Raw genomic sequence first — 97868 nt, 5'->3', positions numbered from 1 at the left:
GTTCCAGGACCACGACGCCCCCGACAAGCAGTACGACACCGCAGGCCTCAACGCCCCGCAAATCGTCGATACCGTCCTCAAGGCCCTGCGCCACAACAGCGCAGGCGTGCAGGAAGCAAGGGCCTGATGGGAAAGCGCTGGATCCTTGCCCTTGTGATCGGATGCACTGCCTCGGCGGCCGTGTTTGCGCAGGCGCCCGGGCATATGCTGACGATCAATGTCGGCAACGTCCGCAACGCCAAGGGGCGCATCCACGTCGACATCTGCACGCAGGACAAGTTCCTGAAGGACGATTGCCAGTGGGCGGGCGAGGCTCCGGCCCGGCTCGGCACGACACAAGTGATCGTGCGCGATCTGCCGCCGGGCCAATATGCCGCGCAGGCGTTCCATGATGAGAACAGCAACAGCAAGGTAGACCGCGCGCTGTTCGGCATTCCCAAGGAAGGCGTTGGCTTTTCCAACGACGCGCGCATCTCGTTCGGCCCGCCCAGCTGGAAGAGCGCGGTGTTCAGCCATGGCGGCCAGAACGCGTCGATCGGCTTCAAGCTGCGCTACTTCCTCGGCCCCAGCGGACCGCCAGCCGCCAAGTGAGCAGCGCGCATTCCCTGCTCAAGACGGTGCCAGCCTCGCTGGTCACGGTCAGCCTCAGGCGGCCTTGGCTGACGCTTGCCCTCGCGCTTTTGGTCACCATCGCCGCGCTGCTCACCGCGATGCAGCGCATGGCGATCACCACGGACACCTCACAGCTGATCTCCCCCGATGTCGCCTGGCGCGTCGAGGAGCGGCGGATGGAAGAGGCCTTCCCGCAGCTGCGCGACGTGATGCTGGTGGTGATCGACGGCAAGACGCCGGAACTCGCAGAGGACGGCGCTGCCCGGCTCTCCGCCGCTCTTGCGGCCGATAGCAAGACCTTCCGCCGCGTGACGCGCCCGGACGGCGGCGATTTCCTTGCGCGCGAGGGCCTGCTGTTCGGCTCGGTCGAGGATGTGCGCAGCGCGACCAGGACGATGGTCGACGCGCAGCCGCTGCTTGGACCGCTTGCCGCCGATCCTTCGCTGCGCGGGGTGGCCGGTTCACTGTCGACCATGCTCGACGGGGTGAACCGCGGCGAAGTGACGCTGGGCCGGATCGACAAGCCGCTGAATGCGCTGGCCACGGCCATCGACGGTTCGCTTGCAGGGAAGAACCCGGCCTTCTCGTGGCAGGAGCTGTTCGACAACGGCAGTGGTGGGGGCAGTGGTGGGCTGGCCGTGCCCAAGCGGCGCCTGATCCTTGTCCAGCCCGTCCTCGACCACGCCGCGCTGATGGCGGGCGAGAACGCGGCGGACGGCGTGATGCGCGCGGCACGAGAGCTCAAGCTGGATGAGGCGCATGGCGTCCGCGTCCGCCTGACAGGCGAAGTGCCACTGGCTGATGAGGAATTCGCCACGCTTCAGGAAAACATCGGCGCGGTGGCAATGGTCATGCTCGGCGCGATGCTGCTGACCTTGTGGCTGGCGACCCGTTCGGTGAAGCTGGTTGCCGCGATCATGGTTGCGATCATCGCCGGGCTGATTGTCACCGCTGCCGTCGGGCTGCTCGCGGTGGGTCGCTTCAACCTCATTTCGGTGGCCTTTATCCCGCTGTTCGTCGGCCTTGGTGTCGATTTTGGCATCCAGATCTGCGTGCGCTTCAACGCCGAACGGCCTGATAGTGCGGACGCGGCGGAAGCGCTCAAGAAAGCGGCAAGCGAACTCGGAGCGCCGCTTTCCCTCGCGGCAGGCGCGATCTTCGTCGGCTTCGGTGCGTTCCTGCCTACGGCCTATATCGGCATTACCGAGCTTGGCGTGATTGCCGGGCTCGGCATGATCATCGCGCTGTTTGCCAGCCTGACCCTGCTGCCGGCGCTGATCGTTGTGCTCGGCCCCTCCGCGCCCCGGCATGAAGTGGGCTTCCCCTGGCTCGCCCCGGTTGACCGCCTGCTCGAGCGCAAGCGGCGCTGGGTGCTGTGGTCGTTCGCGCTCGCCATGGGCCTCAGCATCGCCGCGCTGCCGTGGGTGCAGTTCGACTTCAACCCGCTCCATCTGCGCGACCCAAATGCGCCCGCCATGCGCACCCTGAGCGACCTGACGCAGGACCCTGACCGCACGCCAAACACCATCGACGTGCTGGCGAAAACGCCTGCTGAAGCGCAGGCGCTGAAGGCGAAGCTGGAGCGCCTGCCTGAAGTCTCGCACGTCGTTGCGCTCGGCACGTTCATTCCGGACGATCAGGATGCCAAGCTCGCTGTGCTGCAGGACGCCTCGCTCCTGCTCGATGTGACGCTCAATCCCTTCGATGTGCCCCCCGCGCCGACCGATGCGGACATGATTGCCGCAACTGAAGGCACCCGCGCCAAGCTCGCCGCCGTGCTGTCCGCTCATCCCGGCCCGGATGGCACCGCCGCGCGCAAGCTGGACGCCGCGCTGGATCGGCTCGCCAAGGCCACGCCGGAGCAGCGCCGTGCGGTTGATCGCATGCTGACCGCGCCGCTCGGCGTGATGTTGAACCAGATGCGCTCCGCCTTGCAGGCCGAACCGATCACCCGCGAGAGCCTGCCCGCCGACTTCGCGCAGGATTGGGAGACGCCCAGCGGCCTTTCGCGCCTGCAGGTCTTCCCCAGCGGCGACGCGCACGACAACCGCGTGCTGCGCCGCTTCCGCGATGCCGTGGCCAAGGTCACGCCCTCGATCTCCGGCCTGCCGGTGGCGACGCAGGCCGCCGCCTCGACGGTCGCGTTCGCCTTTGTCGAGGCCGGGATCATCGCCTTCGTGCTGGTGAGCGGACTGCTGTTCCTCGTCCTGCGTTCGGTGCGCGAAGTCGCCTTTACGCTCGCGCCGGTGATCCTCTCGATCTTTCTCACGCTGGGCAGTTGCCTCGTCATCGGCCAGCCGATCAACTTCGCCAACATCATCGCCTTCCCGCTGCTGTTCGGGGTGGGTGTCGCGTTCCACATCTACTTCGTGATGGCGTGGAGCGTGGGCGCGCAGAACCTGCTGCAATCGAGCCTCGCGCGCGCGGTGATGTTCAGCGCCTTTGCGACCGGCACCGCGTTTGGCAGCCTCTGGCTTTCGACCCATCCGGGGACTGCCAGCATGGGCAAGATCCTGATGATCTCGCTGATCTGGACGCTGATCTGCGCGCTGATCTTCGAACCGGCGCTGCTCGGCCCCTCGCCGGAAGCACGGAGCAAGCGCGCCTAGGGCGTGACGGCGGGGTCTTCGAGCGGATCGCTGAGTTCGGGGACGGGCTGCTTTGTCTCGCCCGGATTGGCCGGGTCCGCCAGTGGGTCATCGAGTTCGGACTGCCCTTGCGAAGCCTCGGGGGCTTTGTCGCCATGGCGGATCGCCTCGATCTCCGCCGCTCGGTCCTGCAGCCATGTCGAGCGCAAGGTGGCATAGGGATCGACCGCACCGGAGAGCAGTGCGCGCAGCCCGGCATCGGACTCGGCCCGCAGATCGAGCCCGCCGACGACGGCTGTGGAAAGCTGGTACTCGATCGTGTCGAACGGCTTTCCCACCGCCAGTGGCAGGATCAGCCCTTCCGACGAGCTTCCAACGAGGTCGCGCAAAGTGCTCGGGCCCAGGAAGGGCAGGAAGATGTAGGGCCCCGGACCCACTCCGTAGAGCGCCAGAGTCGTGCCGAACCCGTTGTTCCGATGCGGCAGATTGATCGACTTGTCCTTCGCGACATCGATCAGGCCGCCGACGCCGACAGTGGAGTTGAGCACGAACCGCGCGAGCGTGCGCGAAGCGCTGCGCGGCTTGCCCTGCAGGAGGAAGTTCAGGAACACCAGCGGTTCGGCGAGGTTGCTCAGAACATGGCGGATACCGGTCCGCAGCGGCTTGGGCACGACGTGCTTGTAGCCCATCGCCGCCGGCCGGTAGATGGCCTTGTCGAGCACCTGCCAGGTGCCGAACATCGCGCGGTTGAAGCCTTCGAGCGAATCGCCGGGCGCATGGCGACGGCGCTTTGCCGGTGCCGGTGCTGGTGCCGGCGGTGCGGTTTCGCGTTTTGCTTCGGCTGCGGGCGTCTCCGGCTGCACCGCCACCGCCGCCGATGTTTCCACCGGCGCGCGGTCCTCAGGCGGCAGCGCGACCGGAGCGCTGGCCAGCAGTGCCGGAATGATCAGCAATTATTCGCCCTTCGCCGCGATGGCATTCATCCGCGCGACCAGCGCCTTGGCGCCGCCCTTCTGGAGCACGGTGCCGAAGTCCGACCGGCGTGTGGCAATCTGGCTGATGGCGTTCTTGTAGAACACGTCGATGATCTTCCAGCTCCCCCCGCTCTGGCGCAGGCGATAGGCGATCGCGACCGGCGCGTCCTTGGGAATCTTCAGAGTGGTGCGCACGACCTTGTCGCCGCCGCGCGTTTCCACCCGGGGCGAGACCTCGAAGCTCTCGCCGCCGAAGCTGTCGAAATTGCGGGCGTATTGCGCGATGGTCATGCGCTTGAACGCATCGACAAGCGCCTGCTGGTCTGCGGGCGATTGCTTCACCCATTCCGGCCCAACGGCAAGCCGCGTCATCAAGCCAAGGTCGAAAGTCCGCTCCAGCACCGGCGCGATGACCTTGCTGCGGGCCTGCGGGGTGCCGCCGGTGCGCATGGTGCGCAGCAGCCCGGCATCCAGTTCCTCGACCGTGGAGAGCGCCGGATCGGCCGCCTGCGCCAGTGCAGCCGCAGGCAGCGCAGCCGCCGCAAGGGGCGTGAGGCAGGCAATCGCAAGAAGGGTCCGTAGCATATCAAGCCTTGTTCTGGTAAGAGCGACCGGAAATGACACTGTGCTGCAAACTGTCCCGTCCCGCCCTCGATGCTGCCAAGCGTAAAGCGTGTTCAGCAGCATTCTGACAAGTCGAGATTGCACTTTTCAGCTCCAGCCTGCTAGTCCGCGCGGAACAAAACAGTCCGGGGCGGACGTGATCGGGGTTTGTAACGACTAGCGGCTGCGAACCGAACGGGGAATGAACGGCGGACTCGGCTCGCACTTGCAGCAGGGGCCGCCGCCATCGAATGGTCCAAGCCGGTCAACTGCACTTCCCGTAGCATGAACAACCGCTTATAGAGCGAAGAGTTGACCCGGTGCTGCAAGGAGTATGAGGCATTGCAGGAAGTTTCACGTCCGGGTTCGCTGCAGCCGCTTCGTGTCTTTCTTGCCAATCCGCGCGGTTTCTGCGCCGGGGTGACGCGCGCGATCGATATTGTCGAGCGGGCGATCGATCGCTTCGGCGCTCCTGTCTACGTGCGCCATGAAATCGTGCATAACCGCTTCGTGGTCGATCAACTGCGCGACAAGGGTGCGGTGTTTGTCGACGAGCTGTCCGATGTGCCGGATGGGGCCACCACCGTGCTCAGCGCGCATGGCGTCGCCCGCTCGGTCGAGGATGAGGCAGAGCGGCGGCAGCTTCCGGTGATCGATGCGACTTGCCCGCTGGTCACCAAAGTCCATATCCAGGGCCGCCGCTATGCCAAGACCGGTCGCCGGATCGTGCTGATCGGTCACGCAGGCCACGCCGAAGTGGTCGGCACCATCGGCCAGATCGATGCGCCGGTCCTGCTGGTTTCGACCCCTGACGACGTCGCGGCCCTGCCGCTCGATCCGGCGACGCCGCTGGCCTACATCACCCAAACCACGCTGAGCGTGGACGATACGCGCGGGGTGATTGCCGCGCTGCATGCCCGCTTCAGCGATGTCGTGGGGCCGGATATCGATGACATCTGCTATGCCACGCAGAACCGCCAGACGGCCGTGCGCAAGCTCGCCGAAGTGAGTGACGTGCTGATCGTCGTCGGCTCGCGCAACAGCTCGAATTCCAGCCGGCTGCGCGAAATCGGCGCCGAGATGGGCATTCGCAGCTATCTCGTCGACAGCGGGGACGATATCGATCCCGCTTGGCTGGGCGGTGTCGATTCGGTCGGCATTACCGCCGGCGCCTCGGCGCCCGATGCCCTTGTCGATAGCGTGATCCGGCGCCTGCGCGCCTTGCGACAGGTCTCGATCACGCAATTGGACGGGGTCAACGAGAACATCGAATTCAGCCTTCCGGCCATCTTGCGCCGACCTGCCCCTGCTGCCAATGCTCGCACCCTGCGCGTGGCAGCCGAATAGGATACCCGATGACACTTCCGCTTTCCCAGCTTGCCCGTATCGGCGCCTACACGCTCACCCAGCACATCAAGGGCGGCAAGTATCCGCTCGTGCTGATGCTGGAGCCGCTGCTGCGCTGCAATCTCGCCTGCCCCGGCTGCGGCAAGATCGACTACCCCGACGCGATCCTCAACCAGCGCCTGAGCTTCGAGCAGTGCATGGAAGCGATCGAGGAATGCGGCGCGCCTGCGGTTTCCATCGCGGGCGGCGAGCCGCTGCTCCACCGCGACATGCCGCGCATCGTCAAGGGCTATATTGAGCGCAAGAAGCTGGTGATCCTGTGCACCAACGCGCTGCTGCTGAAGAAGAAGATCGACGATTACGCGCCCTCGCCCTTCTTCACCTGGTCGATCCACCTCGATGGTGACAAGCAGATGCACGACCACGCGGTCGATCAGGAAGGCACCTACGAAGTGGCGATCGAGGCGATCGAGCTCGCCAAGTCCAAGGGTTTCCGCGTGCAGGTCAATTGCACCGTGTTCGACGGCGCAGACCCGGAACGCCTCGCGAAGTTCTTCGACGAGATGGAAAAGCGCGGCGTCGAGATCACCATCTCGCCCGGTTATGCCTATGAGCGTGCGGCGGACCAGGAGCACTTCCTCAACCGCGAGCGCACCAAGCAGTTCTTCCGCGACGTGTTCAAGCGCGGCAAGGGCGGCAAGGCCTGGACTTTCACCAATTCGCCGCTGTTCCTCGATTTCCTCGCCGGCAACCAGACCTACGAATGCACGCCGTGGTCGATGCCGCTGCGCACCGTGTTCGGCTGGCAGAAGCCCTGCTATTTGATCGGCGAAGGCTATGTCTCGACCTTCAAGGAACTGATGGAAGGCACCGATTGGGAGCAGTTCGGCGTTGGCAAGTACGAGAAGTGCTCGAACTGCATGACGCACTGCGGCTTCGAAGGCACAGCCGCGACGGACGCGATCCGCAATCCGCTCAAGATGTTCCAGATCGGCCGCAAGGGCGTGCGCACCGAAGGCCCGATGGCGCCGGACGTCGACCTTTCGAAGGCGCGCCCCGCCGAGGACGTCTATTCGTCACACCTCGAGCGCGAACTGGCCAAGATCGCCAAGGAAAACCCCGCTGCGGCCAAGCGCGTCGTAAACGTCGCGTAGAACCTTGTGCGCAAGGCCCGCGTGGCGTCCGGTGCGGATGAGCGCCGGCAGCTGGGCGGGCTGGCGGGCCAGAGAGAAAAGCACTGCGCCCAGCGCGATCCCGCCATCCGGCCGCATGCCGACGAGTGCGGCGGGCGGCAATGCTTCGTGAGCACTGTCCGAGATCACCCGGATGGCAGCGAAGGAGGCACCGTGGCGCTGGGCAACGCGGGCCGCGATATGGCTCTCCATATCGACGACAGCTGCGCCGGTCGCTTTGCGCAATTCGGCCTTGCCCTCGATGCCGGCTGCTATGGAATCCTGACCGGACACTAGTGCTCGGATTGCCGTGGGAAGCGCGGCAATGAGCGCTTCCACCAAGGCTGCATCGCCATCGATCACGACCGCACCGACTGGCAGCGAAGGATCAAGACCGCCACCGAGACCAGTCGAAAGGACCAGCGCCGAGCCAGCCCCCAGCAGCCCCGCCAGTTCGCGCTCAAGCCGCGCACTATCGCCGCCACCCGCCAGCACCTCGATGCCCGGATATCCGCCCCGGATGGCCTTGGCCTCGCTCTGGAGACCGCAGACGGCAATGATCCGCGCGCTCACATCCCGACCGAAACGCGGCGGTCGTTCGAGCGCTTGAGGTTGCGGTAGCGCGCCATCGCCCAGAGCGGGAAGTATTTGGGATAGCCATGGTAGCGCAGGTAGAACACGCGCGGGAAGCCGCCGCCGGTATAGTGCTCCTGCCCCCACAGCCCGTCGGCTTCCTGGTTGGCGGCGAGCCACGCCACCCCGCGTTCGACTTCGGGCGCATCCGCTTCACCCGCCGCCATCAGGCCCAGCAGCGCCCATGCGGTCTGCGAGGCGGTCGAGGGTGCCGGCGTGTGGCCCTTGCGATCCAGTGCATAGCTCTCGCAATCCTCGCCCCAGCCACCGTCCGGGTTCTGGATGGACTTGAGCCATGCAACGGCCTTGGCCACGGTCGGATCTTCCGGCGGCAGGCCCGCGGCATTCAGCGCGCAAAGCACCGACCACGTGCCGTAGATATAGTTCACGCCCCAGCGGCCGAACCAGCTGCCTTCGGGCTCCTGCTCGCGCCGCAGATACTCGATGGCCGCCGCCATGCGCGGGCTGTCGAGCGGCTCGCCCAGCTGAGCCAGCATCGAGACGCAGCGCGCGGAAACGTCTGCCGTCGGCGGATCGAGCAGGGCGCCGTGATCGGCGAAGGGCAGGTTGTTGAGGTAGTCCGCCGTGTTGTCGGCATCGAACGCGCCCCAGCCGCCGTTCTTCGATTGCAGCCCGACGGTCCATTCCAAGCCGCGCTCGATCGGCATGCGGTCCGCGACTTGCGCACGGTCCATCGCCATGACGACGACCGCCGTGTCATCGAGATCGGGATAGTGCGCGTTGTTGTACTGGAAGGCCCAGCCGCCGGGCCGCACGCCGGGGCGCTGGTCGATCCAGTCGCCCTCGACATCGAGCACCTGCAGCGGCTTCAGCCAATCGAGCCCGGCCTGCGCGCGCGCCACGTTGGCCTCGCCGCCTGCTTCCATCATGGCATGTGAGGCAAGCGCAGTATCCCACACCGGCGAGACGCAGGGCTGACAATAGGCCTCGTCCTCGTGGATCACGAGGAGGTTCTCGACCGACTTCCTCGCAATCGCGCGGTGCGGATGATCTTCCGGATAGCCGAGCAGATCGAACATCATCACGCTGTTGGCCATCGCCGGATAGATTGCGCCGAGCCCGTCCTCGCCATTGAGCCGTTCGACAACCCAGCTCACGCAAGTATCGATCGCCTTCTTGCGCAGCCCCTTGGGCCACAGGCCATCACCCGCCTTGAGCACGCGGTCGAGTGCGTTGAAGCCGGTTGTCCAGACCCACTTGGGATCTTCCGCCTGCGACAGGCGGCGCGGCTTCTGCCCGCTGTAGAGCTCGTCCACCTTGATCCCGCGCGGGTTGCGCGCACAGGGTCTCAGCGCGCACAGCACCAGCAGCGGCACGACGACCGTTCGCGCCCAGTACGACATGCGCGAGAGGTGGATCGGGAACCAGCGCGGCAGCAGGATCAGTTCGGGCGGCATCGTCGGCACTTCGGACCACGGCCCGGCAGCGAAGAGCGCCAGCTGGATGCGGGTGAAGACGTTGACTGCCTCGGCCCCGCCAGCCTTGAGGATGGCTTCGCGCGCACGGACCATGTGCGGCGCATCGACGGGATCGCCGATCATCTTGAGCGCGAAATAGGCCTTCACGCTGGCGCTCACATCGAAGCCGCCGTCGTGGAACAGACTCCAGCCGTGATGCTTAGCCGATTGAATGCGGCGCAGGTAGCGCCCGATCTTGGCTTCGAGTTCGAGATCGTCCGGCTCGCCGAGATAATGGCGCAGCAGCACGTATTCCGCCGGGATCGTGCAGTCGGCCTCGAGTTCGAACACCCAGTGGCCATCGGGGCGCTGCGCCTTGGTGAGAGCACTGGCGGCGCGGTCGACCGCGGCGTCGACGGTCGTGAGATCAAGGCGGGTCGGGACTTCGAGCGTATCCAGCATGGCGCGCCTTCTAGCGTCGGAGTGCGGCAATAGCCAAGCCCGCAGCAGTCTCACCCGAGCGCAGTGCGCCCTCGATGGTTGCGGGGAGGCCCGTCTGCGTCCAGTCGCCGGCGAGGAGAAGGTTGTTCCACCGCGTCTGCGCGGGTGGGCGTTTGGCATCCTGATCGGGGGTGGCGGCGAAAGTCGCCCGCTTTTCCTTCACGACCTGCCACGCGGGCAAGTTGGCACTGAAGCCATAGGCGCGCTGTATCTCATCCCAGAAAATGCGCGCCAGCTCCTCGCGGTCGAGCCCGACGATGTCCTCGGCGGCGGACACGGTCACCGAAATCCGGTCCGGAAACGCGAAGAGCCACTGCGCCTTTGCACCGAGCAGCGCCAGCATCGGCGGTGCACCAGCGGGCAGCGCAACCGCGAAGTGGGCGTTGACGATGGAATTGTGCACATCGGGCGCACTGATCCCCGGCAGCAAACCCTGCGCAATCCAAGCGGGGACCGCGAGCACGATCGTCTCGTCGGTCAGCTCCTGCCAAGTGTCGCCCCAGTCCAGTGCGCTCAGCCGGTCGCCCTTGGTCTCGATGGCGCGCAGCCGCTTGCCGAGCGTGATCGGGGCCCCGCGCTGTGCCAGCCAGGTCGCAGCCGGATCGATGAAGGCTGCCGCCAGTGTCGGTTCGGCGATGCGCGGCAGGGTTGCCTTGCCGCCGCGCAGCAGTGTTTCGCGCAGGACGGCCGCCGTCAGCGCAGCCGATCCTTCTGTGGGCGGCGTATTGAGCACGGCGAGCAGCACAGGCTCCAGCAGCTTTTCCCAAACGGGACCTGCAGCGGTGATGCGTTGGCCGAGGGTCGCGCCGGGTGCCTTGGCGAGCAGCTTCGCGAGAGGCAGGTAATCTGCGAGGCGGCTGCCGGGGACGCGGCGGGAGGGTGTGAGCACCCACCAGGGCAGCGGCCCATCGTTGATGCCGATGGTCCAGCGCGCGCCCGATGCCAGGTCAGCGAACGCGAAGTCGGCATGGTCCGGCCCCGCGAGCGGCGTATCGGCGCCGACCGTGCGACGGAAGCGTGCAACGGCGGGATTGCCTGCCAGCACGAGGTGGTTGCCATTGTCGATGGTAAGGCCAAGCTGGACATCGTGGTACGACCGGCACCGCCCGCCCGCCTGCGCCGCCGCTTCGGCGATCTCGACCGCAAAGCCCGCCTCGACCAGCCGCACGGCAGCCGACAGTCCGGCAAGGCCCGCGCCGACAACAATCGCCCTACCCATGGTCAGCACCCATGGTCAGCGGGTCGCCAGCAGCCAGAAGACCGTGAGCAGCAGCCCCAGCTTGTTCGTTCGCACGCGCGTGCGCGGCGGCGCCCAGCCGATCTGCTCCATGGTCCGGAGCAAGCGGGAGTAGGCGATTTCCATCAGCCGCGGGGCGATAAGGTGGCCCTTGGGCTTGGCCGCGAGGATGGCTGCCGCTTCCTTGTAGTGCTGCTGCGCGCGGGCCGCGACGCGCCGGGCGGCGGCATCCATGCGCGGATCGGTGGCGATGGCCTCGGGCGTGGTCGGCTCGATACCGGCATGGCGCAGTGCTTCCAAAGGCATGTAGACGCGGCCGATGGCGGCATCCTCGTCGATATCCCGCAGGATGTTGGTGTATTGGAGCGCGCGGCCAAGGTGATGCGCCAGCGCAAGGCCCGGCTCTTCGTCCATCCCGAAAATCTTGACCGAAAGCCGCCCCACCGCCGAGGCAACGTGGTCGCAATAGATGTCGAGTTCGGCTTCGGTCGGCCAGCGCACATCACGCTCGACGTCGATCGCCATGCCGTCGATCACGGCGATGAAGTCCGCCTTCTCCAGGGCGAAGCGGTGGACAGCGGTTGCCAGAAACGCCGCACGCCCGGGAGCGCGCCCGGCGTAAAGCGCGTCGATATCCGCCCGCCATGCATCCAGCTCGGCCGCGCGCACCGCGCGATCCCCCTGCTGGTCGTCGGCAATGTCGTCGACGATACGGCAGAAATCGTAGACCGCGTACATCGCCAGCCGCTCATCTTTGGGCAGCACGCGCATGCCGGCATAGAACGAGCTGCGGCTTGCCTGCGTCTGGCCGTCCGGCGCGCTCATGCCGCGCGCCTCAGCAGTACCGGCAGCGCCGCGCCGGTCGCCAGCCACAGCGCTTCGGCCTTGCTGTGGTGGACGCGCTCACTGAGCGGGTCACGGCGTTCGAGACGGTCGCAAAGACTTTCCGCAAGCCGCTGGATCACCGCGACTTCCGCCGAGAGGCGGCGATCGCGGATCATCCGCGAAAACGGCGCGGATTGGGCCAGCAGACCCCGCGTCCGCCGGGCCAGATCAGCAATGATCCCGCGCAGCTTTGCGCTCGCCTTGTCACCACCGAGTTCTTCCACGTCGATCCCTGTTTCGAAAGGAATGTAGACCCGGTCGAGCTGCCGGTAGTCCTTGGCGCAATCTTGCAGGTGGTTGATTACCTGCAAAGCCGCGCAAAGCGCATCGTTTCCATGCCAGGTGTCCCGGCTCTCGCGGTGCACGTCGAGCACGTAGCGACCGACCGGCATGGCCGAGACGCGGCAGTAGTCGATAAGGTCGTCCCAGGTCTGGTAGCGAGTCACCGTCACGTCGCGCGTGAAGGCTTCGAGCAGGTCGTGGGCATGGACCGGATCAATCCCTCGCTCGGCCATCGCCGCGCGCAAGGCCTTCGCTTCCGGCGCCCCTTCACCGTCCAGACCGGCGCGCATCGCGCCCAGCAGCGCGAGCTTCTGCTCGGGCGTCGCGGTGGGATGATCGGCGATGTCGTCGGACGCGCGCGCGAAGGTGTAGAAGGCCTTGATGAGCCCGCGATGCTCGGCTTTGACGAGGAAGCTGGCGACGGGAAAGTTCTCGTCGCGGTCGCCCTTGCCCGAGGCTAAGGTATTCGAGTTCATCACAGTTCCGCCGCTTGCTGGCCTGCTGCCGCCTGGGCTCGCCCCTTCCACATGCCGCCCCGTCCGCGCAAGTGCTGCCACGCCGATAGCATGGTGCAGCCTAGGTAAAAAGCCGCAATGCCGGGCAGCGCGACACCCCACAACGGTGAGCGCCGGTAGAAGCGCAGCATGGGCTGGAAGGTGAGAGCCATGATGGCCCATGCGCCGAGCCCCAGCCAGCGCGCAAGGCCCTCGCCGAACAATCCGAGCGCAGGCGGCGCGAGGTAGACGAGCGCCATGCCGAGCACAGTCCCGGCCAGAAGCACCGGCGAATAGCGCAGCTGCGCATAGGCCGAGCGCGAAATCATCGCCGCGACCGGCGCAAAGCCGCGATAGGGCCGGATGCTGCGCGAGCGGTACGTGAGGCCGAGCCACACCGGCCCCTGCCGTTTGAGCAGCGCGCCCAGCGTGCAATCATCAATCAGCGCTCCTCGGATAGCCGCGATGCCGCCCGCCTTCTCGAGCGAATCGCGCCGCACCAGCATGCAGCCGCCTGCCGCCGCGCCGAGGCCTTGCGGGCGGTTCACGGCGCCGAAGGGGTAAAGCATCTGGAAGAAGAACACGAAGGCCGGAACCAGCATGCGCTCCGGCGGGGTCTCGCAGTGAAGCAGCGCCATCAGCGAGACGAGCGAGAGGCTGCCAGCCTCGCCACGCGTGACCAGCATGCGCAAGGTATCGGGCGCGTGCTCGATATCGGCGTCGGTCAGCCAGAGGTAGCGCGGGGTTTCCCCCGCCCGCGCGACGCCTTGCGAGACGGCCCAGAGCTTGCCGGTCCACCCGCGCGCCAACGGTGCACCGTTCAGTACTTCGAGCCGGTCCGAACCGAGCGCCCGGGCAATAGCGGCGGTGCCGTCGCTGCTCTGGTCATCGACAAGGATGACGCGGAAGGCGCCGGGATAGTCCTGGGTCAGCAGGCTCCCGACCGAGCGGGCGATCACGTCCGCCTCGTCACGCGCCGGAACGACCGCGACAACCTCCGGCCAGATCTTCGGCTCGGCGGGCATGCCCCGCGTGTCCCGCTCGCGCGCCAGCCAGAACATGTCGCGCCCCAAGAGGAGGACTAGCCAGATCGCCAGCGAAAGCGTGCCGAGCGCGATGGGGATCATCGGATCGTGCCCGCCTGCCGGAACCAGCCTATCGCATCGCGCACCGCATCGCCCCATGGCCGCGCGCGGTAGCCCAGCTCGCTCTGCGCCTTGTCGGAACGGAAGAACATCCGGTGGCGCGACATGCGCAGCGAATCGAGCGTGAGGAACGGATCGGTCTTGCCGGTCGCGCGCGACCAGGCCTCATTCAGCCACGCCAGCGGCATCAGCGGCGCGATGGGCAGGCGCACTTGCGGCGGGCGGCGTTCCATTTCGGCGGCAATGCACACCAGCATGTCGCGCAGCATCACATCCTGTCCGCCAAGGATATAGCGCTCGCCCACCCGGCCCTGCTCGAGCGCAAGCCGGTGGCCCGCCGCCACATCGTCGACATGGACGAGATTGAGCCCCGAATCGACATATGCGGGCATCTTCCCGTTCGCCGCCTCGACGATGATCCGCCCGGTCGGCGTAGGCTTGATATCGCGCGGTCCGATGGGCGTGGACGGCAGCACGATGACAGCCGGCAGCCCGTGCTCCGCCACCATCTGCTCGACCAGCCGCTCGGCGACCACCTTGCTGCGCTTGTAGGCGCCCACAGCCTGCTCCGGGCTGGCGGCATGACGCTCGTCGACCGGTCCGTCATCCGAAGGCTTCAGCGTGGCGACGCTGCTCGTATAGACCACGCGCTCAACCCCCGCCTGCAAGGCCGCGCGCATCACCGCTCCGGTGCTGGCAAGGTTGTTGCGCACGATCTCTTCCGGGTCGGGCGCCCAGAGCCGATAGTCGGCGGCGACATGGCAGAGGAACCGGGCCCCCTGCAGAGCGCGGGCAACGCTGGCCTCGTCGCGCGCATCGCCTTCGACCAGATCGCCCGGAAAATCGCCGAGATTGCCGCGCGGACTGGATGCCCGAACGAGACCGCGCACGCGGTAGCCGGCCGCTGCCAGTTCGCGCGCAACGGCCGAGCCGACGAAGCCCGACACGCCGGTCACGAGCGTGAGACCCCGCGATTCGTCCATCAGCGCTCGTATTCCCTTCTCATTGGCACCTTGGCCGCTTGATTGACCGGCCATGCTTCGGTGGCAAGGGTATTGGCATCCGGATCGCAGGTTTTGTGCAAATGTTTTGCCTGAACCGCGATCAGGGCTAGGACGTCGCGCGATGACCGCAGGCGCCCTTCTCCTGTCTCTGATCGGCTGGCTCGTACTGGCACTTGCCGCGATCGGCACGCTCTATTGGGCGATCGCGACGTGGGCTCTTGCGCGGTTTCTGCGGAGAGAACGGCCTGCCGCCGCGCGCTCCGAGGCGGTTACCCTGCTGAAGCCGCTCTACGGGGCCGAGCCACAGCTGGAAGCCAATCTCGCAAGCTTTCTCCGCCAGACGCACCAAGGGCCGGTGCAGATGGTCTGCGGGGTTCAGCGCGAAGACGATCCGGCCGCCGAGACGGTGCGCGCAATGCAAGCCCGCCATCCCACTGCGCGGATCGACCTCGTGATCGATTCGACCCGCCACGGCGCGAACGTCAAGATCGGCAACCTCATCAACATGATGGCCCGCGCCGAGCACGACATCGTGGTGCTGAGCGACAGCGACATGGCGGTGGAGCCCAGCTATCTGGCGCAAGTGCTCGCCGCGCTCGATCGGCCCGGCATCGGGGCGGTGACTTGCCTCTATCACGGGCGCGGCGATGCCGGGTTCTGGTCGCGGCTGGCGGCGGCGGGGCCGAGCTACCAGTTCCTGGTCGGCCTCGTCTTCGGCAAGGTCATGGGCCTTGCCGAGCCGTGCATGGGTTCGACCATCGCGCTGCGCCGTTCGACGCTGGAGGCCATCGGCGGGTTCGAGGCCTTTGCCGATGTGCTGGCGGACGACCATGCCATAGGCGCGGCGGTGCGGGCGCATGGCCTCGGCATAGCCATTCCTCCGGTCCTGCTCGCGCATGCCTCGGCGGAAACCAGCCTCGCGCAGGTCTGGCGGCAGGAACTGCGCTGGGCAGCGACGATCCGGGCTTTGCAACCGGGCGGCTATGCGGGGTCTGTGATCGGCTTCCCGCTGGCGCTGGCCATGCTGGGCAGCCTGGTTCACCCCCTGCCCGGCCTTTACGTGGTGGCAGCAGCCTCCGCTGCGCGCCTGTACACCAAGCGGGTGGTGGACCGCCATGCGGGCACCAGCACTGCCCCCTTTTGGCTGCTACCGGTCCGGGACGGACTCAGTTTGGCCGTGTTTGTGGCAAGCTATTTCGTTCGCGTTGTTGATTGGCGCGGAACAAGGCTTAGAATGGAACATGAAGGGCAGATCATCCGCCCGGTGGAGAATACAAGGTCATGATGCGCACGCTCTTCCTCCAGGCGCCGTCTTTCGACGGTTTTGATGGTGGTGCCGGCGCGCGCTATCAGATGAAGCGCGAGGTCAAATCCTTCTGGTATCCCACGTGGATCGCCCAGCCCGCCGCGATGGTCGAAGGCTCGAAGCTGATCGATGCCCCGGCGCATGACCTTTCATGGGAAGATATCGCGCACGAGTTCGACGAGCGCGATCTCGTCATCCTCCACACCTCGACGCCGAGCTTTGGTCAGGACATCCGCACCGCCGCGCTGATCAAGGAGCGCAACCCGAAGATCATGATCGGATTCGTCGGCGCCAAGGTCGCGGTCGAGCCGGACAAGAGCCTCGCCGCCTCGCCCCACATCGATTTCGTCGCGCGCGAGGAATACGACTTCACCATCGTCGAGATCGCCGAGGGGCGCCCCTTGCGCGAAGTAGACGGCATCACCTGGCGCGATGCGGACGGCAGCTTCGTGCGCAACAAGGACCGCGCGCAGATCGAGGACATGGACGTGCTGCCGATGGTTTCGCCCATCTACAAGCGCGATCTCGATCTTTCCAAGTACTACGGCGGCTACCAGCGCCACCCCTATATCTCGTTCTACACCGGGCGCGGCTGCAAGAGCCGCTGCACCTTCTGCCTCTGGCCGCAGACGATCTCGGGCCACCGCTATCGCCACCGCAGCGTGCCCAAAGTGATCGAGGAAGTGCAGTACATCCTGCGCGAGATGCCTGAAGTGAAGGAGATCTTCTTCGACGACGACACGCTGGCCGATGCACACGATTTCGTCGTCGAACTTTCGGGTGAGCTTGCCAAGCTCGGCTTCGGCAAGCCCGGCTTCCCCGTTACCTGGGGCTGCAACGCCAAGGCCAATGTGCCCTACATGGTGCTGAAAGCCATGAAGGAAGGCGGCTGCCGCGTGCTGCTCGTCGGCTATGAAAGCGGCAACCAGCAGATCCTGCACAACATCAAGAAGGGCCTGCTGACCAAAGTCGCGCGCCAGTTCACCAAGGATGCGCACAGCCTTGGCCTGACCATCCACGGCACTTTCATCCTCGGTCTGCCCGGCGAGACACTGGAGACGATCGAGGAGACCATCCGCTATGCGATCGAGCTCAATCCGCACACGATCCAGGTAAGCCTCGCCGCGCCCTATCCCGGCACCTTCCTCTACAAGCAAGCGACCGAGAACGGCTGGTTCGACGGCAGCGACCACCTGCTGACCGACGGCGGCAACCAGATCGCGCAGCTGTCCTATCCGCACCTCTCGTCGAAGGTGATCTTCGACAAGGTGGAGGAGTTCTACAAGCGCTTCTACTTCCGCCCACGCAAGATCGGCGCCATCGTCGGCGAGATGATCCGCGACTGGGACATGATGAAGCGCCGCCTGCGCGAGGGCGTGGAGTTCTTCGATTTCCTGCGCCGCCGCAAGGAAGCTGCCTGATCTTTGGCCATGGGCACGGCCCGAAGGCTTATCGTCACTGCGGATGACTTCGGCGCCTCACCCGAAGTCAACGCCGCGGTCGAGCACGCGCACCGCGATGGCATTCTGACCGCCGCCAGCCTGATGGTGGCAGGTGATGCGGCGAGCGATGCGGTGGAACGCGCGCGTCGGCTGCCTGCCCTTGGCGTCGGGCTGCACCTCGTGCTGGTCGAAGGCCGACCGATACTGCCGCCGGAGCAGATCCCCGCGCTGGTAGACGCGAGCGGCCAGTTCCGCACGGACATGGTCCGCACCGCGCTTACCATCTTCGCCTCACCCTCCGCACGGCGGCAGCTGGCGGCGGAGATCGACGCGCAGTTTGCGGCCTTCGCAGCGACAGGCCTCAAGCTCGATCACGTCAACGCGCACAAGCACTTCCACCTGCATCCTACCATCGCCTCTGCGATCCTGCGCGCCGGCAAGCGCCACGGCATGACCGCGATGCGCGCGCCGATCGAGCCGCCCAAGGTCATTTCTGCCATCGACGGCAAACCGCGCAGGGTAGGGATCGAACATGTCTGGGCAAAAGTCCTGCGCCGCCGCCTGCGCAGGGCCGGCGTGACGGTACCGGATCAGGTCTTTGGCCTCGTATGGTCGGGCGCCCTGACCTCGACCAAACTGCGGCCCTTGCTCGACCGGTTGCCACCCGGCCTGACCGAAATCTACGCCCATCCGGCGCAAGGCCCCTACCCCGGGAGCGCGCCGGGCTACCTCTATGCCGAGGAACTGGCCGCGCTGATCGACCCTCTTGCCAAAGCCGCGATCACGCGCAATGGCATTGCGTGCGGGCGGTTCACGGACTTTTGACAGGACATGCTCATGACCATGGCACGCACCTGGGGCGACTATGACAGCGCGGCACCGCTGCCGCAGGGCCGCTTCCGGCTCGGGAGCAGCGAACACCTGATGGTCCTCAGCCGGATGCTGCTCGACAGCCACGACCCCTACCGGCCCGCCCTCATCGAATGGCCCAAGCTCGATGCAGAGACGCAGGCCAAGATCACCTCGCTGCCCATCTGGGACATTGCCGTCGCGACCGAAGGCCGCGCGTCGATGAACGTGAAGACTTTTGCCGAACTGATCCGCCAGCCGCTGCTCAAGGCGGCGACCGAGATGAACGCTTTCGAGGAAGCGCGGCACAAGCTGGTGCTGGCCGACATGGTACAGGCCTATGGCATCGTGCTCGAGGAGGAGCCGGCCTACCTGCGCCCGCGCGATCCCGAATTCGCGTTCATGCGCACCGGCTATTCCGAATGCATCGACAGCTTCTTCGGCTTCGGCCTGTTCAAGATTGCCAAGGATTCCGGTTTCTTCCCGCCCGAACTTGTCGACACGTTTGAGCCCGTGATGCGCGAGGAAGGGCGGCACATCCTGTTCTTCGTGAACTGGGTCGCGTGGTGGCGCCGCAACATGCCGTGGTGGCGGCGGCCGTGGTTCGAGGCCAAGGTGATCGCGGTTTGGTTTGCCCTCGTCTGGGAGCGGATCGACATGGCCAAGGGCATGGGCAACAACACCCGCGCGCAGGACAACAACTTCACGCTCAACGGTTCGAAGGAACTCGGCGTCGAAGTGAGCTTCCCCGAGCTGGCGCGGATCTGCCTTGCCGAAAACGACCGGCGGCTCGCCATTTATGACCAGCGCCTTATTCGCCCTCGCCTCGTGCCCGGCGTGATGCGTTTCGTGCTGCGGTTCTTCAAGGCGCCCAAGGCAGGAGCGAGCCGCTGAATTTCTGGAGCCGGGTCGGCATCCTTGCTGCCACAGTGCTGGGCCTCGCCATCGCGATCTGGACGATCGGCGATGTCGGCCTGTCCGACATCGCCGCGACAGCGCGGCATATGGGCCTCGGCGGTTTCCTCGCAATCTGCGCGTGGTCGCTGGTCACCTCGTGGCTCCTCGGCGGCGCGTGGCATGCTGCCGCGCCCGGCGAACCGGAGCCGCCGGTCCTCCTGTTCGCATGGGCCCGGCTGGTGCGCGATGCGGTCTCGAACCTGCTCCCCTTCTCCGAACTGGGCGGCATCTACCTCGGCGTGCGCACGCTGACCCGCGCCGGGGTGGCGCCCCCGCGCGTCTACGCCTCGTTCGTGGTCGACCTCACCACCGAGATGGCGAGCCAGCTTGTCTACACCCTGTTCAGCCTGCTCGCGATGGCGCCATTGCTGATGGGAGCAAGCGCGGCGGGGCTGCGTCCGGCGATCATCGGCGGCACGGCGGTAATGGTGGGCTGCATCTTCCTGTTCATGCGGATGCAGAAGGTGGTGCTCGCGCTCGCCGTCCGGATCGCCGCGAAGTTCCTGCCAGAGACGACCGTGCTCGGCGAGGTACAAGCCGAACTGACGCGCATCTACGCGCAGCGCGGCCGAGTTATAGCCGCCTTCCTGTTCAATCTCGCTGCCTGGACTGCCAGCGGTGTCAGCGCGTGGTTCGTGCTTGAGCTGATGGGCAGCGATATCGCGCTGTGGAAAGTGCTGTCGCTCGAAGGCGTCATATTTGCCCTGCGCAGCATGGCCTTTGTCATTCCCGGCGCCATCGGTGTGCAAGAGGCCGCCTATGTGCTCGTCGCGCCGCTGTTCGGGCTGGCGCCAGAAGCAGCGCTCGCGCTCTCGCTGGCCAAGCGCGCGCGCGATCTGGTGATCGGCGCGCTCGCGCTGCTGGTCTGGCAGATCAACGAATCGCGCGGACTCATGGCCGGACGCTAGCGGCCGGCAAACGACCGGCGCGGGGCGCAAACCCCGGACCGGCCGTGTGCTTCAGGCGCAAGCCGCATCAAACGATCGAGACAGCGACCTTACCCTTCTGGCGCGCCGCACCGTTGCTGCCAAGCACCGCGTCATAGGCAGCTCCAGCTTCGGCCAGCGTGAACACGCGCGGATCGAGGCGGGGGAGCAGCTTTCCGGCCTCGGCCAGCACGGCGGTCTCGGCCAGAATATCGCCGTAGTGTTCGCGGCCCTCGTTCGCCAGCAAGGCGTGGAGCGTGAACACACCCGAATAGGTCGCCTGCTTGAACGAGAGCGGCGCCAACGCATGGGTGCCCCAGCCGAGGCAGCTCACGACATGGCCGAACCGGCGCACCGCCTTGAACGAGGCATCGAGCACAGCGCCGCCGAGCGTATCGTAGACGACATCGAAGCCGCGGCCGCCGGTATGTCTGGCCACATAGTCCTCGATCGGATCATTGGCGTCGATGGGGATGGCGCCGAGGCTTTCGATGTAGGCGAGATCGCCGCTGAAGCCGGTCGCGAAGACTTTCGCGCCCAGCGCCACGGCGATCTGCACCGCCGCATGGCCGACGCCGCCGCCACCGCCCTGCACCAGAACGGTCTGTCCGGCCTTGAGCTGCGCGCGGTCGACGAGGCCTTCCCACGCGGTGATCACCACCAGCGGCAGGATCGCGGCTTCACGCATCGAGAGATTGGCCGGCTTGTGCGCCAGCAGCCGCGCATCCGCCGCGACATACTGCGCGAGCGAGCCCTGCATTCCAGCAACACCGCCAGTGAAGCCATAGACTTCGTCGCCCGGCGCAAACCGGGTCACGCCGGGGCCGACTTTCTCGACCACGCCGGCCAGATCCATGCCGAGCACAGCCGGGAGCGGATGGCGGGCATGCGCTGCTTGGCCGGCGCGGATCTTGGTATCGAGCGGGTTGGTTCCCGCCGCCGCGACGCGGACGAGGACTTCGCCCGCACCCGGCGTGGGCCGCGCGATCTCGCGGAGGTTGAAGGAACCGTCGTTGGTATCGACGAGGGCGGCAAGCATGGAAGGTGAAGTGGTCATGGCAATCTCCTTTGCGATGCCTAAGGAGTGCCGCTTTCAAACTTGATCGGAAATCCAAATGATCGCATGCTATCCATGCGCTATTGAATGGAACACCTGATGGCCGGCCCCCCGATGGAATGGAGCGATCTCCCTGTCTTCCTCGCCATCGCGCGCGAAGGCACACTCGGCCGCGCCGCGCGCAAGCTGGGCCAATCGCAGCCGACCATGGGCCGCCGCCTCCGCGCGCTCGAAGCGGCGACGGGGCTTACCTTGTTCCAGCGCACCGGCGACGGCTTCATCCTTACGGACGAGGGCGAAGTCATGCTGCGCCACGCCGAGCGCATGGAAGCCGAGGCGCAGGCGCTCGCGCGCGAGCTGGCGGGGAGCAGCGCAGGCCTCGAAGGCATGCTCCGGCTCACGTGCTCGGACTGGTTCGGGCGGGTGGTGCTGGCTCCCGTTCTCGCCGAGTTCAACCGCCTGCACCCCGGTGTGATCGTCGAGACGCTTACCGACCAGCGCGTCTACAGCCTCAGCCGGCGCGAGGCCGATCTGGTGATCCGCATCACCGGTTTCGACGAACCCGAAGTGATCGCGCGCCGCCTGCTGACGGTGCCCTATGCCGTCTATGGCCAGCCCGGCCGTTGGCAGCCGCATGCTGGTGACGAGACGCCCTACCCGGTCGTGGTGATGGACACCGCGTTCGCCTCGATGCCCGATGTCGGCTGGCTGATGCAGACGCTGCCCGGCGCCCGCATCGCCGCCCGCAGCAACAGCCGCGACATGCAGGCGCAGCTTTGTGCATTGGGTACCGGCCTTGCCGTTCTGCCCCGGCCGCTGGGTGATGCGACACCCGGAATCGAGGCGCTGGATATCGGCGCCGAGCCGCCGACGCGCGACACCTGGCTCGGCTATCACCGCGACCTGAGGCGTCTGCCCCGGCTTCGCGCGCTGGTCGATCTGCTGATCGAACGGCTCGCCTTGGCAAATTGAGGTACCCTCGAAGAATTAACCGGCTGCTAACCATTCCGCACTATCCCCCGGTAAGGATTTGGCGAGGTTTTCGGGGGCGCTATGGAACTGCAGGCCGCACAGTCATTCGAAGCGGAAATTGCCCCGCTCGATGTGACGATTGTGATGCCGTGCCTCAATGAAGTGCAGTCGCTGCCCCATTGCATGGCCAATGCGCTTGATGCGCTGGACCGCATTTACCGCCAGTACGGGCTCGCCGGCGAAGTCGTGATCGCCGACAACGGCTCGACCGATGGCAGCCAGGCGCTGGCAACCTCGCTCGGTGCGCGCGTGGTCAATGTCAGCCGCAAGGGTTACGGCGCGGCGATCATCGGCGGCTTCAACGACGCCTATGGGCGCTTCCTCATCATGGGCGACTGCGACGGCAGCTACGATTTCACCAATGCCGTGCCGATGATCGGCAAGCTGCTGGAAGGCGCGGATTTGTGCATGGGATCACGCTTTCAGGGCGGGATCGCCCCCGGCGCGATGCCGTGGAAGAACCGCTATATCGGCAATCCGGTGCTGACCGGCGTGCTCAACCTGTTTTTCCGCACCGGCATCGACGATGCCCACTGCGGCCTGCGCGCCATTCGCAAGGACGCCTATCTTGCGCTCGGCCTGCAGGGTTCGGGCATGGAATTTGCCAGCGAGATGGTGATCAAGGCCAGCCTGCGCCGCATGCGGATCGATCAGGTCCCCGCGACGCTTTCGCCGGACCTGCGCGACCGCGCGCCGCACTTGCGCCCGTGGCGCGACGGCTGGCGGCACTTGCGCTACCTGTTCATGCTGAGTCCGACCTGGGCGTTTGGCGTGCCGGCTGCGCTGATCGCAGCGCTCGGCCTGATTATCCTGAGCATCGCGACGCTGCATGAAATGGGCATCCTTCAGTACTCGCCGTTCGGTGAAAGCTGGACCGTGATCGGCGCGATGCTCGTCTCCGGCGGGCACCTTGGCATGACCATGGCGCTGGCGACGCACCTCCACGCCAGCCGCGCCGGATGGTCGCCGCCGGCGCGCTGGATGTTCGCACTGAGCCCGCTGCTGTCGCTCGAGTCCTTCATTCTGGCGGGTATCGGCCTGCTGGGCGCCGCCTTGGCCGGCATCATCACGATCGCGGGATACTGGTCCTCGATCCATTACCAGCCGCTCTCGACCGTGCTGCCCGTCGTGATCACCGGCATGCTCGGCTCGATCGGCATCCAGACCCTGTTCGCCGGCTTCCTGCTGGCCGTGATCAGCGGGCACCAGGCCCACTTCCTGAGCGGGTTGACCGCGCCCGAAGGCTTCGCCGCCGAGGGCAAGATCGCCCGGTTCATCCGGCCCATTCCGCTCTACACGGTCGCCGCGCTCGCCCTCGCCCTGCTCCACAACGGCATCATGATCGGGCTGGATGCGCTGGGCGTGCATTATGTGCTTTGCCAGCTTGCCAGCGCGGCGGTGCTGCTGCCGGTCGGCTATCTCACGATGTCCGGTGCCATCTTCCAGACCCGCCGCAGCTGGACCGCCTTTGCCAGCTATTCGGTGGTCCTCATCAGCAACCTGCCGATCGCGCTGGCACTGATCTGGCTGCTGCGCGGCCAGCTTGCGCTGCCGATGCTCGTCGCCGCCCCGCTGTCCTCGCTCGCGCTCTATATGTGGAACTATGCTGCCAGCTACTTCGCCCTCAAGCGCACCGGGGAGACCTCCGTTGCCTGAACCCCGCAAGCTTCGCATGGGTGTCGTCGGCCTCGGCTGGGTCGGCAGCGCTCGCCACATCCCGACGATCAGCGCCAATCCCGCCTATGAGCTGGTCGGCGTGGCGGACCGCAGTGCCGAACGTGTCGCCCAGTTCACCAAGGCGAACGGCAAGGTGCGCGCCTGCCAGGCCAAGACGCTGGCCGCCATCGACTGGATCGACGAGGTCGACGCCATCTCGGTGGCGACCGCGCCGATGGCGCACCATGATCTCGTCTGTGAAGGCCTCGCGCGCGGACTTCATGTCATCACCGAAAAGCCCTTTGCGATGACGCCGGGCGAAGGCGCCGCGATGGTCGCCGCCGCTGCCGATGCCGATCGCACGCTTGCCGTGGTACACAACTTCCAGTTCGCCCGTTCGATGGAAAAGCTCGACCGCGACATCGCCAGCGGCCGCCTCGGCAAGATCCGGGGCCTGCGGGCGCTGCAACTGGGCAACCCCTCGCGCCGCCTGCCGACGTGGTATCAGCAATTGCCGCTGGGTCTGTTCTACGATGAAAGCCCGCACCTGCTCTATCTGCTCTCGCGCGTGGCCGGGCCGCTCGCGCTGGCCAAGGCGGTCTGCGTGAACAATCCCGACGGGCATGCAACGCCCTATCAGATCGACGCCTGGTTCCGTTCGGACAGCGACTTTCCCGTCACGATGTCGTGCTGCTTCGAAGCCAGCGTGTCCGAGTGGTACCTCCTCGTCCACGGCGAGAAGAGCGTCGCCATCGTCGACATCTTCCGCGACATCTACATCCGCCTGCCCAACGACGGCAGCCACGCCACCGCCGAAGTGATCCGCACCAGCTTCACCGCCACCGCCCAGCACTGGGCGCAGCACGGCACGAGCGGTCTGCTCCACGTGCTGGGCAAGCTGCGCTACGGCAACGACCATGTCTTCGACCGCTTCGCCAAGGGCGTCGCCGGTGACAAGGCCGCACTGGCCCCGATCGATGCCGCTGCCGCGAAGCGCGTGCTGAACCTGCAACATGATATCATTTCCAACGCCGAAAGGTTGTGACCATGAAGATCGACAAACAGCTCATGACCGAGTTCGTCGCGCGCTACCCCGCGCAGCCCGCCACGGCGTTCTGGCGCGGGATCGAGATCGACGTGCTCGCCCGCGCGGGCATTCCCGAGGGCCTCGGCCTTGATCTGGGCTGCGGCGACGGCATCCTCACCGACATCCTGTTCAAGCGGATGAACCGCACGCCGCGGCTGGTCGGCATCGATCCCGATCCGCTGGAAACGGACGCCGCGCGCAAGTACACGTTCTATGAACGCATCCACACCGTCGGCGGCAATGCCATTCCGGAAGAGGCCGCGACGTTCGACTATGCCATCTCGAACTCGGTGCTGGAGCACATCCCCGATCTCGAGCCCGTGATCACCGAGCTGGGCCGCGTGCTGAAGCCGGGCGGGAAGTTCTTCTTCACCGTGCCGTGCCAAGGTTTCCACGAGAACCTCTCGGGCAGCGTCCTGCCGGGTGTGCCGCGCGACAAGTACCTCTCCGAGCTCGACAAGCGCCTTGCCCATTTCAACTATCTGGCCGAGCAGGACTGGAACGCCATCTGCGAGCGCAATGGCCTGAAGGTTCTCTCTTTCTCGGGCTACCTTGGCGAGCGGACCACGCAGCGCTGGGAATCGCTCTCGCGCATGACCGGCGGCCTGCTCCACACGTTGTCCGCCGGTCGCCGCCGTCCGATCGAGATCCAGCGCGCCCTCAAGCTGCGCGCACTGCAGAATTCGACGATGATGCCGGAACCCGTGGCGCGGCTGCTGGCGGGCGTCATCACCAGCGGCCTCGACTGGGAAGACAACTCCGACCGGCCTTCGTGCCTGCTCGTGATCGGGGAGCGCCCTTGCGCTTCCTGACGGTCACGCATTTCTTCGAAAGCCACGGCGGCGGGATCGAGCGGGTTGCCGCGCAGATCTGCCGCCATCTTTCCACGCAGGGCCATGTCGCAAGCTGGGCCGCGAGCGCAGGCGATACCCTGCTCGACGACCGCGGCGTTGAAGCTCTCCCCCTGCCCTGCATCAACCCGACCGAGGCGCTGACGGGCCTGCCCATGCCGATCCCCGGCCCGCGCGGCACCGTCCGCCTGTGGTCGGCGGTCAAGGGCGTCGAAGTGGTGGTGATTCACGATGCGCTCTACTGCACCTCGATCCTCGCGATGGTGTTTGCAAAGCTGCAGCGCAGGCCGGTGATCCTGATCCAGCACGTGGCCGAAATCGCCTTCGCCAGCGCGATGATGCGGCGGGTGATGGCACTCGCCAACCGGGTCGTCACCCGGCCGATGCTGCGCAGCGCCGATCAGGTGGTCTTCATCAGCGACACGGTGCGGCAGTTCTTTGCAGGCGCCCGCATGAAGCGCGCGCCGCTGCTGCAGTTCAACGGCGTGGACACCGCGATTTTCCATCCCGGAGCCCCGGAGCGCGGTGCATTTGGCCTGCCGGATGGGCGCCCTTTGGTGGCCTTTGTCGGGCGGTTTGTGGAGAAGAAGGGCCTCTCGATCCTGCAGGCCGTCGCGCGGCGGTGCCCGCAGATTGCGTTCGCGCTGGCCGGCGCCGGGCCGATCGATCCCCGCCAATGGGACTTGCCCAACGTGCACCTGCTCGGATCCTTGCCCCCCGAACGCATCGCCGCACTGTTTCGCAGTGCGGACACGCTGCTGCTGCCGAGTGTCGGGGAAGGCTATCCGCTCGTCATCCAGGAAGCGATGGCAGCCGGTCTTCGGGTGATCTGCGGGGAGGAAAGCGCCCGCGCCGATCCCGCCGCCAGCGAGTGGCTCCAAGGGGCGGATGTCGATCTGCAGGACATCGAGCGCAGCGCCGACCGCGTCTGCGCGATCCTCAGCGGGCTGGAGGCGCAATCCGCGGCATCCCGGCAAGCCATGATCGACTACAGCCAGCGCCACTATTCGTGGGCCGGGTTTGCCGCGCGGCTTGCTTCGGTCGGGCAGGCACTCAGCCGACGCGGCTGACCCGGCATCCCGCACGGGCAAGGCGCAGGGCCGCATCGGCATTCAGCATATCGGCAACCGGCTCGCCGAAGCCGTAGTAATCGCCCAGCGGCGCAAGCGTGACATTGCCGATCAGCGCGATGGAAGGATGACCGGCGCAGATCGCGGCAATCGCACTGTCGTTCAGTTCGTCGCGCAGCAGCCTAACCGGACGGCTCCCGAGATCGGGCGGATTGTTGACGAGATCGACCGCCGTCGCGACGTCCTTGCGCCCGACGACCACGTAGTCTGCTTCAACGGTGGCAAGGCGTGCGGATACTTGCGCTGAAGCCGCATAGAATTGATGCGCCATCACGGCCTGCATCGGCAGGATCACCAGCACGCCCGCCGCCGTCGTGCGCAGCAGCAGCGTGCGCCACTGCCCGGTTTCGCTGCCCAGCGTCTTCCAGCCGTAAATCGCGAGCAGCACGCCGTTGCCGATCAGGCCATGCAGATAGCGATAGCCGAAGCCATGCCCCTGATAGGGCAGCAGGATCGCCATAACGAGCAAGGTGAGCACCATGCCCCCGGCCAGCGCCGCGATCATCGGATCGGTGCGATATCGCCGCGCCCCCGCCAACAGGAGCGGCACCAGCAGCAGATGCTGCCAGGCGATGAAGCGCAATCCGTTGGCGACCATGTTGGGCATGCCCATCGGGTCCCGATCACGCAGGATGCCCATCAGGCGGGTGACATAATCGGTCCCCTCCGGACGCGGTGCCTGCGCGCTGACTTGCACCAGCGAGGAAATGAACGTCGGCCACCACAGCCAGAACGCCCCGATCACGGCGTAGCCGGCGATATAGATCGCCGCCCGCGGCCAGTGCCGCTGTGCCAGCAGCAACAGGATGAACGGCCCCACGAACATCGGGTGCATCAAGGGCTGGTGCAGCCCGGTCGCAACGAACCCGACCGCCAGCGCCGCAAGGTCCGACCGGGTTTCGCGGCGCAGGAACAGCCACAACCAGCACAGATTGAGCGCGAGATGGCCGGGCATCGCATAGCTCGTCATCCCGGCAAACAGCACTTGCGCCGAGCCCGCATAGAGCACCAGCGCGACAAACCCGGCCTCGCGGTCATCGGGCCAGAGCCGCCTGACACAGCCGTACAGAGCGACAGCCCCCAGCGCCACCATCAGCGGGCCTACGAGCCATGGCGCCCCGATCAGGCCGAACAGCGCCCTCAGCCCGGCGTTGAGCGGAAGATAGGAGGATATCCACGCCCCGCGCGGCTGGGCGGGATACATGAACAGCGTGTTGAGCACATCGGCATGACCGCGCCAGAACGGGGGCAGCGGTGCAACCAGATGGCCACCTCCAAACACGGCGGCATCGAACGTCGCCATCTGCTCGTCGCGGCTGAGGTCATAGCCACTGAGCAACAGGAAATGCCCGGCACTCGCCGCCACCAGCAGCACCAGCGCGCTCGCCAGCCACGTGCCGCGCTGCACCGCCGGCAAGGCGATGCGTCGTGCTGGCCGGATGCAGGCCAGCAGCACAAGCATGGCCGCCACCAGCAGCAGCCAGCGATCCTGCCGGTGGAGCAGGAATGCGGACACATTGCTGAAGGGCCGGAACGTCAGCGAGAGGATGAACGCGATAGCCGCCGAACCGATCGCAAACCGCACCAGCCCGCTCTTCGCCGACGGTGCCGAAGGCACGCCGGCAGCCGCTTCGTTGGCACCTGCCCCGGTCTGTTCCGGCGTTTCAGTCATGATCCCCCACGGCCCCGTGCAAATACCGCCATCGCCCTAACCGGATATGGTTAGCATACCTTCACCAAGCTGACAGGGCGCGAGTCCGTTAAGGGCTACGGGGATCGGCCGATTAGTCCTGAAGAGCGGCCCGCGCCAGTATCGGCCGGAACTGATCGAACGACATCGTGCGCAGCCCCGCGACTTTGCCCGCATCGTCCCAGCGCCGGATCTGCACCGCATCGCTGTAGTATGGCAGGCGGCGGAAATCGGCGACTTCGTCCGGGCTCATCGGACCGCCTTGCAGGGCAAGGCTATGCTTCGACGCATCCGACAGGCCATCATGATAGGATTGCTCGACCGCGCAGAGATAGCGCTTCGCCGCGACATGCAGCCGCACGGCTTCGACGACGCAGGGCGGGAAATGACCGGCCAGAACCGCAGCGCCGGCGTCCTCATGGTGCCGGTCGAACGTGTCGTCAGGCGAGTAGGTGCCGAACTCGCTGGTGAAGTGGCCGATGTCGTGCAGCAGCGCCGCCGCGACCAGCGTATCCGGCGCGCCCGACGCGTGGGCCAGCGTCGCCGTCTGCAACATATGCTCGGCCATGGTGACCGCCTCGCCCAGATAGGCCTCCGCCCCCCGGCGCGCGAAGATATCGGCGATCCTGGCGACGATGCTGTCTGCCCCCTCCGCAGCGGCGCTCATGCCGTCGCACTCCGTGCCTCGAGCACGGCGATGGCGGAAAGCAGTCCGTCCTTGTCGGCATAGCAGCCCTGAAGATGGCGACTGCCGCTGCTGGTGATCGCGCTGCGGGCATGGAGCACGCGCAGATTGTCCACGACAAAAGCCTCGCCGGGGGGAAGCCTGAACCGCACGGCAAGCGCCGGATCGTCGATCAGTTCGGCCATGCGGCGATAGGCACGGTAATAGCCAGCCATCGCCTCATACGGCACGTCGGTGAAGGGTGCGGCGGAGCGGTTGTTGAAACGCACCGCGAGCAGCTCGCCGTCCGGTCCAAGCTCGATGAGTGGCTTCTTCGCGCAGAGCCGGACATCACGCGTGCCCGCATATTCGAACCGCGCGCTGTGCCCGGCAAGGAGCGCGAAGCCTTCGGGCATCTCCGCCTTAAGGCGGGCGACGACTTCGAACCCGTCGACCACGATCGATTCCCCGCCCTCCACCTCATTGCGCAGGCAAGCGAGGATCTGCAGCCCCGGCGCGGGATCGCGATAGGGATTGTCGGTGTGCGCCTGCAGCCCGAGGTTGGTATCGGCAAGGTTATTCGGATCGACTTTGGCGCGGACGTCGAACACCCGCCCGTAATTGGTCTCGCGGACATGGCCGAACAGCGCGGCGATCTCTGCCGGAATACCGTCGGTGGTCGGCAGGCCGGAGAGCCGGGCGAAACCATACCGTCTGATCGTCCGCAGCCAGTCAAGCCGCGCCGCCGGATTGGCGCACACCTCGCCATAATCAGCCGCCAATACCGTGCCCGAGAGCCCGGCGTCCCAGCGTGTGATGCCATCATCGGTCCAGCCGGCGCCGCGCGTCTCCTGCCGGTCGTAGCTGTGCGCTGCAAGCCAATCGGCTTCGAAAGCCACCGTCTTGCCCTCGGGCTCGAAGCGCACTTCCAGACGCCCGTCCGACCACTCTGCGGCGGCGATCCTGGTGTCCTCCGGAATATCGAGCAGCGTGATCAGGCGCTGCCCGTTGCCGGGACTGCGCGTCGCCGGGTCCTGCGCATTGTCACGCAGCCAGATCGCGTGGAAGCGCCGCGGCGTTCCGTCAAGTTCGACCAGCAGCGCGGCACCGTTGTCGATCAACGTGAGGGGTGATGCGGTCATCGCGGTGTTCAATGGGCAATCCTTGTCACGCACTTGCATCGGGAACCACGGCCCCGGACAGGCTCGGCCGCGTCACGGCCGCTTCGGCGCCGGTCCCAGCCTGCGCAGATCGGCGATAGAAATAAAGCGCGGCCAGGACCGTCGCGGCTGTTCCGACAATGCTCGTGACATAGGCTCCGCGTATGAAGAAGGGCAGCCAGTCGAGCGAGGACTGCCCGAAATTGCGCCACAGCAGCAGCACCACGCTGCCCAGATAGCCGACCGAGTCTGCCACATAGATGAGGAAACCCGCATTCGCGATGCGCCCGCTTGCCGCGACCAGCCGGTCGAACAGGACGGCGTTGATCGGATTGTAGGCGATATAGAGCCCCGATCCGGTCAGGATCATCCAGACCAGCGGCGAAATGAGGTGCATCTGGTAGGCCAGCGTCGACAGCCCGAGCAGCGCAAAACCCGCCGCAACCATCCCGTGAATGACCATGAGCGCGCGGCGATTGTCGCGCACGATGATGACGGCGGCCATGCAGACCAGCGCGATCACGGCCACCGGTATCTCGCTTTCCGAGAAGACGGCCGAGTTGCCGCCATAGCCGAGCGCACTCCAGAGCTCGGCCGCGAAGTTGTCCCGGAAATCGCGAAAAGCGGTCAGCATGACATAGGCGAAAACGATCGCGATCAGCCCCGGCGCATAAGCACGCAGGAAGCTCCTCCGCTCGGCACTCGCCATCGGTGCGCGCCTGACCCGCTCGGCCTCGTCGCGCGCGTTCGGCGGCGGCAGCTGGTTCAGGATCAAGACCGAGATCAGCAACAGAGGCATGAACAGCACACCGGTGGTTGCCGGCATCCAAAAGCGGTCCACGTGCCAGTCACCCATCAGCCAGGTGCCCACCGATTTCACCACCCCCGACGAGACGATGAAGCTCGCGCACATCATCGACGCGAGGAGTTCGGAGACCCGCCGCCCTTCCATGAAGCCGTAGACCAGCCCCCAGATCATCCCCAGCGGCACGCCGTTCAGGAACAGCATCGCCACGTTCCACGGCGCCGGGATCAGCGCGAAGCCGACAAGCGCCAGCCACGAAACCGCTATCAACCCGAGGATCGCCGCCGCCCGATAGCGTGGGTGGATTTCAGAGATCACCTTGATGCCGATGAACTTCGAAAGCGCATAGCCAGCCACTTGCGCGACGATCAGCGCGATCTTGTAGTTCAACGCGAGGTGCCAGCCGGGCACGTCGTCGAACGTCGCCGCGGTGAACGGCTTGCGAAAGGCGTACATCGCGAAATAAGCGGAAAAACCGGCCATGCCGGCGACCGCCGCGAAGAGTGCCGGGTGGGCTTTCGCCAAGGCTGACCGAATGCGGCTGTCCACGATGAGCTTATCCTACTTGTGTGCGTCATCCGTGTCACGTTTGCTGGCGCAGGATGGTGACGGGCCGGTGCACAGCGTGTAAGGGCGCGCGCATGGGGCGTTGGCGCGCATACATTCACGATCACTTTCGGCTGGCCATGCTGCTGGTCGTGCTGGCGCTCGTGATCAAGGCCGTCGTGCCTGCTGGCTACATGGTGGGGAGCCAGGGCCAGTCCCTCACGATCCTCGTCTGCGGCGACGCCAGCGGTGAGCGCATGGCGAAGCAGATCACGATCCCCGGAAAGTCTGAAGGCCACGCGAAAGCCGCCGAATCCTGCCCTTACGCGTCGCTGTCCTTCGCTTCGCTTGATGCGCAGCTCCCGGTATTCGTCGCGCTCGCGATCGCATTCCTGCTCCTGCTCGGATTTGCGCCGGTGCGCATTCCCGTGCTGGCAGGCTTCACCCACGCCCGCCCACCATTGCGCGGACCACCCGCGCTGATCTGACAGACTGAACGGCCTCACCGCGCGTGAGGCTTCCTGACAGATCACCCGCATGCGCGCTCGCGCGTGCCGGGCAAGTGGACACAGCTCGTGAAATCATCCTTGTTTGCGCTCGGCCTCGCGCTGAGCTTTGCCGCGCCCGCATGGGCGCAAGACTCTGTCGCGCCCGATGCGGAAGTGGCGGAAAACTCCATCCTCGTGGTCGGCCAGCGCGAGGCGCCGATCGAGATCGCCCCGCGCGGGCTCGCGGTCAGCCTTGGCGCGGAGCAGTTCAAGGCCGTCAATGCCTTCAACACCGAAGACCTGATGAAGTACGCGCCCGACTTCTTCGTACGCAAACGCTACTCTGGCGACAGCAACGGTGTACCGGGCTTTCGCGGCACGCATTCGACCCAGAGCGCACGCACGCTGGTCATGGTCGATGGCTTCGTTGTCTCGAACTTCCTCGGCAACAGCTTCGGTTTCGCGCCCAAGTGGGGCGTGGTCGGCCCCGGTGAAGTCAGGCAGTTCGATATTGTCTACGGACCCTACTCCTCGCGCTACATCGGCAACTCGATGGGCGGGATCGTCAACATCACCACCCGCGATCCCGACCGGACCGAGGCCTTCGCGACGCTGCAGGGCTTCGTCCAGCCCTATCGCCAGTTCGGCACGCGCGATGATTTCCGTGGCTTCTCGGCCGAAGCGGGTGTCGGCCTGAAGCAGAAGGACGGACCGTGGTCACTGCGCCTGACCGGCCGCTTTTTCCGCAATACCGGCCAGCCGATGACTTTCCTCGGCCTGAACCCGGTGGCCGGCGGCGGCGGCACGGTCGTCACCGGCGCCATCGTCGATCCCGAACATGTCCGCGCCGCCGCGGCGGGAACCGGCATTCCCGGCGCGCCGGGCACGGCAACCAATCCCTATTTCGCCGCGCAGTCCCCTGCCCGCATCACGCAGGAGCAGGCCAAGCTCAAGATCGGCTATGACAACGGCAGCGTAACCGGCCAGTTCCTCTTCGCCTACTGGCATAACGAGGACAGCCAGACCGCGCCCGATTGCTACTTGCGCGATGCAGGCGGCAACGCCGTATGCGAAGGGCGCGTGCGCATCGGCGCGCAAAGCTACACCGCCTCCGGCGCCAACTGGTCGCGGACGGTGCGCGACGAGTACCTCGCGGGGCTCAAGCTCGCGGCCGAGATAGCGGGCAACACCACCGCGCGGCTCGCCGTTTCGACCTATCAGATCCCCCGCACCGATACCTTCACCTCGAACGGATATCTGGCGGGCAAGTCCAATGGCGCCGGCACCCTCGCCGCGCAGGGGCCGACCGGCTGGTGGACCGGGGATCTTGCGCTCGAGAACAAGACAGCGCGCCGGGCCTTTGCGCTGGGACTCTCCGCCAATGCCTATCGCACTGATCAGACCCGCAGCAATCTGGCCGACTGGACGAGCGCAACGGGCAAGACCTTTGCCAGCCGCACGTTCGGCAAGACCCGGCAGCTCTCGGCCTGGGGCGAAGCGCAGGTGTTCCTCGCTGCGCTGACGGTCACCGTCGGCGCGCGCTATGACAACTGGCGTGCCTATGATGGCGGGCTGGCGCGGCTCGGCACGGGGGCGCTGGCGGGCCAGGCGGTAGCCAACGCCTATGCGCCGCGCAGCAATGACTCTGTCAACGGCAGCCTTTCGTTCGAATATGCCGTGGGCGCACACACCAGCCTTCAGCTCAGCCTTGCGATGGCGACGCGCTATCCCACCGTCGGCGAATTGTTCCAGGGCAGCCTCAACGGCGATGGCAGTTTCAATCCCAACAGCTTCGATCCGGGGCTGAAGCCCGAGCGGAGCAAGGATGCCAACCTCGTCGTCGCGCATGATTTCGGCTGGATGAAGCTGACAGGCTCCGCCTTCTTCCAGCGGGTGGACGACACGATCTTCTCGTTCGTGGGCTTCAACCAGAACGGGATCACGACCTCGACGTTCAAGAACATCGATCTCACCCGCCAGTTCGGCTTCGAGGGGATCGCCGAGACGCGAAACTGGCCGGTGGAGGGCATGAACATCGATCTCAACGCGGCGTACATCGACAGCAAGACACTGCGCAATCCGTCCGCCCCTGCTGCAGAGGGCGTACAGTTCCCCCGCATTCCCAAGTGGCGGATCAACGCGAACCTTCGCTACGACCTGACCCCGAAGCTGCAGGGATCGCTTGGACTGCGCTATGCCAGCCGGCCCAACACCGATCTGTTCGGCCTACAGCGCGGCGATACCTTCGGCTTCACCTCCGAACTCTTCGCACTCGATCTGCGGCTCAACTGGCAGCTCGCCGAAAAGCTCCGGCTGTCCGCCGGAGTCGACAACCTCACCAACGATCGCGCCTGGGTGTTCCACCCCTATCCCCAGCGCACGTTCCTCATCGAAGCGGGCTGGAGGCTCTGACCATGGACCGCCCATCTCTCTACCGCACCATCTGGCGCTGGCATTTCTATGCCGGGCTGTTCGTCATGCCGATGGTCGTGATCCTTGCCCTCACCGGCGCGGCCTATCTGTTCAAGCCGCAAATTGATGCCTGGGAGGAACGCGCCTGGCGCGGCCTCCCGGCGGCCACCACGGTTTCGGCCGATCAGCAGGTCAGGGCCGCACTTGCCGCCTTCCCCGGCAGCCGTTTCCATTCCTACCGCCTGCCGCGGGCGGAACGCGATGCGGCCCTCGTCCACATCACCCTGCCGGGCCATGCCATGCGCGATGTGTTCGTCGCGCCGGATGGCCATGTCGTCGGCTCGCTCGATCCGGAATGGCGGATCATGCAGGTGGTGCATGACATCCACGGGCAGCTGCTGATCGGCAAGCGGGGCAGCTGGATCGTCGAACTCGCCGCGAGTTGGGCCATCGTGATGATCCTCAGCGGGCTTTACCTCTGGTGGCCCGCCGGGCGGGGCCTCGCCGGGGTCGTATGGCCGCGGCTGGGCGGCGGACGCAAGGTGGTGTGGCGGGATCTTCACGCCGTCACCGGCTTCTGGGTCTCAGGGCTCGCGATGGTGCTGCTGGTCACCGGCCTGCCCTGGGCCGATGTCTGGGGCAGTGCGTTCAAGGCCGTGCGCACCGAGTTCGGGTGGGTCAAGGGCCGGCAGGACTGGACCATCGGCGGCGCCGCTGCGGCTGCGGACGAGCACGCCGAGCACGATCACGGCGCGATGGCGGCGATGACCGGCGCCATGGCAGGCGCGATGCCGCACGGCATGCATCGCATGCCCGATGGCACCCTGATGGCGGGGCCGGCCATGTCCGGCGTCTCGCTGAGCGAAATCGTGGCCGAAGCAAAAAGCCGGCACCTGCCCTTCCCGGTCATCGTCACGCCTCCCGGCGGCGCCCAGCCGTTCGGCGGCAAGCGGAGCAGCGCATGGTCGGTCCGCTCCGATACGCAGAACCGGCCCTTGCGCGTGTCTCTGACCTTCGACCCGCTGACCGGCCGCGAAACTTCCCGCGAGGCCTTTGCCGACAAGCACGTCATCGACCGCGTGGTCGGCTATGGCGTGGCCTGGCATGAAGGCCAGCTCTTCGGCCTCCTCAACCAGTTGATAGGCGTGGCGACCGCGCTGATGCTCGTCACGATGTCGGTGACGGGCTTTGTCCTCTGGCGGCGGCGCAAGCCGGCAGACCGACTGGGCGCACCGCCCCTTGCCAGCGTGCCGCCGCGCATGGGCGGTGTAGTCGTGATCATCCTTGTCCTTGCGGCGCTCCTGCCCCTGCTGGCGATCTCCATGGTGCTGATGCTGGCGGCCGAGTTCGCCCTGCTGCGCCGCCTGCCTGCGGCGGCATACTGGCTCGGCCTGCAAGGTTCAGGCAGAAAGGCCACCTAACGCGCAACGACATCGGGCGTCGTCGACCTGCCGGTCAGAGCAATGACCGGCAGATCGATCGGCACGCCCGCCAGGACTGCACGTGGAGCGAGCTGACAGGCTGCTTGATTTTTGGCCGCAGCTGCGCGATGCAGCGCGCACAAAATAGCGGGAATAGAACCCGCCAGGCAAACGAGCGCTGCGGCGCGGCGGGGCCGTAGAATGGGAAAGGGATCCTATGTCTGCGGCGTACCAGTTATCATCCTGTATCGAATGGCAATTCACCGAAGCGGGCGAGCTCGACGCGCGGCTTCGCGCGGCCAAGGCAGCCGGGTTCGCACTTGCCGAATTTCATCTCTGGCGCGACAAGCCCGTGGCCGGGCTGGCCGAGGCGCTGGACGAGACAGGGATGCGCCTGACCGGTGTATGCGTCGATCCGCGCCGGTCCATCGTCGACCCCGCCGAGCGCGCAGACATGGTCAATGCCGTGCGGGAAACGATCGCGGCGACGGCGTGCCTCGGCAAGCCGGACCTGATCGTCGCCTCGGGTTTCCGCATCGAGGGGATGAGCGAGGAGGAGCACTTCGCCAATGCCGTGAGCGCGCTGCGCGCGGCGGCCGATCTCGCCGAGGAAGCCGGTGTCACGTTGCTGCTCGAACCGCTCAACACGCGGTTGTTCGCGGCGATGTACCTCGTCAGCACCAAGCTCGGCCTCGATCTGATCGAGGCGGTGGGCAGCCCGAACCTGCGCCTGCTCTACGATGTGTGGCACAGCGCCTGCATGGGCGAAGACATCGCCGATGTGCTGGCCGGGCGCATGCATCTTGTCGCCCACGTACAGGTCGCCGACATGGACGACCGCCACGAGCCGGGCACGGGCAGCATCGATTGGGCGAAGACCGTGGAGACCCTGCGGGACCTTGGCTATCAGGGTGCCATCGGGCTGGAGTACTTCCCGACCCTGCCGATGGACCAGTCCCTCGCGCTAACCCGGGAAACGCTCGGCCACTGAGCCGCACCTGCGAAAAGCCGAGAACAGCGTCTGCCACCTTGCCGGCAGCGCGGCAGACCCACGAACGGACCTTCGTCATGAACGCCGAAACGATCGCGATCAGCCTCGATCTGATCAACCGCCTTCATCAGGAACCGAACCGCGACCTCGCCCACCTGAACGTCACCGGTCTTTCGCCAGCGGAATTCCTCACCGCCCACATCGCCCGCATCGGCTGCGTCCATCTCACCGAAACCAGCTTTGTCGACACGCAGGACATCTGGAAGACGTCCAATCCCGAGTGTTCCGAAACGCGCGCGACGCAGGTCTTCCGCGATCCGGGCATGGGTCCGCACCGGCGGGTTCCCATCGATCCTCCTGTCGTCTCGGCGCATTGACCGCCAAGCTCCCATGTGGGAGCAAGGTACATGAACTTTCTTCCCGCTGATCAGAGAGAACTGTTTCTGCCGCTTATCGACGGCATCCACGACAACCCGCCGTGGGGTGCCTTCTTGCGCAATCTGGTTGCACGGACTTACGCACGCCGAGCATTTCTCGTCATTGTGCTCGCCAATGCGCCTGCAGATCAGGCCCCGACCGTACTTCAGGTGACGGCACCCCGTGCCGCCAGCGAACCGCCACTCGACATGACGCGCCTCGACAGTCTGCAACTACATCCACACAGCCGCATGCGTCCTGAGCGCGTCTACAGCCTTGACGAAATGCTCGACTATGATCGGCCCGAGCAACTGGCCAACCAGCGCGCGGCGCTCGAGGAAATGGGCATTCGCTACGGCAGATGGATCCGCATCACTGCTCCCGGAGCGGCCGATGCATGGCTCGTTCTGGCGCGCGAGCGCGAGGATTTCAGCGCATCGGCGGTCTCGACCATGAGCATGATCGCGCCGCATCTCGCCGCAGCGCTGCGCACCTTCTGCGCATTGGTTGCTCAGCGTCTGCAGACCGCACTGGCTGAAGATGCTCTTGCGCGCATCGGGGTGGGACAGATCGCCTTCGATGCCGCCGGCCATGTCATGGCGGCAGATCGCGAAGCCGAACGGCTGCTGACATTTTCCGCAGGCGCCGGCGGGACTACCGGTCGAAAGCTGCAGTTGCTGCCGGAAACCGGCCGCCAGCTCGAAGCACAATGTGCAGCTCTTTGCACCGCACAGAAGGGAACGACTGCCGCACTTCTTCTCGACGAACGCCGCGATCTCTGGGTCCTGCTGCGCAAGGCCGATCTCGCGCTCGACGGGCCGCATGCCGCCCCCGCCGTGATCGGCACCCTCCGCCTCGACCGCTACGAGAACCCGGCCTCAGCCATCCGGACGATCGCCGCGGTCCACGGGCTGTCGGCGCGGGAGGCGGCGCTTGCCCACGCGATCACACTGGGCGAACCGATCGCGGAAGCGGGCAGGCGGCTGGGACTCACGACGGAAACGGCCCGGAACTACTCGAAGCGGATCTATGCCAAGACTGGCACCAGCGGGCAGGCAGAGCTGGTACGAAAGCTGCTCAACGGGCTTGCACCGTTCTGCTGACCCGGACGGTGAGCTGCCTCGGCACCTTGGCCAACGCGATTTCCCGTCGGAAGTGCAGCGCGACCGGCTGGCTGTTCTTGTCGGCGTCGGCGTCGGCGGCTTCGGGCGTGCTGAACCATTCGGGCGCACAGGCCGCTTCCACCGCCACGAGCCCGACGAGACCCGCAGCAAGCGCGAAGGAAAGTCGCGCGAAAATTGACCGGGAGTGCAGCAACGCTCCCTCAAAAAGCGAAAAGCGATCAACGCTTCCAGGGCGTTTCTGGCACGCGCATCACTGCTAGCCAGAAAGGCATGCTTTTCCGGGCTGCGGTTGCCGCCCTTATCGCGAAGCGCACCGGTCAAGGTTGCGAAAGGCGGACGCGGGCTCCTTGGGCGTGCGCGCGTGTGCTTTCCATGCTCCCGGGCTATGCCGCATCCTCTCCTGCCGGGGCAGGCCAGCCCCTGGCGATGTCTCCGCCGAAACCGGACAGAGCGCATGCCAGGAGCTGAAACTGCGCGGGACGGAAGCGGGGCCGGCGTCAGAACGCCTTGTTGATGCCGAAGAAGATCCCGCGCCGCGCGCCATATTGCGGCGCGCCGACCCCGACGCCGGAGCCATCGCGCAGCAGGTACGTCTTGTCGAACAGGTTGACCACGTCGATCCGCATCGTCAGCCCCTTGAACGGACCTTCGCGATCAATCTTCTGGGAAATCCCCAGGTTTGCGGTGAAGTAGGACGGAAGCTTGCCCCCATTGGGCACTATCCCGGCTGGATCATCCGCACGCAGGCCATCGCCATAGAGGAAGGTCATCGAGGGAATGAGCCGGCCCAGCCCGTCCTGGATGGTGGCAGAAGCCCCGCCCGAGGCCGTCCAGCGCTGCGAATGGTCGGTGAAGATGTAATTGCTGGAAATGTAGGCCAGCTCGTCCGGCGCGAAGAAGTACTGGCTGGAGATGACATTCCGCCCCTTCTCCTGACCGCGCGCAACGTTGGCGAACAGGTCGAACGGGCCGTGGACGTAGCTGGCACTCAGTTCCACGCCCCAGGCAAAGCCATCGGCGTAATTGAACGGCGAGAGCACCAGCGAAGGCCCGAACTGGCCCTCATCGAGCAGGTTGCGCTTCTTCTTGTAATAGGCATCGAGCCCCAGCTTGAAGCCCGGCGCCACGATCTGTTCGATGCCGCCGTCGATGTAGTGCTCGCGCTCGGCGCGGACGGGGTCTGCTGTCGTGATCTCGGTCTGCTTGGTCGTGCCGACGAACAGGGCAAGCGTGGGCGAGGCAATCAGCTCCTGCGGCGGCGGCGTGAAATTGCGCGCATAGCCCAAGTGGAAGGTCGTGCCGCTGGCAGGCCGCCAGACGAGGTTGACGCGCGGGCTGAGCTGCTGTTCGCGGGTGTAGGCCCGCACCGCATCGAAACGCGCACCGTAATTGAGCGTGAGCTCAGGGGTGAGCGACCATTCATCCTGCAGGTAGATGCCGTAGAGCTGGCCATTGCGACTGCTGCTGTCAGCGATTGTCAGCGGTGCATCGGAGGTCTGGTTGCCGCTGCCATCGACCGGGAAGACTTGCGACACCACGTTGGAGCGGGTCCGCTCGTTCTGGAAGAACAGGCCGAAGCGCAGCGTGTGCTGGTCGGATAGCTTGTAACTGCCATCCGCCTGCAGGCCTGCCGTGAGGCTCGAAAGGCGCGTCGTGTCGGCCACGCCCGTCAGGATCAGATCGCCCCCCTGCGGATCGGGCAGATAGCGGGTCTGCGAATAACGGACAAACGGCGCAATCTCGAAATTGAGATCACCGGCGCCATACTGATAGGCCAGCACCCCGTAGTGCGTGATCTCGCGCTGGTTCTGATTGAGCTGCGACGAATCGAACGCGTTTTGTCCATTGAGCGTGAACTGGCCCGGCTGGCCCGGATTGTTGGGGATCTGGAAATAGCCGATCGATGTGCCGCCGAACGCGGTGATCCGGCTCGTGTCCGATAGAACGTCCGACACATAGCCGAAACCGCGATACTGCTGGGTACGATCATGGATCGCATTGCGCGCGCTAGTCGTGTTCTCGACGCCCAGATCGTTCTGCAGGAAGCTTCCCGAGGCGAAATAGCTGAGGTTGCCCGATGTCCCGTCGATCGAGGCGCTGGGCTGGATCGTGCCATGGCTGCCGCCATAGACGCCGATCTCGCCGCCGTTGTCGAAGCGGCCTGCGGCCGTCTTGATATTGACCACGCCCGAGGTGCGATAGCCATACTGCGCGGGAAGCGTGCCCGTCACCAGATCGATCGAATCCGCGATGCGCGGATCGAACGTCGCCCCGAAACCGGAAATGCTTTCCGGCACGATCACTCCGTTCAGTCGGTACTGCAGATTGGCATGCTCGTTGCGGACGTGGATGGAGCCATAGCTGTCGAGCGTGACGCCGGGTGCCTGCAGCAGCACCTGGGCCAGGCTGCGGTTCGGGCCACCGGGCTGCGTATCGAGCATGGCGCGATTGATCTGGTAGTCGCTCGCGCCGAGCGAGGGGCGGATGGCATCGCGCGCATCGTCGAGCCGTTTGGCAGTGACGACGATCTCGTTGGCGGGTTGGTCCGCTCCATCGGGTGCGGGTGCGGCCTGGGCAAAGGCACAAGCGGGGAGAAGCGCCGCGATGGCGGCGCCGAGCAGGAGGACATGACGCATGGGAATACTTTCGGAATTCTCTTGGACGGAGAGGACCGGCCTGCCCGCGCTGGCGTGGAGCCACGCCTGCGGGCCGAAACCGGCCATCAATGGATCACGAGAGAAATCCGGGAGGAGGCGCGCGGCTGCGAGGCAGCAGATAGCGCCGCTTCCAGACGAACGGAAGCGCAGGTGGCAGGAATGCCCGGTAGACCACGGCCAGCACGATGGGCAGGCTCTGGACCGGGGGCGTAAGGTAGGCGCCGAGATGGCTGAGGCCGAGGCATATCGGGCAATCGCTGCTCGGGTCAGCCGGGCCATGATGATCGCTTTCCGCAGGCGCGGGATGCGCCGGGGCGGTTGCGACAGGGTTCGTATCGAAGTGGTGGTGGGTCTGCGCCAGAAAGCTCTGGCCCAGCAGCGCAAGGACAAGTGCCAGCACCAGCCAGGCAGCGCCCGGCCGGGCCGTTCCGCCATGCCCCGGCGCTGATCGGCGGTGGATCAAGCCGCAGGCTCCGGCATGGCTTCGCCCGGTTCAGGCTTGCGGCGGCTCTCGAGCCAGACGAGCGACAGCGGCAGGAGCACCAGCATGAACAGCGTCGCCGTGACGATCCCGCCCACGATCACGCAGGCGAACGGACGCTGGGTTTCCGAACCGATCCCGGTCGAAAGCGCAGCGGGCAGAAGCCCGAGGCCAGCCATCAGCGCGGTCATCAGAATGGGGCGGAGCCGGTCGACAGCGCCCTCGATCACGGCAGTGTGGAAGGCATCACCCGACTGGAGCCGGTGCGTGATATGTTCGAGCATCACCACGCCGTTCTGCACCGAGATACCCGCCACGGCGATGAACCCGACAGCGGCGGAGACCGACATGTGCAATCCGGCAACGCCGAGCGCCGCAACGCCGCCGATGCTGGTAAAGGGCACCATGGCAAGAATGAGTGCGGCCGAGCGCACCGACCGGAAGGCGCCAAACAAGAGGACGAACACGCCGAGCAAGGCGATCGGCACGATCAATTCGAGCCGCTTCATCGCCCGCTGCTGATTCTCGAACTGGCCGCCCCAGGTCATCTGGTAGCCGGCAGGCAGCTTGACCTGTTCGGCAACGGTCCTCTGTGCTTCGGCCACGAAGCCGCCCTGATCGCGGCCATCGACGTTGGCCTTCACCGCAACGTTGCGGCTGCCGTTCTCGCGGCTGATGCGCGAAGCGCCGACAAGCAGTTCGATGCGGGCGATCTGGCCTAGCGAGATCGTGCCACCTGCCGGGAGCGGCACCTGCAGCTGGGCAAGGTCATCGACCGCATTGCGCTGGTCCCCGGCAAGGCGGACGACGATATCGAAGTTTCGGTCCTTCTCGTAGGCAGTGCCGACAACCGCGCCGCCGAAGGCCGTCGCGACCACGTTGTTGGCATCGTCGGAGTTGATGCCGTAGCGGGCCATTGCGCCGCGATCGAGAATGGCGCGCACTTCGGTCTGCCCGCCGATCTTGACTTCATCGACGTCGGAGGCCCCGGGAACCTTGCTCACGACATCGGAGGTCTTCTCGCCAAGCTCCTCGAGCACGTTGAGATCATCGCCCGTGATCTTGATCGAGATTTCGCCTTTGACGCCAGACAGGCTCTCCTCGACGTTGTCTTCGATGTACTGGCTGAAATTGGTCGGCACGCCGGGCATTGCCGCGAACTTGCGGCGCATGTCGTCTTCCAGCGCCGCCTTCGTCGGGAACTGGGGGCGCCACTCGCCGCGCGGCTTGAGCTCGATCAGCATCTGGAGGCTCGACGGGCCCTTCGGGTCGGTGCCGTCGTCAGGGCGGCCGGTCTCGGTGCCGACGTGGGCGACTTCAGGATAGGACAACATGATGGCGCGGGCCTGCGCCTCGACTTTGCGGGTCGTCTCGATCGCCGCCGAGGGCGTGAGCTGGATCGTCAGCCAGATATTGCCTTCGTCGAGCTTGGGCAGGAATTCGGTGCCGAGGCGCGGGATGAGGAGGACGGTCAGCAGCAGGAGCGCGCCCGATCCGAGGAAGATCGCCTTGGTCCGCACAAGCGCCCAATCGAGAACGCGCCGATAGAAATCGCGCATCCGGTCAATCCAGGCCAGATGGCGCTCGGCCATGTCATAGCGCTCGACGAGGAAGCTGAGCACGGTCGGCAGGAAGGTCAGCGTGAGGATGAGCGCCGAGGCCAGCGCGAACGACAGGGTGAGCGCGACCGGCCGGAACATCTTGCCCTCGACTCGCTGGAACGCGAAGATCGGGACAAAGGCCATGATGATGATGGCCTTCGAAAACAGGATCGGCCGGGCCAGATCGACCACGACCTTGCGCAGCACTTCCTTGCGCTGCGCAATGTCAGGCTCCTGTCCCTTGGTTCGTGCCGCCTCCATCGCGAGCGCGACCATCAGTGCTTCGATCAGGACGACTGCGGAATCGATGATGATGCCGAAGTCGACCGCCCCCATCGAGATGAGATTGGCCGGCACGTTGGCAAGGCTGAGGCCAGTGAACGCTGCCAGCAAGGCGAGCGGAATGATCGCCGCGACCACCATGGCCGCGCGCCAGTTGCGCAGGAAGACCAGCAGAATCACCGTCACGAGCGTTGCGCCGACGAGGAGGTTCTCGCTCACGGTCTCGACCGTGCGGTCAAGCAGCTTGGTGCGCTGGTAGGTCGGACGGATCTGGATCGGCTGCCTGCCGGACCGCTGGGCGTCGAGCCGGAACTGCGCGTTCAGCTCGTCGACCGCCTGCCGCACATCCGCGACGACAAGCGCGGCGTTCTGCCCCTTCACGACCGTGACGATGCCCTCGCTCACGTCGTTCTGCCGGTCGTAGGAAACGATGCCGGCCCGCTCGGGACTGCCGATCTTCACCTCGCCCACGTCGCGGATCAGCACCGGTATGCCGTTGACCTGCTTGACGACCGCCTGGCCCACATCGTCGATCGAGTTGAACAGCCCGACGCCGCGGACGACCACATCCTCGTCACCCTTGCGGATGAACCCGCCGCCGACATTGGAATTGGCGTTGCCCACCGCATTCTGGACATCGGCAATCGTGACGCCGAAACGCTTGAGCTGGTCGGGCCGGACAAGAACCTGATACTGCTTGATGCTGCCGCCGAAGCTCGAAACGTCGGCCACGCCCGAAACCATGCGGATGCGCGGGCGGATCACGAAGTCCTGGATCGCGCGCGCTTCGTAGAGCGGCATGTCCGCAGGCTTGTCGAGGATATAGCGGTAGACTTCACCGACCGCCGTGGAAAGCGGGGCAAGGCTCGGCGTCACGCCATTGGGCAGATCGGCATCGCGCAGCTTTTCGAGCACCTGCGAGCGGGCGAAGTAGTCATCCGTCCCGTCGCGGAAGATCAGCGTGACCACCGACAGGCCGGTGATCGAGACCGAACGCATGTCGGTGACGCCGGGGGTGCCCGCCAGCGCGCGCTCGATAGGCAGCGAAATCGCGCGCTCGATCTCTTCGGGCGCCTGACCGGGTTGCTGGCTGATCACGACGACCTGCACGTCCTGCACATCGGGGAAGGCCTCGATCGGCAAGGTCGAGACAGCCCGGACCCCGATGAAGACGAGAGCAGCCACCATGAGAAGCACGAAAATGCGCTTCTCGATGACAAAGGTCGCCAGTTTCTCCAGCATGGGACTCAGTTCCCGGTCATCTGGGCATTGAGCAGCAGCGCGCCCTCACCGACGATCTTGTCACCGTCCTTCAGGCCTGCGGTGACGAACGAGAAGTTCTCGCCCCGCTCGCCCACCTGCACCGGGATCCGGCGGAACCGGCCCGGTCCCTCGACACGGAACACGAAGCTCTTGATCCCGGCTTCGACGATTGCGGCATTCGGCACCTTGATGGCAGTGCGCCCGTCATCGGTCACCAGTCGGGCGCGGGCATACATCTCAGGCTTCAGGGCCAGATCGGTGTTTGCAAGCTCGGCACGCAGCTGCACACGGCGGGTGTTGGGGTCGACTGCCAGCCCCACCTTGGTAACCCGCGCGGAGAACGTCCGGTCCGGCCACGCGGGTACGGAGAACTCAACCATCTCGCCCACCTTGGCGCGGGCTGCCGCATCCTCGGGAACGTCGATCAGAAGCCACAGGCGGGTCGGGTCGGATACGGTGAACAGCGGCCCCTGGCCGGCGCTGACCTGCTGCCCCGGATTGAGCTGGCGATCGACGACGTAACCAGCGATCGGGCTGGTCAGCGCCAGGCTGTCCCCGCGCCCGCCACCGAGATTGCGCAGCCTGAGCCGGGCGCGCTCGAGTTCCGCGGCGGCGGATGCGGAGTCGGCCTCGGCCGCCTCAAGATCCCGCCGGGCGATCGCCTCGCCCTGGAACAGCACGCGCGAGCGCGCCATCTCGCGCGCCTTCTGGGCGCTGACCGCCTGCGCAGTGAGCACATCGGCCCGCGCCTGGCCCAGATCGGGCGCATCGATCGTGGCGAGAACCTGCCCGGCCCGGACCTGCTCGGCGATATCGACAAGCAGCTGCGTCACGCGTCCGGCCACAGGGGTGCCGACCCGGCTGGTCAGCGTCTCGTCAACCACGAGCCGGGCATTGAGGTCTGCCGATACCGGCAGCGGGCTGGACTTGGCTGTGAGAACCGTGACCGCATTGAGCTCATCCGACCCCGGAGCGAAGGCGATCACCCCGGGTTCGGTCTTGGCAGGCGGCGCTTCGGGCGGAGCGGAACTGCCGCAGGCGGCCAGCGAGCCGGCGGCAAGCGCGAGCAGAACGGTTCCGGAAAACAAGGTGGTAGCGCGCATTTCAGTTGTCATCCGCTGTAGTCTGCGCCGCGTTCAAGCGGGCAAAGGCATGGGCCTCGTCATTGCGTGCGTCGATTGCATCAAGCTCGACCGCGCGCAGGGAGCGGCGCGCATCGAGCAGTTCAAGCAGCGATGTAGCGCCATTGCCGTAGGCGAACTCGGCGATCCGGGCGGCGTGGCGAGCCGCGGGAAGCTGCTCGTCCTCGATCGTCTGGCGCCGGGTCGCTGCTTGCTGGTAGGCATTGCGGGCAATCACGATGTCGGCAGTGGCCACGGCAGTCGCCTTGCGCAGTTCGGCTTCGGCCTGAACGAGCTGGGTCCCCGCCGCATCGACCTCGCCGCGATAGCGATTGCGGATCGCGAGCGGAACCGAAACGCCGAAACCGACCGAACTGCCGATGCCCAGCGATGCGGGTGCGCGTTCATACTGGAGCGTGACCGTGACATCCTGCTTGCGCAGCGCGTTGGCCCCGTCGAGACTGCGCTGGGCCGCGCTGAGCCGCGATTGCGCCGAAAGCACCTCGGGTCGCTGCAATGCCAGCAGATCGGCAGGCGCCGACTGGCCGGAAACATCGCTGCCGGGCCAATCCGATGTGGTGGAGATCGTATCGGCCAATCGCTCTTGCCCGATCAGAGTGGCAAGAACGAGGCGCGCGCTCCGCAGATCGGCCTGGGCCTGCTGAAGATCGGTATTCGCGCGCGATGCCTCTACCTTCTGGCGTGCCAGATCGGCACCGGAAATGGCACCGGAACGCGTTTTCAGGCCGGCCAGCTGCAGGCCCTGCGTATAGCTGGCCGCAATGTTTCCAAGCAGGTCGACCCGCTGTTCGGCAGCCTTGAGATCGAAGTAGCTGTCGAAGATGGCCTCGCGAATATCGCGCCGGGTTGCAGCCAGATCGGTTCGGCTTGCCGCCAGCAGGGCGGATGCCGCAGCGGTCCTCGCCCGGCGCTTGCCACCGCGTTCCAGCACCATGTCCACGCTGACCAGCGTATCGGCGATCTGGTCCACGCGCCTCGTACCGATCAGGTTCGGACGGATCTGGACTGCGCTGAGATTCAGGTTGGGGTTGGGTGCGGTATCGGCGATCTTCCGGTTTGCCTCTGCGGTTCGGACTGCGAGCCGGGAACGGAGCACATCGATGTTGTCGTTCTCGGCAGCCAGCATGGCCGCTTCCAGCGACAGCTTCGAAACAGCGGCTTGATCGGCGATTGAAGGACCGGCTTGTGCGAAAGACGTTCCAGGCAGACTGCAAGCAACGGCAACCCACCAGAACTGTCGCGTAAGGGACAAAAATCGGACCATCTCTGCTGCCTGCTGTCAAATTGACGACATGCCCAGCAGAGGTCCAGCCTGCCGGTAACGAATGCGGGCGCCCATAGTCTCATCGCAACATGTCTTGCAATGGCCTTGTGGCAAATCATGTCCGGATCGGATCAAACGGCAGGCACGCCGGTTGTGGCCTTCCTGCGGAGACCTGGCCCTGTCCTGCCAACATGACGCATTCGTAACCCGCCAGAAAAGCCGCCGCAAAGGCCGCAGGCGCAGAGAGCCCATGCCGAAAGGGATAACCAACAGCCATGCTCTATGCGGCGAAGGGACTTATCATGTGAGGCATTGTGGGGATCGTCAGTGGCCAGCCTGTTGAAGGTTGCCTGTTCACAGCATTACGTCGGCACCAATACCGCGGGTATGCCTCAGCCGGTATCGCTACCGTCGAAGACGGAGCGATCGTGCGCCGCCGAGCCGGGGGCAAACTGATCAATCTGGGGCAAGTGCTGGCCGAGGAGCCCCAACGCCGCGGGCTGGCAGGGCAAGCCTCCGGTCCAAGGGCCGGAGGCTTGTTTCGTGCTGGCCGGTCCGAGCCGTCCACAGCTGCGGATGAGCAACCCCACTGCGGCGAAGCGCGCGTTAGAAGACTTTAATCTTGGCGTATTCCAGCTGACAGGCTCGCAACCCCAGTGTCTGTCATTCCGGTGCCCACCACTCACGCCAAATTTGGTTGCACGAGGAAGGCACCAGGCGCATGCGGACCCGAATCACCCGCAAACCTCTGCTCTTCTTTGATCTTCTTGGAATGCCCGGAAGCATCTGGAAGCTTCCGGATAAGCGATTGGTAGCGGAGGAGGGATCTTTTATGAACCTACAAATTTTTGTTTTAAAATCTTTTTTTGAGGTATCGTCTGTCAATACCCCCAACCTTACCCCCATGATTTAGGGCTTTTCGACGATCGGTTCATGGGCCGGGCTGAATCGAATGTAGTGTGGCGCATTGCCAACATCCGGGAGCCTCTGTCCGTCAACTCAGGTAGCGACAGAAAGCGCAGACGCGCGTCGGAACAATTCCAAGGTCACCGGATCGCTTTCGTTTTCCCGTATGGCGACTTCGAACTGCAAGCGAGCAATCGGCGGAACATGGCATTCGACGAGGCTGCCGTTTGCAATGTAGCGGCGCGCCATGGTTTCCGGGAAGAGCGCTGCACCAGTGCCACGCGCGACAAGAGAAAGCATGGTCTCGACATTGTTGCACAAGTTGAAGGCGCGCAGCCGCAATCCAGCCGATCTAAGGCTCTCGCCCGCGATCCGATGAATCGGCGAATGCTCCCCGACGGACCACACCGGGGCACGCACATCAAGATACGGCGGGAAATCCGCGCGCGGGCTGGTCAACCAGACGAGACCAACGTCCCCGATCGGCATTGTGCGCAGGCCAGGGCTGGAAACGGGACCTGCGAGAAACGCGATGTCGCGTGTGCCTGCCAGCACGTTCTGCAGCATTCGTGCAGTCAGATCGAGGTCGATCTGGAGGGTGACGCCAGGAAAATCATGGCCCACCGAGCTGACAAATTGCGGGAGGCAAGTGGCCGCCGCGATCTCGCCCGCAGCAATCCGCACTACCCCGGTCGCCCCGGCATAGCTTCCTGCTTCAAGCAGCGCGCGTTCCAACCCTGCAAGCAAAGGTTCGCAATCCTGAACCAGTTGCCGACCTCGCGCTGTCAACACCACGCCCCTGCCCTCGCGGCGAAAGATGGCAACTCCCAGTTGAGTCTCGATCTCGCGGACGCGGGCTGAGATGGCTGGCTGAGTGGTATGCAGGCGCTCGGCCGCTGCGCGGAAAGTGCCGAGACGGGCGATCCAGAGCAGCGTTTCAAGGTGGTAGATTGCAAGCTTATGCATAGCCAACTCTTATCAAATCTGGATAAATCTAATCATTGGAACCTAATCCTTCGGAGCCGTAAGGTTCAACCCCGCACGGAGGAACCATGGCCAACAAGCTTTATCCCGATGCCGCCAGTGCCCTTGACGGGCTGCTGCGCGATGGTCTCCTGATCGCCTGCGGGGGCTTCGGCCTTTGCGGCATTCCCGAGCGCCTCCTGAATGCGGTGCGCGATTCCGGGGTCAAGGACCTCACCTTTGCCAGCAACAACGCCGGGATCGACAACGAAGGCATCGGCATGCTGCTGCGCACGCGGCAGGTGAAGAAGATGATCGCCAGCTACGTGGGCGAGAACAAGGAGTTCGAGCGTCAGTACCTTTCGGGCGAGCTGGAAGTGGAATTCTGCCCCCAGGGCACGCTGGCCGAACGCATGCGTGCGGGCGGCGCGGGCATTCCGGGCTTCTACACCAAGACCGGTGTCGGCACCCTGGTGGCCGAGGGCAAGGAATCCAAGGTTTTCGGCGGCCAGGAATACATTCTCGAGGAAGGCATCTTCGCCGATCTGGCGCTGGTAAAGGCATGGAAGGCGGACGAGACCGGCAACGTCGTGTTCCGCAAGACGGCACGCAATTTCAACGTGCCGGCGGCAACCTGCGGCAAGGTCTGCGTGGTCGAGGTGGAGGAAATCGTCCCCACCGGCAGCCTTGATCCAGATAGCGTCCACCTGCCGGGCGTCTACGTCCAGCGGATGATCGTGGGTTCGCCTTACGACAAGAAGATCGAGTTCCGCACTGTTCGCAACACGGATGTCGGCTGATGACCAAGCATGATGGACTGACCGCAGGCTGGACCCGCGACCAGATGGCCGCCCGCGCCGCGCGCGAGCTTCAGGACGGCTTCTATGTGAACCTCGGCATCGGCATCCCGACCTTGGTGGCGAACCATATCCCCGAAGGCATGACCGTCACGCTGCAGAGCGAGAACGGCATGCTCGGCATCGGGCCCTTTCCGCTCGCGGGCGAGGAAGACGCCGACCTCATCAACGCCGGCAAGCAGACGATCAGCGAACTGCCGCAATCGGCCTATTTCGACAGCGCGCAGAGCTTTGCGATGATCCGCGGCGGGCACATCGACCTCACCGTGCTGGGCGCGATGGAAGTGGCCGAAAACGGCGACATCGCCAACTGGATGGTGCCCGGCAAGATGATCAAGGGCATGGGCGGCGCGATGGACCTCGTCGCAGGCGTCAAGAAGATCATCGTGGTGATGGAGCACTGCGCCAAGGACGGCGCGCCTAAGTTCATCCCCGCCTGCACCCTGCCGCTGACCGGCAAGGGCGTGGTCGACATGGTAATCACCGATCTCGCGGTCTTCGCGCGGCTCGATCATGCCTCGCCATTCAAGCTGATCGAGCTTGCGCCGGGCGTGAGTGCGGAGGACCTGCGGGCCAAGACGACCGCACACTACGTAGAGTAGCGCAGGGGAACTACTCCCAGTCGATCAGCATATAATCGCGCTTTTCCGAACCGCATTCCGGGCAGATCCAGTCGTCGGGCACGTCTTCCCAGCGCGTGCCCGGGGCCAGACCGGATTCGAGATCGCCCAGCGCCTCGTCGTAGACGTGGCTGCAATTCTGGCAGCGATAGCGGCGGAAGGCATCAGCCATGGGCGCCCCCTTCCGCGCGGGTCATCGTGACCATGATTTGCTCATAGCCATTGGTGAAACAGGAGGGCAGCCGGTGCGGCTCTCCGACCATTTTGACCTCCATGTCGCGCGCCGCCATTTCCTCGATAAGCGTGACCAGCTGCAGCTCGGCGAGACGCGCGCCGAGGCAGCGGTGGATGCCATAGCCGAACGAGAGGTGGCGCCGCGAGTTTTCGCGCGCCGGGTCCCAGCGGTCGCCATCGGGGAATACGGTTTCATCGCGGTTGGCCGAGTTGTACCAGAGCACGACCTTGTCCCCCTTGCGGATGGTCTTGCCGCGGAATTCCACATCGCGCGTGGCGGTGCGGCGCATGTGCGCGATAGGGGTCTGCAAGCGGATGGTTTCTGTTGCCGCGCCCGAGGCGAGCGCTGCCGGATCGGTTTTCACCGCCGCCCAAGCATCCGGGAACTGGTTGATCCGCTCGATCAGACCCGACATCGAATTGCGCGTGGTGTCGTTTCCGCCGACCAGCAGCAGCGCGATCGCACCGATGAAACGCTGCTCGTCCATGTCCCCGAACGAGCTGGAATGCGCCATCATCGACAGCAGATCGGCCTTGGGCGGCGCTGCGCGGCGTTCGTCGTAAAGCTCCTTGAAGCGCGCGGCCATTTCGAAGACGTGGCGCTCGCGTTCGGCATTGAGCACCGGATCGGGGCCAATATCGATCTTCGCGGCCCAGTCGGACCATTCAGGCAGCTTATTGCGCTCTTCCCACGGGAAATCGAACAACGTGGCGATCATGGCAGTGGTGAGCGGAATCGAAACGCTGTGCACCCAATCGAATGGCGTGCCGACCGGGAGCGCATCAAGGATCGCTCGTGTCCGTTCGCGCAAGGGGCCGGCCAGTTTGGTGATCTCGCTCGGCGCGACGGCAGGCGCGACGGCCTTGCGCTTCTCGCCGTGCTCGGGATCATCCATGGCGATGAACATGCGCAGCTGGACCCCGGTGTCCTGCATGTCGAAAATGACGATCCCGCCATGCTCCCACGAAGAGGAGAACGTTTGAGGATCACCCTCGACCGCAACGATGTCCTCGTAGCGGGTGATCGACCAGTACGGACCGAAGAAGCTGTTCTGGCAGTAGTTGACCGGGTCGTTCTCGCGCAGCTGCGCGAACATTGGCCGCCAGGCGCTGCGGGCCCAGAGTCCACCTTCCGATACGTCAAGCCCTTCGCGGGGCAGAGCTTCCACTGCTGACATCGCCTCTCTCCTCTCCGTACGCCAAACTAGTTTAGTACTTTACAATCTTGGCGCTGGGCATTTATGCAGCCGCACGGTATCACACTTTTGCGTTTAATCTATACGCAAAAATGAAATTGGCGCGAGAGGTAGAGGAACACACCGCATGCTGGAGAGAGATGGCAGCCGCCTGTTTGGCGAGGAGCACCGCGCCTTCCGCGACATGGTCCGCAAGTTCATCGCGCGCGAATTCACCCCCCGCATCGCCGAGTTCGACGAAGCCGGCGTGGTCAAGCGTGATTTCTGGCTGAAAGCGGGCGAGGCTGGCCTGCTATGCCCGACCATGCCATGCGAATATGGCGGTATGGCGCTCGATTTCACCTTCAACGCGATCCTCAACGAGGAATTCACCTACGCGATGATGTCGGACAGCGTGACGCTGCAGAGCGACATCACGATGCCCTACCTCGTGCGCTACGCCAGCGATGCGCTGAAGCAGCGCTGGCTGCCGCAGATGCTGCGCGGGGAGGCCATCGGCGCGATCGCGATGACCGAACCCGGCGCCGGCTCCGACCTTCAGGGCGTGCGCGCCTCCGCCCGGCGGGACGGCGACGATTTCATCATCAACGGTTCGAAAACCTACATCACCAACGGCCAGAACGCCGACCTGATCCTCACCGTGTGCAAGACCGAACCCGATCTGGGCGCAAAGGGCACCTCGCTGATCCTCGTGGAAGCCACCCGCCCCGGGTTCGAACGCGGCCGCAATCTCGACAAGATCGGCCAGTGGATGTCGGATACGTCCGAGCTGTTCTTCAACGATGTGCGCGTGCCAGCCAGCAACGTGATCGGCGAAGTCAATCGCGGCTTCATCTATCTCGTCAGCGACCTGCCGCAGGAACGCCTCTCGATCTCGATCACGGCGCAGGCTGCGGCGCAGCGCGCCTATGACGAGGCGGTTGCCTTCGTGCGCGACCGCACGGCCTTCGGCAAGAAGGTGATCGACTTCCAGAACACCCGGTTCACGCTCGCCGACATCAAGGCCAAGCTCCAGGTCGGCTGGGCGCATCTGGACTGGGCCATCGAACGCCATGTGCGGGGCGAGCTGACGGCGAACGAGGCGGCGGCCTCCAAGTACTGGCACACCGAGATGCAGTGGGAGGCCTGCGATGCCGCGCTTCAGCTGCACGGCGGTGCGGGCTACATGAACGAGTACCCGATTGCCCGGATCTGGCGCGATGCACGCGTGCGGCGCATCTATGGCGGCACCAGCGAGATCATGCGCGATTTGGTGGGGCGTTCGCTCTAAGCGAGCAGAAGGTTTTCCAGCGCAGCAATGTGCGCACCAGTTAAGCCTGCCGTGGCGAGGTAGGATGCGGTGCCGCCAAACTGCTGCTCGACCGCCTGAAAGCTGGCCGCGAGATAGGATTCCTCGACCGTCATCAACCGGTCGATGGCGTGCTCATCGAGTTCAAAGCCGAGGCGGCCGGAGATAAGCTGGCGCGTCTCCTCACGGGCCTGCGCGTTGTCGCGGCCGAGGCTTGCGAGATAGTCCGCCATGATCTCGTCCATCGAGACGCCGAGTGCGGCAAGCAGGATGGCGATAGCAAAGCCAGTGCGGTCCTTGCCTGCGGTACAATGGATCAGCACCGCTGCCTCGCACCCGATCATGGCTTCCGCGATAGGGCGAAGCTGGCCGTGCAGCGCCGCCGGAAACCCCGCGTAAAGCGTCTGCATGGCCGCACCCGCGCCATGCCGATCTGGACTGTCCTTCAGCGCTGACCAGGGATTGCTGCCGCATTCCACGTGCGCGAGCATGTCGATCGGCCGGACCTCGGCGCCGGTTTCGGCCCAGATCCCGCCCGGAACCCGCGCCCGCTCTGCCGCGCTGCGCAGATCGAACACGAGCGCGATGCCGAGTCGGGCAAGGACTGCGTGATCCTCGGGCGTAGGATCGACAACCGCATCCGCGCGGTAGAGCCTGCCGGCCGCGAGCGATCGCCCGCCCCTGCCGATGGCCGGAGTCACGCCGCGAAAGTTGGGTGCGCAAGTGAGCAATCGCTCGGTATCAGTCATGCGTCAGATAGTCCCACATGCGTTCGGCCACGCCGCCGGACCAGACCTGACGCGCGGCAATCTCATCCGCATCCAGCAGCCCCTGCGCCGGATCGAGGCCCATGACGCGCACATCGCGTTCCACTCTCGCGGCATCTTCAAGAAACCACGCCAGCGTAACCGCGCGTTGCAAGGACGCCTCGGCCACAATCGCGCCGTTGCCGCGCATCACGATGGCGGACTTGTCCCCCAGCGTCGCTGCCAGCGCGGCCGCCGCAGCATCATCGCGGAGAAGCCGGGGATCGTTCCACAGCGGCAGATCGGCAAAGTAAGCACCGATCCCGTGGCGCGGACGGGGCACGAGCCCTTGCGTCGAAAGCGCCATGAGCGATGGCGGCATGATCCTGCACACGGCCCCGACATCGGGCCGCCGCGCATAGATCTGCTGGTGCGCACGAACTTCGCCGAGCACGCCCTCCGGCAAAGGTCTCTCGATGCGGCATACGGTCCCCGGCGCATCGCCGACCAGCGCGAGCGGACGGGCCGCGCAGACGAGAAACGTCTCGTGATCAAGCCGCAGGCTGCAATGGCCATAGGCATGGACGAGCCCAGCCCGCGCCAGCGCCCGGGCCGCCTGCTGGACGAGGCGTTCCTGTTCGGGCGTCGCCGGGATCACGCCTCGTTCTGCCTGGCAAGATCGAGCGCGATATCGACAAGCATGTCTTCTTGCCCGCCGACCATCTTGCGGCGGCCCGCTTCGGCAAGGATCGCGCGTGGCTCCACGCCGTAGTCCGCCGCTGCCTTTTCGGCATGGCGCAGGAAGCTGGAATAGACCCCGGCATAGCCCAGCATGAGCGTTTCACGGTCGACGCGGACGGGGCGGTCCTGCAGTGGGCGCACCAGCTCTTCGGCGGCATCCATCAGCGCATAGAGATCGCACCCGTGGTTCCAGCCATAGCGATCCGCCGCGGCGATAAACACTTCGAGCGGGGCATTGCCCGCGCCCGCGCCCATGCCGGCAAGGCTCGCATCCACCCGCACTGCGCCGTTCTGCACCGCGACGATGGAGTTGGCGACGCCGAGCGAGAGGTTGTGGTGGGCATGGACACCGCGCTGCGTTTCCGGTTTCAGCACCCGGTCATAGGCCTGCAGACGCGCGGCATATTCGTCCATGTTCATCGCGCCGCCGCTGTCCGTCACATAGACGCAATGCGCGCCGTAGCTTTCCATCAGCTTGGCCTGCTGCGCGAGCGCATCGGGGCTCGTCATGTGGCTCATCATCAGGAAGCCCGAGACGTCCATTCCAAGGTTCCGCGCAGCCTCGATATGCTGCTTCGAGACGTCCGCCTCGGTGCAATGCGTGGCGATGCGCACGGACTTCACGCCCATTTCGCAGGCGTGCTTGAGATCGTGGGCCGTGCCGATGCCAGGCAGGAGCAGCGTTGTGAGAATGCTGTGCTCCAGCACTTCGGCGACCGCGCCGATCCAGTCCCAATCGGTATAGGCGCCGAAGCCGTAGTTGAAGCTGGAGCCTTGCAGGCCGTCGCCATGCGCCACTTCGATGGCATCGACCTTGGCGCGATCGAGCGCCTTGGCGATCTTGCGCACGTGATCAAGGCCGTACTGGTGGCGGATGGCGTGCATGCCATCGCGCAGCGTGACGTCCTGGAGGTAGAGTTTCTGCTTTGTCGGATCGAAACTCATGCTGCCATCCTCAGTGCGATCTTCTCGGCAGTCTTGAGCGCAGCCGAAGTCATGATGTCCAAGTTGCCAGCGTACGCAGGCAGGTAGTGCGCAGCGCCTTCCACTTCGAGGAAGACGCTGACCTTGAGGCCGGTGAAGCTGCCACCCATTTCGGGAATGCGCAGCGGCTGGTTGCCGCCGATGCCCTCGAACTGCACTGCCTGCTTGAGCCGGTAGCCCGGCACGTAGCTCTGCACTTCGGCCACCATGTCGTGGATCGACTGGCGGATCGCCTGGCGGTCGCCGTCCTCGCAGAGGCAATAGACCGTATCGCGCATGATCAGCGGCGGCTCGGCAGGGTTGAGCACGATGATCGCCTTGCCGCGCGTAGCCCCGCCGACATCCACGATGGCCTGTGACGTGGTCTCGGTGAACTCGTCGATATTGGCGCGCGTGCCGGGGCCTGCGCTCTTGGATGCGATCGAGGCGACGATTTCGCCGTAGTGCACCTTGGCCACGCGGTTAACCGCTGCAACGATCGGGATCGTCGCCTGCCCACCGCAGGTCACCATGTTGACGTTGAGTGCATCGAGGTTCGCCTCGCCGTTGACCGGCGGCACCGTGTAGGGGCCAATGGCGGCCGGGGTGAGGTCGATCATGCGCTTGCCCGCGGCCAGCACCAGCTCGCTGTTGCGCTTGTGCGCACCGGCGCTGGTGGCGTCGAACACGATTCCGATCTCGGCGAATTCGGGCATCGCAAGCAGGCCGTCGATCCCCTCGGCGGTGATCGGCACACCCAACCGCGCCGCGCGCTTCAGGCCGTCGCTCTCGGGATCGATGCCGACGAAGGCGCCCATCTCGAGAACCTCGGACAAGCGCATGATCTTGATCATCAGGTCGGTACCGATGTTGCCCGAGCCGATGATGGCGACTTTGGTTTTCGCCATGTCAGGCTTCCCCATAGGTGAAGCTGCAGGCGCCGATACCCGCGATGCGCGTCTCGACCCGGACGCCGGGCCGCAGCGCAGCCATCGGGCCGAGCGCACCGGCCAGCAGTACGTCCCCCGCACGCAGCGGCTCACCGCGTGCGGCCAAGGTCTGCGCGAGCCAGGCGGCGGCATTGAGCGGATTGCCGAGCGCGGCAGCACCCAAACCGGTTGACACGGTCTCGCCGTCAAAGGTCATTTCCATGGACGCGCCTTCGAGATCGAGCCCCGCCAGCGGCAAACCCTCACCGGCCAGCACGAAAAACGCGGAGGAGCCGTTGTCTGCCACCGTATCGGCGAACGTAATCTTCCAGTCGGCAATCCGGCTGTCGACGATCTCGATCGCGGCGTGGACCGCAGCAACGGCAGCCGCCACTTCCTCAACAGTCGTAGCGGGCGAGGGCAGGTCCGCCCCCAGCACGAAGGCAATTTCCGCCTCGGCCTTGGGCTGGATGCACTTCGCCGGATCGAGCATGCCACCATCGGCCACCCGCATATCGTGGAACAGCACGCCGAAATCGGGCTGGTCCACACCGAGTTGTACCTGCACAGCCTTCGCCGTCAGACCCGCCTTGCGACCTACGATGCGGCGGCCCTCAGCCTCCCAGAACCGCGTGTTGATCTCCTGAACCGCATAGGCGCCGGTTACATCGGTCGGCTCGAGGCCGTCGCGCAAGGGGGGTACTGCACCGCCGCTGTAAGCCTCACGCAGGCGCTTCGCGAGCGCTTCATGGTCAACCGCTTTCATCGTGATCCCCCCTGCCCATGTCCGAGGCGCAGCACCTTGCTGCGGTGATTGACATTCGCGCCCTCTCTTTTTACATACCAATCGCACGGTTTGTTGTAAAGCACCGGCGTGAGGATGCGAGCATGGCGGATTTCCCCCGGATCATCGATGACAGAGCGGCGAGTCGCTTCCTCGTCCCGCGCGAGGCCTTCACCAGCGAGGCCACGTTCGAGCGCGAATACGCGGCCATCTTCGATCGCTGCTGGCTCTATCTCGGCCACGCCTCGGAGCTGGCCGAGCCGGGCAGTTTCCTCACCCGCAAGGTGGCGCGCCGACCAATCCTGTTCACGCGCGACAAGGCGGGTGAGTATCACGCGCTGTTCAACGCGTGCCCGCACCGCGGCGCGCTGGTCTGCCGCGAGCGCAAGGGCGCCGCACGCGCGTTCATGTGCATGTATCACGGCTGGACGTTCGGTTCGGACGGCCACCTGATGAGCTTGCCGGGGAGCTCCGGCTATCCCGACGGCTTCAAGACCGATCCGCAAAAACAGATGGTCCATGTGCCCCGGATGGAGCGCTTCGGCGATTTCTTCTTCATCAGCTTCGCGGCCGATGGCGAGGATCTGGCGACTTATCTGGCCGAGGCGGGGGATTACCTGAGGCTGGTTTCGGAGCATTCCGCGAGCGGGATGCAGATCGTCGGCGGCACGCAGGAATACGCGATCCGGGGCAACTGGAAGCTGCTCGCAGAGAACAGCTTTGACGGCTATCACGCCGCCTGCAACCATTCGACCTATCTTGAGTATCTCAAGAACGCGAACGGTGCACTGGGCGCGACCCCGCTTTCCGGCATCGCGCATGATCTCGGCAACGGCCACGCCATGGTCGAATACACTGCGCCCTGGGGCCGCCCCATCGCGCATTGGGTGCCGCTGTGGGGCGAAGAGGGCAAAGCCGAAATTGCTGCGATCCATGCTGCGCTCGAAGCGCGGGTTGGCTCGGAACGCGCCGAGCGCATCGCCCACCGCAACCGCAACATGGTGATCTTTCCCAACCTCGTGATGAACGACATCATGGCCGTCACCGTGCGCACGTTCTACCCGACCGCGCCGGGCTACATGGAGATCAACGCCTGGGCGCTGGCCCCGCGCGAGGAAAGCGAGTGGCTACGCAAGTACCGTCTCTACAACTTCACTGAATTCCTGGGCCCCGGCGGCTTCGCCACGCCGGACGATGTCGAGGCCATCGAGAAGTGCCAGCAAGGCTATGCCTCAGGCGGCGACGGCCTCGTCAACGACATTTCCAAAGGCATGAACCGCGAAGATGGGGCGCTGTTCGACGACGAGGAGCAGATGCGCTGCTTCTGGCGTGAATGGGACCGGCGCCTTGCCGCGGTGGAGGCGTGAGATGATGCTTGTCCAGATCCCCGACGCCCTGCTGCTGCGCCTTGCGGTGGAAGACCTGCTGTTCCTCGAGGCCGATCTGCTCGACCAATGGCGGCTCGACGAATGGCTCGCGCTCTACACGCCGGACGCGCACTACAACGTGCCGCCAAGCGATGTCGACGGCGACACCGCCGATCCCGACAAGGCACTGTTCTACATCGCCGACGACCATGTGCGGATGCGCGAGCGGGTGATCCGCCTGAACAAGGTCGGCGCGCACAGCGAGCACCCGCGCTCCAAGGTCCGCCACCTTGTTTCCAACGTGCGCGTGCACCGCGAAGGCGATGCGATCCATGCGCGCTCCTCGTTCATCGTGTGGCGCAGCAAGGACATCACCAGCGATGCCTTTGTAGGCCATTACCTGCACCGGATCATCGAGGCTGACGGCGGCTTGAAGATCGCGAGCAAGACCTGCGTGCTCGATATGGAAGCCCTGCGGCCGCACGCGCGCATCAGCATCATCCTGTGACGGAGCAAGCCCCCATGGACCAGCCCATCCGCTTTGCCCGGCTCGGTTTCTGCCGATTGCAATGCAGCGATGTCGCCGCCACCGCTGCCTTCTACACCGATCTCATGGGGCTTTCCGGTGAGGCACAGCCAGACGGATCCGTCTGGCTGCGTTGCAGCGACAAGCCTTACGATATCGTGCTGAGCAGCGGCCCGGCAGGCCTGATCGGTGCAGGCTTCGAGCTCGAAAGCGAAGCCGATCTCGAACGCGCCTATGAACGGCTGAAAAACATCGCCACTGATGTGCGCTGGCTCTCGCCCGCCGAGTGCAAGCCGCAGGCCCTCACCCGGGCGCTGGCCTTCACCGATCCGGTCGCCGGTCTCGCCTGCACGTTCTATGTCGGCCAGACTGCCCCGGCAAAGCCGTTCACCCCCACATCCACGCACATCGCGCAGATGGGGCACCTCGTGCTCAACGTGCACGATCTCGATGCCGCGCACCGCTTCTGGGCCGATGCGCTGGGCTTTGCCGTTTCGGACCGGGTCGAAGGCGTTGCCGAGTGGCTCCGCGCCTGGCCCAATCCACTGCATCACAGTCTGGCCCTGCTCCAGCATTCGGCCAACACCCTCCACCACATCAATTTCATGGTGACCGATATCGACGACATCGGAGCCGCGATGAACCGCATGAAGGCTGCGGGCGTGCCGATCGTTTTCGGCCCCGGACGCCACCTGCCCTCGACCAGCATCTTTCTCTATTTCCTCGATCCCGACGGCAACACCAACGAGTTCAGCTTCGGAATGGAACTGTTCGAAGAGAACGGCGCCCGCGGCCCGCGCGAATTGGAACACAAGGCCGAAGTGATGGACATGTGGGGCAGCAAACCCGATCCGCGCTTCGGCAAGGGCGGCCCCATCCTCTCGCCGCGCGAGCAGGTCCATGGCTGATCCCGAACCGCTCAAGGGCCAGATCGCGATTGTCACTGGTGCGGGTCGCGGTATCGGCCTCGCCATTGTGCGCCGCCTTCTGGAAGATGGCGCTAGCGTGGTTATTGCCGATCTGGACAGCGCACTGGCGGAGGCAGCCTGCACCGCGCTGGGGCAAGACCGGACGTGGCCCTTCGCAGGCGATCTGGCGCAGGAGGAAACCGCCCGCGCGCTGATCGATGGCGCGCTTGGCCGCTTCGGCAGGATCGACATTCTCGTCAACAATGCCGGCGGCGGCATTCTGCGCCCGTTCCTCGAACATACGCCAGAAACCCTGCGCGCCACGATAGACCGCAACTTGTGGACCGCGATCTGGTGCTCCTGGGCCGCTCTGCCGCACATGAAGGCGGCGGGCTATGGCCGGATCGTGATGCTGGGTGCGGATTCGGTGCGCAACGGCCTTGTCGATCATGCTGGCTACAACGCCGCCAAAGGCGGAATGCACGGGCTGACCACCGGCTTGGCGCGCGAATTTGCGCGAGACGGGATCACCGTCAACACGGTCGCCCCTTGCGCCGTACAGACCCAGCAGCTGGAAGATGTGCGTGCGGTGAACCCCGCGCTGGTCGAAAAGGTCTGCGCGATCATTCCCATCGGCCGTCCGGCGGAAGAAGCCGAAGTCGCCTCGATGGTCGCCTATCTCGCATCGCCGCAGGCCAGCTTCGTCACCGGACAAGTCATCAGCGTCAACGGCGGGACGACCATGTTGTGAACGCATCACGCCAAACAGACAGGACAACAGGATGATGAGCGAAAATCCCGAAATCGGGCTCCGCGTCGATGTGGGCGGCGTGGGCACCAACTATATCCAGAGCGGGGAAGGCCCGCCGCTGATCCTGATCCACGGTTCGGGCCCCGGCGTAACGGCCTATGCCAACTGGCGCGGGGTCATCCCCGATTTCGCGCAGCACTTCACGTGCTACGCGCCCGATACGTTGGGCTTTGGCTACACCGACTTTCCGGCCGATATCGAAGGCTTCGCGATGGAGCGCTGGGTGGGCCACCTGATCGGGTTCATGGATGCGCTCGGGATCGAACGCGCGCACTTCATCGGCAATTCCTATGGCGGCGCGCTCACTCTAGCGCTTGCCGTGCGCCATCCGGAGCGGGTCGCGCGGATGGCCCTGATGGGCGCCGCCGGTCTGCCATTCCCGATCAGCGAAGGGCTCCGCAAGGTCTGGGGTTATCAGCCTTCGCTGGAGGCGATGCGCGATCTCATGACCACCTTTGCGCACAATCCGGCGCTGGTTAAGGAGGAGATCGTACGCTCGCGTTATAAGGCCAGCATCCGGCCCGGCGCGCAGGAAGCTTATGCCAGCCTGTTTCCCGAGCCGCGCCAGCGCTGGCTTGATGCGCTGGCGACCGACGAGGCCGCGCTCGCCGCCCTCCCCCACCCGACGCTGGTTATCCACGGGCGCGACGATGTGATCGTGCCGCCCGCGCTTTCGGTGCGCTTCAATCAGTTGATCCCGAACAGCGAACTCCACATATTCGGCAAATGCGGCCACTGGACGCAGATCGAGAAACGGGACCGCTTCGTGGAACTTGTCATACCCTTCCTGCAGAGCACCTGACGCGTGGCTGACCGCGATCCGGAAAGTTTGCCGCGCCCGCGCCGGACACAGACCGAACGCAGCGAAAGCATGCGTGCGCGCCTTTCGGCAGAGGCGTATCGGCTCGTGGCCGAGGGCGGTGTCCGCGCCCTCACCATCCGCTCGCTAGCGGGTGCAGCCCATGTCTCGCAAGGGGCAGTCCTGCACCATTTCCCGGACAAGGCCGCTGTTGTCCTGCTGGCGATCGAGCAGACCCTTACGCTTGCGCGTGACGACAGCCGCGAATGGCTGACGACATCCGGCGATGCCGAAGGCATTCTGCGCGCCATGCTCGCCGAATTCAGGGCGTTCTTCTTCAGCGACCGCTTCTGGGTGGCGATGGGCATCACGCTCGAAGTCGCCAAGGATAGCGACCTGTTCCCGCAGGTCCGTGCGAAGGTCGCCGAGCTGCGCGCGCCGATCTACCGCGCATGGGAGGAGCAGCTGATTGCGCGCGGCTGGACCGAAGAGCAGGCCCGGCGCGATGTCCGCTCCGCCGCCGCGCTGCTCTCGGGCGCCGCAATCCGGCGCTTCTGGGCCGATGAAGACGAAGTTTCCGACGCCGTAGAAGCTGAATGGCTCGAGGCCCGGCTCGCCTACGCAGCCAAACGCTGAAGCGCGCTACTCCGCTGCGCCCGTCCCTAGCGCGACAAGTTCAAGCCGATCGCCGCGTGTAGCCCGGCCGATGTTGCGCAGGAACACCTTGAGCCGAATCAGCCCGAAAAACTCGAGCATCGTGGGCAAGGCGAATTCAAGCATGTTCGCCGCCTCGTCCTCCTCGATTTTACCTTCGACCTGATCAAGGAATATCTGCGCTTCCTTGCCCGCCACGTATTCGGCCGCTTCGATGTAGTAGCCGAGGATCGAGGGCGGAAACCCGCGTGCTTCGTCAAATCCGGCTTCACGCATCCGGCCCCACAGATTGACAAGGCCGGCGTCGGTGACACTGAGGGCAGGCCCATCCGGGCTCTGGATCATCCGGATCGCGCCGATGCTATCAAGCACTTTGGCGTCATCTGCCGCATGCGGTGTCTGGCTTGCCAGAGTCTGGATCGTCACGAGGCTCTGGCGGACACCGACCCGCGCGGCGACGAGTTCCTCCAGATGGCCAAATGCGGTCGCACCTACCGGCCGGTTCGCTGCACCGCCCTTCAGCACGTGGGCAATCTGCGGCAAAGTCATGGCGGAATCCCGCTGCAACTTGCGCACGGCGAGGATCGCACGCACGTGCTCCTCACCATAATCGGCTACATTGCGAGCCGGACGGCTCGGTTCGGGTAAGAGACCTTCGCGCAGATACACGCGGATCGTTTCGCGATTGACCCCCGTGCGCGCTTCCAACTCACGCATCTTCATGCGTCTTCGCTTAGCGCCGGATCCTCGCTCTGTCTGCCCCTTCCGCCGCCTCTTGGGGCAAGGAGATTGATTTGCCTGTTTACGATCTCCTTTTTTGCGTATATTTAATACGCGTAATGAGCCGTCATGAAGCGGCAGGGAGAGTCTTATGGATTACGGTCGGTACTATCTGGGCGCAGTGCTCCAGCTGGCGGTGATTGCCAGTTTTCTGGTTGGCGGAAGCTGGGTGTGGATCGGGATCGCGTCGCTGCCCGCGTTCGGATTGATCGATTCGATCCTGCCCAACGATTTCAGAGTGCGCCGCATCACCAACAAGGCGCTTGCCGATATCCCGGCCTGGTTGTGCTCCCTCCTCGGCCCTGTGGTCTATATTGCTGCTGCCATCTGGGTCGCGCGCAATCCCGGCGCCTCAGCCCTCGACTATGTTGGCGTTATCGCGTCCTGCGCATGGCTCAGTGTGATCCCGCTGGTTCCCGCCACGCATGAGCTCTATCACCAGCGCGGGAAGCTGCGCCGGTTCGTCGGCCGCTATGCGCAGATCTGCTATCTCGATTGCACGCGCGAGATCGCCCATGTCGTCGGCCACCATATTCATGTCGCCACCGAACTGGACGGCGATACGGCGCCGCGCGGCACGAGCCTTTATGCCTTCACGCCCAAGGCCGTGATCCACTCGACGCTGGAAGCCTGGCGCTCCGAAAGCGACAATCTGGAAGCCATGGGCAAAGGCCGCTGGTCGCTTGGCCACCGCCTCTACAAGGCGATCCTGATCCAGCTGGTGTTCCAGACCGGCATTCATCTGATCGGCGGGTGGACAGCCAACGCCGTGGTGCTGGCCGGCATGGTCGGCGCACGCTTCTGGGTCGAAAGCTTCAACTATTTCCAGCACTACGGCCTGATCCGCCTGCCCGGCGCGCAAATTGACCGTCGTCACGTGTGGAACCACTTGAAGCCCCTTTCGCGCACCCTGGGCTTTGAAATCACCAACCACGCCGATCACCATACCAACAGCTTCGCCGCGTTCCACGAGCTGAAGCCCGATACCAAGTGGATCCCGATGCCTTCGGTGTTCGTGTGCTTCTTCTCGGCCCTGATCCCGCCCGTGTGGCACAATCTGGTGATCAAGCCTGCGCTGAAGCGCTGGGACAATGAACTTGCGAGCCCCGAAGAGCGCGCCCTCGCTCGCGAGCAGAACCGCCGTGCGGGCTGGCCAGACTGGTTTGAAGACAAGACGGAAGCAGTCGGCATGGCCGCCGCGGCCTGATTGCTCCGCAGTTCGGACAGAAGAAGAGCCGCGCCGTACAAGCGGATGCGGCTTTTCTTGTGTGCGGGCCGCCTATCCTGCCTGCTTTTTGCCCGTGCTGGCGTCGGTGAACTTGTCGTAGTGGACGCTGGCAAGCGGCACGCCCGCCGCCAGCAGCGCAGCGAGCCCTGCATCAATCATTCCCGGCGGACCGCACATATAGGCCTGTGTGGCGGCCACATTACCAAGATCGGTCAGCGCGCCCGGGATTTCCTCGGTGACCAATCCAAACCGCATACCTTCCGCCTTCGCTTCGGACAGCACCGGCCGGAACTCGAACCGGCCCTGCCAGCGCTCGCCGATCGCTGCAATCTCGCTGAGGTAATAGAGATCGCGCTCGGTGCGCCCGCCGAACAGCAGGATTGCGTCGCGCGCCGTGCCTTTGGCCACGGCATCTTCCAGAACGCTCATCAAGGGCGACAAGCCGCTGCCGCCGCCGACCAGCACGATGGGGCCACTTCCCTCGCGCAGCCAGAATGTACCGTGCGGCGCTTCGAGCGTGAACGCCGCATCATCGAGCTGACCGGCGAACAAGGCTTCGGTGAATGCTCCTCCCGGTACGCGCCGGATAAACGCCGAAAGACGCTGGCGACCGCCTTCCACCGGGGCCGTGCTGAACGAATAGGACCGCGGGCCGGGTCCGCCAGGCCACGACACGTTCATGTACTGGCCTGCCCGGAAATCCACCGGGCTATCGGTTTCCCACGTCACAAAGCGGATATCGTGTGTGAGATCCTGCTGCAGGGCGATCCGCGCAGCGACCTTGCGGATGGGGGCTCCGCCCAGTGGGACATCGACGAGAAGGTCCGATTCGGGGACTGCCTGACAAGCGAGAATGTATCCGGCCTGCAGCTCCTCGCGGCTGAGCGTGTAGCCGAAGGGCGTAATGGCATCGACTTTGCCCTGCAGCAGCCGAGACTTGCAGGAACCGCAGGTTCCCACCGTACAATCATGGGGATAGGCAATGCCGGCCTTGAGCGCGGCTTCCAGCACCGTCTCGTTCCGGGCAACTTCGAAGGTGGGCCCGCCGCTGAGCGCAACTTTGGCCGAAGCTTTCTTCGCAAACAGCTTTCTAAACATCCCACTTCCCCAAAAAATGCCTGAAATCCGTCATATTCCGACTTTTGCGCTGCACAATATCTGCCCGCGATCGCTGATGTCGTAAATCAGTTGACATAATCAGCACCTACCTTAGATTGCGTACAAAGGTCACGCAAAATCTTGTCGAAACGGACGGGGCCTTGTTTTTGGGAAGAGAGGGAGGAAGCCATGAAGGCCTTTGGGCAAGTGAGCATCTGCGCGATTGCAATCGCGATTGCCGCACCAGCATATGCCGCCGATAATGCCGCAGCCGAGCCGCAAGCACAGGCGGCCGAAGGAACTTCCGACGCCGTCGGCATCGCCGAGATCATCGTGACCGCGACAAAGCGGTCAGAGAACCTCCAGAACGTGCCGGTCGCCGTCTCCGCCATTCCTGCCGCGACCCTCCAGGCCAGGGGCGTGTTCGAAACGTCCGATCTCAACAACACCATGCCGAACCTGCAGGTGTCATCGCCCTATGGCCAGCAGCAGCCGAACTTCTCGGTGCGCGGCGTGGGCGTCGGCACGGAATTCAACGCCAACGCCGCCTCACCCGTCGGCGTCTACGTCGACGAGGTCTATCAGGCGTTCCGCGCCAGCCATGGCCAGCAGCTCTACGATCTCCAGCAGGTCGAGGTGGTGCGCGGCCCGCAGGGCACGCTCTATGGCCGCAACACCACCGGCGGCGCGATCAACTTCATCACCCATGCGCCGGGCCTGTCGGGTACCGAAGGCTATGCCACCGCAGGCTACGGCAACTACAACCGCTTCAACGCGGAAGGCGCGCTGGAATTCACGGCCATGGAAGACAAGCTCGGCATTCGCTTTGCCGGGACTTATGTCAATTCCGACCCCTATGTGCTCAATAGGCTCGCGGCGGGACCGAACACATCCGCGGGCGGCGGTGCCTCGGGCCTCAACCGGAACTCGGGCATCAACCCTGGTGGTGCGGAAAACTTCGGCGGCCGCGTCACGATCCGCTTCAAGCCGAGCTCATCGGTTGACCTCAAGCTGAAGCTCTATGCTGCAGAGTCCGAAGGTGGCACGGAAACCCCGCTGCCGACCGGCCAGTCCAGGACCAACGACACAATCAACTATACGAGCCCCAACTTCCTCCTCGGCGGCCTGTTCGGAGCACTTTCGCAGGCCGGGTTGCTGCCGGCGAGCTACAGCCAGTCCGGCAGGGGCCTCGGCATCAACGAGATCGAGGCCGATACCGTCGGCATCGCCAGGACCCATGCCCGCGGCGCGGTGTTCGATGCCCGCTTCGAACTCAGCGACCGGATCAAGCTCATCTCGATCACCGGCTTCGATGATGGCCTCTACCAGCAGACCGCGACGGACTGCGACGCCAGCCCCCTGCGTCTCTGCTCGATCGGCTACAAATCGCGCTTCCACGCCTTCAACCAGGACGTGAGGCTCGATTACAACGGCGGCGATTTCAAGCTGATCGTGGGCGCCTACTATGGCAAGGATACGGTGACCGCCGACAACACGCCGGACTTCTTCAATTTCACGAGCGACGTTCGCGCAGCTGTCGGCCTGCCGGCCAGCTATTTCAATCCCGGCGGCGCGTTCAACGGTGCCGGCCTCTCGGCGGCCTCGCTGCCCACCGGCATCCGCGCCACGCAGCATTTCAAGCAGATCCGTGACAGCTACGCGATCTACGGCGAAGGCAGCTATCAGGTCACGCCCACGCTCAAGATCACCGCTGGCGGCCGCTACACCAAGGACAAGAACAAGTTCCGCGACGGCATCACGACCTATTTCGATGATGCCGGCACCGCGCGCCTGATCACCGTGTCCGATTTCAAGCAAGGCGGTGCGTTCTCGCCCTATTTCCTCCAGGACGTGAAGAACGAAGCGGGGCAGACAGTCATCCCCTCGTTTGCCGGGCTTGGCATTCCGGCGCCCAAGGGTCTCAGCCAGGACGGCGAATCCGGGCGCTTCACGGGCCGCTTCATTGTCGACTGGAAGCCCACCGATGGTGTGCTGGTCTATGCCAGCTACAGCCGCGGCTACCGCGCCGGCACCTTCAACGGCCTTGCCTATGGCAGCGCGAACCAGGTCTACTTCGTGGCGCCCGAACAGGTGAATGCCTACGAAATCGGCTTGAAATCGCGCTTCTGGGACAACAAGGCCCAGCTGAACATCTCGGCGTTCATCTATGACTATAAGGGCCAGCAGGGGCAGGTCGTCGATGCGACCGCCACAGCGAACCTCATCTCGCTCGACGGCAACTTGAAGGGGCTCGAAGCCGAGCTGATCCTCAAGCCGGTCGAACAGCTCACGCTGAACGCCAGCCTCGGCATCCTCGACAGCAAGTATGCGGACGGGGCCTGCCCGGCCAACCCGGCCAGCATTCCCAAGTTCCCCGCACAGCTTGGCAGTTGCGTCGTTTCTTCGGGTGGGCCGGTCAGCGTAGCGGGCAATCCCTTCCCCTATGCAGCCAAGAGCTCTGCGTCCTTTGGCGTCGACTACACCCCCTTCAACAACGGCACCACCAAGCTGCTGATCCATGGCGACGCGAACTACACCGGGCGGTTCTACTTCGACTCGTTCAAGGACTACAGCGCCGGCCCGCTGCCCAAGGTGGCCTCGGGCAAATTCGGCGAGGGCGAAGGCGACTACTGGGTGCTGAACGGGCGCATCACCCTGACTCACGGCAACTACTCGCTCTCCGTCTGGGGCAAGAACCTCGCCAACAAGACCTACTACCCGTTCGGCATCTCGATCGAGAACCTGTTCGGCAACGGGTATCGTGTCCGCGCCCAGCCGCGCACCTTCGGGGCCGAGGCGACGATGCGCTTCTGACGTTGACCTTGGGAGGAGGCGCACGGTTCAGACCGCTGCGCCTCCTTCCGCTTTGATGGGAGCAAGACATGAGCGCAGCCTCTGTCGATACGCGTTACTGGCGGTTCTGCGCCAGCATGGGCCCGCTGTTCGTGCTGGTTTTCTATCTCTGCTGGGGCATTCTGGGGCACAACTTCCCCCCGTTCTCACCTGACGCCCCGGCCAGCGAAGTGGCCACTTATTTCCGCGAGAATGCCGGCAGTGTCCGCTTCGGCATGGTCATGGCGATGACCTTTGCGCCGGCCTACGGCGTATGGGGCTACTCTGTTGCCAAAGTGCTCGAGCAGGTGATCGAGAAGGACAGCATTGTCGTCCAGCTCGCTCGGGTGGGAGCAGCGTGGACAGTGATCACACTGCTGGTGCCGACGTCGTTCTGGCTCACCGCAGCTTTCCGGCCCGAAGCCTTGCCGGACTGGATGATCCAGATGCTCTACGACATGGCCTGGCTGCTTATCGACCTCGCCTATGCCGTGACCTCGGTGCAGCTTTTCGCGATCGGCGCCGGGTTCCTTGCCGACAAGCGCGCCGTGCCGTTCGTACCGAAGTGGCTTGCATGGTACGGCATCTGGGTCGGCTTCATGTTCGTCCTCGAATGCGTGATGCCCTATTTCCGCAACGGCGCGTTCGCACGCTCGGGCATTCTCAATTTCTGGATCGAATTCCTGATCTGGATGGCCTGGGTGCCGGTGCTGACGGCCTACATGTTCAAGGCGATCGGCCGGATCGAGCGCGGCGAGTAATCCTGCGATGACTGCCACGACCGCACCTGACCGTGCCTCGATGGCGACCTTGCCCGGCGATTCCGGTGTGTGGTTCTTCATCGTGGCGGACATGTGCGCGTTCGCGGTCTTCTTTCTGGTGTTCAGTGCCGGGCGCGCTGCCGAACCGGCGCTCTACGAGACGTCGCGCCGGATGCTCGATCTTCGTTTCGGCCTCGCCAATACGCTGATCCTGCTCACCAGCGGGGCGTTCATGGCGCAGGCCGCGCGCACGGCGCAGCGCGGCGATTGGCAGCGCACGCGGACCTTGCTGATTGTTACGATGATCACCGGCTTGCCGTTCGGCCTGTCCAAGGCGCTCGAATGGAGCGCCAAGATGGCGCACGGCGTGACGCTCACCACGAATGAGTTCTTCACCTACTATTTCATCTTCACCGGCGTGCATTTCCTGCATTTCGCCATCGGCATCGCAGTCCTGATCGTGCTGATGCGCACGGCGACCGACACGGCAAAGCCTGCGGATACGCGGCTGCGCTGGATCGAGGCGGGCGGCGCCTACTGGCACATGGTCGATCTGCTGTGGATCGTGCTCTTTGCGATGCTCTACCTGTTGAGGGCGGCATGAGCGCGGCGGGACCCCGTCATGCCGCGCCTGTGGCGGCGATCTGGGCCGTGCTGGCATTCGCCAGCATCGCGGGCTTTGCGCTTGCCGAAGGGCTGGCCCCCGCGCGCATCGCCGCCACGGCGGCGATCCTGCTCGCGGCCGTCAAGATCAACCTGATCATGGTGCACTACATGGACCTCACCTGGTCCCACACACCTTTGCGACCATTGCTTGCCGCATGGCTGGCCGTGGTCACCCTCATCCTGCTTGGCGGATACTGGTCTGCCTGAACAAAAAACCTGGAGAGAGCGATGTTTGACAATTCCGTACTGGCCGATCCCGCCATGGCCATCGACCCCGCCAACGACGGCCGCCACGAACTCCCCGATGTGGCGATGGGCCGGGAATCCATTCCCTATATCGTGGTGCTGCCCGAACACGGCATTGCCTTCTTCACCTATACCTGGGTGACCAAGGACAGCATGGCCGGCGCCGCGCTCGCCGTCTTCGGCCCCGGCGCGGGCGACAAGCCGATCCAGCAGCGCCTGCCGGACCGGCCCGTGCCGCGCGACATGGATTTCGACGATTGGCGCATCGACAACTTCCGCATGGCGCAAGACCTCAAGTTCGATCGCGCGTCGATCTTCTGGGAAACCCCGGAAGCCACTGTCGACGTACAGTTCGAAGCCTTCCATCCGCCTTATGCCTATGGCTCGGACCCGCGCGGCTGCCCCAGGTATTGCGCCACCGACCGCGTTGAGCAGGCTGGCCGCGTGACGGGCACACTGCGCATCGGCGACCGCGTGATCGAGGTGAACGGCACCGGCCACCGCGACCATTCGTGGGGCACGCGCGACTGGGTTGCCTTCCAGCAATACGAATGGTTCGTGGGGCAGGTCGGCACCGAAGCCTCGGTCCACTTCTGGCGGCTCAACGCCGTGGGCAAGGAGCAGATCCGCGGCTTTGTCTTCCGCGACGGGCTGATGAGCCTCGTCGATACGGTCAAGGTCGATGTCGATTACGACGACCAGTATCTCCAGACCGGCTACCGCGCCGATATTGTCGACGCCGCAGGCCGCAAGACGCATATCGATGCCAAGGTCTTCGGGACTTATTGCCTCGTCCCCGATCCCGCGATCAGCCTCTATGAAAGCGGCGCCACTGTCACGATCGATGGCAAGCCCGGTGTGGGCTGGATGGAGTGCGCCTGGCCCACCGCCTACCTCGAACACATCCGCGCCAACGGTCCCTACTGAAAGGTCCCGCAATGACCACAGCCACGCTGAACGACATGGAGGCCGTCAACCGGCGCATCCTTGATCGCCGTGCCGCGAACCGCAGCCTCCCGCCCTACCGGGCCGCGCTCATCCCCGAAGTGACCGACCTGCTGGCCAGTTACTTCGACAAGGTCTGTCCCGGCGCCGTTGTCGACGGCGTTCGCCGTGTCGGCGGGGGCGCCTCGAAGGAGCAGTTCTTCTTCACGCTGACCGATGCCGAGGGAGCGCGGCAGCAATACCTGCTGCGCATGGACCCGCGCTCGGCGATCACCGAGACGGATCGCGAGCGCGAATTCATCCTGCTGCAGGCCATGGCAGGCGTGGTGCCCGTTCCCGAAGCGGCGTGGGTCGATCCTGCCGGCTCGCACTTCCCCCAGCCCGCCGCGATCATGAAAGTCGTCTCGGGCGTCACCAAGCCGAGCGGTTCGGGCGTGAAGGTGTCCGGGCTCGGCACATGGCTGGGTGAGGACCTGCGCGCGAAGCTGCGTGACCAGTTCCTCGATCACCTCGTCACAATCCATGCCTACGATTTCCGGGCGAACCCGCTGCCCGGTTTCGAAGTGCCCGACGCCGATGACCTGCAGGCGGCGCGCTGGGTAATCAACTATTGGCATGAGCTCTGGCGGATCGACCATGGCGAAACGCGGCCCATCGTCGCGCTGGCGCAGCAGTGGCTTGCGGACAATCTGCCGCCCTGCCCGCCCGAAAACCTCGTGCTGACCCACGGCGACTATCGCACCGGCAATTACCTGTTCGACGAAGCGAGCGGCCAGATCACCGCGCTGCTCGATTGGGAACTCGCGCGTATCGGCGACTTCCACGAGGACCTCGGCTGGGTGCTGATGCAGATCTTCGGCACCAACGAAGACGGCACGTTCCGTGCCAGCGACCTGTTCGAGCGCGAGGAGTTCATCACCGAATACGAGCGCCGCTCGGGCCGCACCGTGAACCGCACCACGCTGCACTTCTACGACGTGCTCTCGAGCTACAAGTGCTACGTCATCTGCGCTGCCAATGGCCTTGCCGCCGCCCGATCGCAGCACAACCATCAGGATGTGCTGCTGACCTTCCTCGGATGCGCCACCGCCATCTTTGCCGGTGATCTCGTCCGCCTGCTGTCTCAGGGAGCCCCCGCATGACTCCCAATGTCGATGAACGGCTCGCCAGCATCGTGCGCGCGCTGTCCGAAGTGATCCTCCCGCACCTGCCACCCGAAGCCTCGCTGGCACAGGAACAGGTACACCTGTGTATCGGTCACCTTCAGATCCTGCGCGCGCAGTTCGACGCGGTGCCTGCATTCGAGCGCGAAGAACTGGACGATGCGGTTGCGGTCGCACGCGATCTCGCCGGCACCGTCACCGGCGGCGAGCAGACCACCGCTGCCCTTGCTGCGATGAACGCCGCGGTCGCGGCGGCAGACGGCGGCGATGTGCGCGGGCAGCGGGCTGCCGTGCTCGAAGCGGTCGATGCCCTGGTCAAGGCCGTTTCGGCAGATGGCTCCAGCAACGCGAAGGTTGCGCTGCCAGGCATCATCCTGTCGCACGAGGCCCCGCGCACCCTCAAGGATCGCCAATGGTTCGCACCCTTCGGGTTCGACACGCTGTGATCCGCCCCGAAGATTTCGACTTCCACTTCACGGACGCTTCGCCCTGGCAGTGGGCGGAAACCCTCGCGCTGCCGTTCTGCGTGCCCGAGGCCAACATCAACGTCATCGTCTACCTCGTCACCCGGCCAAAGCTGGGCGTTGCGATGTGCGACGTGACCATTCTCGACCGGATCGCACCGTTGTGGGAGGACCAGCTCTACGTCGACAACATGCAGCACCTGCCCTGTCCGGAAACGCTGACCACGTTCGCGCTGCCCAACGGGCTGTCGTTCGAGGTGATCGAGCCGCTGGGGCTCTACCATCTCAAGTACGAAGGCATCGACGATACCCGATTCGACCTGCAGTACCGGGCGCTCCACGCACCCTATGATATCAACGACCCCGCCATGGACCCGACCGCCGCCGCGCGGCAGGGCCCGGCGTGGGATTCCAGCTGGTCCGGGCACTACGAGCAGACCTACCGCATCACCGGCTCGCTCACGGTGCGCGGCCGCACACATGCGGTCGATTGCGTCGAGACCGGTGATCGCAGCTGGGGCCCCCGCCCCGAGCGCGACAACGGCGCGGTGATCTGGTGGCATGCCAGTTTCGGCGAAGCGTTAACCGTACACTTGTTTACTGGTCACGATATCGCTAAGACCAAGGTCCTGGGACCGCACGTCAGCGGCTACGTACTGGAAGAGGGTCATGTCTACGGCATCGTCTCGAGCGAGGGCGAGCAGGACTACATGGGCGCAATGCCCATGAGCGGCCGTCTCAGCGTGACGGACGTGCGCGGCAAGACGTTCGTTCTGAGCTACGGCACCACGAACGGCTGCTACTGGGCGCCCTGCCCTTCCAACACGTATCTGCAAAGCTCGCTCCGCGTCACCTGCGTCAGCTCCGATGGCGTGCGCCGCGGCTACGGCGTGCAGCAGATCGGCCTCAGCCGCGCCTACCTCACGCGTCACCGCGACGCGATCCGCACCCGCTACTGACCAGTCAAGGAACCCTTGCCATGAACGCCACCGCTGCCGTCCTCAACCAGCCCATGGGTCCGTTCTCGATCGAGGCGGTCGATGTCGCTGCCCCTCAGGCGGGCGAAGTGCGTGTCGCGATCAAGGCGGCGGGCATCTGCCACACCGATCTGGTCGTCGCCTCGGGCGCGATGGGGCTGCAGTTTCCGGCCATTCTTGGCCATGAGGGCGCCGGGATTGTCGATGCGGTCGGCGAAGGCGTCACCAGCGTGAAGCCGGGTGACAAGGTGCTGCTGACGTTCAATTCGTGCGGCGCGTGCAAGCCCTGCAGCCGCCATGAACCTGCCTATTGCAGCAACTTCGTGCCGCTCAACATGGTTGCCATGCGCGGTGACGGCTCGACGCGCGTGACCCGCGATGGCCAGCCGGTTTCGGACAACTTCTTCGGTCAGTCCTCGTTCGCCTCGCTCGCCATCGCGAACGAGCGCAATGTGCTCAAGGTCGATGACGATGCCGATCTTGCGGTCCTCGCGCCGCTGGGCTGCGGCATCCAGACCGGCGCGGGCGGCGTCATGCGCTCGCTCGGCGCCAAGGCGGGCGAAACGCTGGTGGTGCTGGGAGCGGGCGCGGTCGGGCTTTCCGCCCTGCTCGGCGGCAAGATCGCCGGTTGCACCACGATCATCGTGATCGAGCCGCAAGAAGGCCGCCGCGCGCTGGCCTTGCAGCTTGGCGCGACGCATGTGCTCGACGGACAGGGCGATATGGCGAGCGCGGTGCGCGGCATCGTGCCCGAGGGTGCGGACATGGTGCTCGATACCAGCGGCTATATGCCGGTGGTCGAGCAGAGCGTGAACATGATCGCCAATCGCGGTCGCATCGGATTGCTCGGCGTACCCGGTTCGCTCGATGCCGCGCTGCCAGTGCCGGTCGTGCAGTTCATCACCCAGGGCGGTACCGTGCGCGGGATCATCGAGGGCGATTCCGATCCGGCGGTGTTCCTTCCTGAGCTGATCGCCCATCACAAGGCGGGCCGCCTCCCCATCGAGAAATTCATCAGGACCTACCGCCTGGGCCAGATCAACGAGGCCATCGACGACGCCCACCACGGCAAGTGCGTCAAGGCCGTGCTGCTCATCGACTGAGGATTACCCACATGACCTACACTTCGATGCGCATCGACCGGGAGGGCGGCCTTGCCCGCCTCACCTTCATCCAGCCCGCGCGCGGCAACCCGATCGATGGCACGTTCTGCGCCGAGTTCTGCGACGTGGCGAACGAGCTTTCGTCCGATTCCACGGTCCGCGCCGTGCTGATCTCGGCCGAAGGCAAGGCCTTCAGCTATGGCGGCGACATCGCGATGTTTGTCTCGCAGCTCGACAGCCTGCCGCTCCAGATCAAGCGCTGGACGGCAGACCTTCATGTCGGCATTGCGCGCCTGCAGCGCATGGATGCGCCGATTGTCGCTGCCGTGCAGGGCATCTGCGCGGGCGGCATGGCGGGGATGATCGCCGGTGCCGATATCATCGTGACAGAGCCGGGCACGCGCTTCGTCGCGGCCTATGCCGGGATCGGCTATTGCTGCGATGCCAGCAGCTCGATCATGCTCAGCCGCCGCATGGGCCTCGCTCGCGCGCGCAAGTACCTGCTGCTCAACGAAACGCTCGATGCGCAGACCGCTCTGGCAGCGGGCCTGGCGGACGAGATCGTGGAGGCCGATGCGCTTGCCGCGCGCGCCGAAGCGATTGCGAAGCAGCTCGCAAATGGCCCGACCCAGGCCTATGGCGAAATCCGCCGCCTGCTCGTTTCCGCCGCGACAACTCCGCTCGATGCGCAGCTTGAGCTCGAAGCACAGGCGCTGGCCCGCGTGGCAGGAACCGCCGATGCGCGCGAGGGGCTCACCGCCTTTGCCGCCAAGCGCAAAGCGGCTTTCACCGGCCGATGATCAGCGAAAGGACCTGATCATGTGGCTCTATCCCGAAGTCAGGACGCTCGGCGAGTTCATCGAGTACCATGCGCGCACCACGCCTGCGCGGCGCGCACTGGTTCATGGTGACCGCACGATCTCCTTTGCCGAGTACGATGCGGTGTCCAACCGGGTCGCCAACGGCCTGCTTGGCCAAGGCGTGGGCGCGGGCGAGCGGATCGGCTTTCTCGGCCTCAACACCCCCGATTTCTACTTCGCGCTTGTCGGCACCGCCCGCACCCGCGCCGCGTTCGTGCCTCTGAACTGGCGGCTTTCGGCAGCGGAACTGGCGCAGTTGATCCAGGATAGCGAAGCGCGGATCGTGTTTGCCGAGCGCGCGCTGGCGGACTTGTGGCATGCCGCACTGGAGGCTTCGGGCTGCCCTGTCGAAACAATCTGGTTCGATAACGAGGATACCCTCGAACTGCGTTACGCAGGCGAAAGCGCCGCCAAGCCCGCGCTGTTCATCAGCGAGGAAGACATCGCCATCCAGCTCTACACCTCGGGCACCACGGGCAAGCCCAAGGGCGTGATGCTGAGCCACGGCGGGTTCAACCGCATGCGCCTGTGCGAGCATCTTGAACCCAGCTACGAGTGGCATGATGGCGACATCTTCATCAACCCGCTGCCGAATTTCCACCTCCTGTCGATCGGCATTGCCTATCAATGCCTCTACAACGGGGTGGCGGTTTCGATCATCCGCCAGTTTGATCCGGGAGCCGTTTGCGAGGCGATCCAGCGCGATCGTCCGACTCTGCTGACGCTGACGCCGACGATGATCCAGATGCTGCTCGATCATCCGCGCGCCGCCGAGACGGACTTCTCGTCCTTGCGCATGGTGCTCTATGCAGGCTCTGCCATCTCGCTCGGCCTGATCAAGCGCGCCATCGTGCAAATGCCGTGCAAGTTCATGCAGTTCTACGGCGCAACCGAGGCAGGCGGTGCCTTCTCGATCCTGCGCCCGGAGGAGCACGATCTCGAGAACGAAGCCAAGCTGCAAAGCTGCGGCCGGCCCCTGCCGCTGATCGAATTCCGCATCGTTGATCCGGCGGGGAACGAAGTACCCGATGGCGAGCCGGGTGAACTTGTCGTCCGCGCCCCCGCGATTACGCCAGGCTACTGGAAGCAGGAAGAAGCCACCGCCAAGGTGCTGCAACATGGCTGGTACCGCACCGGCGACGTTGCCCGCCGCGACGCCGAAGGGCTCTACTACATCGTCGACCGGGTGAAGGACATGATCGTCTCGGGCGGCGAGAACATTTACTGCGCCGAAGTCGAGAACGCGCTCTCGACCCACCCCGAGATCGCGCAAGTCGCCGTCATCGGCGTTCCGGACGCGCGTTGGGGTGAAGCGGTCATGGCCTGCGTGATCCGAAAGGAAGGCAGCACACTCGATGAGGCCGCGCTGATCGCGCATGCGCGGGTCTTGCTAGCGGGCTACAAGGTGCCCAAGCGGGTGGCCTTCATGGAAAGCTTCCCGCTGGTGCCATCAGGCAAGGTCTCGAAAAAGGACCTGCGCGCGCCCTACTGGGAAGGGGCCGCGCGCCAGGTCGGATAATCGTTGTAGCCGCGCGCATCGCCGACATAGGCGTAGTCCATGTCGGCGGCTGCGAGCGGCAAGGCACCGCGCATGCGCGTCACAAGATCGGGGTTTGCGATATAGGGCCGCCCGAACGAGACCGCATCGGCCTGCCCCGCCGCAATGCAGGCATCGGCCGACGGTCCGTCAAAGCTGCCGTTCTGGATCACCACGCCCCGGAAGATCGCCCGGATCCGTGAGATGACTGGGTTCTCTGGCCGCTCCATGAAGCCCGAGGCAATGGGCTCAATCAGGTGGATGTAGGCCAGGCCGAATTCCTGTGCCAGCGAGGCAACAGCATCGGCGAGCGCATCGGGGTTCTCGTCCCCCATGCCTTTGCGCGCGCTGGTCGGGCTGATGCGGATACCGACCCGGTCTGGCCCGGCCACTGCAGTTACCGCCGCCATAATCTCGCGCAGCAGGCGCGTGCGCCCGGGCAGATCGCCGCCATAGGCATCGGTGCGATGGTTGGCGTTGGACTGGAGGAACTGATCGATCAGATAGCCGTTGGCGGCGTGAATCTCGACGCCATCGAACCCGGCCCTGAGCGCATTGGCTGCGCCACCGCCATAGGCCTCGACCGCCTGTGAGATGTCGGCATGGGTCATTTCGCGCGGGACGACATAAGGCTTCATCGGCAGAAAACCGCCATCGTAGTCCAGCGACGGCGGCGCAAATGTCTGCCCTTCCCCGGGCAGGGGTGTTGGCCCCAGCGGCTGCGCGCCGCCGATATAATCGGGCAGCACGAGCCGCCCCATATGCCAGAGCTGCGCAAAGATCCGCCCGCCCGCCGCGTGGACGGCGCTGGTCACATGTGCCCAGCCTTCGACCATCTCGGACGTCCACAGACCGGGCACCCGGTACCAGCCCATGCCGAGCGGATCGACCGCCGTCGCTTCTGAAATGATCAGCCCGCAATCGGCGCGCTGTGCGTAGTACTCGGCCATCAGCGCGGTCGGCACGTTGCCGGGTGTGGCACGTGCACGAGTGAGCGGGGCCATGATCACACGGTTGGGCAGCGTGAGGGCCCCTAGGTGCAGCGGCTGGAAAAGCGCGTCGAGGCTCATCGGATCAGGCCGGCAGACCGATCGCCGCGCGGGCCGCAGCATAGTCTGCCGCGAGCCAGTCGATCCATTCCCCCGCTGGCTCCGCGCGTTTCACCGCGCCGATGCCCTGCCCGGCGCTCCAGATTTCCTTCCACGCCTTGGCATTGGCGCCGCCGCCATCGATGTTGATCGGCCCGCCCGCGTGCGGCTTCAGCGCATCGGGGTCCATGCCGTGTTCGATCAACGAGGGCCGCAGGAAGTTGGCATTCACGCCGGTGAAGCAGTTGGTGACGACGATGTCCTTCGAAGAACCCTCGACGATCATTCGCTTGAAGCCGTCCTGCGTGTTCGCCTCGGTTGAGGCGAGGAAGGGCGAGCCGACATAGGCAAGGTCTGCACCGAGCACTTCTGCTGCCAGCACCGAGCGGCCATTGGCGATGCAGCCCGAGAGGATCAGCAGGCCGTCCCACCATTCGCGGATTTCCTGCATGAGCGCGAAGGGCGAAAGATCGCCGGTATGCCCGCCCGCGCCCGCGCCAACGGCAATGATCCCGTCGACGCCCATCTCGGCGCATTTGCGGGCATGGCGGTCCTTCACCACGTCCTGAAACACGAGGCTGCCGTTGGCTTGCAGCGTGCGCACGAGATCGGGGTTGGCCGCGAGCGCCAGCACCACGATGGGCACCTTGTGGCGCAGCACGACATCAAGGTCAGCATCGAGCCGCGAGTTCGATTTGTGCGCGACCAGATTGATCGCATAAGGCGCGCCGCCCACGTTTTCGGCGATGCGCGCGATATCCTCGTCGAGCGCTTCGGTCGAACGCGGATTGAGCGCGGGCATCGAACCGATGATCCCGGCCTTGCACTGCGCGATCACCAGATCGGCGGTCGAGGCGATGAACATCGGGCCCGCCATGACCGGAAGCCGAAGCATCTGTTTGAGGCTGGTCGCCAGGGTGCGAGAGGTCATGTTGTTCTCCATTCGATTTCGCCGGCATCGAGCACCTTGCGGTCCCCAACATGCGCGGTGAAGCGCACGGTGTGATCGTCACCAAGCCAGATGCGGAATTCCAGTTCGTTTCCAGGCAGCACGACGCCGGAAAAACGGCAGCCGAGGCGGGCCACCAATGCCGGATCGCGGCCCATGGCGCGCGAAATCGCGACGCCCGCGATGCCGTAGCTCGCCAGCCCCTGCAGGATTGGCCGGTCAAACCCGGCCTTTGCGGCTATCGCCGGATCGAGGTGGAGTGGGTTCCAGTCACCTGACAGGCGGTAGATCAGCGCGGCGCGCGGGCTTGTGGCAAAGCGGGCGGCAAGATCGGGCTTACCCTCGAGCTCCAACACCTCGATGCGCGGCGTTGGAGGCCCGCCGAAGCCGCCATCCCCACGCAGCAGCAGGGTTTGATGCAGACGGCAGTACAGCGCGCCGCTTTCCGCATCGAAGATTCGCCGCTCCAGCACGAGCACCGCGCCCTTGCCTTCGCCCCGGTCGGTCAACGAGATGACCTGCGCTTCGCCGCGCACCCGGCCCTCGGGCGGCAGCGGCGCGAGGAACTCGGCAGACTGCGCCGAATGGACGAGCTTGCCGAAATCGACACCGAGCGCCGGGTCCCTGATCCACATTCCCGGCGTGCAGAGCGTGACCGCAAAAGTCGGCAGGACGGACAAGGCCCGCTCGTCCAGGAAAGCAAGTTCGCCAGAATCGACCGGATCGCCGCCCAGCCCCACGCCCAGCGCATAGAGAATGGCATCGCGCGCGCTGTAGGCCTGTACCGGTTGCCCGAAATCATGGGCCAGGATGGCGGCGGGATCGATCACACAGGGTCCCAGCTGAACACATCCGCCGAGCGATGGAGCGCGTAGAAATCGTTGGCGAACTGCGGGAACACCCGCTCGGCAATGGTTTCGGGCGTCCAGCCTTCCGCCGTGTGCGCGGCGCGCATCGGGCGCGGCTGCGAGAACAGGAAGATCTCGTTGTTCCGCACGCCGAAGATCTGCCCGGTGACCTTGGCCGCTGCATCGCTGCAGAGCGCCACGCACAGCGGCCCGATCTTGTTCGCATCGAGCTTCTTGAGGCCTTCCACGCGCTTCTGCTGTTCGGGCGTGTCGGTCGGGATGGAATCGATCATCCGCGTCCAGGCAAACGGCGCGACCGCGTTGGAACGCACGCCAAAGCGCTGCATGTCGAGCGCGATGGACTTCGAAAGCCCCACGATGCCGAGCTTGGCCGCCGCATAGTTCGCCTGCCCGAAGTTGCCGATAAGCCCGCTGGTCGAGGTCATGTGGACATAGGCCCCGCTGCCCTGCTCCTTGAAAAAGGGCGCAGCAGCGCGGCTGGTGTGGAAGCTGCCCATGAGGTGCACGTCGATGACCGCGCGGAAATCCTCCGGGCTCATCTTGTGGAAGTAGACGTCGCGCAAGTTGCCGGCGTTGTTCACCACGCCGTCGATCCGCCCGAAGCTGTCGACCGCGGCCTTGACCATGCGGCCCGCGCCTTCCCACTCCGCCACGCTGTCGTGATTGGCAACGGCCTTGCCGCCCGCCGCGCGGATTTCCTCGACGACCTGCTCGGCGGGGGAGCCTTCGTCCTGCCCCTCCCCGCTCAGCACGACTCCGAGATCGTTGACGACGACCGAAGCACCTGCCTCGGCCAGCGCGAGTGCGATCCCGCGGCCCACGCCCCGGCCCGCACCGGTGACGAGCACCGCTTTGCCCTGCATCATACCCATGGAATGGTCCTCAATAACTCTTGGGAAGGCCGAGCACCTTCTCGGCGATGAAGCTCATGATCAGCTGTTCGGTGATCGGCGCGAGACGGGTCAGCGCTGATTCTCGGTAGAGCCGCTCGACATGGTATTCCTTGGCATAGCCAAACCCGCCATGCGTCGCGACCGCCTGCCAGGCCGCATCATGGCAGGCGCGCGCGGCGAGGAACTTGGCGGCATTTGCCTCGGCCCCGCAAGGCAGGCCGCTATCGTAGAGACGCGCCGCCTTCTCGGTCATGAGCCACGCGCTTTCGAGGTACATCCACTTTTCCGCAAGCGGATGCTGGATGCCCTGGTTCATGCCTATGGGGCGGTCGAACACCACGCGGTCCTTGGCATATTGCGTCGCGCGCCGAAGCGCATCGCGGCCGATGCCGATGGCCTCCGCGCCGATGAGGATACGCTCGGGATTGAGGCTGTGGAGGATGTAGCCGAAGCCCTTCCCTTCCTCGCCGATGCGGTCCTCCTCGGGAATGAACAGCCCGTCGATGAAGATCGCATTCGAATCCACGGCCTTGCGGCCCATCTTGGGGATGAGGTGGACATCGATCTTCGAGCGGTCGAGGTCGGTGTAGAAGATCGTGATGCCGTCGGTGGGCTTCGCGCAGTCCTCAAACTTGGTCGTGCGCGTGAGCAGCATGATCTTGTTCGCGACCTGCGCGGTCGAGGTCCAGACCTTCTGGCCGTGAACGACATAGCCGCCCGGCACCTTCTCCGCGAAGGTCTTGATGCGGGTGGTGTTGAGCCCGGCATCAGGCTCGGTGAAGCCGAAGCAGCACTGGTCCTCGCCCGAGACAAGGCGCGGAACCCAGCGCGCCTTCTGCTCGGGCGTGCCTTCCACCACAATGGGATGCGGGCCGAACAGGTTGATGTGGATCGTCGAGGCGGCGGCAAACCCGCCCCCGCAGGCGGCAACCTCGCTCATCATCGTCATCGCCTCGGTCACGCCGAGGCCCGAGCCGCCGAATTCCTCGGGCATGGTGATGCCGAGCCAGCCGCCATCGGCCATCGCGCGGTGGAATTCGCGCGGGAACTTGCCGTCATCATCGCGTGCGAGCCAATATTCGTCGTCGAACGGCGAACAGGCGGCGCGGACGCCTTCACGAATGGCGAGGAGATCGTCCTCGGTAGGAAGCGGGCGTGTTGCAGACATCAGGAGATCCCCGAGGTGGTTTGGCGGATACGGCGGTAAAGGTCGGGCCCGCGCCAGAGCAGCCAGGCGGCATTGACCATGTTGCCAGTTCCGCAGGTGAGGAGAAACAGGCCGATCGTCAGGCCCAGACGGCGTTCATAGGCGTAGATCAGCGTCGCGAAGAGCAGAAAGCCGCTATAGGCATCGGCCCAGACATAGATGCCCCAGATCACCTGCCAGACATGGAGCTGGTCGGCGACGACATCGCCGGTGGCGAAGGCATAGATGAGGCAGGCAGTGAGGCCGAATACCACGCCAAGCGCGGCCAGCCGGGCAAACCAGTTCATGCGGGAACTCCAGCGGCTGCCAGCGTCTTGCGGGCGGCCTTGAGATGGGGAATGTCATACATCTTGCCGTCGATCCCCAGCGTTCCGGCATCGGGATTGGCCGCGAAGGCATCGACAATCTTGCGGGCCTCGGCGATTTCCTCTGCCGATGGACTGAAGCAGCGGTTGATCGTCTCGACCTGATCGGGGTGGATCGCGATCCGGCCCAGAAACCCGTCACGGCGCGCGCGGCGGCAATCGGCCTCAAGCCCCTCTGCATCGCGGAAATCGGCGTAGAGCGTATCAACCGGCACCACCCCGGCGGAAGCCGCCGCGAAGAGGCAGAGCGAACGCGCGAGGCGATAGGGTTCGGTCCACTGGCCGTCCGCCTCCTTGTTCACTGTCGCGCCGATGGCGGCAGCTAGGTCTTCGGCGCCCCAGGTCAGGCCGACAAGACGCGGGTGCGGCGGAGTGTAGCTTCCCAGCGCGAACATCGCCTGGGGGGTTTCGGTGGAGACGACCATGATCTTCACGCTGCCCGCTGCCATGCCAGCAGCGGCTTCCAGCGGATCGATCATCCCGGCAATCGTGGCCACATCCTGCGCGCCATTGGCCTTGGGCACGAGAATGCCCGCGAGGCCCGGGCGCACCACGGCGGCCAGATCGCCAGCGGTGAGGCCGGTATCCAGCGGATTGACGCGCACGAACAGGCTCGCCTCGACCGCATTCGCCTCACCGAGCCAGCCTGCTACCATGCCGCGCGCGGCTTCCTTCATCGATGGCGCAACAGCGTCCTCCAGATCGAGGATCAGCACGTCCGCACCGGCTGCGCGGCCCTTGGCGAACTTGCGTTCGCTGTCGCCGGGGACGAACAGAAGCGAGCGCAGTCTCATGCCGGCTTCTTCAGCATCAGCGCGTTGCGCACGGTGCGGCAAACCACTTCATCCCGCTGGTTGAGACCGATATGCTCGAACGTGACGATGCCCTGCGTGGGGCGCGACTTGCTCTCGCGCAGCTCCAGCACCTTCGTCTCGGCGCGGAGAGTATCGCCCGAGAACACCGGCTTGGGGAAGGTCGTGTCGGTCATGCCGAGATTGCCCACGGTGGTGCCCATCGTGGTATCCTGCACGCTGAGACCGATCACGAGGCCCAGCGTGAAGATCGAGTTCATCAGCGGCTGACCGAACTCGGTGCCTTCGCAATAGGCGTGATCGATATGGATCTGCGCCGGGTTGTAGGTGAGCGAGGAGAAGAGGCTGTTCTCGTAGTCCAGCACGGTCTTGCGCACCTCGTGCCGGAACACCTGCCCCACGGTGAATTCGTCAAACCACAGGCCTGCCATCTTTCAATTCCCTCTCAATTCAGCCGGCCGAGGATCGCGACAGCAGCAACGCTGTTGAACGGCGACCCGCCCAGATTGTGGGTGAGCCCTAAATCGACCTTGCTCCGCTGGCGCTCTCCCGCCCGGCCCTGCAGCTGGGTGTAGACTTCGTAGGCCATCCGCAGCCCCGAAGCGCCGACCGGATGGCCGAAGCACTTGAGCCCGCCATCCAGTTGGCAGGGGATGGCCCCGCCTGCATCGTAGCGCCCATCGAGAATGTCGCTGGGCGCGCGGCCTTCGTCCGAAAGGCCGAGATCTTCCATGATCACCAGCTCGGTGATCGAGAAGCAGTCGTGGACCTCCGTCATGTCGAGCTCGGCGCGCGGATCGCGGATACCGGCTTCGGCATAGGCGCGGGCGGCGGCGGCGCGGGTGTTGGGCACGGACGCCCCGTCCCAGGCGCCGAACTGCATTTCCCAGCCGTTGCTGGCGGAAAGCTGGATCGCCTTGATCGTGACCGGATCGGCCTTGCCCAGCGCGCGGGCGATCTCGGGCGTGGTGACGATGGCCGCCGCTGCCCCGTCCGAAACGCCGCAGCAATCGAACAGGCCAAGCGGATCGGCGATCAGCGGCGCGCCGAGGATCTTCTCCATATCAACCGCGCCGCGCAGATGCGCCTTGGGCGAGAGCGCGCCGTTCTGGTGGCTCTTCCACGAGACATGCGCCATCGCGCGCTTGAGGTCGGCCGCGGCAATGCCGTGGCGCGCGGCATAGGCGCCGGCGAGCTGGGCGAAGGTGCCGGGCGCCGAACCATAGGGCATCCACAGATCGTTCTGCATGCCCTTGGTGCGCAGCGGCAGCCCGCCGTAGCCGGTGTCCTTGAGCTTCTCGACACCGATCGCGAGCGCCACATCCACCGCGCCCGAAGCGACGGCATAGGCCGCACCGCGCAGGGCTTCCGTCCCCGTGGCGCACATGTTCTCCACCCGCGTGACGGGCACCTTGTCGAGCCGCAACGCATGGGCCGCGGGCAGCGCGCTGTTGCCGACGTTGATGTCATCGAGCGCATTGCCGACCCAGGCCGCTTCGATCCGGGCGCGCTCGATCCCGGCGTCCGCCAGCGCCTCGGTGAAGGCATCGACCATCAGGCCATCCGCACCCACATCCCAGCGCTCGCCGAAACGGGTGCAGCCCATGCCGACAATGGCGACCTTGTCGCGAATTCCCGTAGCCATCAGGCGTCTCCAAGCACGGGCCGCGCCAGCGGGGCGGCTTTCCAGAAGTAGGTGCGAAAGCCGAGGCGGCGGTTCTGCGACTTGATCCGCAGCCGCATCCGCACCCGGTCGCCGACGCGGAAGCCTTCGGCGGGGCGGTTCACCATTTCCATCAGCACGCGCGCGCCGTTGTCGAACTGGACGAGCCCGAAATCGAAAGGCGGATCGGGGCTGAAATTGAGGCGGTCGGCGGTCACCGAAACGACCGTCGCTTCGAGGTCAGCGAGCCGCACGTCCTCCAGGGTCTCGACCTCGGTGAGCGCGGGATTGACCGGGAACGAGCTCTTGGGAAACTGCACGTTGCCGGTGCTGTCGCGTCCGCCGATGAAGCCGATCATGTCGCGCCCCACGCGTTCGAGCACGGTGGCCTGTGCCTTCTGCTCGAACTCTGCGCGCATGCCCCAATCGAGCTCGACCGAACCGGTGAGGCTTAGGAAGCGCGAGTAGCCGGCGAGGACCTGCCCTTCCTTCAGGGCGGCTGCCGTTGCGCTTGCCCCCGGCACCGGCCCGGTGACTTCGAGCACCAGCGCGTCGGCGCCGCTGCCGAAGCCCACGAGCAGTACATATTCACCAACTTCACACGTATCGAGCGCGAGACCAAGGCCGAACAGGGCATGTGCGGCGCCCAGATCGCCCGCCATATCGGAAACCGCTTCACAATGATTGGGCGCCTTGCAGCCGAGCGCCTTGGCCGCCGCGCGCCAGGTTGCGCCGACGGGTTCATGCACCGCGACATGTGCCAGCTGCGCGGGCGCAATGCCGGCTGCCGCACAGGCCGCGCGGATCACCGGAACGAGCACTTCGGCCACCGCCACATCGCGCACGAAGCGTTCTTCATAGGGGTAGGAGAATGGATGCTCGCGCGAGGTGTAGCGGTCGACGAGGTCGTGCGAAAGGCTGGCATGCCCGGCAAGACGCGCAGGGGCGCCCGGCCCGGTTCGGACGGCAGCCGCGCCGTCGCCGAACGCCAGCTGCGCCGCGCTGCCCGGCTGTGTCGGGCGCTGCTCACCTGCTGTGATGATTTCGTCGCGTCTGCCAAGCAGGGCATCGAGCAGCGCCGATGTTGCCACGCGGCGCGAATTCGCGGCATCGCTGGTGCGCACGGTACGCGGCAAGGCAAGCGCATCGAGCGCGATCCCGCTTTGTGCGCGATCGGTGAAATGGGCCGAAGTCGAGGCAAACCGCAGGGCTTCGGGCGCGTTTTCGGCGCAGAGCGGGCGCGCGGCTTCGACGGCCATGGTGAGCGCATCCTCATCCCAATCGGCCACAGAACGCGTGCCGGTGCGCGGCATCGGGAGGCCCGACCAAGCCAGTTCGCGCGATGCCGCCTTCCGGTCGAGCCGCAGCAAGGGAAGATAGCCGCCAAGCGCCGCAATCCCGAACGCTTCCGCAGGTGCTGTTACCGGATCTGGCACGCGGCTCTCCTCAATTCGATACTCTGCCTTATCGCTTTCGAGTGGCGGTTAGGCTGCACTCACGCTTGACAGTCTCGAATCAGGTAGTAAACAGCTTAACATTGTCTGGCAAGAGCAATTGGCCGCAAGGCCTGGCTGACCCGGCACGGAGAGGTTCATGGGCATATTCAAGGACGACGCGCTGGCTGGCAAGGCCGTGCTCGTGACAGGCGGAGGCGGCGGGCTCGGGCGCGAGATCGCGCACGCACTCTCGGCGCTTCAGGCGCGCGTCACCATCTGCGGGCGACGCGAGGCGCTTCTGGCGGAAACCGCAGCCGCCATCACCGCTGAAACCGGCGTCGAAGTTGTCCCCCGGGTCTGCGATATCCGCGATGCCGATGCCGTCGATGCGATGATCGAGGCGATCTGGGCTGACCAGCCCTTGAGCGGGCTCGTCAACAATGCAGCGGCCAACTTCATCGCGCCGACCAAGGATCTCAGCGCGCGCGGCTACCGCGCGATCACTTCGACGGTGATGGACGGTTCGTTCCACGCCACTCTTTCCTGCGGCAAGCGCTGGATCCGCGATGGCATCCCGGCTTCGGTCGTCTCGATGCTGACGACCTGGGTCTGGACCGGGTCCGCCTTCGTGGTGCCCTCTGCCATGTCCAAGGCGGCCATCCACTCGATGACCATGTCGCTCGCGGCGGAATGGGGCCCCTACGGCATCCGCCTCAACGCCACGGCGCCGGGGCCCTTCCCGACCGAAGGCGCGTGGGACAAGCTCAATCCCATCCCCGATACGCAAAGCTCGGCCACCAATTGCGATACCGTGCCGATGCGCCGCTTCGGCCGCATGCCCGAACTGACCAATCTGGTCGCCTATCTGCTTTCGGATGCGAGCCCCTATCTGACCGGCCAGACCATCGCGATCGACGGCGGCCAGCACATCGCAGGCCCCGGCACCTTTGCCGACCTCACCAACCTCACCCCTCAGCAATGGACGGCCGCGCGCGAAGCGATTGCCGCCTCCGTTGCCAAGGAAAAGTCCCAGCGCGCTTGAAGGCTGCCTCATGATCGAACGTTCCCTGTTTCAGCCCGAGCACGAGATGTGGCGCCAGACGGTGCGCCACTTCGTCGAGAAGGAAATCGTCCCCTTCCACGAGCAGTGGGAGAAGGACGGCATTGTCCCGCGCGAACTCTGGCTCAAGGCCGGTGAAGCGGGCCTGCTGTGCTGCACCGTGCCCGAGGAGTACGGCGGTCTCGGGCTCGACTACCTGTTCGATGTGGTGGTGTTCGAGGAACTGTGGCGCGTGGGTGCCAGCGGTCCGGGCTTCCTGATTCACACCGATCTGGTCGCCACTTACATCCTCACTTTCGGCAGCGATGAGCAAAAGCGCCACTGGCTCCCGAAGATGGTGCGCGGCGAGGCCATCGGCTCGCTCGGCATGACCGAGCCGCATGCTGGCAGCGACCTCAAGGCGATCCGCACCAAGGCGGAGCGCGATGGCAACCACTTCGTCATCAACGGCCAGAAGGTGTTCATCTCGAACGGCCAGATGTGCGACGTGCTGGTGCTCGCTACCAAGACGGACAGCATGGCCGGGGCCAAGGGCGTCACGCTGTTCCTCGTCGATGCGTCGCTCCCGGGCTTCAACCGGGGCAAGAACCTCGACAAGCTTGGGATGAAGGCACAGGACACCTCCGAGCTGTTCTTCGACAATCTGCGCGTCGATGCCGATGCCATGCTGGGCGAGGAAGGCAAGGGCTTCTCGCTGATGATGACCAAGCTGGCGCAGGAGCGTCTGGCGCAGGCGATCCGTTCGGCGACGGTGGTCGAGACCGTGATCGACTACACGGTCGAATACACCAGCGAACGCAAGGCGTTCGACCAGACCATCGCGGACTTCCAGAACACCCAGTTCGTGCTCGCCGATCTGAAGGCGCGCAGCGTGATGGCACGCGTGTTTACAGACAAGTGCATCGAACTGTTCATGAAGGGCGAGCTCGATCCCGTCGATGCCGCCATGGCCAAGATGGTGACATCCGAACTGCACTGTGAAACGGTCGACAAGTGCCTGCAATTGTTCGGCGGCTGGGGCTACATGTGGGAATATCCCATCGCCCGGGCCTATGCCGATGCGCGTATCGTGAAGATCGCGGGCGGCTCGATCGAGGTGATGAAAACGATCATCTCGCGCGATATGTTCAAGGGCAAGTTGGCGCGCGGTAAGTGAACTGGCTTACTCAACCTCTTGCGCGCGGCGCGGTGACGACTAGTCCGGGGGAGTCCTCTCCCGGAGATCACCCGATGATTCAGAAGAACCTCGATTCCAGTCTGCGTTTTGGCTTCCTCATCCACGATGTGTCGCGCCTGCGCCGCATCGTCGTTGACCGGGCCTTGAAACCGCTCGGCCTGACCCGCTCGCAGTGGTGGGTGCTGGCCTTCCTCTCGCGCCGCGACGGTATGACCCAAACGGCCCTCGCCGCCGACCTCGACCTCACCAAGGTCGCCATCGGCGGCCTAGTCGACAGGATGGAATCCGCCGGTTTCGTCGAGCGCCGCGCCGATGAACGCGATGCGCGCGCGCGCCGCGTCTTCCTGACCCGTGCGGGTCAGCGGCTTGTCTCGACCATCCGCGAAAGCGTCGATGCGGTCGAGGCGGACATTCTGGCCACGGTGACCGAGGACGAACTCGACGCCGCGGCCATCGTACTCGTGAAGATCAAGAACCGCCTGCTCGATCTGGCCGGCGGCGAAGCAGAGGGCGGTCAGGACTTGGATCTCTGACCGCTCCCCCCGAATGGAGGACTATGTGAAGGGTTTGGACGGTAAGGTCGCCATTGTCACCGGCGGCGGACAAGGCATTGGCCGGGCGCTGACGCTGCGCCTCGCGGCGGAAGGCTGCAAGGTCGCCATTTTCGACCTCAGCGCGGCGGCGGGCGAGGAAACCGCCCAGATCGCGGGCCCCGGCGCCACTGTCCGCACCTGGCAGCTCGATGTCAGCGATCTGGCCGCCGTCCAGGCCGCTGTCGATGCGGTCGAGGCCGAGCTGGGCCCGATCTGGGCGCTGGTCAACAATGCCGGCTGGGACCGCCCTGCCCCCTTCCTCAAGACCACGCCCGAATTCTGGGACAAGGTCATCGCGATCAATCTCACCGGCAACCTCAACACCCATTTCGCGGTGGCGGGCAAGATGGTCGAGCATGGCGGCGGGCGCATCATCAACATCGCCTCGGACGCGGCCAAGGTCGGCACGGCGATGGAAGCGGTCTATTCGGCCTGCAAGGGCGGCCTGATCAGCTTCACCAAGTCGATCGCGCGCGAACTCGCCCGCAAGAACGTGCTGTGCAACGCCGTGTGCCCGGGGCCGACCAACACCCCGATGATGGCCGAAGTCGCCGGCACCGGCCCCGAAGCCGAAAAGTGGAAGGCCGCGCTTGAACGCGGGATCCCGCTCGGCCGCATGGGCGAGCCCGAAGACTATGCTGGGATCGTCGCGCTGCTCGCTTCGGACGACGGCGCCTACATCACCGGTCAGGCCATTTCGGTCTCCGGCGGCATGAACATGGTTTGAGGCGGTGCGGGAGGCGGCAAGGCCCCTCCCCTTCCTGAAAGGACAAGCACATGGAATTCGAAGACATTCTCTATGAAGTGCGCGGCCGGGCCGCATGGGTCACGATCAACCGCCCCAAGCTTTACAACGCCTTCCGCGCCAAGACGATCGAGGAACTGATCGCCGCGTTCAAGCTGGCGGCGGATGACAAGAACGTCTCCTCGGTCGTGCTGACGGGCGCGGGCGACAAGGCCTTCTGCACCGGCGGCGACCAGAGCGCGAAGGACGGCCAGTACGACGGGCGCGGCATCGTCGGGCTGCCGATCGACGAATTCCAGTCGATCATCCGCGATATTCCCAAGCCCGTGATCGCACGCGTCAACGGCTTTGCCATCGGCGGCGGCAACGTGTTTGCGACGCTGTGCGACCTCACCATCGCGGCGGACACGGCCAAGTTCGGCCAGGTCGGCCCCAAGGTCGGCTCGGTCGATGCCGGCTGGGGCACCGCGTTCCTTGCCCGCCATGTGGGTGACAAGAAGGCGCGCGAGATCTGGTTCCTCAACCTGCAATATACCGCGCAGGAAGCGATGGAGATGGGCCTCGTCAACAAGGTCGTGCCCGCGGCCGAGCTTGATGCGGCGGTCGACGAATGGACCGAAATGCTCGGCCAGCGCTCGCCCACTGCGCTGGCGCTCGCCAAGCGCAGCTTCAATGCGGACAGCGACAATATCCGCGGCATCTCGATGCTGGCGCTCAACTCGGTGAAGCTGTTCTACGACACCGAGGAATCGAAGGAAGGCATGCGCGCGTTCCAGGAAAAGCGCGCGCCGGAATTCCACAAATACGTCAAGTAAGTCGGAACGGGGCGCAGACCATGACCACGCGCCAGCTGCGCCCCGGTGACTTGCCCGGCGTTCTGCCGCCGGGCGGGCTCACGCTCGTCTCGTCGAGCCCGGCGGAATCCGATCTGCTGATCGGGGAAGTCGAAGCCGCCGGTGCAGCGCTGGGTAATATGGCGTTTTCGGGCGTGTTCGTTCCCGGCCTAAACAAGGCCGTCTGGCGTGCGGGACCTGACTCCAGCGTCCTCACCTTCTTCCAGACACCGGAGCTGCGCCGCGAAGGAGCACGCAGCCGGTTCCTGCCGCTGTGCTATCAGGATATCCTCGCGCTCTACCGCCGTGAGCGACCAGCGGCGGCTCTGTTCATGTGCAGTCCTCCCGATGCCGAGGGCAATTGCAGCTTCGGCGCGGAGACCGGGTTCATCGCCGCTCTGTGGCGCGATATTCCGGTGCGCATCGCGCATATCAACCCGCTGATGCCGCACACGCCCGGCGATCAGGGCATTCCCTTTGCCGAACTCACCGGCTGGTTCGAGGGCGAACAGCCGCTGCGCACGATGGCCAGCGGCGAGGATGCGACCAGCCTTGCCATCGCCAGCCATATCGCGCCGCTCATTCCGGACGGGTCGACCTTGCAGACAGGTCTCGGCAAAGTCCCGGACGCGGTTCTGCGCGCACTCAAGCACCACCGCGGGCTGCGACTGCACACCGGCCTGATCGGCGACGGCGCGCTTGAACTGGTGCACTCGGGCGCGATGGCGGAGGGCCCCTCCGCGCTGGTCGGCGTCGCGATTGGCAGTCCGGCACTCTATGCCGGGCTTGGCGATCCGCACTTCCAGTTCCGCCCGGTCACGGTCACCCATAATCCGGCAACGCTTGCTGCTCTACCCAGCTTCGTCACGATCAATTCGGCAATGGAAGTCGACCTCTACGGGCAGGTCCATGCCGAGGCATCCTCGCGCGGGTTCCTGTCCGGCCCCGGCGGCGGCGGGGACTACGCGCGCGGCGCAAGGGCGGCAGGCGGGCTCAGGATCATCGCGCTGCCGTCGGAGGCGGGCGGCGCGGGGCGCATTGTTCCAGCCGGCAGCGGGCACGGCCCGGTTTCGCTCTCGCGCTTCGATGTCGATGTGGTCGTCACCGAACACGGCGCAGCCGATCTCCGCAATCTGGGGCACGAGGCACGCGCGCAGGCGCTGATCGGCATCGCCGCCCCCCACACCCGTGAAACACTGGCCCGGCACTGGCGCGATGCCATGCGCGGCCTTCAGGAGACCTGACGTGGCACAGCACAAAGTCATCATAAGCTGCGCGGTTACCGGTTCGATCCACACCCCGTCGATGTCGCCGCATCTGCCCGTCACGGCGCAGGAGATCGCCGATGCCGCGCTGGGCGCAGCCGAAGCCGGGGCGGCCATCGTCCACCTCCATGCGCGCGATCCCGAGGACGGCCACCCTGTCCACACGCCCGAAGACTTCGAACCCTTCCTGCGGGTGATCAAGCAAAGCAGCGACGTGGTGGTGAACCTTACCACCGGCGCATCGCCCTACATGCCGGTCGAGTACCGGGTGAAGCCCGCCGAAGTGTGGAAGCCCGAAGTCGCCAGCCTCAACATGGGCTCGATGAATTTCGGCCTGTTCCCGATGCTGAAGCGCTTCAAGGACTTCAAGCACGCGTGGGAGCCCGAGATGCTCGAGGGGAGCCACGATCTGGTCTTCCGCAACAGCTTCAAGGACATCCGCTATGCGCTTGATACGCTGAACAAGACCGGCACGCGCTACGAGTTCGAGTGCTACGACACCAGCCACCTCTACAACCTGCACTACTTCTGGAGCGAAGGGCTGGTGCAGGCCCCGCTGTTCATCCAGACCTGCTTCGGCCTCCTCGGCGGGATCGGCGCGCATCCCGATGATGTGATGCACATGAAGCGCACCGCCGACCGTCTGTTTGGCGACAACTACCGCTGGTCGGTGCTGGCAGCGGGTGCGAACCAGATGAAAGTCGCCGCCATGGCCGCGAGCATGGGCGGCCACGTCCGCGTGGGCCTTGAAGACAGCCTATGGATCGGACGGGGGCAGCTGGCGCAGAGCAATGCCGAGCAGGTAACCCGCGTGCGCCAAATTATCGAAGGACTGGGCCTTGAAGTTGCCACGCCCGACGATGCACGCGCGATCCTTTCACTGAAGGGTGCCGATGCCGTCGGCTTCTGAAGCCTTCCTGCCGCTTGCAGACCTGTTCGCGCGGGTTCCTCCCGAACGCGAGGCGCTTGTCCATGGTGCGCAGCGCTGGACGTTTGGTGATCTCGATAAGCGCAGTGCGCAGCTTGCGGCGTGGCTTATCGGCAAGGGCGTAGAGCCGCACGATCTGGTGGCGTTCCAGCTGCCGAACGGCCCCGAATTCCTAGCGCTGGCCTTTGCGATCTACCGCTGCGGCGCGACCCCGGCCCCGCTTTCGTATCGCCTGCCGCCCGCCGAGCGCGATGCCATCCTCAGTGTCATGCAGCCGCGCTGCGCCATCGATGTCGGCATGCTCCCCGCGACCACGGCTGCCGCGATGACCCTGCCGCCGCGCCCCGTCGCAGCCTCATGGAAGGCGTGCACCAGCGGCGGCAGCACCGGCACGCCCAAGGTCATCGTTGACGGCCGTCCGGCTGGCTTTCCCGCTGGCACCGCCTTCATCGGCATTCCTGCCAATAGCCGGGTGAGCGTGCCCGGCCCGCTCTACCACAACGCGCCGTTCAGCGCGGCGGTCTTCGCGCTGTGGAACGGCTCCACGGTCCACACGGCGGACCGCTTCGATGCCGCAGCCGTGCTCGATGAAATCGCGCGTGAGGGGATCGGCTGGGCGCTGATGGTGCCGACGATGATGCACCGGATCATGGCCCTGCCCGCAGCCGAACGACCCGCAGCCCGCGTCGCCGCGTGGAAGCAGGTGGTGCACACCGCCGCCCCGATGGCGCGCTGGCTCAAGCAAGCGTGGATCGACTGGCTCGGCCCGGAGCACATCTGGGAAGTCTACGGCGCCACCGAAGGCCTCGTGCGCTGCTGGATCGGCGGAAGCGAATGGCTGGAACGCCCCGGCTCGGTCGGCCGGCCCATCGGCAACGGGCGCATCCGCATCCTGCGCGGCGATGGCAGCGAGGCCGCACCTGGCGAGCACGGCGAAGTCTTCGCCATGCCGCCCGGCGGCCCCGGATCGACCTACCGCTATATCGGCGCCGAGCGACGAGCGACGGACGACGGCTGGGAAAGCGTCGGCGATGTGGGCTGGCTTGATCCGGAGGGCTATCTCTTCCTCGCGGACCGCAAGGATGACCTCATCATCAGCGGCGGCGTCAATATCTGGCCTGCCGAGGTCGAGGCCGCCGTGCTGCGGCATCCCGATGTGCGCAGCTGCGCCGTGTTCGGTAAACCCGATGCCGATCTGGGCGCCGCCGTCCATGCGGTGATCGAAAGCGGCGCGGCGCTGACTCTCGAAGACCTCACCCTGTTCCTCACCGACCATCTCGCCCGCGCCAAGCACCCGCGCTCGATCGACGTCACCAGCCAGACCGTGCGCGACGATGCCGGCAAATTCCGCAAGCCGCGCGTGCCGACCCCGGAGATTCCCGCATGACCCCGCCCAGCCTCACCCAGTTCCGCACCGAGCTTCACGAAAACGGCCTCGTCCACCTCGTGTTCGATTGCCCCGACCGGTCGATGAACGTCTTCTCGAACAAGGCGATCCACGAGCTCGGCGAATTCGCCGAATGGCTTCACCGCGCTCATGTGAAGGGCGTCCTCATCCGCTCGGGCAAGGCCAGCGGGTTCTGCGCGGGCGCGGACCTCACCGAACTCGGCGTCGCTTATGACATGATCGTGGACGCCCCGCCGGCGGACCGCTTCGACATCGCCTTCAGCCACTTCTTCCCGCTCAGCCATGCGATCCGGCGGCTTGAGACGGCGGGCAAACCCGTCGCCGCTGCCATCGCAGGCGTCGCCCTTGGCGGTGGGTGCGAACTCACGCTCGGCGCGCATTACCGCGTCGTCACCACCAATCGCCGCGCCATGCTGGGCCTGCCCGAATGCGCCGTCGGCCTGCTTCCCGGCGCGGGCGGTACCCAGCGCATGCCGCGTCTGGTCGGCGTCGAGGCGGGCCTTGAGGTGCTGCTGCTGGGCCGCACCTTCGCCGGTGAAGAGGCGGTTGCAGCCGGGCTTGTCCATGCCGTGGTCGAGGAAGGCGAAGAAGTTAAGGCCGCAGAGGCATGGCTGCTTTCAGACAAGTCCCACGCGGTGCAGCCCTGGGACCGTGCCGATGCAGAGCCGCTGGCCCATGCCGCCTATGCCGATGCCATAGCGGCGCACCGCGCCCGCGAACTTGCGCGGATGCTCGGCCACGAGCCCGCCCCGCTGGCGATCCTAGACTGTGTCGAGTTCGGCCTGATGCAGCCGATGGACGGGGCGATCCACGCCGAAATGTCGGTCTTCGCGCGCCTGATCCAGCGCCCCGAGCCGCGCAACATGATCCGCACGATGTTCCTCGGCAAGCAGGCCTATGACAAGGCCGCGCGCGATGGCGGGCTTGATCCCGCTGTGACGGCTGCGGTGGCGGCGATTGCGGAGGCCATCGAGGCGGCCCGTCACACGACACCAAATCTGGCGCTGGCGGGGCTTGGCGGCTTTGCTGCCGGACATGCGCCCGCTCAGATTAGCCCGTCGGCCGGGTATTGGCTGGAAACGCAGCCGGAGCTTTTGGCAGCGCTCAGCGAAGCCGCGCAGCTATGCGCAAGCATGGGTGCCGGTCTGGGCGAAACCGAACGGCTGCAGCTGGACCATGCCGTGGCCAGAAGCAGTGCCATCCCAGCATACCTCGGCGGTGTGACGGGGCTGATCGCGCTGCTCGCTCAGGGGCAATAGTCCTCGTAGCCAGCGGGCGCCTCGAACGTGTGCGGATCGAGGCCAAAGCAGCTTGCCCCGCGATCGAGCACCGTCATCGCGTCAAGGTCTGCAGCATCGAGCGGTGCCGAGCTTGCGGCAAGGTTTTCAGCCAGGTGCGCCGGGCTGCTCGCTTTGACCACAGGATGCACGCCCGATTGCAGGTGCCAGCGCAGCACGGCCTGACCCGGCGTGCACCCGAGCCGCGCCGCCAGCGCGGCGAGGGCCGGATCGGCAAGGCTGCCGCCATTGCCGAACGGCGACCACGCTTGCGAAACGATGCCGCGCGCTTGGTTCGCCGCGCGCAAGGCGGCCTGCTGGTGCGCGGGGTTGATCTCGATCTGATTGGCCGCCGGGACCACGCCGGTCGCGTCGATGATCCGGTCCAGATGCTCGGGCAGGAAGTTCGAGACGCCGATGGCGCGCACGCGGCCCTCCTCCTTGAGGCGGACGAGCGCCTTCCACGCCTCGACATAATGGCCGCGTGTCGGCACCGGCCAGTGGATCAGGTAGAGATCGACGGTCTCGAGCCCCAGCCGCCCGACCGTCCGGTCAAACGCGGCGAGCGCATCATCATAGCGGTGGCTGGAGTTCCACAGCTTGGTGGTGACAAACAGCTCCTCGCGCGGGATCGGCGCGGTGCGCAGAGCCTCGCCCACCGCATGCTCGTTGCCGTAGATCGGCGCCGCATCAAAGGCGCGGTAGCCCAGTGCGATGGCCTGATGGAGCGTCGCGATGGTCTGCTCGGCCGGCATCAGCATCGTGCCAAGGGTCAGCGCCGGATAGCCTGGCAGGACATCGGCCTTGTCAGCTACCCCAGCCACGGCGCTTTCAGTGAAGGCCCGGCCGTCCTCCTTGGCGCCTATCCGTTTGGCGTGGGCGCCTATATCCTCGCCGGGATGACGCCCGAAAAGCGCATCCAGGCCGCGCTTGATCAGGGCTCGGTGTTCCATCCGAAGCACTACAAGGCGGAGTTCCGCAGCGGCGTCTCGGTCGCGTGGAGCCGCATGCCGTGGATCCTCGGCTGCTGCGCCACGTGGACCGAAGAAAGCCGCGAGGCGCACTATCAGGACCTCGTGTCCCTCGATGGCCGGGTGGTCCTCGCGGGCGAGCACTGCTCCTACTACGGCTGCTGGCAGGAAGGTGCGCTGCATTCCTCGCTCGATGCCATCACCCGCCTGCACCAGCGGGCAAGCGCGGCGTAGCCGGGGTCAGTTCAGTACAGAAACAGCGTGTTGAGCGATCAGTAGCGCGTCCAGCGCCCGGGAGGGGCATTTGGCGCTGCCTTGAGCCGCAAACCCGGGGTGATGAAGTTAGAGCGGAGGATCGCATTGTAACGCGCGCCGGGGGCAAGATCGCCAAGGCGCATGCCGAACAGGGGATCGAACCGGCGCTCGATCGGCCTTCAACTACAGCGAACATTGACAGGTCATGCAGCCTCTCCCGGAACCCGCTTGAGTAGATGTATGTGGGGCCCCACTGTGGGATGCGTACGCCTCGCATAGGCGAGGGACCTTTTGCCCGGAAAGTGGGCCTAAGGTTAGCGGAAGCACCTAGTCTAAACTTATACTCTTCCGACATAATCTACGAAGACTTGGCAGTCGGCGAGTTGGGGGTATCGTCAAGGTCGTGTCCCACGGGGTGGTGTAGGAAGGTTTCTCTGAGAGGGTGGCCACCGTCGATCTTCTGGTAGGGTTCGGATGCGAACTCGAACCTGGAGAAGAAGACGATGACCGACGACAGAATGGCCCT

At 65.3% G+C, this 97868-nt stretch carries 92 protein-coding genes; 51 read left to right on the top strand and 41 right to left on the bottom strand.

Annotated elements, in window-relative coordinates; translation table 11 throughout:
- The first annotated feature begins 126 nt into the window (after window positions 1-126).
- Entirely contained in the window at window positions 127-591 is a 465-nt protein-coding gene (locus NDB2M1_RS14705) for a DUF2141 domain-containing protein (RefSeq protein WP_231624922.1), read from the top strand.
- Window positions 588-3221 carry an MMPL family transporter gene (locus NDB2M1_RS14700; protein ID WP_253185897.1) on the top strand — a complete coding sequence of 878 codons (2634 nt, stop codon included), beginning with the start codon at window positions 588-590 and terminating at the stop codon, window positions 3219-3221. Before NDB2M1_RS14705 ends, NDB2M1_RS14700 begins: the two co-directional genes overlap by 4 nt.
- On the opposite strand, the gene NDB2M1_RS14695 is transcribed toward NDB2M1_RS14700, so the two are convergent.
- Together NDB2M1_RS14695 and NDB2M1_RS14690 are read right to left on the bottom strand one after the other, a co-directional pair.
- Window positions 3218-4153, bottom strand: coding sequence for an MlaA family lipoprotein (locus NDB2M1_RS14695; protein ID WP_072383438.1), 936 nt, complete (start codon window positions 4151-4153; stop codon window positions 3218-3220). The two genes, NDB2M1_RS14700 and NDB2M1_RS14695, sit on opposite strands and share 4 nt — an antisense overlap.
- Entirely contained in the window at window positions 4154-4759 is a 606-nt protein-coding gene (locus NDB2M1_RS14690; protein ID WP_072383436.1) for an ABC transporter substrate-binding protein, read from the bottom strand.
- Window positions 4760-5119: 360 nt separating this feature from the next.
- Between NDB2M1_RS14690 and ispH the strand changes: the two genes are divergently transcribed.
- The gene (gene ispH, locus NDB2M1_RS14685; RefSeq protein ID WP_072383435.1) at window positions 5120-6124 is read left to right on the top strand and encodes a 4-hydroxy-3-methylbut-2-enyl diphosphate reductase; all 1005 of its coding nucleotides are present in this window, start codon (window positions 5120-5122) and stop codon (window positions 6122-6124) included.
- An 8-nt stretch (window positions 6125-6132) separates the two neighbouring features.
- Window positions 6133-7278 carry an adenosyl-hopene transferase HpnH gene (hpnH, locus tag NDB2M1_RS14680; protein WP_072383434.1) on the top strand — a complete coding sequence of 382 codons (1146 nt, stop codon included), beginning with the start codon at window positions 6133-6135 and terminating at the stop codon, window positions 7276-7278.
- Here the strand turns inward: hpnH and NDB2M1_RS14675 are convergent.
- From NDB2M1_RS14675 to hpnA, 7 genes are read right to left on the bottom strand one after another with little or no spacing between them, the layout of a single operon-like run.
- Window positions 7201-7869 (bottom strand): phosphorylase family protein, encoded by a 669-nt coding sequence (locus tag NDB2M1_RS14675; RefSeq protein WP_253185896.1) that lies wholly within the window; start codon window positions 7867-7869, stop codon window positions 7201-7203. The genes hpnH and NDB2M1_RS14675 overlap by 78 nt on opposite strands.
- A complete protein-coding gene (shc, locus tag NDB2M1_RS14670; protein WP_072383432.1) occupies window positions 7866-9809 on the bottom strand; it encodes a squalene--hopene cyclase in 1944 nt (647 codons plus the stop codon). The genes NDB2M1_RS14675 and shc overlap by 4 nt, the downstream gene beginning before the upstream one ends.
- A gap of 10 nt (window positions 9810-9819) precedes the next feature.
- Entirely contained in the window at window positions 9820-11067 is a 1248-nt protein-coding gene (gene hpnE, locus NDB2M1_RS14665; protein WP_072383430.1) for a hydroxysqualene dehydroxylase HpnE, read from the bottom strand.
- A 15-nt stretch (window positions 11068-11082) separates the two neighbouring features.
- A complete protein-coding gene (gene hpnD / locus NDB2M1_RS14660) occupies window positions 11083-11910 on the bottom strand; it encodes a presqualene diphosphate synthase HpnD (RefSeq protein WP_072383429.1) in 828 nt (275 codons plus the stop codon).
- Window positions 11907-12728: a squalene synthase HpnC gene (gene hpnC, locus NDB2M1_RS14655; RefSeq protein WP_072383427.1), complete on the bottom strand. Its 822-nt coding sequence runs from the start codon at window positions 12726-12728 to the stop codon at window positions 11907-11909. The genes hpnD and hpnC overlap by 4 nt, the downstream gene beginning before the upstream one ends.
- Window positions 12728-13873, bottom strand: coding sequence for a glycosyltransferase (locus NDB2M1_RS14650; RefSeq protein ID WP_072383425.1), 1146 nt, complete (start codon window positions 13871-13873; stop codon window positions 12728-12730). Before NDB2M1_RS14650 ends, hpnC begins: the two co-directional genes overlap by 1 nt.
- Window positions 13870-14874, bottom strand: a complete 1005-nt coding sequence (hpnA, locus tag NDB2M1_RS14645) for a hopanoid-associated sugar epimerase (RefSeq protein WP_072383423.1) — start codon at window positions 14872-14874, stop codon at window positions 13870-13872. The genes NDB2M1_RS14650 and hpnA overlap by 4 nt, the downstream gene beginning before the upstream one ends.
- Before the next feature lie 142 nt (window positions 14875-15016).
- Here hpnA and hpnI point away from each other — a divergent pair, with 142 nt between their 5' ends.
- The 5 genes from hpnI to NDB2M1_RS14620 are packed head-to-tail and all read left to right on the top strand — an operon-like array spanning window position 15017 to window position 20357.
- Window positions 15017-16180, top strand: coding sequence for a bacteriohopanetetrol glucosamine biosynthesis glycosyltransferase HpnI (gene hpnI / locus NDB2M1_RS14640; protein ID WP_072383421.1), 1164 nt, complete (start codon window positions 15017-15019; stop codon window positions 16178-16180).
- Window positions 16177-17622 (top strand): hopanoid biosynthesis associated radical SAM protein HpnJ, encoded by a 1446-nt coding sequence (hpnJ, locus tag NDB2M1_RS14635; RefSeq protein WP_072383419.1) that lies wholly within the window; start codon window positions 16177-16179, stop codon window positions 17620-17622. The genes hpnI and hpnJ overlap by 4 nt, the downstream gene beginning before the upstream one ends.
- Window positions 17623-17631: 9 nt before the next feature.
- Window positions 17632-18468, top strand: a complete 837-nt coding sequence (hpnK, locus tag NDB2M1_RS14630; RefSeq protein ID WP_072383418.1) for a hopanoid biosynthesis-associated protein HpnK — start codon at window positions 17632-17634, stop codon at window positions 18466-18468.
- A 12-nt stretch (window positions 18469-18480) separates the two neighbouring features.
- Window positions 18481-19386 (top strand): ferritin-like domain-containing protein, encoded by a 906-nt coding sequence (locus tag NDB2M1_RS14625; RefSeq protein ID WP_253185895.1) that lies wholly within the window; start codon window positions 18481-18483, stop codon window positions 19384-19386.
- Entirely contained in the window at window positions 19383-20357 is a 975-nt protein-coding gene (locus NDB2M1_RS14620; RefSeq protein WP_072383417.1) for a lysylphosphatidylglycerol synthase domain-containing protein, read from the top strand. The genes NDB2M1_RS14625 and NDB2M1_RS14620 overlap by 4 nt, the downstream gene beginning before the upstream one ends.
- A gap of 67 nt (window positions 20358-20424) precedes the next feature.
- Here the strand turns inward: NDB2M1_RS14620 and NDB2M1_RS14615 are convergent, their stop codons facing one another.
- Entirely contained in the window at window positions 20425-21432 is a 1008-nt protein-coding gene (locus NDB2M1_RS14615) for a zinc-dependent alcohol dehydrogenase family protein (protein ID WP_072383416.1), read from the bottom strand.
- A 99-nt stretch (window positions 21433-21531) separates the two neighbouring features.
- Here NDB2M1_RS14615 and NDB2M1_RS14610 point away from each other — a divergent pair, with 99 nt between their 5' ends.
- From NDB2M1_RS14610 to NDB2M1_RS22100, 5 genes are all read left to right on the top strand, one after another.
- On the top strand, window positions 21532-22404 hold the full coding sequence (locus NDB2M1_RS14610; protein ID WP_253185893.1) for a LysR family transcriptional regulator: 873 nt from the start codon (window positions 21532-21534) through the stop codon (window positions 22402-22404).
- Between the two features lie 81 nt (window positions 22405-22485).
- Complete coding sequence (locus NDB2M1_RS14605; RefSeq protein ID WP_072383415.1) at window positions 22486-24120, top strand: glycosyltransferase family 2 protein; 1635 nt, start codon at window positions 22486-22488, stop codon at window positions 24118-24120.
- Window positions 24113-25165: a Gfo/Idh/MocA family protein gene (locus NDB2M1_RS14600; protein WP_216234021.1), complete on the top strand. Its 1053-nt coding sequence runs from the start codon at window positions 24113-24115 to the stop codon at window positions 25163-25165. Before NDB2M1_RS14605 ends, NDB2M1_RS14600 begins: the two co-directional genes overlap by 8 nt.
- A 2-nt stretch (window positions 25166-25167) precedes the next feature.
- Window positions 25168-26019 (top strand): class I SAM-dependent methyltransferase, encoded by an 852-nt coding sequence (locus NDB2M1_RS14595; protein ID WP_072383413.1) that lies wholly within the window; start codon window positions 25168-25170, stop codon window positions 26017-26019.
- On the top strand, window positions 26007-27128 hold the full coding sequence (locus tag NDB2M1_RS22100) for a glycosyltransferase family 4 protein (protein WP_072383412.1): 1122 nt from the start codon (window positions 26007-26009) through the stop codon (window positions 27126-27128). Before NDB2M1_RS14595 ends, NDB2M1_RS22100 begins: the two co-directional genes overlap by 13 nt.
- Here the strand turns inward: NDB2M1_RS22100 and NDB2M1_RS14585 are convergent.
- From NDB2M1_RS14585 to NDB2M1_RS14570, 4 genes are all read right to left on the bottom strand, one after another.
- On the bottom strand, window positions 27112-28860 hold the full coding sequence (locus NDB2M1_RS14585; RefSeq protein ID WP_072383411.1) for a hypothetical protein: 1749 nt from the start codon (window positions 28858-28860) through the stop codon (window positions 27112-27114). The two genes, NDB2M1_RS22100 and NDB2M1_RS14585, sit on opposite strands and share 17 nt — an antisense overlap.
- 112 nt (window positions 28861-28972) lie before the next feature.
- Complete coding sequence (locus NDB2M1_RS14580) at window positions 28973-29545, bottom strand: HD domain-containing protein (protein WP_072383410.1); 573 nt, start codon at window positions 29543-29545, stop codon at window positions 28973-28975.
- Window positions 29542-30684 carry a 2-trimethylaminoethylphosphonate dioxygenase gene (locus tag NDB2M1_RS14575; RefSeq protein ID WP_072383458.1) on the bottom strand — a complete coding sequence of 381 codons (1143 nt, stop codon included), beginning with the start codon at window positions 30682-30684 and terminating at the stop codon, window positions 29542-29544. The genes NDB2M1_RS14580 and NDB2M1_RS14575 overlap by 4 nt, the downstream gene beginning before the upstream one ends.
- Window positions 30685-30709: 25 nt before the next feature.
- On the bottom strand, window positions 30710-32056 hold the full coding sequence (locus NDB2M1_RS14570; protein WP_216234020.1) for a DUF5690 family protein: 1347 nt from the start codon (window positions 32054-32056) through the stop codon (window positions 30710-30712).
- 137 nt (window positions 32057-32193) lie between these two features.
- Between NDB2M1_RS14570 and NDB2M1_RS14565 the strand changes: the two genes are divergently transcribed.
- The 6 genes from NDB2M1_RS14565 (at window position 32194) to NDB2M1_RS14540 (ending at window position 38885) form a co-directional block, all read left to right on the top strand.
- Window positions 32194-32541, top strand: coding sequence for a DUF2946 family protein (locus tag NDB2M1_RS14565; RefSeq protein WP_083554872.1), 348 nt, complete (start codon window positions 32194-32196; stop codon window positions 32539-32541).
- 87 nt (window positions 32542-32628) lie between these two features.
- Entirely contained in the window at window positions 32629-34953 is a 2325-nt protein-coding gene (locus tag NDB2M1_RS14560) for a TonB-dependent receptor (RefSeq protein ID WP_072383456.1), read from the top strand.
- Window positions 34954-34955: 2 nt separating this feature from the next.
- Window positions 34956-36374, top strand: coding sequence for a PepSY-associated TM helix domain-containing protein (locus NDB2M1_RS14555; protein ID WP_072383402.1), 1419 nt, complete (start codon window positions 34956-34958; stop codon window positions 36372-36374).
- A gap of 217 nt (window positions 36375-36591) precedes the next feature.
- A complete protein-coding gene (locus tag NDB2M1_RS14550) occupies window positions 36592-37365 on the top strand; it encodes a TIM barrel protein (protein ID WP_072383399.1) in 774 nt (257 codons plus the stop codon).
- Between the two features lie 77 nt (window positions 37366-37442).
- On the top strand, window positions 37443-37742 hold the full coding sequence (locus tag NDB2M1_RS14545) for a hypothetical protein (protein ID WP_072383397.1): 300 nt from the start codon (window positions 37443-37445) through the stop codon (window positions 37740-37742).
- Window positions 37743-37772: 30 nt separating this feature from the next.
- Window positions 37773-38885 carry a helix-turn-helix transcriptional regulator gene (locus tag NDB2M1_RS14540; RefSeq protein ID WP_072383395.1) on the top strand — a complete coding sequence of 371 codons (1113 nt, stop codon included), beginning with the start codon at window positions 37773-37775 and terminating at the stop codon, window positions 38883-38885.
- Here NDB2M1_RS14540 and NDB2M1_RS22675 read toward each other — a convergent pair.
- The 7 genes from NDB2M1_RS22675 to NDB2M1_RS14505 all read right to left on the bottom strand — a co-directional run bounded on the left by NDB2M1_RS22675 (window position 38860) and on the right by NDB2M1_RS14505 (window position 49468).
- On the bottom strand, window positions 38860-39033 hold the full coding sequence (locus tag NDB2M1_RS22675; RefSeq protein WP_171955407.1) for a hypothetical protein: 174 nt from the start codon (window positions 39031-39033) through the stop codon (window positions 38860-38862). The two genes, NDB2M1_RS14540 and NDB2M1_RS22675, sit on opposite strands and share 26 nt — an antisense overlap.
- 370 nt (window positions 39034-39403) lie before the next feature.
- Window positions 39404-41542 (bottom strand): TonB-dependent receptor, encoded by a 2139-nt coding sequence (locus NDB2M1_RS14530; RefSeq protein ID WP_072383454.1) that lies wholly within the window; start codon window positions 41540-41542, stop codon window positions 39404-39406.
- A gap of 94 nt (window positions 41543-41636) precedes the next feature.
- The gene (locus NDB2M1_RS14525) at window positions 41637-42026 is read right to left on the bottom strand and encodes a DUF2946 family protein (protein ID WP_072383391.1); all 390 of its coding nucleotides are present in this window, start codon (window positions 42024-42026) and stop codon (window positions 41637-41639) included.
- Entirely contained in the window at window positions 42023-45169 is a 3147-nt protein-coding gene (locus NDB2M1_RS14520) for an efflux RND transporter permease subunit (RefSeq protein WP_072383389.1), read from the bottom strand. Before NDB2M1_RS14520 ends, NDB2M1_RS14525 begins: the two co-directional genes overlap by 4 nt.
- 5 nt (window positions 45170-45174) lie before the next feature.
- Window positions 45175-46293 carry an efflux RND transporter periplasmic adaptor subunit gene (locus NDB2M1_RS14515; RefSeq protein ID WP_171955406.1) on the bottom strand — a complete coding sequence of 373 codons (1119 nt, stop codon included), beginning with the start codon at window positions 46291-46293 and terminating at the stop codon, window positions 45175-45177.
- A 1-nt stretch (window position 46294) separates the two neighbouring features.
- Window positions 46295-47458 carry a TolC family protein gene (locus tag NDB2M1_RS14510; RefSeq protein ID WP_072383387.1) on the bottom strand — a complete coding sequence of 388 codons (1164 nt, stop codon included), beginning with the start codon at window positions 47456-47458 and terminating at the stop codon, window positions 46295-46297.
- A 1137-nt stretch (window positions 47459-48595) separates the two neighbouring features.
- Entirely contained in the window at window positions 48596-49468 is an 873-nt protein-coding gene (locus NDB2M1_RS14505; RefSeq protein WP_072383385.1) for a LysR family transcriptional regulator, read from the bottom strand.
- Between the two features lie 86 nt (window positions 49469-49554).
- Here NDB2M1_RS14505 and NDB2M1_RS14500 point away from each other — a divergent pair, with 86 nt between their 5' ends.
- On the top strand, window positions 49555-50265 hold the full coding sequence (locus NDB2M1_RS14500) for a CoA transferase subunit A (protein ID WP_072383383.1): 711 nt from the start codon (window positions 49555-49557) through the stop codon (window positions 50263-50265).
- Window positions 50265-50924, top strand: a complete 660-nt coding sequence (locus tag NDB2M1_RS14495; RefSeq protein WP_072383381.1) for a CoA transferase subunit B — start codon at window positions 50265-50267, stop codon at window positions 50922-50924. Before NDB2M1_RS14500 ends, NDB2M1_RS14495 begins: the two co-directional genes overlap by 1 nt.
- A gap of 10 nt (window positions 50925-50934) precedes the next feature.
- Here NDB2M1_RS14495 and NDB2M1_RS14490 read toward each other — a convergent pair whose 3' ends face one another.
- Window positions 50935-51114, bottom strand: a complete 180-nt coding sequence (locus tag NDB2M1_RS14490; RefSeq protein WP_072383379.1) for a rubredoxin — start codon at window positions 51112-51114, stop codon at window positions 50935-50937.
- On the bottom strand, window positions 51107-52354 hold the full coding sequence (locus tag NDB2M1_RS14485; protein WP_072383376.1) for a cytochrome P450: 1248 nt from the start codon (window positions 52352-52354) through the stop codon (window positions 51107-51109). The genes NDB2M1_RS14490 and NDB2M1_RS14485 overlap by 8 nt, the downstream gene beginning before the upstream one ends.
- A gap of 145 nt (window positions 52355-52499) precedes the next feature.
- Between NDB2M1_RS14485 and NDB2M1_RS14480 the strand changes: the two genes are divergently transcribed.
- Window positions 52500-53642 (top strand): acyl-CoA dehydrogenase family protein, encoded by a 1143-nt coding sequence (locus tag NDB2M1_RS14480; protein ID WP_072383374.1) that lies wholly within the window; start codon window positions 52500-52502, stop codon window positions 53640-53642.
- Here the strand turns inward: NDB2M1_RS14480 and NDB2M1_RS14475 are convergent.
- From NDB2M1_RS14475 to NDB2M1_RS14455, 5 genes are read right to left on the bottom strand one after another with little or no spacing between them, the layout of a single operon-like run.
- Window positions 53639-54409 (bottom strand): tyrosine-protein phosphatase, encoded by a 771-nt coding sequence (locus NDB2M1_RS14475; RefSeq protein ID WP_072383372.1) that lies wholly within the window; start codon window positions 54407-54409, stop codon window positions 53639-53641. The genes NDB2M1_RS14480 and NDB2M1_RS14475 overlap by 4 nt on opposite strands.
- Complete coding sequence (locus tag NDB2M1_RS14470) at window positions 54402-55064, bottom strand: class II aldolase/adducin family protein (RefSeq protein ID WP_072383370.1); 663 nt, start codon at window positions 55062-55064, stop codon at window positions 54402-54404. Before NDB2M1_RS14470 ends, NDB2M1_RS14475 begins: the two co-directional genes overlap by 8 nt.
- Window positions 55061-56092, bottom strand: coding sequence for a 4-hydroxy-2-oxovalerate aldolase (gene dmpG / locus NDB2M1_RS14465; protein WP_072383368.1), 1032 nt, complete (start codon window positions 56090-56092; stop codon window positions 55061-55063). Before dmpG ends, NDB2M1_RS14470 begins: the two co-directional genes overlap by 4 nt.
- Complete coding sequence (locus NDB2M1_RS14460) at window positions 56089-57018, bottom strand: acetaldehyde dehydrogenase (acetylating) (RefSeq protein WP_072383366.1); 930 nt, start codon at window positions 57016-57018, stop codon at window positions 56089-56091. The genes dmpG and NDB2M1_RS14460 overlap by 4 nt, the downstream gene beginning before the upstream one ends.
- A gap of 1 nt (window position 57019) precedes the next feature.
- The gene (locus NDB2M1_RS14455) at window positions 57020-57805 is read right to left on the bottom strand and encodes a 2-keto-4-pentenoate hydratase (protein WP_072383364.1); all 786 of its coding nucleotides are present in this window, start codon (window positions 57803-57805) and stop codon (window positions 57020-57022) included.
- A 122-nt stretch (window positions 57806-57927) separates the two neighbouring features.
- On the opposite strand from NDB2M1_RS14455, the gene NDB2M1_RS14450 reads away from it, so the two are divergent.
- Genes NDB2M1_RS14450 through NDB2M1_RS14425 form a run of 6 tightly spaced genes read left to right on the top strand, consistent with a single transcriptional unit; the run spans window position 57928 to window position 62870 of the window.
- A complete protein-coding gene (locus tag NDB2M1_RS14450) occupies window positions 57928-59190 on the top strand; it encodes an aromatic ring-hydroxylating oxygenase subunit alpha (RefSeq protein ID WP_072383363.1) in 1263 nt (420 codons plus the stop codon).
- 1 nt (window position 59191) lies between these two features.
- Window positions 59192-59698 (top strand): aromatic-ring-hydroxylating dioxygenase subunit beta, encoded by a 507-nt coding sequence (locus tag NDB2M1_RS14445; protein WP_072383362.1) that lies wholly within the window; start codon window positions 59192-59194, stop codon window positions 59696-59698.
- A gap of 14 nt (window positions 59699-59712) precedes the next feature.
- Window positions 59713-60624: a VOC family protein gene (locus NDB2M1_RS14440; protein WP_072383360.1), complete on the top strand. Its 912-nt coding sequence runs from the start codon at window positions 59713-59715 to the stop codon at window positions 60622-60624.
- The gene (locus NDB2M1_RS14435; RefSeq protein WP_072383358.1) at window positions 60617-61375 is read left to right on the top strand and encodes an SDR family NAD(P)-dependent oxidoreductase; all 759 of its coding nucleotides are present in this window, start codon (window positions 60617-60619) and stop codon (window positions 61373-61375) included. The genes NDB2M1_RS14440 and NDB2M1_RS14435 overlap by 8 nt, the downstream gene beginning before the upstream one ends.
- A gap of 34 nt (window positions 61376-61409) precedes the next feature.
- On the top strand, window positions 61410-62237 hold the full coding sequence (locus tag NDB2M1_RS14430) for an alpha/beta fold hydrolase (protein WP_072383450.1): 828 nt from the start codon (window positions 61410-61412) through the stop codon (window positions 62235-62237).
- A gap of 3 nt (window positions 62238-62240) precedes the next feature.
- Complete coding sequence (locus NDB2M1_RS14425; protein ID WP_072383356.1) at window positions 62241-62870, top strand: TetR/AcrR family transcriptional regulator; 630 nt, start codon at window positions 62241-62243, stop codon at window positions 62868-62870.
- Window positions 62871-62876: 6 nt separating this feature from the next.
- On the opposite strand, the gene NDB2M1_RS14420 is transcribed toward NDB2M1_RS14425, so the two are convergent.
- Entirely contained in the window at window positions 62877-63605 is a 729-nt protein-coding gene (locus NDB2M1_RS14420) for a MerR family transcriptional regulator (protein WP_253185892.1), read from the bottom strand.
- Window positions 63606-63759: 154 nt separating this feature from the next.
- Here NDB2M1_RS14420 and NDB2M1_RS14415 point away from each other — a divergent pair, with 154 nt between their 5' ends.
- Window positions 63760-64875, top strand: coding sequence for an alkane 1-monooxygenase (locus NDB2M1_RS14415; protein WP_072383352.1), 1116 nt, complete (start codon window positions 63760-63762; stop codon window positions 64873-64875).
- 72 nt (window positions 64876-64947) lie between these two features.
- On the opposite strand, the gene NDB2M1_RS14410 is transcribed toward NDB2M1_RS14415, so the two are convergent.
- Window positions 64948-65994 (bottom strand): 2Fe-2S iron-sulfur cluster-binding protein, encoded by a 1047-nt coding sequence (locus NDB2M1_RS14410; protein ID WP_072383350.1) that lies wholly within the window; start codon window positions 65992-65994, stop codon window positions 64948-64950.
- A 189-nt stretch (window positions 65995-66183) separates the two neighbouring features.
- Between NDB2M1_RS14410 and NDB2M1_RS14405 the strand changes: the two genes are divergently transcribed.
- The 11 genes from NDB2M1_RS14405 (at window position 66184) to NDB2M1_RS14355 (ending at window position 77530) form a co-directional block, all read left to right on the top strand.
- Window positions 66184-68808, top strand: a complete 2625-nt coding sequence (locus tag NDB2M1_RS14405; protein ID WP_072383348.1) for a TonB-dependent receptor — start codon at window positions 66184-66186, stop codon at window positions 68806-68808.
- A gap of 68 nt (window positions 68809-68876) precedes the next feature.
- On the top strand, window positions 68877-69587 hold the full coding sequence (locus NDB2M1_RS14400) for a hypothetical protein (protein ID WP_072383346.1): 711 nt from the start codon (window positions 68877-68879) through the stop codon (window positions 69585-69587).
- Window positions 69588-69594: 7 nt separating this feature from the next.
- A complete protein-coding gene (locus tag NDB2M1_RS14395) occupies window positions 69595-70191 on the top strand; it encodes a cytochrome c oxidase subunit 3 (protein WP_072383344.1) in 597 nt (198 codons plus the stop codon).
- Window positions 70188-70460, top strand: coding sequence for a cytochrome C oxidase subunit IV family protein (locus NDB2M1_RS14390; RefSeq protein WP_072383342.1), 273 nt, complete (start codon window positions 70188-70190; stop codon window positions 70458-70460). Before NDB2M1_RS14395 ends, NDB2M1_RS14390 begins: the two co-directional genes overlap by 4 nt.
- 21 nt (window positions 70461-70481) lie before the next feature.
- A complete protein-coding gene (locus NDB2M1_RS14385) occupies window positions 70482-71426 on the top strand; it encodes a DUF7064 domain-containing protein (protein ID WP_072383340.1) in 945 nt (314 codons plus the stop codon).
- 11 nt (window positions 71427-71437) lie between these two features.
- The gene (locus NDB2M1_RS14380; RefSeq protein WP_072383338.1) at window positions 71438-72586 is read left to right on the top strand and encodes a phosphotransferase family protein; all 1149 of its coding nucleotides are present in this window, start codon (window positions 71438-71440) and stop codon (window positions 72584-72586) included.
- A complete protein-coding gene (locus NDB2M1_RS14375; protein ID WP_083554866.1) occupies window positions 72583-73053 on the top strand; it encodes a hypothetical protein in 471 nt (156 codons plus the stop codon). Before NDB2M1_RS14380 ends, NDB2M1_RS14375 begins: the two co-directional genes overlap by 4 nt.
- A complete protein-coding gene (locus tag NDB2M1_RS14370) occupies window positions 73050-74030 on the top strand; it encodes a DUF7064 domain-containing protein (RefSeq protein WP_072383336.1) in 981 nt (326 codons plus the stop codon). The genes NDB2M1_RS14375 and NDB2M1_RS14370 overlap by 4 nt, the downstream gene beginning before the upstream one ends.
- A 20-nt stretch (window positions 74031-74050) precedes the next feature.
- Window positions 74051-75151, top strand: coding sequence for an NAD(P)-dependent alcohol dehydrogenase (locus NDB2M1_RS14365; RefSeq protein ID WP_072383334.1), 1101 nt, complete (start codon window positions 74051-74053; stop codon window positions 75149-75151).
- 11 nt (window positions 75152-75162) lie between these two features.
- On the top strand, window positions 75163-75951 hold the full coding sequence (locus NDB2M1_RS14360; RefSeq protein ID WP_083554865.1) for an enoyl-CoA hydratase/isomerase family protein: 789 nt from the start codon (window positions 75163-75165) through the stop codon (window positions 75949-75951).
- A gap of 19 nt (window positions 75952-75970) precedes the next feature.
- A complete protein-coding gene (locus NDB2M1_RS14355; RefSeq protein ID WP_072383332.1) occupies window positions 75971-77530 on the top strand; it encodes a long-chain-fatty-acid--CoA ligase in 1560 nt (519 codons plus the stop codon).
- Here the strand turns inward: NDB2M1_RS14355 and NDB2M1_RS14350 are convergent.
- From NDB2M1_RS14350 to NDB2M1_RS14305, 10 genes are read right to left on the bottom strand one after another with little or no spacing between them, the layout of a single operon-like run.
- A complete protein-coding gene (locus NDB2M1_RS14350) occupies window positions 77497-78618 on the bottom strand; it encodes an alkene reductase (RefSeq protein ID WP_072383444.1) in 1122 nt (373 codons plus the stop codon). The two genes, NDB2M1_RS14355 and NDB2M1_RS14350, sit on opposite strands and share 34 nt — an antisense overlap.
- Window positions 78619-78622: 4 nt before the next feature.
- Window positions 78623-79567 carry an NAD(P)H-dependent flavin oxidoreductase gene (locus tag NDB2M1_RS14345; RefSeq protein ID WP_072383442.1) on the bottom strand — a complete coding sequence of 315 codons (945 nt, stop codon included), beginning with the start codon at window positions 79565-79567 and terminating at the stop codon, window positions 78623-78625.
- The gene (locus tag NDB2M1_RS14340) at window positions 79564-80415 is read right to left on the bottom strand and encodes a MaoC/PaaZ C-terminal domain-containing protein (protein WP_072383330.1); all 852 of its coding nucleotides are present in this window, start codon (window positions 80413-80415) and stop codon (window positions 79564-79566) included. Before NDB2M1_RS14340 ends, NDB2M1_RS14345 begins: the two co-directional genes overlap by 4 nt.
- Window positions 80412-81326 carry an SDR family NAD(P)-dependent oxidoreductase gene (locus NDB2M1_RS14335; RefSeq protein WP_072383329.1) on the bottom strand — a complete coding sequence of 305 codons (915 nt, stop codon included), beginning with the start codon at window positions 81324-81326 and terminating at the stop codon, window positions 80412-80414. The genes NDB2M1_RS14340 and NDB2M1_RS14335 overlap by 4 nt, the downstream gene beginning before the upstream one ends.
- Before the next feature lie 10 nt (window positions 81327-81336).
- The gene (locus NDB2M1_RS14330) at window positions 81337-82515 is read right to left on the bottom strand and encodes an acyl-CoA dehydrogenase family protein (RefSeq protein ID WP_072383327.1); all 1179 of its coding nucleotides are present in this window, start codon (window positions 82513-82515) and stop codon (window positions 81337-81339) included.
- Entirely contained in the window at window positions 82515-82841 is a 327-nt protein-coding gene (locus NDB2M1_RS14325; protein ID WP_072383325.1) for a hypothetical protein, read from the bottom strand. The genes NDB2M1_RS14330 and NDB2M1_RS14325 overlap by 1 nt, the downstream gene beginning before the upstream one ends.
- On the bottom strand, window positions 82838-83713 hold the full coding sequence (locus NDB2M1_RS14320; RefSeq protein WP_072383323.1) for an HpcH/HpaI aldolase/citrate lyase family protein: 876 nt from the start codon (window positions 83711-83713) through the stop codon (window positions 82838-82840). The genes NDB2M1_RS14325 and NDB2M1_RS14320 overlap by 4 nt, the downstream gene beginning before the upstream one ends.
- Window positions 83710-84162, bottom strand: a complete 453-nt coding sequence (locus tag NDB2M1_RS14315; RefSeq protein WP_072383321.1) for a MaoC family dehydratase — start codon at window positions 84160-84162, stop codon at window positions 83710-83712. The genes NDB2M1_RS14320 and NDB2M1_RS14315 overlap by 4 nt, the downstream gene beginning before the upstream one ends.
- A 14-nt stretch (window positions 84163-84176) precedes the next feature.
- Window positions 84177-85376, bottom strand: a complete 1200-nt coding sequence (locus NDB2M1_RS14310; protein ID WP_072383319.1) for an acetyl-CoA acetyltransferase — start codon at window positions 85374-85376, stop codon at window positions 84177-84179.
- Window positions 85376-86830 (bottom strand): OB-fold domain-containing protein, encoded by a 1455-nt coding sequence (locus NDB2M1_RS14305; protein WP_072383317.1) that lies wholly within the window; start codon window positions 86828-86830, stop codon window positions 85376-85378. The genes NDB2M1_RS14310 and NDB2M1_RS14305 overlap by 1 nt, the downstream gene beginning before the upstream one ends.
- Window positions 86831-86987: 157 nt before the next feature.
- On the opposite strand from NDB2M1_RS14305, the gene NDB2M1_RS14300 reads away from it, so the two are divergent.
- From NDB2M1_RS14300 to NDB2M1_RS14260, 9 genes are all read left to right on the top strand, one after another.
- On the top strand, window positions 86988-87872 hold the full coding sequence (locus NDB2M1_RS14300) for an SDR family oxidoreductase (protein WP_072383315.1): 885 nt from the start codon (window positions 86988-86990) through the stop codon (window positions 87870-87872).
- A gap of 10 nt (window positions 87873-87882) precedes the next feature.
- Complete coding sequence (locus tag NDB2M1_RS14295; RefSeq protein ID WP_072383313.1) at window positions 87883-89046, top strand: acyl-CoA dehydrogenase family protein; 1164 nt, start codon at window positions 87883-87885, stop codon at window positions 89044-89046.
- A 74-nt stretch (window positions 89047-89120) separates the two neighbouring features.
- The gene (locus NDB2M1_RS14290; RefSeq protein WP_083554863.1) at window positions 89121-89600 is read left to right on the top strand and encodes a MarR family winged helix-turn-helix transcriptional regulator; all 480 of its coding nucleotides are present in this window, start codon (window positions 89121-89123) and stop codon (window positions 89598-89600) included.
- Between the two features lie 25 nt (window positions 89601-89625).
- Complete coding sequence (locus NDB2M1_RS14285) at window positions 89626-90387, top strand: SDR family NAD(P)-dependent oxidoreductase (RefSeq protein ID WP_072383440.1); 762 nt, start codon at window positions 89626-89628, stop codon at window positions 90385-90387.
- A 50-nt stretch (window positions 90388-90437) separates the two neighbouring features.
- Window positions 90438-91220, top strand: a complete 783-nt coding sequence (locus NDB2M1_RS14280; RefSeq protein WP_072383309.1) for an enoyl-CoA hydratase-related protein — start codon at window positions 90438-90440, stop codon at window positions 91218-91220.
- A 20-nt stretch (window positions 91221-91240) separates the two neighbouring features.
- Complete coding sequence (locus NDB2M1_RS14275; RefSeq protein WP_072383307.1) at window positions 91241-92482, top strand: acetyl-CoA hydrolase/transferase C-terminal domain-containing protein; 1242 nt, start codon at window positions 91241-91243, stop codon at window positions 92480-92482.
- On the top strand, window positions 92454-93413 hold the full coding sequence (locus NDB2M1_RS14270; RefSeq protein WP_072383305.1) for a 3,5-dioxohexanoate:acetyl-CoA acetone transferase: 960 nt from the start codon (window positions 92454-92456) through the stop codon (window positions 93411-93413). Before NDB2M1_RS14275 ends, NDB2M1_RS14270 begins: the two co-directional genes overlap by 29 nt.
- Window positions 93397-94818, top strand: coding sequence for an AMP-binding protein (locus tag NDB2M1_RS14265; RefSeq protein WP_072383303.1), 1422 nt, complete (start codon window positions 93397-93399; stop codon window positions 94816-94818). The genes NDB2M1_RS14270 and NDB2M1_RS14265 overlap by 17 nt, the downstream gene beginning before the upstream one ends.
- Complete coding sequence (locus tag NDB2M1_RS14260) at window positions 94815-96098, top strand: enoyl-CoA hydratase-related protein (protein WP_072383301.1); 1284 nt, start codon at window positions 94815-94817, stop codon at window positions 96096-96098. The genes NDB2M1_RS14265 and NDB2M1_RS14260 overlap by 4 nt, the downstream gene beginning before the upstream one ends.
- Here NDB2M1_RS14260 and NDB2M1_RS14255 read toward each other — a convergent pair.
- Window positions 96086-96940 carry an aldo/keto reductase gene (locus NDB2M1_RS14255; protein ID WP_253185890.1) on the bottom strand — a complete coding sequence of 285 codons (855 nt, stop codon included), beginning with the start codon at window positions 96938-96940 and terminating at the stop codon, window positions 96086-96088. The two genes, NDB2M1_RS14260 and NDB2M1_RS14255, sit on opposite strands and share 13 nt — an antisense overlap.
- Between NDB2M1_RS14255 and NDB2M1_RS14250 the strand changes: the two genes are divergently transcribed.
- Window positions 96839-97321, top strand: coding sequence for a flavin monoamine oxidase family protein (locus tag NDB2M1_RS14250; protein WP_253185889.1), 483 nt, complete (start codon window positions 96839-96841; stop codon window positions 97319-97321). The genes NDB2M1_RS14255 and NDB2M1_RS14250 overlap by 102 nt on opposite strands.
- Window positions 97322-97868: the final 547 nt, after the last annotated feature.

The organism is Novosphingobium sp. NDB2Meth1, assembly GCF_900117425.1.
GTDB lineage: Bacteria > Pseudomonadota > Alphaproteobacteria > Sphingomonadales > Sphingomonadaceae > Novosphingobium.
Note: the sequence above shows the minus strand (reverse complement) of the source record. Positions and strands in the feature narration are given on the sequence as shown.

Bases quoted from the DNA above. Each gene is read 5' to 3' on its own strand.
- NDB2M1_RS14705 (WP_231624922.1), top strand. From the start codon at position 127: ATGGGAAAGCGCTGGATCCTTGCCCTTGTGATCGGATGCACTGCCTCG.
- NDB2M1_RS14690 (WP_072383436.1), bottom strand. From the start codon at position 4,759: ATGCTACGGACCCTTCTTGCGATTGCCTGCCTCACGCCCCTTGCGGCG.
- hpnH (WP_072383434.1), top strand. From the start codon at position 6,133: ATGACACTTCCGCTTTCCCAGCTTGCCCGTATCGGCGCCTACACGCTC.
- shc (WP_072383432.1), bottom strand. From the start codon at position 9,809: ATGCTGGATACGCTCGAAGTCCCGACCCGCCTTGATCTCACGACCGTC.
- hpnE (WP_072383430.1), bottom strand. From the start codon at position 11,067: ATGGGTAGGGCGATTGTTGTCGGCGCGGGCCTTGCCGGACTGTCGGCT.
- hpnD (WP_072383429.1), bottom strand. From the start codon at position 11,910: ATGAGCGCGCCGGACGGCCAGACGCAGGCAAGCCGCAGCTCGTTCTAT.
- hpnC (WP_072383427.1), bottom strand. From the start codon at position 12,728: ATGAACTCGAATACCTTAGCCTCGGGCAAGGGCGACCGCGACGAGAAC.
- NDB2M1_RS14650 (WP_072383425.1), bottom strand. From the start codon at position 13,873: ATGATCCCCATCGCGCTCGGCACGCTTTCGCTGGCGATCTGGCTAGTC.
- hpnA (WP_072383423.1), bottom strand. From the start codon at position 14,874: ATGGACGAATCGCGGGGTCTCACGCTCGTGACCGGCGTGTCGGGCTTC.
- hpnI (WP_072383421.1), top strand. From the start codon at position 15,017: ATGACCGCAGGCGCCCTTCTCCTGTCTCTGATCGGCTGGCTCGTACTG.
- hpnJ (WP_072383419.1), top strand. From the start codon at position 16,177: ATGATGCGCACGCTCTTCCTCCAGGCGCCGTCTTTCGACGGTTTTGAT.
- hpnK (WP_072383418.1), top strand. From the start codon at position 17,632: ATGGGCACGGCCCGAAGGCTTATCGTCACTGCGGATGACTTCGGCGCC.
- NDB2M1_RS14625 (WP_253185895.1), top strand. From the start codon at position 18,481: ATGACCATGGCACGCACCTGGGGCGACTATGACAGCGCGGCACCGCTG.
- NDB2M1_RS14615 (WP_072383416.1), bottom strand. From the start codon at position 21,432: ATGACCACTTCACCTTCCATGCTTGCCGCCCTCGTCGATACCAACGAC.
- NDB2M1_RS14610 (WP_253185893.1), top strand. From the start codon at position 21,532: ATGGCCGGCCCCCCGATGGAATGGAGCGATCTCCCTGTCTTCCTCGCC.
- NDB2M1_RS14605 (WP_072383415.1), top strand. From the start codon at position 22,486: ATGGAACTGCAGGCCGCACAGTCATTCGAAGCGGAAATTGCCCCGCTC.
- NDB2M1_RS14595 (WP_072383413.1), top strand. From the start codon at position 25,168: ATGAAGATCGACAAACAGCTCATGACCGAGTTCGTCGCGCGCTACCCC.
- NDB2M1_RS14585 (WP_072383411.1), bottom strand. From the start codon at position 28,860: ATGACTGAAACGCCGGAACAGACCGGGGCAGGTGCCAACGAAGCGGCT.
- NDB2M1_RS14580 (WP_072383410.1), bottom strand. From the start codon at position 29,545: ATGAGCGCCGCTGCGGAGGGGGCAGACAGCATCGTCGCCAGGATCGCC.
- NDB2M1_RS14575 (WP_072383458.1), bottom strand. From the start codon at position 30,684: ATGACCGCATCACCCCTCACGTTGATCGACAACGGTGCCGCGCTGCTG.
- NDB2M1_RS14565 (WP_083554872.1), top strand. From the start codon at position 32,194: ATGCTGCTGGTCGTGCTGGCGCTCGTGATCAAGGCCGTCGTGCCTGCT.
- NDB2M1_RS14555 (WP_072383402.1), top strand. From the start codon at position 34,956: ATGGACCGCCCATCTCTCTACCGCACCATCTGGCGCTGGCATTTCTAT.
- NDB2M1_RS14550 (WP_072383399.1), top strand. From the start codon at position 36,592: ATGTCTGCGGCGTACCAGTTATCATCCTGTATCGAATGGCAATTCACC.
- NDB2M1_RS14545 (WP_072383397.1), top strand. From the start codon at position 37,443: ATGAACGCCGAAACGATCGCGATCAGCCTCGATCTGATCAACCGCCTT.
- NDB2M1_RS14540 (WP_072383395.1), top strand. From the start codon at position 37,773: ATGAACTTTCTTCCCGCTGATCAGAGAGAACTGTTTCTGCCGCTTATC.
- NDB2M1_RS14530 (WP_072383454.1), bottom strand. From the start codon at position 41,542: ATGCGTCATGTCCTCCTGCTCGGCGCCGCCATCGCGGCGCTTCTCCCC.
- NDB2M1_RS14520 (WP_072383389.1), bottom strand. From the start codon at position 45,169: ATGCTGGAGAAACTGGCGACCTTTGTCATCGAGAAGCGCATTTTCGTG.
- NDB2M1_RS14515 (WP_171955406.1), bottom strand. From the start codon at position 46,293: ATGCGCGCTACCACCTTGTTTTCCGGAACCGTTCTGCTCGCGCTTGCC.
- NDB2M1_RS14510 (WP_072383387.1), bottom strand. From the start codon at position 47,458: ATGCTGGCTGCCGAGAACGACAACATCGATGTGCTCCGTTCCCGGCTC.
- NDB2M1_RS14505 (WP_072383385.1), bottom strand. From the start codon at position 49,468: ATGCATAAGCTTGCAATCTACCACCTTGAAACGCTGCTCTGGATCGCC.
- NDB2M1_RS14500 (WP_072383383.1), top strand. From the start codon at position 49,555: ATGGCCAACAAGCTTTATCCCGATGCCGCCAGTGCCCTTGACGGGCTG.
- NDB2M1_RS14495 (WP_072383381.1), top strand. From the start codon at position 50,265: ATGACCAAGCATGATGGACTGACCGCAGGCTGGACCCGCGACCAGATG.
- NDB2M1_RS14490 (WP_072383379.1), bottom strand. From the start codon at position 51,114: ATGGCTGATGCCTTCCGCCGCTATCGCTGCCAGAATTGCAGCCACGTC.
- NDB2M1_RS14485 (WP_072383376.1), bottom strand. From the start codon at position 52,354: ATGTCAGCAGTGGAAGCTCTGCCCCGCGAAGGGCTTGACGTATCGGAA.
- NDB2M1_RS14480 (WP_072383374.1), top strand. From the start codon at position 52,500: ATGCTGGAGAGAGATGGCAGCCGCCTGTTTGGCGAGGAGCACCGCGCC.
- NDB2M1_RS14475 (WP_072383372.1), bottom strand. From the start codon at position 54,409: ATGACTGATACCGAGCGATTGCTCACTTGCGCACCCAACTTTCGCGGC.
- dmpG (WP_072383368.1), bottom strand. From the start codon at position 56,092: ATGAGTTTCGATCCGACAAAGCAGAAACTCTACCTCCAGGACGTCACG.
- NDB2M1_RS14460 (WP_072383366.1), bottom strand. From the start codon at position 57,018: ATGGCGAAAACCAAAGTCGCCATCATCGGCTCGGGCAACATCGGTACC.
- NDB2M1_RS14455 (WP_072383364.1), bottom strand. From the start codon at position 57,805: ATGAAAGCGGTTGACCATGAAGCGCTCGCGAAGCGCCTGCGTGAGGCT.
- NDB2M1_RS14450 (WP_072383363.1), top strand. From the start codon at position 57,928: ATGGCGGATTTCCCCCGGATCATCGATGACAGAGCGGCGAGTCGCTTC.
- NDB2M1_RS14445 (WP_072383362.1), top strand. From the start codon at position 59,192: ATGATGCTTGTCCAGATCCCCGACGCCCTGCTGCTGCGCCTTGCGGTG.
- NDB2M1_RS14440 (WP_072383360.1), top strand. From the start codon at position 59,713: ATGGACCAGCCCATCCGCTTTGCCCGGCTCGGTTTCTGCCGATTGCAA.
- NDB2M1_RS14435 (WP_072383358.1), top strand. From the start codon at position 60,617: ATGGCTGATCCCGAACCGCTCAAGGGCCAGATCGCGATTGTCACTGGT.
- NDB2M1_RS14430 (WP_072383450.1), top strand. From the start codon at position 61,410: ATGAGCGAAAATCCCGAAATCGGGCTCCGCGTCGATGTGGGCGGCGTG.
- NDB2M1_RS14420 (WP_253185892.1), bottom strand. From the start codon at position 63,605: ATGCGTGAGTTGGAAGCGCGCACGGGGGTCAATCGCGAAACGATCCGC.
- NDB2M1_RS14415 (WP_072383352.1), top strand. From the start codon at position 63,760: ATGGATTACGGTCGGTACTATCTGGGCGCAGTGCTCCAGCTGGCGGTG.
- NDB2M1_RS14410 (WP_072383350.1), bottom strand. From the start codon at position 65,994: ATGTTTAGAAAGCTGTTTGCGAAGAAAGCTTCGGCCAAAGTTGCGCTC.
- NDB2M1_RS14405 (WP_072383348.1), top strand. From the start codon at position 66,184: ATGAAGGCCTTTGGGCAAGTGAGCATCTGCGCGATTGCAATCGCGATT.
- NDB2M1_RS14400 (WP_072383346.1), top strand. From the start codon at position 68,877: ATGAGCGCAGCCTCTGTCGATACGCGTTACTGGCGGTTCTGCGCCAGC.
- NDB2M1_RS14395 (WP_072383344.1), top strand. From the start codon at position 69,595: ATGACTGCCACGACCGCACCTGACCGTGCCTCGATGGCGACCTTGCCC.
- NDB2M1_RS14390 (WP_072383342.1), top strand. From the start codon at position 70,188: ATGAGCGCGGCGGGACCCCGTCATGCCGCGCCTGTGGCGGCGATCTGG.
- NDB2M1_RS14385 (WP_072383340.1), top strand. From the start codon at position 70,482: ATGTTTGACAATTCCGTACTGGCCGATCCCGCCATGGCCATCGACCCC.
- NDB2M1_RS14380 (WP_072383338.1), top strand. From the start codon at position 71,438: ATGACCACAGCCACGCTGAACGACATGGAGGCCGTCAACCGGCGCATC.
- NDB2M1_RS14375 (WP_083554866.1), top strand. From the start codon at position 72,583: ATGACTCCCAATGTCGATGAACGGCTCGCCAGCATCGTGCGCGCGCTG.
- NDB2M1_RS14365 (WP_072383334.1), top strand. From the start codon at position 74,051: ATGAACGCCACCGCTGCCGTCCTCAACCAGCCCATGGGTCCGTTCTCG.
- NDB2M1_RS14360 (WP_083554865.1), top strand. From the start codon at position 75,163: ATGACCTACACTTCGATGCGCATCGACCGGGAGGGCGGCCTTGCCCGC.
- NDB2M1_RS14355 (WP_072383332.1), top strand. From the start codon at position 75,971: ATGTGGCTCTATCCCGAAGTCAGGACGCTCGGCGAGTTCATCGAGTAC.
- NDB2M1_RS14350 (WP_072383444.1), bottom strand. From the start codon at position 78,618: ATGAGCCTCGACGCGCTTTTCCAGCCGCTGCACCTAGGGGCCCTCACG.
- NDB2M1_RS14345 (WP_072383442.1), bottom strand. From the start codon at position 79,567: ATGACCTCTCGCACCCTGGCGACCAGCCTCAAACAGATGCTTCGGCTT.
- NDB2M1_RS14335 (WP_072383329.1), bottom strand. From the start codon at position 81,326: ATGGGTATGATGCAGGGCAAAGCGGTGCTCGTCACCGGTGCGGGCCGG.
- NDB2M1_RS14330 (WP_072383327.1), bottom strand. From the start codon at position 82,515: ATGTCTGCAACACGCCCGCTTCCTACCGAGGACGATCTCCTCGCCATT.
- NDB2M1_RS14325 (WP_072383325.1), bottom strand. From the start codon at position 82,841: ATGAACTGGTTTGCCCGGCTGGCCGCGCTTGGCGTGGTATTCGGCCTC.
- NDB2M1_RS14320 (WP_072383323.1), bottom strand. From the start codon at position 83,713: ATGAGACTGCGCTCGCTTCTGTTCGTCCCCGGCGACAGCGAACGCAAG.
- NDB2M1_RS14315 (WP_072383321.1), bottom strand. From the start codon at position 84,162: ATGGCAGGCCTGTGGTTTGACGAATTCACCGTGGGGCAGGTGTTCCGG.
- NDB2M1_RS14310 (WP_072383319.1), bottom strand. From the start codon at position 85,376: ATGGCTACGGGAATTCGCGACAAGGTCGCCATTGTCGGCATGGGCTGC.
- NDB2M1_RS14300 (WP_072383315.1), top strand. From the start codon at position 86,988: ATGGGCATATTCAAGGACGACGCGCTGGCTGGCAAGGCCGTGCTCGTG.
- NDB2M1_RS14295 (WP_072383313.1), top strand. From the start codon at position 87,883: ATGATCGAACGTTCCCTGTTTCAGCCCGAGCACGAGATGTGGCGCCAG.
- NDB2M1_RS14290 (WP_083554863.1), top strand. From the start codon at position 89,121: ATGATTCAGAAGAACCTCGATTCCAGTCTGCGTTTTGGCTTCCTCATC.
- NDB2M1_RS14280 (WP_072383309.1), top strand. From the start codon at position 90,438: ATGGAATTCGAAGACATTCTCTATGAAGTGCGCGGCCGGGCCGCATGG.
- NDB2M1_RS14275 (WP_072383307.1), top strand. From the start codon at position 91,241: ATGACCACGCGCCAGCTGCGCCCCGGTGACTTGCCCGGCGTTCTGCCG.
- NDB2M1_RS14270 (WP_072383305.1), top strand. From the start codon at position 92,454: ATGCCATGCGCGGCCTTCAGGAGACCTGACGTGGCACAGCACAAAGTC.
- NDB2M1_RS14265 (WP_072383303.1), top strand. From the start codon at position 93,397: ATGCCGTCGGCTTCTGAAGCCTTCCTGCCGCTTGCAGACCTGTTCGCG.
- NDB2M1_RS14260 (WP_072383301.1), top strand. From the start codon at position 94,815: ATGACCCCGCCCAGCCTCACCCAGTTCCGCACCGAGCTTCACGAAAAC.
- NDB2M1_RS14250 (WP_253185889.1), top strand. From the start codon at position 96,839: ATGGAGCGTCGCGATGGTCTGCTCGGCCGGCATCAGCATCGTGCCAAG.